Here is a 112,519-nt window from a genome sequence, read left to right as displayed (position 1 = left end):
CGCGGCCGTCGCCGGTCGTCCAGGCCGCGACCGGGTGATAGAACTTGCCGCCTTCGTCGTTCCGTCTGACGTCGTGGCGGACTATCCGGCCCTCCACCGTGACCCCCATCCGACGCAGCATGCCGGCACGGCGCAGTCCGTAGACGCCGAAGCCGAGGAAGACCACTCCGATCGTCAGCGGGATGAGAGAGAAGAGCCATTCGCGTTCCATGTGTTCTGCGACGCGGCCGTGAGGGTGCCGGTTGCACGTGACCTGGCGGTAGCAACCGACCTCACGACGACCTTCACACTCGGCTGCCGCAGGCCGACCGGGGCGGGACCCGTCCCGACGAACGAACTGCGGTCCGGCCGACGGGTGTTCAGGTCGACAGGACCGGACCGATTCCGCCGTCCTGGATGAAACGCGGGGGCCTTTCCGCCGCCCCGTCACCCTTTTCGGCATCTTCAAACCGGGAATCTGACGCGCTGAGATTTTGCCGTGACGGACTCCGTCGAAATCCATGAGATCTACAGGAGTGCAGAGCCTTCCGCAGGGCACACGAGGGCGCGGAGGTTGATGACAATGGTTCCTGTTCTTCTCGTTCTTCTGCTTGCCCTGATCCTTTTCGGTGCCGGTTTCGCGCTCAAGGCCCTGTGGTGGATCGCTGTCGTCGTGCTGGTCGTCTGGCTCCTCGGCTTCGTGGTCCGTCCTGCGGGCAGCGGCGGAAAGCGGGGTCGCTGGTACCGCTGGTAGGCGGGCCGGAGCAGCATTCACCAGGACGGGTGGGCCCCGACGTCTCGACGTCGGGGCCCACCCGTCTTTCGGTCATCCATATTCTTCGCGACGCGACGGTGTGATGCCCGGATCGAGGGGCACTCGCCCGCCTGAGAAAGCGTCACCGAATTTCGATGACGTCCATGACGACTCCGCGGCTCGACTGCGGCGGAGCGAAGAATTTCGATGAGGGAGCCGATTCATGAGTGACAACATCTGGGGCTACCAGCCGACCACCGGCCACGTCCCCGGCACCGACCTGATCGGATACAAGGTCGAGGCCACCGACGGCAGTATCGGCAAGGTCGACAAGCACTCGGACGACGTCAACTCCTCGTACCTCGTCGTCGACACCGGCGTATGGATCTTCGGCAAGCACGTCCTGCTGCCCGCCGGCACCGTGAGGACGGTGGACCAGGCCGAGCGCAGGATCTATGTCGACCTCACGAAGGAGCAGATCAAGGACTCTCCCGAGTTCGACAAGGACAAGCACGTCGGCGACGCCGGCTACCACGAGCAGGTCGGCGGCTACTACCGGAACCACCGCGCCTGACCGCGAAGAACCAACCTGGGTGGGGCCCGCCGGAGACACTCCGACGGGCCTCCCTTCTGGCCGGCCTCGCCGTCACCGGCAACAAGGTCAGGGACCGAGGCGTCAGCCCCGACCGCTCACGAACAGGCTCTGCACACTGCGCCCGATCGCACCGCGGGTGTCGTGGAGCGCGGCCTCGGCCATCCCGATTCCGTCGGCGTCGATGTCGGTACGTGCGTCGAGGCACACCCACTCGCCCAGGGGATACCGGTGCAGGTGCACGGTCAGATCAGGGTTGATGAACACGTGCGTACCGAAGTCCAGGACGTTGCTCAGCCCATTGCCCGAGTCGGCCGCCACGAGCACCCGGTCCGACGGCAGAGTCTTCTCCCCCGCCACCAAGGGCACCCGCATCCGCATCCAGCACGTGGCCGGTCCGTGCTCGAGGAAGGCGCCCGCCGCGAAGCGGCATTCCATTCCCGTGTGGTAGCCGACGTCCCACGGCACGGGGAAGAACGGCTCCGAGCGTGACGCGTCGGGCGACGGTACGGCAGGGACGTCGTCCGTCGCCGGTACGGAACCGGGGTCGGTCCGGATGCGCAGCGCCCTCGCCCGCATCACTTCGTCGCCCGACTCGGCCGTCAGCGTGGCCTCGACGAACTCGACGCTGCGCCCCTCCTTGATCACCCGGGTGGCCACGGACAGCGGACGCAGCGGCACCGGGCGGGGGATCTCGAAGGTGATGCGGGCAAGACGCATGTCCTCGCGGGCGCCGGGGCGCAACTGCACGGCACGGCCCAGGAGAGCTGCCGGCGGTCCGGCGTGCTGGGAGTGCTCGTCCCAGGGTCCCCGGGTGTAGGCGGTGGGGACGAAACGCTCCTCCGCCACCTGCTCGAAGAACGCCTCGGCATCGCTGACCTGGCCGACCACGGTTCCCGCCCTCTCCGGCCGCTGAGGCCTGTCCGATCACCGGTGGATCAGCCACTCGGGGTGCCAGCCAACCAACACCGTGAAGCTTGGTCAACACCGGGCCGCCGGCTGTCCGCACCGCGCGGACCCTGTGTGACGGTGCGACGGAGCAAGGGCGGCCCGCTTTTGGTCCGCCGCACCGGACCGGGACCGTGTCGCAGGTCACACGACCCCTTTCAGTTAACGTTGACTAACCTGGCTTGGCGGCCCGGCTCCGCCGCCCCGCCCGGAGGGCACCGGGCTCGCCGCGGCAGCGACGCGTACCGCACGAAGGGACGAACACGGTGGCCACCGACATGGAAGTGACGTACCAAGGCACGGTGTACCCGTGGCACTGCGACCACATGGGGCACATGAACGTCATGTGGTACGTCGGGAAGTTCGACGAGGCCACCTGGTCCCTCTTCGCCCGCATGGGCATCACGCCCGACTATCTGCGAGAGCAGGAGCGCGGCATGGTCGCGGTGGATCAGCGCATCTCCTACCGGCAGGAGGCACTCGCCGGAGATGTGGTGCTGGTCCGCTCCGCGCTGCTGGAGGCGCGCAGCAAGGTGATCCGCTTCTGTCACCGGATGGAGAACGCGACGACGGGCGACACCCTGGCGATCACCGTGCTGACCGGCGTCCACCTCGACAGGACGACACGACGCTCCTGTCCGCTGCCCGACGAGCAACTCGCCCGCGCCAAGGCCATGGTCACCGAGTTCGATCCCGGCATCTGACCGCGGAGCGCCGTCGTCCGAGGGCCGCCGAGTCGGCCTCCGAGACGGGCCGACTCGGCGCGGCCCGCCGACTGCGCCGGGCAAGCTCAGGACGAGGTCCTGGGGCGAGTTCGGCACAAGTGGCGTCCGCGGAGACGTCCGGAGGAGCCCCGGAGAGCCGTCCCTGTACACACGACTGACAAGAAGCTGTCACACACGGACCGGAATGCCGGTTCGGACGTCGACGGTTTTCATTGGCATGACTGTAGGAGTAGCGCTCAACGCATCCGGCGCGGAGAACCAGGTCGACGCCTCCGTGCGGCTGGCCGAGGAGGCCGCGGCGGCCGGCCTCCGGTCGGCCTGGTTCGGGCAGACCTTCGGCGCGGACTCACCTCAACTAGCCGCCGTCGTCGGGCGCGAGGTCCCCGGACTCCATGTGGGCACCTCCGCGATCCCCGTCTTCGGCCGGCATCCCCTGGTCGTCTCCAGCCAGGCCCAGACCGCCCAGGCGGCCACGCACGGCCGCTACCACCTCGGTCTCGCCCTCGGCACCAAGCTCCTGACCGAGGGCGGTTTCGGGCTTCCCTTCGAACGGCCCGTCGCCCGTCTGCGCGAATTCCTCATCGCCCTGCGCCAGTTGACGCGGACCGGTACCGCCGACTTCCACGGTGAACTGCTCACCGCCTCCACACCGATCTCCGCACGCGTGCCGGGCGCCGAGAGCGGCGTTCCCCTCCTCGTCGCCGCGATGGGGCCGCAAGCACTGCGGGCCAGCGGTGAACTGGCGGACGGGATCCTGCCGTACCTCGCGGGCCCTCGCGCCCTGGAGAACCACATCGTTCCTGCGCTCACCGCCGCGGCGCAGGCCGCCGGCCGCCCGGCGCCCCGGATCGTGGCCCTGATGCACGGCGTGGTCACGGACGATGTCGACTCCGTACGGGAGAAGGCCACCGAACAGCTCGCGTTCTACGAACAGATCCCTTCCTACGCGCGGGTCATCGAACTCTCCGGTGGCCGACGGGCGTCCGACGTGGCCGTGATCGGCGACGAGAAGACCGTCGCGGACGAGGTGCGGCGCTACCGGGACGCCGGGGCCACGGAGGTGGTGTTCTCGGGCTCGGAGATCGCCGGAGAAGCCGACCGGAGGCGCACCTGGGCGCTCCTCGGCGAACTGGCCGGGTGAGCGGACACCGGAACCGGACGCCGCGACGAACTGCCGGACGGCGGAACGACGGCAGAGCACTCCTCGACAGAAGACGCGCACACCGCTGCGGGGCCGGTCCCCGCGAGACGAAGGAGTATTGATGACCACTCAGGTGACCTCGGCAGACCTTCAGGCCTTCACCGAGGACTGGCTGGACTGGTACCGGACGCAGGAAGAACGGCTCGCCGACCCGCACGGGTTCCTCGCGATCACCGGGCTGTACTGGCTCGACGACCGGCCGCAGCGTTTCCCGGACGCCCCGGGCACGTGGAGGACGGGCTCCGACGGCGTCTCCGTGGCCCTCGACGACGGCGAGGAACTGGTCGTGGAGGGAAGCCAGGTGCGCGGGGAGCACCACTTCGGTGTGCTCCCCGAACGCGGTGGCGTCAACGCCGTGTGGGGGAACGCCGTGATCGAAGTGGCCAAGCGCGGCGGGCACGACATCGTGCGTCCGCGGCACCCCGACGCACCGCTGCGGACCGCCTTCGCCGGGACGCCCGCCTACGCACCGGATCCGCGCTGGGCGTTGACGGGCCGCTACGTCGCGTTCGACGAGCCGCGGCCGACCACGGTGGGCGCCGCGGTCGAGGGTCTGGAACACGTGTACGACGCGCCGGGCCGGATCGAGTTCGAACTGGACGGCCGTTCCCTGTCCCTGACCGCCTTCCCGGGCCATGCTCCCGGCAGCCTGTCGGTGCTGTTCACCGACGCGACCTCCGGGGTCACCACGTACGCCGCCAATCGTGTCGTCGGCGTCGAGCCGCCCGGCGCGGACGGGACGGTCGTCCTGGACTTCAACCGCGCGGCGAACCTTCCGTGCGCCTACACGGACCTGGCGACCTGCCCGCTGCCGCCGGCGGAGAACCGGCTGCCGGTGCCGATCGAGGCCGGTCTGAAGATTCCCCGCGAGCGGGGCGGCGCCTGAGCACACGCGATCGGCCGCGGCGGCGGGCCGGGGGACCGCCGCCGCGGCGCGCTTCTCAACAGAGGGGCACTCCGGGGAGCTGGGCCGCCGGGTTGTCGATGTAGATGTTGCTGATGAAGCCGTTCTGGTCGCGCAGCTTGCTCCACCAATTGTTGGTGTAGCCCTCGGCGTTGACCGTGTCGCCCTGCTTCTGGCACAGGACGCGGACGCTGGTGGGTCCGGCGAGGGTGGTGACCACCGGCGAGCTCAGATGGGCGTCGCTGCGCACGCGCACGCCGCTGCCCCAGGTCATGAAGGGCGTGCCGGCGCCGCCGCAGCCGTTGTCGCTGGTGAGGAAGTACTGGTTGTAGCTTCCGGGGTAGGCGAGCGCGGCGCCGTTGATACGGATGTCCTGGCCGACCCCGTTGTAGAGCTGCTCGTAGTGGATGTGCGGGCCGGTGGAGTTGCCGGTGCTCCCGGTCGTGCCGATCTGCTGGCCCTGTTCGACCTGTGCGCCGTCCGCGACGGAGAACGCCGACAGGTGGAAGTAGTAGGTGCGCCAGCCGCCGCCGTGTTCGACGGACAGGTAGTTCCCCGCGCCGTTCGCTTCGTAGTGGCGGTACGCGGTGCCCGTGGCCGAGGCGAGGACGGGTGTTCCGTTCGTGGTGCCGCCGTCGGCGCGGACGAAGTCCAGGGCACGGCGGACCTCACCGGAGTGGTGGCTGTAGGTCCACTTCTGGCCGCAGGGATAGGGGGCCTTGAAGTCGGGCGCCGCCAGGGTCGTTCCACCGGTCGAGGCGCCGGCCGGGTGGACCGGTCCGAGCAGGAGTCCGACCACGGCCAGGAGGGTGGTGACGGCCGCGGTCCATAGGCGTCTGAGGGGCATGCGCGAGTCGCTCCTTCGTGTGGGGGAGAGCGGAGGGGGCTCGATGTCCGGGCGGACGCCGGATCGCGGCACAAGGTAGGAGCGGTCCGGCTCTCAGGACAAGGCACCGGCCAGGTCTTTCGCTCACAATGCAATGTCTTGCACACGACAAGTTCGGCCGTCCATCATGCAGCCGGGACAGGGCCAACACCCGTATGTACAGGGCTGGTTGGTGTTCGGTAGGCGGAGCGGACGAAAGGCGTGGGAGTACCTGCGCGCCGAGGTACGCGATCCGGCCCCCCGGACTCCGGCCTGCCCCACCTCATGGGTCCGGCCCTCGCCCCGCTCCTCCCCCGGCCTGCGACCGTGTGCTCCGGCGCCCGCGCGGCAGCGGCCGAGTCGCCCCCAAGGCACGGCACTTCATCCGACTCGGGCGTCGGAGACAGGGCACCCCACATGTCCTCCCCACCACGTGTCAGACGCACGCGCGCACTGTTCGGCCTGGCTCTGGCCGCCACCCTGGTCATGACAGGGCAGTCGGCCGCCGCCGCTCCCCCGCCCTCGCACGACACCTCCGTGAACGGGGCGTTCGCGCGAGCGGCGACCGCGTACGACGTGCCCCGCGATCTGCTCGTCGCCGTCGGCTACGCGGAGACCCACCTCGACGGCCATCGAGGGCTTCCCAGCCAGGACAACGGCTACGGAGTCATGCACCTGGTCAGCAACCCCGGTCGGCACACGCTGGAGCAGGCCGCCCGACTCACCGGCGCCACGGTCCCCGTCATCGAGCACGACACTCCCGCCAACATCACCGGGGCGGCCGCCGTGCTGCGCGCCATGGCCGACGAGGCCGGCCTCAAGGCGACCGACCGGCGGCGGCTCGGCTCCTGGTACCAGGTGACGGCCCGCTACGGCGCTCCGGACACCGCGCCGGCGGGGCGCCTGTACGCGGACACGGTCTACGGCCTGCTGCGTGACGGAGTCCGCGCGGACGTCGCCGGCGAGCCGGTCAGGACGACGCCTCACCGAGTGCGGCCGCAGCGCGGAAGCCTCGCCGAACCCGACCGCCAGGGGCTGACGGCAGCGCCCGACTATCCGTCGGCGTTGTGGGCTCCGGCCTACTCCGGCAACTACTCCGCCGGCCGCGGCGCGGCGATCACCACCGTGGTCATCCATGTCACGGAGGGCTCGTACGCGGGGGCGATCAGCTGGTTCCAGAACCCGGCCGCGGAGGTGAGCGCGCACTACGTGATCCGCTCCTCCGACGGCCAGGTCACCCAGACCGTCCGCGAGAGCGACACCGCCTGGCACGCCCGTTCGGCCAATCCCTACTCGGTCGGCGTCGAGCACGAAGGGTATGTCAGCGACCCCTCGTGGTTCACCGACACGCTGTACCGTTCCTCGGCCGCGCTCACCCGCTACCTGACCGCCAAATACGCTATTCCGCGGGACCGTTCGCACATCGTCGGCCACAGCGAAGTGCCGGGGAACGACCACACCGATCCCGGTCCGCACTGGGACTGGGCGTACTACATGAGCCTGGTCCGCGGCGACGGCGACAGCGGCACCACACCCTTCCCCACATGGGGCAGCGATGTGAGCGTCCGTCAGCAGCCGACCACCGGCTCGACACGCGTGGCCACACTCCCCGGACCCACGACCGTACGCGTCAAGTGCCAGGTCCACGGCCGGCTCGTCGACCACCAGGGCTACAGCAACGACGCCTGGTCCTACCTGCCCGACTACGGCGGCTACATCTCCAACATCTTCATCGACGTCGACGACGCCTGGCTCCCGGGAGTATCCACATGCTGACCTCTCACCCGCGGTACGAGGACCCCACCGCACGCCGCAGAACGCTTCCCGTCCGCACGCTGAGCGGCGTCGCGTGTCTGCTCGCCCTCGCCGCCGCGCTGGGAACCGCGCCCGCCGCGGAAGCCGCCACCGCACCCGCCGCGCCGTCCGCCGTGTCGTGGCACCCGGACCTGTCGCGGCCCGGCACCGACGACGTCAATGTGCTCCACGACGGCAACGCGTTGCGCGTGGACGACCGTTCCCTCAGCCCGGCGTCACTGGAACGGCACCGCGGCTACGCGTCCGCCGTACTGGACGTGCACCACCTGGACCGGCCGGTGGACCTGATCACCGCGGACGTCGACGCGGCCCTTCCGAGCGGGGCCGGCGTGGTGGTCGACGTGCGGGGCCGCACCCCGGACGGCACCTGGACCGAGTGGCGGGAAGTGACCGCCGACGCGCCGGCCCGGCTGCCGCGGACGGTCGACGACGTACAGGCCCGGCTGACCCTGTGGACCGGAAAGTCCGGCGCCACACCGACCGTACGCGGCCTGACCCTGTCGGCGGACAGCGCCGGCACAACCTCCTCGCAGCTCGCGCAGCCCACAGCCGCGGCCTTCTCGTCCCGCGTGTACGCCACGCGCGAGGGTCTGGTGGGCGGGACCACCGCCAACGGCCATGTCATACGCAGCAACGACCACTTCGTGGCCCTCCCCTCGCGCCGCGCCCTGTCGCCCAACGGCAGCGACCAGTACTCGGTGCAGGTGTGCGGCCCGGTCCGCTGCGAGACCGCGCCGGTGTGGGACGTGGGCCCCTGGAACACGCACGACGACTACTGGAACACGTCCGCGCAGCGCGAGCAGTGGAAGGATCTCGCGCGGGGCCTGCCCGAGGCCCAGGCCGCCTACCAGAACGGCTACAACGGGGGTCGCGACGAGTTCGGCCGGCAGGTCGCCAACCCGGCCGGCATCGATCTGGCCGACGGGACGTTCTACAACATCGGCCTCAACGACAACGGCTGGGTGACCGTCACCTACTTGTGGACCGACGGTGGCGGCGACACCAAGTCCTTCCCGACCTGGGGAACGGACGTCAGCATCCGGCAACAGGCGACCACCGGCTCGACACGCGTGGCCACACTCCCCGGACCCACGACCGTACGCGTCAAGTGCCAGGTCCACGGCCAGCTCGTCGACTACCAGGGCTACAGCAACGACGCCTGGTCCTACCTGCCCGACTACGGCGGCTACATCTCCAACATCTTCATCGACGTCAGCGACGCCTGGCTCCCTGGCGTCCCGAACTGCTGACGACACCTCGCGCAGGACAGCAGGTCAACCGGGGGCGGCCGACGTGTCAGGGGCCGCCCCCTCCAGCAGCGCCCGTCCCAACGGCGTCCGGCGGTGCAGCACCCGATTCCCCTCGCGGCGCGTCGAGACAAGTCCCGCCTCGCGCAGCACCGCCGCGTGCCGGCTCGCCGTCGACGGCGCGAGCCGAAGCGCCCCGGCCACCTCGGTCGTCGTCATCGGCGTCCGGAGCAGATCGAGCAACTGGGCCCGGGAGGCACCGATCAGATGGGCCACCGACGGCGTCGCCGCTCCCGCGCGCAACCGGGGCAGCCAGCCGGGATCCGGATGCAGCGGATGCACCAGCACCGGGGGCAGCGCCTCGTCCACCAGGGCCAGCGGCGTCCGCACGCAGAAGAAGCTCGGGACCAACGTGAGCGTCCGTCCGCCGAGTTGAAGCGACCGGGCCTCCGGGTAGGGGGTGGTGAGCCGTGTTCCGCGCAGATGCCACCCGGGTAACTCGGCGTAGCTCGCCAGCAGTCCCTCGGCGCCACCGCCCAGCGCCGCCTCGGCCCGCCGCGCACGATCGTCGGCGACCCTCGCCCTGATCGCCGCCGCGTACGGGGCCACCGCCACGGCGTGATAGCGACGCAGCGTGGTGCCGAGCCAGTGCAGGGCACCGACATCGCCGGTGGCCACCCAGCGCACACTGCGCGGCAGGGGTCCACGCAGATCCCGGCACAGGCGCGTCAGTTCGGCGGCCAACCTGCGTCTCGGGGTCGACAGCACGCAGTCGACACTCTCCTCCACACCTGTGTCACCGCGGCCCGGAGTGAGGAAGTCGGGGAAGTATCCCGTGGGCGGGCACAACGGCATCAACGCCCGGACGTCGTCGGCGAGTCCCGTGCGGTGCAGGGCTCCCCGCACCTCACGCCGCCATGTGTCGTAGGCCAGCGACTCCTGCCGGTTCTGCAGGAGTTGCAGGCTCAGTGCCGCCTCCCAGAGCGGGTCCGCCCCACGGGCGACCCGCACTCGGCCCAAGGCCCCGCCACCGAAGTCCACTTGAAGCACGGAACTCGCACCCCCTCGGCGGAACCGCGGCGGTCGCGGAACCCGCCGTCACTCTAGTGACCCGCCCTCCGGACCGGCCTGAAACTCGGCACCGACCACGCGCACCGTCGGGACGGTGCTGGTCGAGAGCGCGGAGCCTGGTCAGGAACGGGACGGTGGCGAGGTGCCGGCCGCGACGTGACGCTCGCGGGTTCGCGTCCCGTGGCCGCACCGGAGCGAGTGCTCCCGCGGGTCAGCGCCCGACACGCTGCGTCCTGCTGACCCATTCGGCCAGCGTGAGCTCACCCGCGAGAGCAGCACGCTCCGGGCTGCGCCGACGCGGCGGCACGTGGACGGGCGGGTCGTCCTGACCGCCATGGGCGAGGACGTCGCGGAGCAGGGCCAGGTGGGGCGCTGCCGGTGCGGCGACGACGTGGTCCTGGCGCCGGGCCTCGCAGGACGTGCGCTCGCCCAGTGCGCCCGCTCGCGGAGCGATGCCGCAGACGCGGGCGCCGGTCACGAATCCGGAGGGTCCGGAGGGGGACGCATGCCTGCTGGTGGGCGTGCCGCCGTGGTTCCTGTTCCTGCAGTGGGCCTGGTTCATGGTGAAACCTCCGTTCAGGGTTCCACCTTGACTCATGGACCGTGCGCTCCGCGTCGTCCCCGCGCAGCGACTTCTCCCTACCGCTGCCGTAGTAGGCGTCGGGCCGGACTACCACCGCGGCAGAAGTACGGGCACCTCGGCGGGCCCTCTGCCGCGGTCATGCGTCGACCGGCGTCTGCCCCGAGCCGGGCACCGGACTGACCAGTCCGCACTGATAGGCGATCACCACGAGCTGGGCGCGGTCCCGGGCCGCCAGTTTCGTCATGGCCCGGTTGACATGGGTCTTGGCCGTCAGCGGGCTCACGAACAAGTGCTGGGCGATCTCCTCGTTGGACAGGCCCTGCGCGACGAGTCTCGTGACATCGCTCTCGCGGGGTGTCAGGCATTCCAGCCGTTCGTGCACGGCTGTCGGGCAGGACTGCGGCTGCGCGAGAAAGCGGGTGATCAGCGCTCGCGTCGCCGAGGGAGACAGCAGCGCCTCACCGGCCGCGACCGTGCGGACCGCGTCGAGGAGCTCCTCAGGGCTCGCACCCTTGCCGAGAAAGCCGCTCGCACCCGCGCGCAGCGCCTCCGCGACGTGCTCGTCCTCCTCGAACGTGGTCAGAACGAGTACTTTCACGCTGCCGAGGCCCTCCGACTCGCTGATGAGCCGGGTCGCCTCCAGGCCGTCCATCTCGGGCATGCGGATGTCCATCAGGACGACGTCCGGGCGCTGCGCCACGGCCAGTTCCACCGCTTCGTGCCCGTTGGACGCCTCGCCCACGGTCTCCATGTCCTCCGTGGCGTCGAACAGCATCCTGAACGTGCCCCGCAGCAGGGCTTGGTCATCGGCAAGCAGTACGCGAATCGTCATGGTCCTCTCTCCGGTCCCGTGCCTGGCCGGCCCGCAACGGAAGTTCCGCCGTCACGCTGAACCCGCCCTCGGGGCGCGGACCGGCGTGCAGCCTTCCGCCCACCGTGGCCGCCCGCTCCCGCATGCCGATCAGTCCGTGCCCCGTGCCCGCGTAGACCTGCGTGGGACCGGCGGCCCCGTCGTCCTCGATGGCGATGGTCAGCCGTTCACGGTGGTAGTGCAGGAAGAGCCTCGCACGGCCCGCCCCGGCGTGCTTGTGCACATTGGTCAGGGACTCCTGGACGATGCGGTACGCGACCAGGTCGACAGCCGGCTCGAGCGGCTCGGCCGTCCCGGACAGGACCTGGCTCACCGCGAGCCCCGCGCGTTCGAACGACGCCAGCAGGGCCGGTACCTCTGCCAGCCCCGGCATGGGGCCGCGCGGCGCCACGGGATCGCCGGACTGCCGCAGCAGGCCCACCGTCACCCTCAGCTCGTCGAGCACGGAACGGCTGGTGTCGCGGATGTCCTCCAGGGCCCTCAGGATCTGTTCCGGCCGCTGCTCCACGAGATGGACGGCCACGCCTGCCTGAGCGTTGATCAGGGCGATGTGGTGGGTGACGATGTCGTGCAGCTCGCGGGCGATGCGGACCCGTTCGGCCGCCACCCGCTGCCGGGCCTCCTGTTCACGGGTGCGCTCCGCGTGCTCCGCGCGCTCCTCGACCGCCGCCACGTAGGCGCGGCGGGAGCGCACCCCGTCCCCGATGGCGGCGGGCAGGGCCGTCCAGGCCAGCATGGCCACCTTGTCGGGCTCGAGCCAGGCGCTGGAGGCGAACATCGTGTCGGTCCCCACCAGCACGGCGGCCGCCGCGGCGGCCGACAGCCAGGCACTGCGCCGGTCGGTCCGCACGGCCATGTTGTAGACGGACACCAGCACCGGGCTCACCACCAGGGGGCTGTCCCGGAAACCCAGAATCTGGAAGAGCGCCCCGCAGCACACGGTGACGACCAGTACGCCGACCGGGTGACGTCGCCGCCACAGCAACGCCCCGCAGCCCACGGTCGCCAGGACGACGGCGGACCACCGTAACGAGAACAGGTGCTGGTGCGGTTCGATGGACGCGGCCGCGACGGAGAGCACGAGCAGAACGGCCACGGCCGCGAAGTTCACCGCTCGGCCCCGGGCTCGTCCTCCCCGTCTCCAGCCGTTGATCACCGCCATGTGACAACGGTAGGGGCGACGGACCGATCAGGCATCGGCACGCCCGCCCGCGTCCGGCCCCAGCCCCGCCGTCCGAAGCTGGAGGTAACGGCGCTCGGGCACGCTGAGCGTGGCCGAGGCCGCCGCCTGGTACGCGGCCCGGGCGCCTTCGACGTCCCCGGCCCGTTCCAGGAGGTGTGCCCGGACGGCCTCCATCCGGTGTGTGCCGGACAGGGTGCCCTCCGACTCCAGCTCGGCCAGTCGGTCCAGGCCCGCCCGCGGGCCGTGCACCATGGCCACGGCGACGACGCGGTTGAGCTCGACCACCGGGCCGGGCGCCAGGCGCGCCAGGAGGTCGTACAGGGCCAGGATCTGCGGCCAGTCGGTGTCCTCGGCGGTGGGCGCCTCGTCGTGGACCGCGGCGATGGCGGCCTGCAACTGGTACGGGCCGAGCGCGGTGGTGGTAAGAGCCTGGGACACGAGCGCGACGCCCTCGTCGATGGCCTCGTGGTTCCAGCGGCCGCGGTCCTGCTCCGTCAGCGGGACGAGTTCGCCGCCCGGTCCGGTACGGGCCGCCCGGCGGGCGTCGGTGAGCAGCATGAGCGCGAGCAGGCCGGTCACTTCGCCGTCCTTCGGCAGCAGACGGTGCACGGTGCGCGTCAGCCGGATCGCCTCGGCGGAGAGCTCGGCGCGATGGAGCGACGTGCCGGAGGTGGCGGTATGGCCCTCGTTGTAGATCAGGTAGAGGACCTGGAGCACGGCGCTCATACGGTGCGGCAGATCGGTGGGCTCCGGTGGCCGAAAGCGTCCGCCTGCGTCCTTGACGGTCTTCTTGGCACGGCTGATCCGCTGGCCCATGGTGGTTTCCGGGACCAGGAAGGCACGGGCGATCTCCGCCGTGGTCAGGCCGCCCACGGCGCGCAGCGTCAGAGCGATCTGGGACGGTCTGCTCAGTGCCGGATGACAGCACAGGAAGAGCAGGAGGAGGGTGTCGTCCTCGGACGCGACGCGGGATTCGTCGAGGGCCGGAGCGTGGAAGTCGTCGCACGGTGTGAGCGCCGCCGCGGTCTCCTCCCGGCGCCGCCGCGCCTCCTCGCTGCGCAGCTGGTCGGTCAGCCGGCGCGATGCCACCCGGATCAGCCAGCCGCGCGGATTGCCCGGCACACCTTCCTCGGGCCACTGCTGGGCCGCCGCGAGCAGCGCCTCCTGTACGGCGTCCTCCGCCGCGTCGAAATGGCCGTACCGGCGTACGAGTGCGCCGAGGACCTGCGGCGCGTTGTCGCGCAGCAGGTCCTCCGTCGCGTCGGGCGAACTCACGCTCCAGTGGGCGCTTCCATGATCGGCCGGATCACCACGTCGCTCCGGGGCGCTCCCTCGGGCACAGGACAGGCGTGCACGCGCTTGGCGATCTCGGTGACCCGCTCGGTGTCGGCGCAGTCCAGTACCCAGTAGCCGGCGAGCACCTCCTTGGTCTCGCCGAACGGGCCGTCCGAGACGACCGGCGCCCCGTCGGCACCCGAGGTGATCACGACCGCCTGCCGGGGCTCCGACAGGCCCTGGCCGTCGACCATCTCGCCGGACTCGATGAGCTCCTTGTTGAGGGTCTCCATGTACTGGAACATGGCGCCCAGCTCCGCCTGCGTCCAGGCCGGGTGCCCGGGGCCGGCCTTGCCGTTCATGGACTCGTAGTCGGCCTGATTGCCGTAGATCATCACCAGGTACTTCATCGGACTCTCCTCATGCATCGGCGGGGCATCCCGGTGGGGGCGCCTCTCGCAGGAGACGTCGGAGCCCGTCCGCCGTTCTCGACATGTGTCCGCAGATCTTTTTTCAGCGGCCACGCCCGGGCTCTCTCCTGGCTCCGCGGGCACGCGCGAGGGCGTCGCGGGCCTGCACGGCGCGGTCCTGTGTGAGGCGGTAGAGGTCCAGGCCGGACCGCTGCTCGGCCGGGTCCTCCAGCAGAGCCCGCAGCACCTGTCGGGTCTGAAGGGTCATGCGCGGCATACCCATACGCGTACGCTACAGAGCCCGTACGGAGGCTGCCCAGAGGAAGCAGCGGCGCACAGATGCCTTCGTTGCCGTGGACGTGCCGGGCTTCCTGCGCCCGTGAGCGGGACGTCGACTACGCCTTGAGAGCGACGTCGTCCCGGAGTATGGAGTACATGACCATGTCCCGCCAGGCGCCGCCGCGGAAGCAGGCCCCGCGCAGGACCCCTTCGCGACTGAAGCCGGCCGATTCCAGTGCCCGCTGCTCCGCGACGTTCGCGAGCTCCGTGCTCGCCTCGACCCGGTTGACCTGAGTATGGGCGAACAGGTACTCGGCGAGCTCGCGTTGGGCACGCTTGCCGAACCCCTTGCCCCGCTCGGCGCTCAACAGCGCTATGCCGATGTTCCAGCACGTCGAGGCCGGGCCCTGCAGGACCTGACGCCACTGCACCTCACCGACGAAGCGGTCGTCGCCCGCGACGATGGCGAGCCGCCCGCCGCCCGCGGTGATGAAACCCTGCTCGGCCCACATCCGGCGCAACTGGCCGGTGTTGCGATAGCCGAAGAACCCGAGCTCCCCCGCCTCCGAAGGGTCCTCGTAGAGACGCTCCAGCAGGGCGAGGTCATGTTCGGCAACGGGTCGGAGATACAGGGGTTCGGCCATGGCGCCAGAGTAGCCAGCGGTCTGCGGTGGTCCGCAGGGGGGACCTGGCTGCAACCAGAGGCACCACGACGGCGGGGGCAGGTCGAGCCGCGATCGCACCAGCGTCCATGTTTTCCGGGCCTCACCTACTACGTCACCGGCCGGGCACCCAGGACCGCAATCACCCGGCCATCGGCTCGACCAGGAGGACGACCCGATCGGCCTCGACATCGAAGCCGAGCACCGGATTTCCGTGGCCTCAGGTGAACGACGGTCGGTGGGCCTGCCACCGCGGCGGCCGCCGGCGTGCCCCGCAGGCCGACGGCCCAGCCGCTATCCCCGCTCTCCGGGCACCGCCGTGACGTGTCCGGCCTCCGCCGAGGTCTCCGCAGCGGAGGTGGTGACCACCTTGGAGCGTCGGCCGTCCCGGTCCATGAGGCCTCCGGTGAAGGCGAGACCGAGGCCGGCCACGGCGAGTGCCGCGCCGACCAGGTTGGGCGAGGCCCAGCCCCAACCGGCCGAGATGGCCAGACCGCCGAGCCAGGCGCCGCCCGCGTTGGCCAGGTTGAAGGCGGAGTGGTTGGAGGCCGCCGCCATCGTCGGAGCGTCCTTCGCCTTGGCCATCAGCAGCATCTGGACGGGCGTGGTGATGAGGGCGCCCATCGCGCCGATGAAGGTGATCGTCACCAGAGCCGGCACAGTGCTGTGCACGGTGAAGTAGAAGGCCACCAGCCCCGCGGCGAGCAGCGCCAGCCCCGCGTACAGCGTCGGTCGCAGGGCACGGTCCGTGAGGGGGCCCGCGACCAGCGTGCCGAGCGTCATGCCGACGCCGTAGAGCGCGAGGACCAGGGTGGTCGAGGAGTCGGAGATGCCCGTCAGGTGCGTCAGCATGGGCACCAGGTAGCTGTAGACGGCGAAGAATCCGCCGAAGCCGACGACGGCCGTGCCCAGGCCGATCGCGACCTGCCTGTTGTTCATCGCCCGCAGCTCGTGCTTGATCCCGGACTGCCGGCCGCGAGGCTGGTGCGGAACGAAGACGGCCAGCGCGGCGAGAGCGACGAGGCCGATGACGGCGACCGCGTAGTAGGCGGACCGCCAGCCCAGCTGCTGCCCGAGGGCGGTGCCGGCCGGGACGCCGACGATGTTCGCGATGGTCAGTCCGAGGAACATCTTCGACACGGCCCGCGCGGCCCGTTCGGGGGCGACCAGCCGAGAGGCGACCACGGCGCCCACTCCGAACAGCGCTCCGTGCGGCAGACCTGCCAGGAAACGTGCGGCGAACAGCAGACCGAAGTTGGGTGCGAGCGCGGACGCGGTGTTGCCGATGACGAACAACCCGGACAAAAGGAGCAGAAGTCGCTTGTGGGGTATGCGCGCACCGATGCCCGTCAACACGGGGGCGCCGACGACGACGCCGAGGGCGTAGGCCGAGACGAGATTGCCAGCGTGCGGTACGGACACACCGATCCCGTCGGCGATCTGGGGCAACAGCCCCATCGTGGCGAACTCGGTCGTGCCGATGCCGAACGCGACAACGGCCAGGGCGAGCAGGGCCAGTGGCATGGTGCGGTAGAGCCTTTCGAAGACAGCGGTCCAGGGGTGAGGAAGCCGGGGGACGGCGAGATCGTCTCCGGTCTTCCGCGGCCGGTCGCGCTGAGCTCCATTGCCCGGCGCGCCCTCAGAACAGGGCAAGCCCAGGACAATTACAGCAGCCGAAAGATGCCGCACATTCCAAGATCGAGCCGCACGGTCTCGTGACCTGCGTCATGTTTCATCGGACCGCTCTCCTCGAGCCCGCTCGCACCGCGGCCACCGCGGCCACCGCGGCCGGAGCGGCGGGCCCGGCACCGGTTCACCTACGGCCCCGCGGACCGGACACCGTCCGGGCCTGCCGACCTTCGGCCGGGCCGCGGATCGCCCCGTCCGTGCGGGGGACGCGGGCCCGTTCCCGCAACACGTCGAAGGCGTTTACCCCCGCAGCCCCGTGGAAGAGTCCAGTGCCACGTACGGTCAAGCGATCGGCCGACCCTGCCATGACGAGTGCTGCACCTCACCCGGGTGGAGCCGGCCTCTTCGACGCCCTCGCCGGAACAGGAGCACGCCATGCGCCTCTACGCCCAGACACCAGCGCGTCGAATCCGTCAGGTGCTCGCGGATCTGATCGCCGTGGCGCTCATCGCGCTCGCGGTGAAGTTCGCCCTGGTCGTCCGCGACGCGATCATGCTGCTGGCCGAGCCGGGGCGGAAGGCGGAGAGCGCGGGCGACAGCCTCGCCTCCGGTCTCGGTGACGCGAGCGAAGCGGCCTCGAAGGTGCCACTCGTCGGAGATACCCTGAAGAAACCGCTCGAGTCCGCCGCGGGCGCCGGCACCAATCTCTCCGACGCCGGACAGTCGCTGCAGGACACGGTGGGACACGTGGCCAACCTGACCGCACTCGCCCTGATCGTCCTCCCCGTGGCCTTCGTCCTGGTGCTGTGGCTTCCCCCGCGACTGCTCTGGATCCGGCGGAGCGTCACCACCCGGCGTCTCCTCGACGCCCCCGGAGGCGCCGACCTCCTCGCCCTGCGAGCACTCACCGGACCGCTGCGCAGCCTCAAGGCGGTTCCCTCCCCGCCCGGCGGCCTCGCCGACGCGTGGCGTCGCGGGGACGGGCAGGCGATCGCAGACCTGTCCGAGGTCACCCTCAGGCGGGCGGGTCTGCGTCCCTGACGGGTCCGGAGTGGGCTTGCGCCCCTGTCCGGCCGCCCTTCACCGGCGAGGCCGTCGCCGGCCCTCTCCCCCTGCGCGCCGTCGTCGCCCAGGACGTCGCACCAACACCAGACACCTGGCACCAGACACCAGACGCCTGACACCTGACACCTGGTGGATGCCGAGTGCGCCCGGCCAGTCCCCCCACCCGATCCGAACGGGCAGAGAATGTCGGGTCCGGCAGGACGCACGCTGCCTAGCGTGGTGATTACCGAAGAGGAAGGGGACCGGGCGTGCTGGATCGGCTCAACCAGGCGATGGAGCACATCGAGGACCGTCTCGACCAGTCCATCGACGTGGCCGAGTTGGCGCACATCGCCGTCACCTCGGAGTATCACCTGCGTCGGATGTTCTCCGCGCTCGCGGGCATGCCCCTGTCGGAGTACATCCGACGTCGTCGGCTCACTGTCGCGGGTGCCGAAGTACTCGCCGGGGACCGGACGCTGCTGGAGATCGCGGTGCGGTACGGCTACGGCTCGGGCGAGGCGTTCGCGCGGGCGTTTCGCACCGTGCACGGTGTCGGCCCCGGCGAGGCCCGGCGCACCGGTTGCGCGCTCGTCTCGCAGCCCCGGCTCACCTTCCGCCTCACCGTCGAAGGGAGCAGCAGCATGCGTTATCGCGTCGTGGACAGGCCGGACTTCACCGTCGTCGGCCTGAAGGCCCGGGTGCCACTGGTGCACGTAGGGCCGAACCAGGCCATCATCGACTTCGTCCGCGGGATCGAACCGCAGTCCCGGGAACTCCTGGAGAAGCTGTCGGACCAGGAGCCGCACGGCATTGTCGCGGTCTGCGACGACCTGGACCCGAGTCGCGCCGAGGGCACCGAACTCGACTACTACCAGGGGGTGATCACGTCGTCGGCCGCACCGGACGGCATGAGTGTCCTGCCGGTCGGGGCCGGCACCTGGGCCGTCTTCACCACCTCGGGACCGGCGCCACAGGCCATTCAGGAGCTGTGGCGGGACGTGTTCACGCAGTGGTTCCCGTCCAACCCGTACCGCAGCCGCCCCGGCCCTGAGATCCTCCGCACCCGCCTGTCTCCGGGCGGCACCGAGGCCGACGCCGAACTGTGGCTTCCGGTGGAGCGGGAGCAAGGCTGATCAGAGCGTCGGCCGCGGCGCGTCCGGGCTCGGAGCGCCTCGGCCGACCCGGGTCGACCGGGTCGACCCGGTCGACCGGTCGGTCGGCCGCAGCGCACGACCACGAGGGGGGCACAGCATCGCTCGACGGTCGCGTGGCGCCGCGTGCGTCACTGGGTGGTGAGCATCCCTCGGCGCAGTTTGGTGAGCGTGCGGGACAGCAGTCGGGAGACGTGCATCTGGGAGACGCCGAGGTGTTCGCCGATCTGGGCCTGGGTGAGTTCGTCGACGAACCGCATGTGAATGATGCGGCGTTCCCGCTCGTCCAGCTCGCCGATCAGAGGGGCCAGGGCGTGGAAGTCCTCGACGAGTTCCAGGGCGTTGTCCTCGGCGCCGATGAAGTCGGCCAGTGCGGTCTCGCCGTCCTGACTCGTGCTGATGGCGGCGTCGAGGGAGGAGGAGTTGTAGCCGTTGGAGGCGAGGCGGGCCTCGTTGACCTCTTCCTCGCTCAGGCACATCAGCTGGGACAGTTCCTTGACGGTCGGGGTACGGCCCAGCCGGCTGCGCAGTTCCTCGGTGGCCTTGGCGAGCTGGACCCTGGCCTCCTGCAGACGGCGGGGCACGTGCACGGCCCAGGAGGTGTCGCGGAAGAACCGCTTGATCTCGCCGACGATGTAGGGCACGGCGAAGGAGGTGAACTCGACCTCGCGGGTCAGCTCGAACCGGTCGATGGCCTTGATCAGTCCGATGGTGCCGACCTGGACGATGTCCTCCATCTCCTCGGGGCCGCGGCTGCGGAAACGGGCCGCCGCGTAGCGGACCAGGGAGATGTTCATCTCGATCAGCGTGTTGCGTGCGTACTGGTGCTCCGGCGTGCCCTCTTCGAGCGTGGCGAGCCGGTCGAAGAACTGCCTCGACATGTCCCGGGCGTCGCGGGGGGCGACCTGCGACGGGTCGGCGATCTCCGGCAGCCCGGCCGTCCGTGCGTCCACCGTCTTCGTCACCGTCATCTCAAGCCCTCCCACTGCATCGTGCCCCGCAATGACGGCCTATAGCGGCCGACGAAGGAGCGCGTACCCCCATCGGCGGCCCGCATGCACAGGACCTCCGAGCCGGCCTGTTCGCACCACCCGTGCGGCAACCTGTTCGCACCACCCGTACGGCGGCCCGGTCGCTCCGCCTCCGCGCGACCCACCGGGTGCGCCTGCCCCGCGGTCTGCGGGGCAGGGACTTAAATTCAGGAGCATGACTACTGAGCCGCAGCGCTTCACCGTCCTGCTGGTCCCCGAGTACATCGAGGGCACGGACCGTGTTTCCGCGGAGGAGGCAGCCGTGCGATCGGCCGTCGTCGAAGCGACCGGCGAGACAGGCGCGACCGGCTACCCCCGCTATGCCGGAGAAGGGATCGTCGCCGACATCGATCCCCGTACGCGTACGGTCGAGGCGGTGCTCGTCGACGGTGCGGAGCTCGACTACGGGCTCAACGCCGCGGTCGCTCCGTAGTCGCTCGTGCCCTCCCGAGGCTGCCCCGGCCGGCAGTCCACAGGGCACTGGCGAGCGGCCCGGCCCGCCTTTGGACCGGACCGCCCATCGTGTGCTGTCCCTCGCTAGGCCGACTGACCCGCCGGGTGGAAGTTGATGCGTTCACGGACGACGGGGAATCCGGCCCTGGCGAAGTTCGCGGCCATGGGGAAGTTGCCGTGGTCCGTGGCTCCGCTGACCACCTCCGCGCCCTCCTTCACGAGGAAGTGGGTGCACTCCGCGAGGAGGTCGTACGCGTAGCCATGACCGCGGTGTTCCGGGACGACTCCGATGAAGCCGATGGTCGGTCCGGAGGGGTTGTGGGCCGGGATGTGGATGCCGGCCAGGTCGCCCTCCGGCGTGTGCGCGACCTGCCACCACTCCCGCGGGGAGGGGCACCAGTGGAAGAAGTCGATCTCCTCCTGCGCGGCCTGGTCGAGGCCGCCCTTCTCGATGGCCCTGAGCGCGTGGGTGTCCAGGGTGACGGAGTGGATGCGGCGCAACGCGTCGAAGAACACGCTGTCGTCGGGCTCGGCGCTGAAGCGCAGGCGTCCGGGACGCTCGGGCAGGCCTTGCTCCGGGGTCCACCGGTACAGGAAGCGTTCCACCAGGAGTTCGTACCCGGCGGCTCGTGCGGCGGCGAAGCGTGCCTCGCCGGCGGCCCGCAGGCCGGGCTCGTCACGCCAGTCGCCGGGCAGGTTGATCTCGAGTTCGACCTGCCAGGGAGCGGAGCGCAGGAGTTCGGCCCCCGCCTCCTCCTCGCCCTCTGCCACGTCGAACCAGTTGATGTTGACGGGCTCCGAGTCGTCGGGGCCGCCCCACCACGCAGCGCGCGCGACGACCTCGCCGTCACGCAGCACCACACGCTTCCAGTCGGGGCGGAACCGGGTTCGCCGGTGGCCTTCACGGGCGCCCAGCGGGTCGGGGAGTGCGTCGAAGAGATGGGCGTCGCTCGCGGAGAGCGCGCGGATGACCAGATCGGTCATGGAAATTCCTCCGGGATACAGGCTGCTGGAGCGCTCCCGGTCAGAACTGACGAACCACGCCGGGACAGCGGAAACGGGAGCGCTGGAAAGGTGTGAACTGCACGGCACTCGCCTCCTTCCGTCCGTCTATGGGCGTGAAGCCACACAGTACGTGATCTTCCGCTGCTCCGTCCACGCATTTCCGCGGTCCTGTGATGGGGGGTCGACGGATCGCCGCGAGGACTGCCGGGATCACGAACTACGGCTGGGACAGCGGGCGTTCCTGGAGAGGGAACGAGGCCCGTGGCTGCCACCGCACTCCGTCGTAGACCATGAGATCGACCGCCGACACGGATGCGGTGACCGGCAATCGGCGGCGAAGGCCGGTCTCGACCTGCTCAAGGACAGCGGCGTCCTGCCCTTGGGCGACGGTCAGGTGGGGCACCACGTCGTCGAACTGCCCGCCGAACGGCGGAGTCTCGGGCCAGCGATCCGCGATCGCCTCCGTGAGCCGGCGGAACGGTGCTTCCGGTTCGGGCGTGAGGTACAGGATTCCCGGGAATCCTCCGCACCGCGCGAACCGGGCCTCGAACGGCCGGTGCCGCCCGATCACTTCACCCAGGGCGGTGTGGGTGTCGCTGTCGATGCGCCGCTCGTGGAGAAACGGGAAGAGCACGGTGACATGGGCCGGGACACCCACACGCGCCGAAGGGTCCAGTCGTTCACGCCACGCTCGCACGGCGGGTTCCGCCTCCGTGATCCTCACGATCAATCCCGTCTGCCCCGCCTGCAACGTGCCCGAGTCATCGTCCGCCATCGCACATGTGTATCAAGAGGTCGTGAAGGACGGCGATCGAACAGCGCCAAGAGCGGCAGCACGGGACGCCCGCTGCCTCACCACCCCGTCGGTCCGGACGCAACCTCTCGCATCGCATCGCATCGCCCGTCCGGTCGGGCCGAGTTGCGGGCGACAATCGATCTCCATGGGGACGGTAGCGGCACTGTGGCGGTATCCGGTGAAGTCCATGCTCGGCGAGGCTCTGGCGTCCGTGGCGGTGACGCGTACGGGGCTGACCGGAGACCGGACGCACGCCGTTCTCGACGAGAGGGGTGCCGTCGGGAGCGTCAAGCACCCGCGGAAGTGGGGGCAACTCCTGGGCTGCCGGAGCCGGTCGGCGGGTGACCGCACTGTCGAGGTCGACCTTCCCGACGGGACCTCCCACACGGTCGGGGACCCCGAACTCGATGCCCGGCTGTCCGAGCTGCTGGGCCGTCAGGTCTTCCTCGCGGACAGCGCGCCGGCTCGGAGCACGCTGGAGCGCGCCGTGCCCGAGTACGAAGGCGGTGTCCCTGACGCGGTGCGGGCGACGGCGTCCGTGGACGCGACCGGGGAGACCATCACGGTCGGCACGGTGGCGTCGGGCACGTTCTTCGACTTCGGCAAGGTCCATCTGGTCACGTCGTCCTCCCTCGCAGGACTCCAAAAGGCTTGTCCCGCCGGGGATTTCGACCCGCGACGCTTCCGGCCGAACCTGGTCGCGGACACCGGTGGCGAACCGCCCTTCGTGGAGGACACCTGGCAGGGCCGTCGACTGCGCGTCGGCGAGGCGTTGTTCCGCGTACAGGTGCCGACACCCCGCTGTGTGGTGCCCACGCTCCGCCACGACGAGCTCGACGCCGACCCGGGCGTCATGCGGACGATCGCCCGCGAACACCGCGTACCTGTCTTCGACCTGGGCCGGCTGGCGTGCCTCGGGGTGTATCTGGACGTCCTCGAACCCGGCACGGTCCGCCTGGGCGATGCGATCGTACGAGAGGACGAGGCCTGAGCCGGCCACAGTCCGGCCCCCCTGCGGCACCGGTCGTCGACCCGTCACATCGCCGTCGACCGGCCGGAAGGACCCGGGCGGTCGGCTGTCATGCGACCCGACGGAGCCGTCCACGCCTCGTCGACCAGCCGGACGGCCGCCAGGAGCGCAGAGATCTGAGCTCGGGCGTGCACCGCCGCCGCGTGGTAGGTACCGATCCCGTCCATCGGACCGGCCTCCGCGGGCCTTCCGTCCCCTGCCATGCCGTGCACCGCACCACCATCCCGCGCCACTTCACAGATTGCCCTCAGCATGCCGCTCACCGGGCCGGAGGCGCGGATCTCGGACCCGTGTGTCGGCCTGCTCTTCTCACCCTGCTCCGAGCAGCCGTTCCTGACGGTCGTCGCGACCGCCGGTGGTCGGGGCGGCGAACTGGCCCTGCGCCGGCACGTGGCGGGGCTCTTGCCGCGTCGGACGTGTTGCGGGAGGGGCGGGAAAAGCGTTGGTCGAGCCGACGACCGAGCTGATAGCTTCCGGTCGACCGTGACCCCGCCCGAGGAGGTGAGACCCATGACCGCTGGATCCGCATGGGTGCTCCCCCTCGCCCTCGCCGTCACGGTCGGGCCATCGACATAGGCGTCGCCGGGAGTGCCCCGTCAACGAAGGCACTTCCGAAAGGCAACACCCCATGCATTCTGTGCACTTCACCGCGGAGACGACATCGAACGGTGTCGTCGAACGCGACTTCGCCGTGGACGGTGTCCCCGGCGTGCTCTGGTCGCCTGCGTCCGGCCCCGAGCGTGCGCCCCTGGTACTGATGGGCCACGGCGGCGGCACGCACAAGAGGTGGCCGGCCATGACGGGCCGTGCACGCCTCCTCGTGACCGGTTGCGGCTTCCATGTCGCCTGCATCGACGCGCCCGGTCACGGCGACCGACCTCGCACGGCGTACGACGAGCAGGAGATCGCCGCCCTGTACCGGGCGAGGGAGGCGGGCGAACCGGAAGGCCCGATCGTCGTCCGCTACAACGCCCAACTGGCGGAACGCGCCGTGCCCGAGTGGCAGGCGACCCTCGACGCCCTCCAGGAACTTCCGGAGATCGGCACCGATGGGCCGGTCGGCTACTTCGGGCTGAACATGGGCACCGCGATCGGGGTGCCGCTGACGGCCGTCGAACCGAGGATCACCGCAGCGGTCTTCGGTCTCCACTGGCCCGATGCCCTGGCCGAGCCGGCGAAGCAGATCACTGTCCCGATCGAATTCATGCTCCAGTGGGACGACGAGCACATCCCGCGCGCGTCCGGTCTGGCGCTGTTCGACGCCTTCGCCTCGAAGGAGAAGACGTTGCACGCCAACGCGGGCCGCCACAAGGAGCTCCCGCGGTTCGAGTCCGACAGCGCGGTCCGGTTCTTCGCCCGGCACTTCGGGCGGGCGGGCACCTCACCGGCCTGACCTGAGCTGTATCGGCGTCCGGCCGGCGAGCCGGGCGCCGATGCAGCGTGCCCGGGTCGAAGCCACACATCCGGACGACGCATGGCGGGTGGCCTCACTTCGTCGTCGGAGCCCCGCGAAGATCGGGGCCGCGGCGCCCGGTGTGCCGTGCTCCACCACGAAGGCCGTCACCGACACCTGCATGGCACCGAAGAACACGCCGATCGCGAGATTGAGGCCCATCAGGACGACGACGGCGCCGCGCAGCAACGACCGCTCCTCACGCGCGTGCACCGCGCCACCGCACACCGGCCGGGGCGCGCTGCCGCGCTGCGCCGCGAGCATCAGGCCGCCGGCCACGGACAGGGAGGCGGCCGACACCGTGCCGACCACGGGGTGTCCGGCCGCGGCAAGTGCGCTGACCAGCATCGGGCCCACCAGGTACGCCACCGCGTTGCTGACGGACTCCAGTGCGAACGCGGTGGGCAGTTCGTCCGCTCGGCCGTCGCGCAGCAGGGCCGCCCAGCGAGTCGCGCTGCTCGCTCACGCCCTGGCAGCGGCCGTCCTCGTGTCCCTGGTCACCTCCGATGCCCCCGCCCCCCTGCTGGTCCACTTGGGGCGCCCCGAGCGCCTCGGCCACCGCGAACCCGCCGCCGACCAGGCCGGCTTCGGCGAAGGCGCCGGTATGGCTGTGCACGAGCCAGACGAGGCTGAGGCTGGTCATCGCAACACCGACACGTCCGAGCGATGCGGGAAGGAAGAAGGCTGCGGCGCCCGGGGTGCGCAGCAGGCAACGGTAGTTCGCCGTGGGCACGGCGAGTCCCTTTCGCTGCCCGGCGGGACGGCCCACCGGGGTCGTCGGTGCCCGAATGAACCGACCCGTGGTCGCCGCCTGGAACCGTCCAGTGGTGGCGCGGAGAAGGGGCACGAGCCCCGCACCGACTCCATCACCGAGCAGAAGTCTTGGTGAGTGTGTGGTGGGGCCCAGTCTCGTCGCCGGTGACGGTGGTTGTCCACCACGATGGGCTCGGCACGCTACGGCTCCGCCCCGTCCGCTCCACCGCCGCTACGAGCGCGGGCCGGGACGCCTCGTCCGAGCGCGGGCCGGGGCGCCTCGTCCGAGCGCGGGCCGGGACGCCTCGTCCGCTTGCGCCGCCGTGGCCGCGTCCTCAGCCCGAGCGACAGGACGCCCATGGATTCTGTCCGCCGGAGCGAGCGGGACCAGTGATCAAAGGAGGGGCGTGGTTCTCTCCGGTCGCGGTACGGTCCCGCCATGTCCCGATCAGCCGAGACCGGCCCCTCCCAGTCCCCCGTCACCGCGGACGACCTCGATCTCGCCGTACGGCTCGCCGTGGCGGCCCTGCGCCAGGCACCGGCGACCGCGTGGGAAGGCAAGGCCGGTTCGCTGGAGTGGGACTGCTGGGAAACGGTGGAGCACCTCAGCGACGACCTCTTCGCCTACGCCGCGCAACTGGGGCTCAGGACCCCGCCCTTGGGCCGTGAGGTTCCCTTCGTGTGGGAGAGCCGACGGCCCGGCGGTCCGGCGAACGCCATCCACGCGGACCGGAAGGCCGGGCCCGACGGCCTGTTGCAGGTCCTGGAGGCAAGCGGGGCACTGTTGATCGCCATGGCCCGCACAGCGCCTCCGCAGACCCGCGCCCACCATGTCTTCGGCGTATCGGACCCGGAGGGCTTCGCCGCCATGGGCATCGTGGAGACCCTGGTCCACACGCACGACCTGGCACAGGGGCTCGGGCTCGCATGGAACCCGCCTGCCGAGCTGTGCTCGCGGGTACTGGCCCGGCTGTTCCCCGACGCACCGTCGTCCACGGACCCGTGGCCCACTCTGTTGTGGGCCACCGGACGTGCCGAACTGCCCGGGCGTCCGCGCCTGACCGCTTGGCGGTGGGACGGCACGGTCCGGGCGTAGGGAGCCTCGCCGCGCCCGGCCGCCCAGGGCACGGAGCTGGATGACCGGACCGGCCCGAGCAGGCAGCGGCGAGCCGGGGTCAGCTCAAGGTGCCGGTTCGGGCCTGCTGCCACAGGTCGACGCCGCCCTCGACCGTCGCCTGCTTGTCGATCTCCGCGAGTTCGTCGGCGGTGAAGGACAGGTTGGTGAGGGCCGCGATGTTCTGTTCCAGCTGCTCGGTGCGGGAGGCACCGATGACGAGGGAGGTGACGCGCTCGTCGCGCAGGGCCCACGCGAGTGCCATCTGAGCGAGGGTCTGGCCACGGCGGGCGGCCATGTCGTTCAGCGCGCGCAGTCGCTGGAGGGTGTCGTCGTTGAGCCAGCCGGTGTCGAAGGACTTGTCCTGGGCCGCGCGGGAGTCCTCGGGGATGCCGTCGAGGTAGCGGCCGGTGAGCAGGCCCTGAGCCAGGGCGGTGAAGCCGATGACGCCGAACCCCTCGTCGGCGGCGGCATCGAGGAGCCCGTCGGTCTCGATCCAGCGGTTGAGCATGCTGTACGACGGCTGGTGGATGAGCAGGGGGGTGCCGAGGTCGCGGAGGATGGCCGCGGCCTGCCGGGTGCGCTCGGCGTCGTAGGAGGAGATACCGACGTACAGCGCCTTGCCCTGTCGTACCGCGGTGTCCAGAGCCGTCATGGTCTCCTCCAGCGGGGTGGAGGCGTCCAGGCGGTGGGAGTAGAAGATGTCGACGTAGTCGAGGCCCATCCGCTCGAGGGACTGGTCCAGTGAGGCGAGCACGTACTTGCGCGACCCGCCGCCCTGGCCGTACGGGCCGGGCCACATGTCCCATCCGGCCTTGGTGGAGACGATCAGCTCGTCCCGGTAGGGGGCGAGGTCCTGTCGCATGAGCTTGCCGAAGTTGAGCTCGGCGGCTCCGTAGGGCGGGCCGTAGTTGTTCGCGAGGTCGTGGTGGGTGATGCCGAGGTCGAAGGCGCGCAGGGCGATCTGCCGCTGGGTCTCGAACGGCTTGTCGTCACCGAAGTTGTGCCAGTACCCCAGCGACAGGACGGGAAGGTCCAGTCCGGATCGGCCGGTGCGCCGGTAGAGCATGGTGCCGTCGTAGCGGTCGGGGGCCGCGACGTGGTTCATGAGGTTCTCCGTGATGAGGTCATGGCGGGGACGTGCCCCGGTGGGGATCGCTTCATCAACGGTGCGGGCAGCGGCCCGGGAAGTCCAACAGAGCGTACTTGTGGGATTGAGTGCTCCCGCTTCTCAATGACGACCGCTCGGCGGCGTGACCACTGCATCACGTCACCCCGGGGTCACTCTGCGCTTCGAGCAGCTGGGCGCCCCCGCGACCTCGACCGCATCGGCGGCGGCGAACTCGACGCCGGCCTGCTCGCCAGCCGGTCGTCTCCGGCGGTCGGACCGGTACCGGACCCGGTGCCCGACCGGTCAGGGCTGGAGTCGGACGGACATCTCCACGGTCACGTCGTCCCCTGCCGAGAGGCCACCCGGCTTGCGCACGGCGACCTTGAGCGGCAGCAGGTAGCCGCCGTCCTTCGGGAACAGGGACGTCCGGAAGGCGACCTCGCCGATCCGGGCCTCGACCGGGATCACGCCCCAGCCGTACGTGGCCATCGCGGCCACCTCACGGATGTCGGCGGACTCGTCGTCGGGCACGGGAACGAAATAGTACGGCGACGGCCCACGCCACTCGATCACTCGGCCGGAAAAGGCGAACTCCATGAGGCCAGTCTGCTTCCCCCAGGGCGTTCAGGTCTGGCGATCAGTGCCGAAGGGCTGTGTCGCGGCCGACTTTCCCGCATCTTTGTCCATCCGTCGACTCATCGACTACCGGGTGAGCGGCGCCCCTCAGTGCTTGACCATTGCGCAGGTGAGCTCGGCCTTGCCCTTGCCCGTCTTCACGACGAACTTGCTGCCGCTGAGGCCGTCGACGTCGAACCGCCCCGACTTGTCCGTGGACACGGTGCCCGTGGCGGACCCCGAATTGGTCACCTTCGTGCCGCCGGGGAACCCCACGCCCCACAGGTGGTACTTGCCGTTCGACTCCTTCTCGACATGGCACCGCAGGGCCCTACCGGGCGTCGCCCACGTGATCCTCGGCTGCGGCGGACCCGTTGTCAGTGGCCGGGCGTACGGTCGGCGTATGGCACTTTCACGGGATGAACGGGAAGCCTTTCTGGCCGAGCCCCACGTAGCCGCGTTGGGCGTCGCGTCCGGCGACGACCGCGGACCGCTGGTCGTGCCGATCTGGTACGGCTACGAGCCGGGCGGTCAGCCGTGGATCCTGACCGGTGCGGACTCGCGGAAGATGAGACTGATCAGAGCGGCCGGCCGCTTCAGCCTGCTGGTCCAGCGCACCGAGCCGACACCTCGGTACGTCTCGGTCGAAGGGCCGGTCGTCGAAGTGTCCGAAGGGAGCAGCACCCTCCATCGCGACCTGGCGGCCCGCTATCTCTCGGGGGAGGCACTCGACCGGTACTCGGCATGGGCGGAGACAGAACTCGCCGATCATGTCGTGGTCCGTATGCGGCCGGAGCGCTGGTTCACCGCCGATCTGGGCGCGGTCTGACACGAGGGGACCGCCCGTCGGCCCATTGCGGTGCCTTGCCACCGCTGTCCGCGACCAACCGCACGTCGGCGGCGAGCAGTTCCCGCAGCGCGTCGACGTCCCCCTCGGCGAAGGCGTCGAAGAAGCGTGTCGCGAGTTCCTCACGCTCGCGCCGGTCGACCTCGAAGCGGGGCCGGCCCGCGTCCATGTGCCGGCGTGCCCGGACCACCAGTTGACGGCACGCCGCCTCCGAACGGCCGACCGCCGCCGCGATCTCCGGGAAGCCGAACGCGAACACCTCGCGCAGCACGAACGCCGCGCGTTCGAGCGGGGTGAGCCGTTCGAGCAGGAGCAGTGCCGCCATCGACACCGAGTCGGCCAGTTCGGCCGACCGCTCGGGGTCCTCGTAGGGGTCGGTCAGTACCGCCCGACGGCACGGACGCGGCCGCGGCTACGCCCGCGCCGAGCGCCGCGCCATCAGTCGACCGGGGGGTGGGCCCTACTGGCGCCGCCGGCTGAGGACACAGAACTCGTTGCCTTCGGGGTCCGCCAATACGACCCACGACTGTTCGCCCTGGCCGATGTCGACGCGCTGGGCGCCATGGGCCACCAGGCGAGCCACCTCGGCGTCCTGGTCGTCGGGCCTGAAGTCGAGATGGAGTCGGCTCTTGGCCTTCTTGCTCTCCTCGAGGCGGACGAACTCCAACCCCGGCAGGCGATCCGGCTCCTGCCGGATCTCGAACTCCTCGCCGGAGGAGCGGACCACGACCCAGCCAAGAGCCTCCGCCCACCACTGTCCCAAGGTCACCGGATCTTGCGCGTGCACGATTACCTGTTCCCATTCCAAGGTCATCTTCCGAGCCTAGGCCCGCCGGCGCTTCGAGAACCAGACACCTCTTGAGCGGAGCTAGTTCTGTCCGCCCCATTGCGGGCTCGGTGCCTTCGGGTCGGTGGCGGTGATCGGCTTGCCGTCGGCCCAGCCCCCGTAGGTGAGGGTGAAGGTGTCGACGGGCTTCTCACCGGTGTAGCCGTCGGTGCGCGTGACGGGGATGTCGAGGGTGAGGGACTTCGGCAGATGTCGGGAGTCGGTGGTCAGCACGAAGGTGGCCGTCCGGGTCGGAGAGGTCTTCAGGTACGGCCGGTAGAAGGCTCCTACGCTCGGATCGGCGGCCAGGTCCTTCAGAGCGGTGGTGCCTCGGAGTTCGTGCCCGCCACTCTGCACGCCCTTGTCCTGGAACCCGGCTGCCTTCGTGATGAGCGCCGCCAAGTCCGCCGGCTGGGCGAGCCATTGGGCCTCCAGGGCGTTGCGCACAGAGATGTCGGTGGCGGCCGGGGTGGCGGAGACGATCTTGGTGGTTCCGTAGGCGTCGGCACCCGTGGCACCCGGTGTGTTGTCGGGGGTGACGTAGGCCCGCTCACCGATCAGCACGATGTCCGGAGGATTCCAGGCGTGGCCCTCGCCGTAGTCGTACAGCACGTGCGTCGCGGCCCTGACGGGTTTCCGGCTCATGTCGAGACGGCCCTGCCCGACGAAGAAGTCCGGGTCGCCGGGCGGCCGGGCGTTGACGTCGAAGGCCACCAGCTTCTGGTCGAGCATCGCGGAGACGATCGAGGAGGCGGCCGTGGACCGCTGGTCCGCGCCGGTCTGCGGGTCCGTGCCCGCGGTGACGGACCTGATCGCCAGCACGGCGAGGACGGCGGCCGCGCCGAGGGCCACGCTCGTCCGGACGACCCGTCTCCTGATCGTCCTACCCGTCCCCGGTGGCCGGCCGCCGGGAGGCCCGGGTGGCGACGAGGGCGGCTGGGGTGAGCGGGCGGGTGCGTCGGCGGCGTACGCGACTTCCTGGAGGGCGAGTTCGACGCGCTCGCGGAAGGCGGTGGCGAGGACGACCGGGACGGCGACCGGCGCGGCCTGCCAGATGAGTCGCTGCTGAGTGGTGCGGCAGACGGTGCAGTTGCCGCAGGTCCGGCACGTGCTGTAGTGCTCGACCACGCGCTCGGCGAGGGCCGCGGTGTAGCGGGGGCCGTGCTGCCGCTCGTGGTCCGCCAGCAGTTCACGCAGTGCGGCGCAGCGGGTGCCGCCCTCGCGGACGAGCAGCAGGACGTGGAACCGGGACGCCACCAACTTGTCGAGTTTCGTGCACTGTTTGCTGACGGCGTTGGCGTCCTGGCCCTTGCGTGCGGCGATCTCCCGTCCCGTCAGCCCGCCGAGGTTCCGCAGCCGGTAGAGGTCCCGCTGCTCGTCGTCGAGGCTCTTGAACACCGTCTCCAGCATCCGGTGGACCTGTTCGAGGCGGAGGAGGTCGTGGCCCTCCTCGATGACACGCTCACGCTCCTTCAACTCCTCGACGGTGCCGCCGGACAGGCCGGGGCGCTCCTTGCGGCCCCGCGACCAGAACTTCAGCACACGGCGCCTGGCGACCTCGATCAACCAGGCCTCCAGCCTGTACGGCGGGCCCAGCGACGTGTGCTGGTCGAAGTAGCGGAAGGCGTCGACGAACGTGTCCTGGACGATGTCGAGGGCGTCGTCGGCGTCCACCCGTCCGGCGACGAAGCTCAGTACGGCGGGGCGATGGCGCGCGGCGATCACGGCATAGACATCGACCCGTGCGAACAAGGCGGGGCCCTGCTCCAGAAGCCGGAGGAGTCCCTCGTCCGTCTCGTCGGCAAGTGCGCGGGAGAAGACCGGCTCAGTCATCGCTGCCCCCGTGAGCTGCGGCCATCGGCAGCCGGAGAAGTTCTCGAAGAATCTTGGCGGGGAGCCGGGAAAAATCCGCCGGACCCGGCCTGACCCTCCGTACGGCCCCGAGCCCGAGGAGGCACCCATGATCCGTACAGGAGGGCGTTCCACGCCCCGCCGTTCCGTCGAGGCCCGCGGGTGGTCGCGATGAACGCTTTCTCTCCAGCGCTCGCGGCGGCCAATGGCACGTCCCTGACGGAGCTGAGCGCCTCGTACGGATGGCGCGGTCTCATGCTCGCCGCCTTCGTCATGGCGGTGGTCCGTCTCGGCGGGCACATCGTGGACGCGTTGTCCGCGCGGGCGCTAGCGCCCTCGCAGCGGCAGTTGCGCTGGCTGCTCAAGCACGGCCATGTCACAGGGCAGTTGACGGCCCAGCAGGCGGTCGAGCTGACGCAGGCGACGCACGCGCAGGAGATGCAGGTCCGGCAGGCGGCCCCGCCGGACGTGCAGCCGCCGGCGCCCCTGGATTCCGGCGCGGCGACACCGGACACGGCCGTGCCCGAGGTGACACCCCCGATTTCCGGCGCGGTGACGCCCGGCACTGCCCCGCCCGAGGCGACACCCGATGCCGACGACAGTCCCGCCGTCCCCCGCGCTGAAGCCACGGACCTGTTCTCCCGCAGTAGAGGCACAACAGGTCCCTGACAGCAGTCGTCCCCCGCGCCCATGCCCCTCCTCCGCCGTCACGGTGCGCCCGTCCAGCACTTCATGCTAGGGAGGATCACCTCATACCAGGGCCACTTCGGCGAATCGCCCGCCGTCGTCGGCGGGCGAGGACGGGCGCGGGCGAGGTCCACGACCGCCTCTTCGCCGCGTGTCCGGGAGCCGTCGGACCGGACAGGGCAGGTCAGCCCGCCGGACCGCCGAAGAAGGATCCATCTCCTCCTCCGTTGGCCCCGTTGGCGCCGCCGGCGCCATTGACACCGGTCGGGTCCTCGGAAGGGCTTGCGGTGTCCGATGGGGTCGCCTGCCCCGTGCCTCCGGACAGCAGGCCCCCGATCGAGCCGTTGGAGCCGCCGGACGTCGTGTTCTGCGTCGCCGAGGACCTGCCGGCCGACGGGGTCGGCGACGGCGTGGTCGGGGAGTGTGTGACTTTGTGTGCGAGGACGAAGCTGGTCCGTACTTCGTCGGCGCCGGACAGGGAGGCTTCCGCGAGGTAGGTGGTGTAGGGCGCCGCGGTGCCCGTGTCACAGTCCTCTCCGGTGGCTCGGCGGTTCCAGTGGAAGTCGACCGTGACGGGCCGAATGCGGGAGAGTTGCAGCCAGCGGGGACCCGAGTGACCGTCGGCGCAGGCGGACGACTTCCAGAGCGCGGCGTCCTGATCCGCCGAGGTGAGCGTCAGAAGTGCGCCTGCGCGGCTGGCGTTCACGCGGCAGGGCACCCCCTCCGCGTCTTCGGCGGCCTCCACCGTCAAGGTCAGGTGCGGGTTCCGGCCGGTGTAGGTGTTGTGCTCGGAAGCCAGTCGCAGGGAGTACACAGAACTCGCGCAGGCCGGCAGGTTCATGATCGATCCGGTGTTGACGGGCTGGTCGCCGATGTCGACGACGGTGTCCCTGGCCGGTCGGGGCGGCAGACTCGGGGACGTCTTCGCCCCGGACGAGTCGCCGGCCCTGGGTGATTCACGGCCGGCCACGAGCGGGGTGTCCCGGCCCCAGGACCACCACGCCAGGGCGGGCAGACCCACGAACAGCGCCAGGACTGCGGTCACCAGCAGCGCGACTCTCGCGACGCGGTTCGGGCCCCAGTGCGGATTCGCCGTGAACGGCGAGTGCGCGAGGCGACCGCTCCGGCGCTGCTCGGGGCGGCTTCGTGTGGGGGCTGCCGCCGGTTCCGCTCGGCTTGCGGTCCGAGCGTCATGCGGGGAGCGGGCCGTCGCGTCCTCGGCGGGATCCCTCCCGCCTGCCGAAGCGCTTCCGCCGCCCCGCGGGCCAGGGCCGCCGACCTGTTCGCCTTGGTCGCCGCTCTGTCCACCCGGACCGCCGACCTGTCCACCTCGGCCGCCGTCCTGCGGGCGGGAGTCGCCGGCTCGTCCCCCGTGGCAGCCGCCCTGCGGGCCAGGGCCGCCGACTTGTCCGCGTTGGTCGCCGCCGCCCCGCGCAACCGGGTCGCCGTCCGGTCCGGGTGGGGTGTGCGCCCCTACGCCGACACCCATGGCGGAGGCCGTCGTGCCACCCTGAGCAGGGGGTGCGGCATCTGCCTCGGGGTCCGAGGACGGCGATTCGGGCGCCGCGGCAATCACCGCGAACCCGCCGAGGTCCTGATCGGCCCGCATCGCGGCCAGTGCCTGCGACAGGACGTCCTGGGCATCGGCCTCCACCGCCCGTTCCCTCATCGTCTGCACCAGTTCCGCGTCCGCGCGCACCACGCGCTGCTGGGCCTCGCGCAACTCCGTTCGGGCCTGGCGCAGTTCTCCTTCCAGGTGGGCGATCGCGTCCATGGCCTGCGCGTGGTGGAGTTCCGCGTCGTGCAGGGCGTGCTGCGAGACCGCCGCCTCGGCAAGTCGGCGGGCTTCGCTCGCGGCTGCCTCTTGTCGCGCCTTGGCGGCGTCGGCCCGGCTGAGATCGGCTTGGTCCTGTGCCCGGGATGCGGTTCGGCGGGCGGAACGGCGTTCGTGCTCCAGGTCCTCGCGAGCGTTCTGGGCGTCCTGGACGGCCCGGGCGAGGTCCTCCTCGGCCCGGGACAGACGCTCCAGCAGGAGAGTCTGGCGTTCCTGCCACTCCGCACGGTCCTCTGCGGATTCCTCTTGCGCGGCCACGGCCTGCTCGCTCAGACGCTCATAGGCGTCCTTGAGCCGGTCGAGGCGGTCCACGGCCGCTTCCCAATGGAGCCTGGTCCGCTGTTCCTCCGCTCGGGCACGTTCAGTGGCGCGGGTGCCGGTCTCCAGTTCCTTGTGCGCGGCCGCGAGAGCACGGTGCACGCCGAGGAGTCTCAGACTGGCCCGGGTGAGGCCGAGCAGAGCCCGGCCCTGCTCGGCCTCCAGTACGTTCACCTGCCGGCGCAGTACCGCCGCTTCCGCGCGGGCTGCGTCGCGTTCGTCGATGACGTCGTACGCCTCCGCGACATCGGGACGGCGGCTGCGCAGAGCCGGCCGGTACAGCCGCCACAGGCTCTCGGCCGACTCCCGGCTCGGCTGCGGGCCGCGGTTGCCGAGCAACTGGAGCAGATCGAGCACCACGTCCCGGGTGGGGACCAGCCGTCCCGACACCATTCGCTGCACCGACATCTCGTCACGCCCCGAACGCACACTCCGCAACCGGTCCGCGCCCGCCTTCCCCAACCTCCGTTGCCTCTCCCGCGTTCCGGGGGCGCGTGCCGTCAGCCAGGCGGCGACCTGTGCGAGCGTCAGCGGTTCGTCGCCGCTCAGCAACGGCACCATGACGGTGCTGCGAAAAGCCCTCACCCAGCTGTCGACCGACGGTGCCAGATCGCTGCTGACCGGCTCCAACGGCTCCCCCGGACCTACCACGTTCATTCCCCCTGGACCTTCCACCGGGCCGTCTCACGCACCCGTCCCGCAGTCCGGACGGCTGGTCACCGATCCCCTGATACCGGACGCAGGAGCCCACCATGCCCGTTCCACCCCATACCCCGCAGGCCAATGCCCCAGTCGGACCCTCCGAGGGACGCCGAGGTCCGGCCGGGTTCCGGGACAAGCCGCCTACGGGCCGGGGTATTTGACGGCATCGGCGGCACGCAGGAGATCACTGAACACGGCACGACCAGGACACTCACCGACTAGGCTGGCGACGTCCGTTGGAGCGACAATCGGGGGCTGACGTGGCGCAGGCCGTGGCGTACGAGTTGGACGACTCCACCGTGGTGCGATTCGAGCTGGAGCCGTCGGAGGAGTGGCGCCAGGTCAGTTCGGACGACGTGGTGGCCCGGGTGCGGGAAGCTGTGCGTCCGGCCGTGGAGGCCGCGCGTACGGTGCTGGAGCGGGTGACCGAGCTGAAGCCGGGCGAGGTCGAGGTGAAGTTCGGCGTCAAGGTCTCCGGCACGGCGAACTGGATCGTGGCGAAGGCCGCGACCGACGCCCACTTCGAGATCACCCTCACCTGGACACCCACCCGAGCGACGGGCGAGGACTCGACCACTGCATGACGGAGTCTCCGGCCGGTGATGTGCGTCCGGCCTCCGACGAGTGGATCGTGGCCGTGCACGTGGGCGGCATGGGCCGTGCGCCGTCCGGCACGGGTGTACTCATCGACTCCCGGCGGGTGCTGACATGTGCTCATGTCGTCTGCGCCAAGGGCCGGCCGGTACCGGATGTGTGGGCGGCCTTCCCGATGGCCGACGAACTGGAACGGCGCCAGGTGCGCGTGCAGGACATCAGCGTCCCCGCGCCCGCCGCGCAGGAGGTGCACGACGTGGCCGTCCTCCTTCTGGAGGACGAGGTTCCCGCCGGCATCGCGGCACCGCTGCGCGACCCGCGCGGCAGCGCCCTGCTGACCGAGCCGTGGTGGGCGTTCGGCTTTCCCGACGGCGCCCTGGGCAATTCCGCCGACGGCCGCGTGGGCGAGAAGATCGGCTACGGCTGGGTGCGGCTCGACACCGCCTCCCAGTACCCCGTCCTGCCCGGCTTCAGCGGAGCTCCCGTCTGGTCGCCCGGCTTCCAGGCCGTCGTCGGCATCGTCGGCCAGGCCGAGTCCCGTACGGGCAACGCGCGGGCCCTGACCCTGTGGGAGGCCGGGCGCGCCCTGCCCGGCCAGAAACTGGACGAGCTGACCACGTGGACGACGAAGGCTGCCGGTGAGGCGGCGGCCAACGCGTGGGGCTGGTCGCTGACCGGTGACGTCGAGGCCGGCCGGCACTGGCGGCCACGGGCCCGCGGGGTGAGCACGGACGCCGAACCCGGCTACCGCTTCAGCGGCCGCACCGCCGCCCTGTCCCGCATCGTCGAACGGCTCACCTCATCGGTGGCCGCACGCAAGGCGTTGGTCGTCACGGGCCAGCCCGGCGCCGGCAAGTCGGCCGTCCTGGGCCGCGTCGTCACCACCGCCGACCCGGAGATCGCCGCTCTCCTGCCCAGCCACGACACCGCCGTACGCGCCCCGATCGGCTCCATCGCCTGCGCGGTCCATGTGAAGGGCAAGACCGCCCTGGACGTCGCCCACGAGATCGCCCGGGCCGCTTCGGCCGCGCTGCCCGACACCCCGCACGACCTCGATCGCCACCTGCGCGAGGCGCTGACCGAACACCAGCGACACGACTTCAACGTCGTCATCGACGCCCTCGACGAAGCGATCAGCCCCTCGCACGTCCGGCAGATCGTCCGCGACATCGTCCTGCCCCTGGTGGAGAACTGCGCGGATCTCGGCGTACGTGTCGTCGTGGGCAGCCGCCGCCGCGACGACGAGGGCGACATCCTGCCCGCCTTCTCCCGCGCGGCCGACGTCGTCGACCTGGACACCCCCGCCTTCTTCGACGCGGCCGACCTCGCCGCCTACGCGCTGGTCACGCTTCAGCTGCGCGGGAACGAGCGTCCCGACAACCCGTACAACGACGACGACGTCGCCCTGCCGCTCGCCCGAGCCGTCGCCGAGCGTGCGCGCAGCAACTTCCTCATCGCCGGCCTCACCGCCCGGACCCACGGGATGCACGACCAGTCCCCCGCTCGTCCCGCCGACCTCGCCGCCCGGGCCGTCCCCAGCGTCGAGAGCGCACTCCACGACTATCTGCACCCCCTGCCGCCCGTCGGCGCCATCTCGGCGACCGACCTGCTCACCGCTCTCGCCTATGCCGAAGCCCCCGGCCTGACGCCGCTCCTGTGGCGCACGGCGGTCACCGCCCTGACGGGCTCCTCACCGACCGAACAGGACCTGGTCGGCTTCGCCCGTACCGCCGCCGCGAACTTCCTCATCGAGACCAGCAACTCCGATTCCCACGAAGGCACTTACCGCCTCTTCCATCAAGCGCTCAATGACACCCTGCTCGCGGCGCGCGCCAGACATCGTGACACCACAGCGGACGAGAACGCCCTCACGCAGGCGTTCCTCACCCTCGGTCGTGAGGTCACCTGGGCCAACGCACCCGCGTACCTCTTGCGTGCGCTGCCCGGCCACGCACTGCGCGGTGGCGCCACCGACGTCCTCCTCGCCGAGGACACCTACCCCCTGTACGCCGACCTCCGCCGCCTCATCCCCGCTGCCGCGTACGCCACGACCTCCCAAGGCCGCGGAAGAGCAAGGCTGTTGCGGCTGACGCCCCGCGCCATCGCCGCCGCGCCCGAGGAACGCATCGCTTTCCTCAGTGTCACCGAAGCGCAGGAGGAACTCGGCAGCGCCTACACCTCGATGCCGAAGCCGGCTCCGTATCGGGCTGCCTGGGCGGCGGTGGCTCCGGAGACCGTCGAAGTGGCACTCGCGGGTCACGGCAACGTCATCACGGCGCTGGCCGCACTCGACCTGGGCGGGAAGGTTCATCTCGTCTCCGCCGGGAACGACGCCACGGTCCGTATCTGGGACCCCATCACCGGTGAAGAGATCCGTCAGCTCTCCGGCCACGAAGGGGGCATCGATGCCGCATGCGTCGTCCCGCTCGGCCATCGTGACCTGCTCGCCGTCGCCAGCCGCGACAAGGTCGTCGTCTGGGACCCCACCACCGGCAGGGAGGTGCACCGACTCGCCGACCGCGACAACCTGATCGAGGCGCTGTGCACCATCACCCTGGACGGTCGCCCCCACCTGGCCGCCGGCGGCTATGGAGGGACCGTCCACATCTGGGATCCCACCACCGGCGAAGAGACGCACCGACGCACCGACGACGACATGGTCCAGGCGATGTGCGCCATCACCCTCGCCGACCGGCCCCACCTCGCCACGTGCGGCATCGACGGCGTCGTCCACATCTGGGACCCCGCGACCGGTGAGGAGTCCCACCACCAAGTCACCGGCGACGAGACGATCGAAGCCATGTGCGCCATCACTCTCGACGACCGGCCTCTCCTCGCCGTCGCCGGCGGGGACAGTGTGCGCATCTGGGACCCCGCCACCGGGGAGGAGACCCACCAGCTGACCGGTCACGGTGCCCAGGTCCAGGCCGTGTGCACCATCACACTGAACGACCGCACCTATCTCGCCACCGCCAGTGCGGACACCACCGTCCGTCTCTGGGACCCCGTCAGCGGTGAACAGGCGGGCCATCTGGCCAGCCACGCCTACGGGGTTCGGGCGGCCTGCGTTCTGGTCGTCGACGACCGCACCCTTCTCGCCACCGGCGGCTACGACAACACCGTCCGGATCTGGGACCCCGCGGGGCGGACCACGCAGCGGCCGGTGAACCGGATCGCCGGTGTGCAGGCATTGGACCTCGTCGAAGAGCAGGACCTCCTCGTCTCCGTCGGCGAGGACAACACGGTGCGCATCCTGGACCCCCGCTCCGGGGCGGAGATCCGTCAGCTCGCCCCTCATGGCGGCGAGGTCCGGGCGATGAGCACCTTCGCCCTCGACAGCGCTCCACGCCTCGCCACCGCCGACGCGGGCCGTGTCCGGATCTGGGACCCCACCACCGGGGAAGCGGCCGATGAACTCGTCGGCGACGACACGATCGAAGCCATGTGCACGATCACCCTCGACGACCGGCCTCACCTCGCCGTCGCCGCCGCGGGCAGCATCCGTGTGTGGGAACCCGCCACCGGCGAGGAGATCCACCACGTCTCGGGCAACAGCCACCCGGTCCTGGCGATGTGCGCCCTCGTCCTCGACGGCCGACCTCACCTGGCCACGGCCTGCGCGGACAGCGTCCGCGTCTGGGATCTGGAAACCGGTGAAGAGACCCAGCACCTCACCGGCCACACCGCGCAGATCCAGGCGATGTGCGCCGTCACCCTCGACAACCGTCCCCTGCTCGCCTCCGGCGGCTACGACAACAGCGTGCGCATCTGGGACCCGGCGACCGGCGGCGCGATCCACCGACTCACCGGGCACACCGACTGGATCCGCGCGGTCGGCACGTTCACCCTCGACGGCCGCTTGTTCCTCGCGACGGCAGGTGACGACGCCACGGTCCGCATCTGGGACCCCCGCGCTGGTCTGCAAGCTGCGGTGATCCCGGTCCGGCACCCGGTGACCGCCCTCAGGCAGGCTGGTGAGCTGCTCGTCATCGGCTTCGCCACCCGCGGCATCATGGGTCTGGCCGTCACCCTGTGATGCCGAGACCGACGGGCACGCGGCCTCAGCCCGTCGGCGAAGGCCTGCCGACGCTGCGCGGATGCGCTCGGCCCGTTCCGAGACCGTTCCCTCGCGCCACGGGGTGAGATCTTGGAAACCGGTGGTTCACGATGCGATGAACTCCCGGGAAACACACGGTTCCTAGCGTGTCCGCTCATGGATTCGAAGCTGTATACGCGGCCGGACACGAGGCGGGATCCGGCTGCGGCGTCCGCGTCGTCGCTGCGCGAGACGGTCTACGCGAAGCTGCGCGCGGCCGTGCTCGACGGGGAGTTCGGGCGTCGCGAGCGGCTGGTGGAGATGCGGCTGGCCGAGCGGTACGGAGTGTCGCGGACCCCCGTGCGGGAGGCGCTGGCGCGGTTGCTGTCCGACGGGCTGATCGAGCGCGGCGACGGAGGCTTCTTCGTCACGATCCCCAACCTCACCCAGCTGAAGGACTTCTACGAGCTTCGGATCACACTTGAACTGCGCGGTATCACCCGCGCGTTGGAGGATCCGTCGCTGCGACACGACCCTGCGGTCGTCACGGCCGAGTTGGACCGGTGGTACGCCATGCGCGAGCGGCCGCCGACGCCGGACCCGCGCTTCGTCGTCCAGGACGAGCGCTTCCACGCCGAACTCTCCCGCGCCTCGGGCAACCCGGCCCTCACGGACGCGGTGGTGGCGGTGAGCGAGCGGATCCGTCGCGTGCGGATGTACGACTTCCTCACCCAGGACCGCGTCGGGACGACCATCTCCGAGCACATCGAGATCATGGAGTGCGTCCGCGACGGACGGCTCGACGAGGGCTACCGGGCGCTGCACGCCCACGTCGGCAACTCGATGGCCGTGGTGCTGGAGCGCGCCCGGCGCGCCATGACGCAGATGGCCCTGCACTCCGACCGCCCCTGAGTCCGCGGGTTCACGATCCCCCTCGACTCCCCGGCTGCCGACGACGTCAACCGGGGGTGCCCCACCGCTCATCCCCCACTCAGCACCACCGCACCCCCGAAGGGCTGACCATGAGCACTACCGAGTCACGTGTGCCGGCCACCGAGCCGGGCTCCCCGACGGACCAGGCGACCAAGGAGACGCTGGAGGACTACACCCTCCGCTTCGCGCCCCGCAGTTACCGCCGCTGGACCCCCATGGTCGTGGCGACGACCGCGCTCGGCGGCATCGCCTACATGGCCGACTTCTCCATCGGCGCCGGCGTCGGCCTGGCCCACGGCACCGGCAACGCGCTCGTGGCGATCGCCGTCGCCGCGGCGGTCATCTTCGTCACCGGTTTCCCGCTGGCGTACTACGGCGCCCGCTACAACATCGATCTGGACCTCATCACCCGCGGCTCCGGATTCGGCTACTACGGCTCGGTCCTGACCAGCGTCATCTTCGCCAGCTTCACCTTCATCTTCTTCGCCCTCGAAGGTTCGATCATGGCGCAGGGCCTCAAGCTGGGCCTCGGACTGCCGCTCTGGCTGGGCTACTTGGTCTCCACACTGATGGTGATCCCGCTGGTGATCTACGGCATGAAGGCGCTGAGCAAGCTCCAGGTGTGGACGACGCCGATCTGGCTGCTGCTGATGGTGGGCCCGCTGGTGTACCTCGTCTCCACCGACCCCGGTACGGTCGACCGATTCCTCGCCTACACGGGCACCGACGGCGACGGCGGCGTCAACACCGCCTCCGTACTGCTCGGTGCCGGCGTCTGTCTCTCCCTCATCGCGCAGATCGGCGAGCAGATCGACTACCTGCGCTTCATGCCGCCCAAGACCGAGGCCGACAAGCGCGCCTGGTGGACGGCCGTGGTCATGGCCGGCCCCGGCTGGGTGGTGCTCGGCGCGCTGAAGCAGGCCATCGGCGTCTTCCTCGCCGTCTACATCCTCGCCGAGGTCGGCCCCGCGGCGGCGACCGAACCGATCCAGCAGTTCCGCGGAGCCTTCGACGCGATGATGCCGTCCTGGCTGATCGTGCCGCTGGCGGTGGTCCTCGTCGTGATCAGCCAGATCAAGATCAATGTGACGAACGCGTACTCCGGTTCGCTCGCGTGGACGAACTCCTTCACCCGCGTCACCAGGCGCTACCCCGGCCGCATGGTCTTCGTCCTGGTCAACCTCGGGTTCGCGCTCGCTCTGATGGAAGCCGACATGTTCAGCTTCCTCAACAGCATCCTGGGCTTCTACTCGAACTGCGCGATCGCCTGGGTCGTCACCGTCGCGACCGACATCGGCGTCAACAAGTACCTGCTGGAACTCTCCCCGCGCGCACCCGAGTTCCGCCGCGGGATGCTGTACGCCGTCAACCCGGTGGGGGTCGTCGCCTTCGTCGCCGCCTCCGGCCTTTCCATCGCCATGTATTTCCACGCCCTGGGAGACACGCTCCAGCCCTACTCCCCCGTCGCCGCCGCCGTCATCGCCTTCGTCCTCACTCCATTCATGGCGATCGTCACCAAGGGCAGGTACTACCTCCGCCGCACCGACGACGGCATCTCCGAGCCGCTGCTCGACGCGGAGGGCAACCCCAGCGCGACGACGTACGACTGCCACGTCTGCCACCAGCCCTACGAGCGACCCGATCTGGCCGCCTGTCACACGCACGACGCCATGGTCTGCTCCCTGTGCCTGAGTACCGACAAGGTCGGGGACCACGTGCTGCCGGCGGAGCCGTCGGCCGCCTGAATCCCCTGGCCGGGCGGCGAGCACGCGCGACGCCGCCCGGCCCCTGGGCCGGCGGGGTCGGGCACGGCGCTTGTGCCGTTTCCCCGGCCGACCCTGCCACGGTGAGCGTCGACCGACGACGGGCGGTCCTCGATGATGGACGACAGCAACTCACGGTCCCTTCAGAGGGGCCCCGCCTCCGGCCCCGGGGCCGGTCGCACCCCCGTCCAAGAGGCACCCGCGAGGAGCCGTCGATGTCTCACCCCGTGCCGCATCCGGACCGAGTCCCCGAACGACTCCGCGACCTGCTGTCGGATGCCGACTGGGCTGCCGCCGCACCCCCTCCCGGCGCCTGGCGGCCGCTGCCGGCCGCGGGTGACCGGGTGTTCTGGGAGGCGGCGCCGGCCGCCGCCCGCAAGGCGCTCGCCGTGCCCGTCGACACGGCGCTCGCCCGGCCCTGGACCGTCCTGCCCGCCACCGGCTTCCTCGCCTACCGGCGGACCGGGGACCGGCAGACCTTCGAACAGGTCTACTTCGCCCGCCGCACCCGCCTAGCCGCCGCCGCGGTGGCCGCCGCCCTGCACGGGCCGCGGCCCGACCTGCTCGACGAGGTGGTCGACGGAGTGTGGCTCCTGTGCGACGAGGCGGGCTGGTGCCTGCCCGCGCACGAGCAGAGCGGTGACGAACACGGCCCGCTGCCCGACCCCGGACGACCCACCCTCGACCTCTTCGCGGCAGAGACCGGTGGCCTGCTCGCCTGGCTGGACGTGCTCCTCGGCGACGCGCTCGACACGCACGCCCCGCTGATCGGGGAACGGCTCCGCCGTACCGTACGCGAACGGGTCGTCGCCCCCTTCCTCGACCGGGACGACTGGTGGTGGCTCGGGCTGCACGGCGAGTCCCTCAACAACTGGACCACCTGGATCGTCTCCCACGTCCTGCCCTGCGCCTACGTGTGCGCCACCGACACGGCGACGACGGCGGCGGTCACCGAGCGCGCGGTCGGCGTCCTGGACCGCTATCTGGACTGCTGCCCGCCCGACGGCGCCTGCGACGAGGGCATCGCCTACTGGCGGCGCTCCGCGGCCTCCCTCTTCGAGTCCCTGGAAACCCTCTCCGGCGCCTGCGCGCCCGCCCTCGGCGACACCGCCCGCGACGTGTTCTCCCTGCCGCTCGTCCGCGCCCTGGCCCGCTACCCGCTGGCCACGCACATCGCGGGTGACCGCTACGTCAACTTCGCCGACGGACCGGCCCGGCAGCCCGCCACCGACGCCGCACTCCTGCACCGCTACGGCCGCCGCACCGGCGACGCCGACCTGCAACGGCACGCGGCCGCCATGCGCGAGGGCGGCGACCTGCTCTGCTTCGACAGCAGCCCGGACATGTCGCTGCACCGGGTGCTCGCCGAGCTGGCCGACAGCCACTGGCATACGGCAGCAGCCGACGGTTTCCCGCTGCCCGCGCACACCGTGCTCCCCGGTGTCCAGGTCGTCACCGCCCGTCAGCGCGCCGGCAGCACCGACGGCTTCCACCTCGCCGCCAAGGGCGGCCACAACGGCGAACCGCACAACCACAACGACGTGGGCACCTTCATCGCCGCGCTGGACGGCACTGCGCTGCTGGTCGACGCGGGCGTGGAGACGTACTCCCGCGCCACGTTCGGCCCGGAGCGCTACAGCATCTGGACGATGCGCAGCTCCTGGCACAACGCCCCCGAGATCGACGGCGAGGAACAGCAGCCCGGACGTGAGCACGCCGCCCGTGACGTCGAGGTGTACGCCGACGAGCACACTGCCGGCCTCTCCCTGGACCTCGCCGCCACCTGGCACGAAGCGGTGCCCGTGCGCAGCTGGCGGCGCGCCGTCCGGCTCGACCGGCGTAGCGAGCAGATCACCGTCGACGACGCCTGGGACCTGGAGCGCCCGGCCCGCGAAATGGTCCTCAATCTGATGACCCCGCACACCGTGACCGAGGTGCCCGGCGGCCTCCTGATCGGCGACGGACCGGCCCGCGCACGGCTCGACTTCGGCGGTACGGCGTTCACGGTGGGGCTCGTCGAACGGCTGCTGGAGGACGCGCGCATGACCCTGTCGTGGGGGCCCGTGCTGCGCCGCATCCGCCTCACCCACCCATGTCCCGGCAGCGCCGGCTCCGTCCGGCTGACCCTGAGTCGGCACTCCGGTCGCCCCTTGGCCGACACTCCGGCTGATGGGCTGGGCGAGGTCTCACGCGTTCGAGGACGCTGCGGGCGCATCCAGTGAGGCAGAATTGGGAAAAAGTAGGTGAAAGGGGCCGCCGGCGAGCCCGACCGGCGAGTGACCGCACCGGCCGCCGCGCCGACGTTCGGGGCCCGCGTACCCCTCGACGAAGGGAGCGGACATGACCCACCCACTGACTCCCCCAGGTGAGACACCTCCTGCGGAGGGCTCGATCGCGGAGGCACATCAGGAACGACCGGACGGTGATGTCTGGGACCACCCGTACTTCTGGCTCGGCTTGATCGTCCTCGGATCCGTGATCGTCGCCGGCTATTTCGTGATGCGCATCCTCGATCTGTAGGTCCACATCGCAGGTCCACATCCGCAGATCTTCGGAGGTGGTGCTCACCGGCAGAGCGTCCTCCCGGCGCCGAACCGGTCGCCGCCGGTCGGTTCAGGCCCGTCACGGTCACGGTGACATGTGCCGGGGCGGGGTCGGCGAGGAGGAGCGGCTGGTCCGGCACGAGCCCGTCCGAACCCCGGGGCCGGTCCGGGCCGCCGCGCGCAGCGTCCGCGCGGCGGCCACTTCCGTGATCCACAAATCCTCGGACGCCTCGCACTGCCATCGACATGCTGTCGACGTACCAGGGCATGCGGAATCCGAGAATTCCGGGGAATCGGCGTCACGGACACCCTCCGGCACCGTCCGGCCGGGTCCATCTGAGTGAGAACGGATCACCAGCTTGCGGAGAGGGCCTGGTCATGACGACGCAGACGACACCGGGCGCCGCGCAGGTCGACGTCCCCAGAACGTGCGGCAGACCATCAGGACGCTCACGAGCGGCGTCACGGGCGCCGACCGGCCGACCGCCACACGTGGCGGTGGTTCGATCGCCGACCGGAACCCGGGTACAGGACCGACGGGACACCTACGACCGGAGCCGCCGATGACCACCGTCGCACCACGAGGCACCACCATCGTCTCGAACAGGGCGGGCCGCAGGATCGCCGACCGAGCCGCCACCGGGGCACTGCCCGCCCACCGCCTCCCGGCGGCCCGGGGCTCGGCCACGCTGCGCGGACGCCGGGCGGCGGTGGCGCGCCGCATCACCCTGCCGTACCCGGTCCCCTTCGCCCCCACGGGTCGGACGCCGGAGCGTCCCGGTACGGGCCGGACTCGCGTCCGCTTCAGCCACCGACCGCACCGGGTGCCACATGTCCGCTGAACCGCAGGCCGAGAACGGCGGCAGGACCCGTTCACTGACCCAGTCCCTCGGAAACCTCCGGGTACCCGCCTCGTGGTGGCCCGCCTTGCGGCGCACCCCGGTGTCGATGTGGCGCGACGACATCTCCGACTACGCCGCGGCTCTGACCTACTACGCCATCCTGGCCGTACTGCCCGCCCTGTTGGTCACGGTCATCGCGTTCGGTCTGATCAGTCCGGGCACGGCAGAGGACTTCATCGCCCATGTCACCGCCTACGCTCCGGCCCAGTCGGGAACCGAGCTCCACGACGTGCTGGCCAGGATGCTGCGGAACGACTCGACCACATGGACGCTGCTGTGCACCGGCACGTTGAGCGCCCTGTGGTCCGCCTCCAGTTACCTCGCGGTATGCCGCCGCGCCCTGCACCGCATGCACCGGGTGGCGGACCGGCGCTCGCCCTGGCGCAAGGCTCACCGCATCGTGGTGACCGCGCTCGCCCTGCTCGGCCTGCTCGTCGTCAGCGCCCTCGTCCTGCTGATGACCGGTCCTGTCGCCGAGCAGGCGGGCCGCTACCTTGGATTCGACGCCACGTTCGCCTGGGCGTGGGGCCTGCTGCGCTGGCCACTCCTGCTGTGCCTCGTCGCGCTCCTGGTCGTCGTCGTCTTCCACACCGGGCCGGCGCCTGCCCGCCGCCGGACGCGCAGCCTGCCCGGCGGCATCCTGGCCGCCGCGCTGTGGCTCACCGTGTCCGCCGGCTTCGCCCTGTACGCCTCCGTCCTGAGCGCCTACAGCAGGCTGTACGGCTCGCTCACGGGCGTCGTGGTCTTCCTCATCTGGCTGTGGCTGTCCAACCTCGCCCTGCTGGCCGGCGCCCAGTTCGCGGCCGAACTCGACGAGGCGTCAACCGAGCTCCGCACGTGACGTGATGACGGTGTGTCGTCCACCGCGCACCCATGTGTGTCTGTCCGCGCCCGGCCGGACCGCGGCGTGTGGACACCGCGCCGGTCGTTAGCCCATCCGCTCTCTCGCGGTGATTCCGCCCCCTGCCCGGGTCTCCGCTCCGGCGACCTGCATGAATGCGCGTGCGGGAACTGTCGCTACGCCTGCCCGGGTGACGACTCCACCGCTGCCTCCTGTTGCGGAGCTGACGGAGTGTCGGTTGCCTCGACGGTGGAGTGGAGCAGTACAGGGGCGCCGCGCAGACAGGCCGGCCACTGCTCCGTTGGAGGATTCCCTTGCGCATCAAACACGTTGGCGTCGGCATCGGCGTGGTCGTCGGCATCCTGGCCCTGCAGAGCCCGGCCGCCTTCGCGTCCGGTGACTCGGATCTCGACATCCGCTCGGGTGACGCCTCTCCGGGCTCCACGGTCACGGTCACCACCACGGCCTGCGGCCCGGACGTGGACTACGGCAAGGGCGAGTCGGAGGCAGGCGGGTCGTTCCACATGTTCGAGGGCGACCGCAAGGGCGAACTCAAGGGCGAGTTCCAGATCCCGGAAGGGCAGGACCTCGACACCGACACCGACACCGTCACCGTGAAGTGCCCGCCACGGACCAAGCTCACCGACACGTACGAGATCGCCGGCCGGGCCCCGGACGGCGCCGTCGAGGCCGGCTTCGGAGACGCCCAGGACACCGACACCCAATTCGCCGTGGGTGGCGCACTGCTCGCCGCGGCCGCCGCCGGAGGCCTCATGCGGATGCGTCGCCGCGCACACGGCGACCGATACTGACAGCCACGCCCCGCTCCACCGGCCTGGCACCTTTCGCGCGCCGGAGGCCGGACGACGAACACCACCCGGCCGCAGCCGAGCGGCTCAACCGCGAGGGAAGTCCGGCACATGGCAAGCGCGTCCCCCCGCAGGTTCGTCCCACCGGTCCCCCCTGTCAGGTATCTCGCCGTGGCCGTGGTGACGGGCAGCGCCCTGATGATCGGCGCGATGTTCGACAGCGAGCCACCGCGGCCCTCGGCCGGGCAGGCCTTCTCGACGCCCTCGGCGGGGATGCCCGGCCGTACTGCTCCGGCGACGCTCCTGCCCGTGCAGCCGCTGCCGCCCGCGAAGCCGGTCCGGCTGCGCATCCCCGCCATCGACGTGAACGCCCCCATGACGAAGCTGGGCCTCGACAAGGCGGGGGCACTCAAGCCCCCGCCCGCCGGGAACCCCAACCTGGTCGGCTGGTACGGCAGAGGCACGGCGCCGGGCTCGACAGGCACCGCGGTGACCGCGGGGCATGTCGACCTGCGCAATGGCAGCCCGGGCGTCTTCTACGATCTCGGCGCTCTGTCCAAGGGCGACACGATCGAGATCAGCCGGGCGGACCGGCGCACGGCGGTCTTCACCGTCGACGCCGTGGAGATCTACGAGAAGAAGAAGTTCCCCAGCAAGAAGGTCTACGGCAGATCAGGGGTACCCGAGCTGAGGGTGATCACCTGCGGCGGATACGCCAGGAGGAGCGGCTACCAGAGCAACGTCGTGGTCTACGCGACGCTGACCGCGGTGAAACAGCCGAACGGCCGCTTCATGGCAGGTTAGGCGGCCCGTTTCCCGGCAGGGCGGACGGCCGGGCACCGGGCATTTGGGTTCCTCTCCTCTCTCAGCCGACGAGAGCCGCGGTGATCTGGCGGATGGTCTGCGCGGCGACCCGGGGATCGACGGCGGCGTAGGACGTGTAGGCGTTCAGGCCGGTCGCCAGGGCCCAGCCGCGGCCCCGGGTCCAGGTCGCCTCGTCCACGCCGAGCGCGGTACGGAAGACCGCCCGGCTCGTGGCCGACATCAGAGTGAAGGCGATGGTCAGGTCGCAGGCCGGGTCGCCCCTGCCGAGCCCGCCGAAGTCGATGACCGCGCCGAGGCGGCCGTCGACGGTCAGCAGATTGCCCGTGTGGAAGTCGCCGTGGAACCAGACGGGAGGCCGATCCCACCCTGGGGCGCCGAGCGCCGCGTCCCACAGCGCCGTCATGGCGTCGGTCTCGAAGACACCGCCGACCCGCGCGACGGCGGCCCGCGTCGCGCGGTCCCGGTCGGCCAGGGACCCGCCGGTGAGGTCGTGACCGCCGTGTCCCGCCGGGATGTCCCTGGGCGCGAACCGCTGAAGGGCGGTCAGGAACCCGGCCAGTTCCACGGCGGCCTCGTGCGAATCGGCCAGTGCGTCGACGGTCGCCACTTCGCCGTCGAGCCAGCGGGACACCGCCCACGGCCACGGGTATCCGAAGGCCGGCCGGCCCACGGCCACCGGTTCCGGGACGGCCAGCGGGAGGTGCGGGGCGAGCCGGGGCAGCCACGTCGACTCCTTCAGGGCCTGCCCGATGGCTCCGGCGTGACGCGGCAGCCGGACGGACAGGTCCTCACCCATCCGATAGATCACATGGTCCGAACCGGCCGGGTCCAGCAGTGTCAGAGGCAGTTCGGCCCACTGCGGGAACTGGGCGTCCACCAGGCGTCCGACCAGCGAGGCATCGATCCGGGGACGGAACTCCGCGATTCCGGGACCGGACTCCGCGATTCCGGGACCGGACTCCGCGATTCCGGGACCGGACTCCGCGGTTCTTCCGTCGGTCGCCAAGCGCGGCTCCTGCCGTCGGCCCACCTGGCGCGGCGGGCGGTCGAGCCCATCCCAGCGCGCCGCATCCTCGCCTGTCGACCGAATTCCTCGGCACCCACGGCCACTCGGGCGGCGCGTCGGGGCAGACGCGGGCGCCGGGCACCTCATGACGGCCGGCGCGGTCGCGTCCTTCACCCCGCGGGGTCGGCACGAACTCGTACGAGTCGGTCGGCCTCGCCCCGGCGAAGCCGACCGACCGTATCGCCTCAGCCCCGCCGCGCGGTCAGGCCGCCGCCGTGCCGGGTATGCGCTCGCGCACCATCCCGTACAGGACGACCGACACGGCCATCACGCCCGCCGCCGTGAAGACGCCCGGGGCCCAACTGCCCGTCGCGTCACGCAGGACACCGCTGACGACCGGGCTCGCCACCGCACCGATCTCGGCCACCAGGTTGAACAGGCCGAAGAGCGAACCGCGGTGTTCCTCGGCGGCCAGGTCGCCCAGGATGCTGTGGACGATCGGCTGGAGCGCGTTGAAGAAGAGCCCGGAGCAGAACAGGATCGCGCCGAGCAGCAGCAAGGACGGCTCGCCGTCACCGAGCAGGCTCACCCCGAACGCGACCGCGAGGACGGTGTGCACCGCCGCGCAGATCACGGCGAGCGGCTTGCGGCCCTTGCCCGCACGGACACGCCGGTCGGCGATCCAGCCGCCCACGGGGAATCCGAGGATGCCCGCGCCGGCGTTGAACGCCGCGGTCAGCGCCGCCGCGCCCAGGCTGCTGTGCGCACTCTCCGCGACGATCTGCACCGACCAGAAGGAGAAGAACCACAGGTTCCACATCACCGCGACGAAGGAGAGGCAGATCAGCCACACGTCGCGGCCCAGGAGCTGAGCCGAGCGCCCGGTGCGCACGATGCCCCGGATCACCAGCGTCACCATGGCCAGGAACAGAACCCCTGAACCCACCGCGGTGAGCCAGTCCGGCCAGCCGAACTCGTCCGCGAGCAGGAACAGCGCAACGATCGCCACGGCCGCGGGCACCGAGTAGGCGACCAGGCGCAGTGCGGGCGGGCCCAGGCGGAGCGGTCGGTCGCCGCGCGCCCGGAAGTACGCCCAGGTCGCGGCGGCGACCAGGAGCGAGACGACGCCGAAGACGAACAGCGGCATGCGCCAGGCGCCGCCGCCCATCCCCCAGTCCCCGCCCCAGTCGATGAGGTGCGGGGTGGCGACGATGCCCACGGTCAGACCGATCGACAGGCCCGACAGGACGACGCCGAGACCGATCGTGCGGCGTGCCCGCGGCGTGTGAGCGATGACGAGAACGCGGTCGTTGGAGTAGAAGACGCCCTCGCCGAGACCGGTGAGCACCCGGGCCACGACGAACCCGATCAGTCCGCCGGTGACCCCGGAGACGAGGGTCAGCAGGCCCGCCCAGAGCAGGGAGACGACGAGCATCTCGCGATGGCCGTAGCGGTCGCCGAGGCGGCCTCCCGCGTACTGCGTGAGCATGTATCCGGTGAAGAACATCGAGCCGATGAGACCGCCGAGCGTCGCCGGGTTGGCGGCGTCGCCGATGAAACCGGCCTTGTTCTCGATCATCCACGAGATGACCGGTCCGGTGACCGTGCGGTCCGCGTAGCTGATCAGCCAGCCGGCGAGCAGGAAGCCCCACAGATGGGTGTGGTGACCGGTGAACACCGGACGGTCCCCGCCGCGTGGGGCGGACGCGTCGGTGGAGCGGGTGGGTGCGGCAAACTCCGTCATGCGTCTCCCTTGACGCCGAACCGAACGAGTGGAAAGCGCTTGCTAAGATCGCAGCAGCGCCCTCGGAGGTCAACCGTTGACTTCTTCGCAGATCGGCGCTTTCATGCAGGTCACCTCCGGTCGGCGAGCGTCCGTGGCACCGGCGGGACTCCTTGCCATGGTGTACCGCGCAGGTCCTGGGAGACCGTTCCTCCCAGCTGATAGTCAGCCGGTCGTGGACTCCGCACGGGGCTGGGCGCATGCTGGGCACACCGAAATCCGACGAACAGCGGCCCGGGGCAGGAGACCGCCTGACCCTCGCCTCCAAGGGAAACACCGACCGGCTCCTCAAAGGCCGTTCCGCCCCCGCTCCTGAGGCACGTGACCGCGGCCTGCCGTCGAGCACACTGCCGGCGGCGCCCCGTCGGTCCAGTGTCCCAAGCGCGCACGGCCCGGAGGCATCTGATGAAGCGCAGGAACCCGGGAACGAGTCCGCTCACCGTGACCGTCCTCGCCTTCCCCGGAGTGCGGTTGCTCGATGTGACCGGCCCCATCGAAGTGTTCACGACGGCCAACGAGTTCGGGGCGCGCTATCGGGTGCGGATCGTCTCCGAGGACGGCGCTGAGGTGATCACCTCAGCGGGAACACGCCTCGGCGCCGACCTCTCCGTCACCGAGGTGAGTGAGCCGTCCGATGTCCTGGTGATCCCGGGCGGCGCGAACTGGGAAACGCTGATCAAGGACGACGCCCTCTTGGATGTCATCCGGCGACTGAACGAGAAGAGCCGCTGTACGGCATCGGTGTGCACGGGATCGTTCCTGCTCGCCGCGGCCGGACTTCTGAACGGCCGTCGCGCGGCGACCCATTGGCGCCATTCACAGCAACTGGCTTCTCGATTCCCGTCGGTGCGGGTCCGACCGGACGCCATCTTCGTGCGGGACGGACAGATGTTGACGTCGGCGGGTGTCAGCGCCGGTATCGACCTGTCCTTGTCGCTCGTCGAAGAGCACTACGGTGCGGAGGTCGCCCGTTCGGTCGCCAAGGACATGGTCGTCTTCATGCAACGCCCGGGCGGCCAGTCGCAGTTCAGTGTGCACTCCCAGGTGTCGCACGTGCACCATGAGATGCTCCGCGGACTGCTGGACGCCGTCGCCACGAATCCCGGAGCCAACCACACGGTGGCAGCCATGGCCCGCAGGGCGGGCATCAGCATCCGGCACGTGACGCGGCTCTTCCACGAAGAGGTGGGAACCACTCCGGCCCGGTACGTGGAGCAAGTCCGCCTGGAGGCCGCCCAGATGCTGCTGGAGACGGGCGACGACCCGTTGCCGGTGGTGGCGCGACGCACCGGTTTCGGATCGCCCGAGTCGCTCCGCAGGGCCTTCGTGCGGCATCTGGGTGTGACGCCCGGTGCGTTCCGGGCCACCTTCCGGACGACCGGTGCGGGTGCGAAGGGTCCGGTTGCCACGACGTCGTCGTGAGCGCGGCGCGACCGGGCGGCGCTCACGACGTCGTCGTGAGCGCGGCCCGCCCCCGGGGCAGTCGGCGCGGTCAGCGGAAGGCCGACACCACGAGATCCTTCTGTTCTTCGACGTGCCGCCCCGCGGATCCCACGGCGGGGGCTGCCGCCGGCGGTCGGCTGACGCAGTCGACGGGACGGCCCGTCGACCGCTGCACACGGGGCCACACGAAGGTCCACGCCCCTTGGTTCTCCGGCTCCTCCTGCACCCATCGCACCTCGGCCTGGGCGGGGAAGCGCGCGAGTTCCACGGCGAGTTCCTCCTCCGGGAACGGGTAGAGACGCTCCAGGCGCACGATCGCGGTGTCCCGCCGGCCGGACTCGCGCCGGTGTGCGTCCAGGTCGTGGAAGACCTTGCCCGAGCACACCAGCACCCGCCGGATCCCGGCGGGGTCCGACGTCCGGTCCGGCAGGACGGGGCGGAACGCGCCCCTGGTGAGTTCCGTCAGCCTGGAGGTGGCCGCCTTCGACCGCAGCATCGACTTCGGGGTGAAGACGATCAGTGGCCTTCTGCCCTCGTCGAGAGCCTGTTGCCTGAGCAGGTGGAAGTAGTTGCCGGGCAGGGAGGGCATGGCGACGGTCATGTTGTCCTGCGCGCACAGCTGGAGGAACCGCTCGATCCTGGCGGAGGAGTGGTCGGGTCCTTGCCCTTCCAAGCCGTGCGGGAGCAACAGTGTGACCCCGGAGCGCTGCCCCCACTTCTGTTCGGATGCGGAGATGTACTCGTCGATGACCGCCTGGGCCCCGTTGGCGAAGTCGCCGAACTGGGCCTCCCACAGCACCAGCGCCTCGGGTCTCGCCAGTGCGTACCCGTACTCGAAGGCCAGCGCCGCCAGTTCGGACAGCATCGAGTCGTAGGGCGCGAAGTCGGCGGCCCGCGCGCCGAGTTGGTTCAGGGGGCTGTACTCCGTCCCGGTGCGCCGGTCGGTGAGCACGGCGTGCCGTTGACCGAACGTGCCGCGGCGGGAATCCTGCCCGGCCAGCCGCACCGGAATCCCGTCCAGCAGCAGGGAACCGACCGCCAGCGATTCGGCGGCGGCCCAGTCGATCGCGTCCGCCTCCAGCATCGCGGCGCGCTTGTGGAGCTGTGGAAGGACGCGCGGATGCACGCTGAAGTCTCCCGGCAGAGCTGTCTGGGAGGTGATGACGTGCCGGGCGGTCGCTTCGGTGATCGCGGTCGCCTGGGCAGCCGGGGAGGCGGTCACGCCCCGGGGGTCCGCGGCATCCACAGGCTTCCGTGGGCGCGGCACCAACTGTGCCCGCGCCTCGGCGAAGGCCCGGTCGAGCTGCCCGCGGAAGTCCCGCAACGCGCCTTCCACCTGCCGCTCCCCGATGTCTCCTCGGCGGAGCAACTCCTCGGCGTACAACGCGCGCACCGAAGGCCTGGCGTCGATGCGGTCGTACATCGCGGGTTGCGTGATGGACGGGTCGTCGACCTCGCTGTGGCCATGACGCCGGTAGCACAGCAGGTCGACGACGACGTCCTTGTGGAACGCCTGACGAAAGTCGAAGGCGAGGCGTGCGACCCGGAGCACGGCCTCGGGGTCGTCTCCGTTGACGTGGAAGACCGGGGCCCCGACCGACCGTGCCACGTCGGTGGCATAGGTGCCCGAACGCCCCGCGACGGGCGAGGTCGTGAAGCCGATCTGATTGTTGATGACGATGTGGACCGTTCCGCCGGTGCGGTAGCCGGGGAGCTGTGACATGTTCAGCGTCTCGGACACCACGCCCTGTCCGGCGAACGCGGCGTCGCCGTGGACGACGATCGGCAGTACGGGGAAGGATTCGCGCCCGTCCGCGGCCCGGTCCTGCTTGGCCCGCACCACTCCCTGGGCCACAGGCCCCACGATCTCCAGGTGCGAGGGGTTCGCCAGGAGGGAGACGGCGATCGTGCCGCCGTCCAGGGCACGGTAGGTCCCTTCCGCGCCGAGGTGGTACTTCACATCGCCGGAACCCGCGGCCGAGCGGATGCCCGCGGCATCCTCGAACTCACGGAAGATCTCCGCGTACGGCTTGCCGACGATGTTGGCCAGGACATTGAGCCGGCCCCGGTGGGCCATTCCGATGACCGCCTCCCTCACTCCGTTCCTGATGGAGCGGTGCAGCAGGGCGTCGAGCAGCACGACGGCCGACTCGCCGCCCTCCAGCGAATACCGTTTCTGCCCCACGTACTTGGTCTGCAGGAACGTCTCGAAGGACTCGGCCGCGCCCAGTCGGTAGAGGATGTGCAGTTGTTCGGCGACGTCCGGCCGGGGCTGGGGCGATTCGAGCCGCTGCTGGACCCAGTGGCGCTCCTGGGAGCTCTGGATGTGCATGTACTCGGTGCCGACGGTTCGGCAGTAGGAATCCTGCAGAAGCCTCAGCACCTCGCGAAGAGTCATGGTGTCTTCTCCGGCGAATCCGTCGACCACGAACTCTTCCGGCAGGTCTTCGCCCCGGAGCCCGAAGGCCGCGATGTCGAGCTCCGGATGAGCGACCGCCCGCCCCGCCGTGAGCGGGTTCGTGTCGGCCGCCAGGTGTCCACGGGCCCGATGGGCAGCGATGAGCGCGGCGACGCGGACGGCTTTGGCCGCCGTGCTGCCGGCGCTGTCCTGCGCGTTCGTCGCGCCCTCGCGCGGCTCCCGGCGGGCCGCCGGGAGCGGAGAGGAGAAGAAGTCCCTCCAAGTCCTGTCGACCGATCCGGGATCGCGCAGGTACTGCTCGTACTGTTCGTCCACGATCCATTCGTTGATACCGAATTCCGGTCCGTGCAGCACTGGCTCACCAGCGCATGGTTGCGATGCCACGGTGTGGATCGCCTTCTTTCCTCTTCGAGAACGAGCTGGGGCGTTCACGGCCGGAGTCCCGGTGGTCACTCGGTGTGCACGGGGGCTTCGCTTCCGCCGCTCATCTGCCGCGGACTCGAGCCGTCCGGTTCGTGTCGCGTCTCCGACGCTAAGGCTTCACAGGGGCCGGGAGAGATGCCCGGGAATGCCATGAAAGCTCCACTTCAGGACATGGCGGCCACAGGACGGTTTCCGGGTGGAAGGCTGCTGCCCGGCGCTTTCCCGCACCACCGGTGGATGGACCGCCCACACCTTCGACGTCACCCGCGAACAGACAGGACCAGGCATGACAGCGAACGACCGTCTCGACCTCTTCCGTCCAGAACTGGTCGTCATTCCGTGCGGCAGCCGGAAGCTGGGGCGGCGCGCACGGGCCGCGGACATGTACGTCGGCTCCTACCACCGTGCGTGCCGCAGGACCGCTGACGCCCTGCGGCCCGACCGCCTCCTGATCCTCTCGGCACGCCACGGCCTGCTCGACCTCGACGACGTGATCGAGCCGTACGACACACCCCATGGGTCCGCGGACGCCGTCACCGCCCAGGTCCTCCTGGAGCAGGCGACTCTGCGCGCCGTCGTGCTCGTCGACCCTGTCGTGGCCCTCGGCGGCGCGCGCCATGTCGATCTCGTCCGCACCGTATGGCCACACGCCCGCACCCCGCTGGCCGGCACACGTGGCATGGGTGAGCAGATGGCCCGACTCGCGGCACTTCGCAAGGGGCACGATCACTGTCTGACGTGAGCCCGTCCGCGCACCGCTCGGGGCGATGCCTACGGTGTGCCGGGGAGCCGGGCCGTGACGAGGAGACCGCCGTCGGGGCGGGGTGTGAGGTCGAGGGTCCCGCTGTGGGCGCGGACGACGCTGCGCACGATGGCCAGGCCCAGGCCGACGCCGGCGTGCTCGTCGGTGCGTGCGCGTTCCGTTCCGCGCTGGAAGGGCTCGGTGAGGGTCGGTACGAGTTCCGGTGGGAGCCGCGTGCCCGTGTTCTCGACCCGCAGCACGCTCGTGTCGCCGTCCGCCTCGGTGTGGACCGTCACGGTGCCGCCGGAGGGGAGGTTGTGGACGATGGCGTTCTGGACGAGGTTCGTCACCATCCGCAGCAGGAGTTCCGCGGAGCCGCCGGCCCGGGCCGCCCCGCCGGTGACGTCGAGCGTGATCCGGCGCTGTTCGGCGAGAGGAAGCAGCGTTTCGGCGGCTTCTTCGGCGAGGAGGGAGAGGTCGACGCTCACGCGGGTGAAGTGTCCGCGATCGCCGCGGCTGAGCAGCAGGAGTGCCTCGGTGAGGTCGATCGCCCGGGTATTGACGGCGTGCAGTCGTTCGATGAGTTCGCCCCGGTCCCGCGTGGGGTCCTTGCGGGCGACGTCGAGGAGCGTCCGCGCGATCGCGAGCGGGGTGCGCAGTTCGTGGGAGGCGTTCGCGGCGAACCTCCGCTGCTCGGCCACGTGCGACTCGAGTTGTTCGAGCATCGTGTCGAACGCGTCGGAGAGTTCCCGGAATTCGTCCTGGCGGCCCTTCATGCGGATCCGGTGGGCCAGCGACCCGCCCCCGGCCGTCCGTGCCGCATCCGTGATCTGTGTGAGCGGTTTGAGCATCCGGCCGGCCAGGACCCACCCGCCGACGAGGCCGAACACGAGCAGGAAGGCCATCGCCAGGGCCGCGGCGGGGGCGAAGGTGCGGACAAGGAGGTAGCGGTTGGGCGAGATCCCGAGAAGGCCCTTGGGGTTGTCGGGTACGTAGCGCAGCAGGAACACCCACACCACGGCCAGCAGCAGAGCGCCGGCGACGGCGAGGAACCCGGCGTAGCTGAGGGTGAGTTTCAGTCGGACGCTGAGCCCTGGGCGTCTAGGCATGCGTGCTGCCCGGGCGGGCGCCGTCGGGGCGGGTGTCGATGCGGTAGCCGACACCCGGCACCGTGGCGATGATCCATGGTTCGCCGAGCCGCTTGCGCAGTGCGGAGACGGTGATGCGTACGGCGTTGGTGAGCGGGTCGGCGTTCTCGTCCCAGGCGCGTTCCAGCAGCTCTTCGGCACTGACGACCCCGCCCTCTGCGGCGACGAGGACTTCCAGCACGGCGAACTGTTTGCGGGTGAGCGCGATGTAGCGTCCGTCGCGGAAGACCTCCCGGCGGAAGGGGTCGAGCCGGAGGCCCGCGATCTCGCGGACCGGGGGCCGGGCGTGCGCGCGTCTGCGGTCGAGTGCCCGTAGCCGCATGACGAGCTCTCGGAGGTCGAACGGTTTGGTGAGGTAGTCGTCGGCGCCGAGTTGGAACCCGGAAGCCTTGTCGTCGATCCGGTCGGCGGCGGTGAGCATGAGGATCGGGATGCCGCTGCCGGAGGCGACGATGCGCCGGGCGACCTCGTCGCCGGAGGGGCCGGGGATGTCACGGTCGAGGACCGCGAGGTCGTAGGAGTTGACGCCGAGCAGTTCCAGGGCGGAGTCGCCGTCGCCGGCGATGTCGGCGGCGATCGCCTCCAGCCGCAGACCGTCACGGACGGCTTCGGCCAGGTAGGGCTCGTCCTCCACGATCAGTACGCGCATGTCCGAAGACTAGGCAGCACCGCATATCGCCGACGTATGCGAGGGTCGTGTGCACACCGGACACGCCGCTCAGCGTGCCGGCGCCGGCACGGGACGAGGCCGGTCCGCGGGCGCTTTGGTCGTGGTGCGCCACCAGCGGCGCGAGGCCAGCGCGGCCAGCAGGGCACCGGCGGCGTTGACCAGTACGTCGTCCACGGAGGACACCCGGTCGAGGCGCAGGACGTACTGAGCGGTTTCGACCAGGACCGAGCAGCCCGCCCCGAGCGCCAGGAGCCGCGGCACGGACGCGAGCGCCGCGAACCGCATCGGGGTGAAGAACCCCAACGCAGCGAAGATCAGCAGGTTGCCGGCGATCCCGAGCGGCCCCATCGTGATCAGGTCCCGCAGCGGGACCAGGCTCACCCGGGCGGGGGCGGTGCCGGCCGCGCCGCCCGGCATCATCGTCAGCCATACGAGCGGCACCGTCCCGTGGATCATGCCCACCTCGGCCAAGGACGCGCGCCACGCCCACTCCGATGCGACGCCGCGGGCACGCCGACGACGCGCCAGAGCCCACACCACCAGCGCCGCCGGCGGCAACGCCACCAGCGTCATGAGCACCACACCGTTGAACGTGTCGAAGCAGCCGTGCCACCGCCCGGCCCCGCACATCGGAGCGGACATCATGAGCGGCCGCCGCACGACGAACACGGCGCTCGCCGAGCCCAGGAGCGCCAGACTCAGGAGCACGATCCTGCGCGTGCGGCGGGGCGGTGCCGGTGGGGATGCGTCATTGTTCACGCCCCCATTGGAGACGGAGGGCCGTTGCGGTGGCGTATGAGATTTTCGATACGTCCGCGACATACGCAACCCACGGCATCGACGAACTGGCCCAAGCCGGCGGTGGATCGGTCCCGCGCTAGGCGGGCCGGCGGCCCATGTGCGTGACGGCGTGACGGAGGGAGCGGACCACGACGACTCCCCAGGCGGCGACGAGCAGCGCATAGAGCGCGACGGCCGGCGAGACGAACAGCTGCGAACCCGTGCGCCCCGCGAGGGTACTGGTGGCCGTCACACAGGCGCCGAGCGGAAAGATGAACGACCACCAAGTGGGCGCGAAGGGCAGCCCGCCCCGGATCGTGCGTGCGGTCAGCCCTGTGGCGAGTGCCAGCCACAGCATGGCGAAGCCCCACACGGCCACTCCGCCCAGCAGGGCGAAGACCCCGGCGCCGCGCGCGTAGGGCGCGTGCAGCGCGCTGGGAGCCACCGCGGCCAGCGCGCCGAGCGCCGTCACCGACTGGCCCAGCGCGCCCAGGCCGATCCACACCGTGGGCACCACCGCTCCCGTGGGCACCTCGTGGTGCACCAGGCGGCCGTAGATCATGGCCAGCACCAGCAGCGCCGCGACGAAGCCGAGCCCGAGCATCGCGTAACAGCCCAACAGCAGGGCGAGGCGCGGCTGTCCGGCCGGTGCGTGGGGAACGAGCAGCGCGCCGGTCGCGGCGGAGACCATCGGTGGCACCACCGGCATCAGCCAGCCGCCGAACGCCGCGTCGGGCGCGAAGCGGTGCCGGGTGATCATCAGGTAGGGCACGGTGCAGGCTGTGACAAGACCGAGCACGGTACCGAGCGACCACAACACCCAGTCCACGGCCAGTGCCGCGCCGGCCCCGATCAGCGGAGGGCCCAGCAGCAGCGTCCCTGCACCCACGGTGAGGAGCGCCATCGGCGGTGCACCGAAGAACTGGGCCGTCACGGGATCGGCGGCATGCACCCGCAGCGCCCGCTGACCGAGGTAGCGCAGGGTCAGCAGGATCAGCAGCAGCGCGGCGCCCAGCCAGACCACCGTGGCCGCGGTCCGCAGGCCGTGGAAGCCCCGCGGGAGGGTGACCGCCGCGTTGGCGACGATGCCGGTGCCCATCACCGCCGCGAACCAACTGGGGCCGAATGCCGGACGCGTCGTTCTGTTCACCGTCGGCGGCGAAAGGCGGGCGGACGAGGAGGAATTCATGATCCGGACCCTATGGTCGGGTCGGGGCCGCCCTGTCGATCATGTCCTGATGTGAGGGACCCGGAGCACATATCGAGCGACTGCCGCGGCCACGTCGGGCCTTCGCGCCGCCCGGTCGAGTCGGCGAGCGACATCGCTCGCGTGTCCGGCGGGGTGCGCGCGCACGATGTCGAGCGACCGCGGAAGGGACTCCGGCCGGTCACCACCCGAGCTGCCGGACGACGGCTTCAGCACCCGCCTCGGCGCAGACCGCACCGGACCGGACCGGCCGGGCAGTCGCCGAAGCGGGCACTGCGGACCTCAGGCTCCGGCGCTCCGACCGTCGTGCCTGAAGGAAGCGATCAGGGAGGCGACCAGCGCGGTGACCACGAGGCTCCCCACCATGACCATGCCGACGCCGACCATGAACAGGCCGCTGGAGTCGTCCGACCAGTCGACGTAGGCGGCAACGGTCAGACCGATCGTCGTGCCGAGCACCGCGGCCGCGACATGGCCCCGGGACGCGGCCCAGTAGACCGGTGCCAGCAGGGTCAGCACCAGTCCGATCACCTGCCACGCCTCGTACGGGCCGGTCGTGCTCCCGTCGGGTCCCACGTCCCGGTGCTGGTCCCAGCCCAGCCATGCGGCCCACAGGGCCAGCGTCACCCCGGCCGACACGACGACGGGTATCAGGTGGTTGAGGGGTTTCATCAGTCCTTCGCGCATGACCCCAGCCTTCCGGCCCACCCCTGCACCGACCAGAGCGCTGGTACTCAGCTCCATCCGAGTACGTGCGCCATGGTTCCTCCCTCCGATGGTAGGCACCGCGTCCCTGAAGCCGGGTGGATCCTGCTCTGTCGGACGCCCTTCTGTGGCGCCGTCGACCGGAGTCACGCAGCGTGAGAGGGGGTGGGCCGACGATTCGTGGTGTCAGGGGGACGTGAGAGGTGGAACGCATGAGCGGGGAAGTCTCGGGGCCGCGGATCGTGGTCGGCGTGGACGGATCACCGTCGTCGCACGCGGCGCTGCGCTGGGCGGTGCGCTATGCCGGTCTCGTCGGCGGGGCCGTGGACGCGGTCGCCGCGTGGGAGCTCTCGGGGATGTACAACTGGTCGGCACCGGTCGTCGACACGGACTTCGACGAGGCGGAGGCCCGTGAGCAACTCACCGGGGAGCTGCGGGACGCCCTCGGCGCGGACGCGGCCGCCTCGGTCCGGGCGCTGCTGGTCCGCGGCAACGCGGCCGACGTACTGCTGCGCGCCGCCGAAGGGGCAGAGATGCTGGTGGTCGGCAGCCGGGGCCGGGGCGGGTTCACGCGTGCCCTGCTGGGATCGGTGAGCCAGCACGTCGCGCAGCACGCCACATGCCCGGTCGTCATCGTGCGTCCGGAGAGTTCGTGAGGCAGGGATCGCCCGGTCGTCCTGCACAGGCTGCCGCCCGTCCGGTCACGGAGTGCGTCGCCTGTCCGGTCACGGAGTGCGTCGCCTGCACGGTCACAGGCTGCGTCGACGGGACGAGGCGAACAGCCACGTCGCCGCCAGCAGCAGGGTGACGGCCCACACCGCGGCGAACGCCACGGTGACCAGCGTCTGGGATGTCGCGATGCCCGTGATCATGAGGGACAGCGACAGGAGGCAGAGCAGGCCCAGACTGCGGCCCGAGCCGATCCCCCGCAGCGCGTGCCTCCGGCCGACGGCGAGTCGGCGCATCCCCAGGTCGATCGCCTCGTCCTGCCGCAGCAGCCGTTCCAGCCGTGCGAGTACGCGACGCTCATGTTCCGACAACGATGACTTCTCCATGAACCCCGTGCACCTCTCAGTGGGCCGGCGGTCCGATCGCCGATCCCGCAGGGTCCGAGTCCCCCGTTTCGTCGGCCCCATGCGATGAGCGCGCCCGCGACCGGGCGCCGGCCGGGATCGTGGCCGGCTGGCGGCTGTGAGCGGTGGCCCCGGGACCCCGCGCGCGTGCTTCGGGGCCTGCCGGGTGGAGGACTCGGCGCGCGACGGGTCGTGGGTGAGGGCGAGCGATCCCCTGCCGCTGCTGACGTCGACGACGACCGGGTCCGAGGACCGGCGCAGCAGCGGGAGGAAGGCGGTGGTCGTCCGGGATCACGCCGAAGACGTTGACGTCGAAGACGCCCACGCGTCCGCGCCGGTCGATTCGCCGGGATCGCCGTGCGGACCGTGGACGCCGGCGTTGTTGATCAGGACGTCGACCACGCCTTCGTGCGCGGCGGCGACCGACGCGTCGTCGGTGCCGTGCGGCCGCCGAGCGATCCGGCCGCATGCAAGGTTCAACTCCGGCGCCGGACAAGGCAGTCGGAGGGGCGCCGGGTCACGGCGTCAGCTCGTGTCGGACACGCGGCAGCTCATGTGAGTCAGGCGGCGCGGCGGCGAAATCCCGGACGGACTCCGCCACTTCGACCACCTCGGAGGGGCCGCCGTCAGCGGTCGACGATGTCCTCGCGGCCCTCGGCGAACTCCCACCAGGCCAGCGGAAGCCAGTCGCCGCCGACGAAGGCGTCGACGGACGAGCCGCGGCCGGTGATGGCCACGGGCGTCCCCGGCGGGTATGTGGTGCCCGACAGGCCGGGCACGGTGACGAGCAGGGTCCCGAATCGCTGAGTCACTTCTCTCGTCCTCCCATTCGGCCCGAGGTTCGGCGCGAGGTTGAAATCGGCACTTCCTTCCTCTCGAAGATAGCTGGCTTGTCTCATCCTCCCTATAGGGGGAGCATGAGAGTTGGGTCACGCGAGGCGAACGGCCGCGAGAGTTTCTACGGCCCGTTCGCACAGAGCTACGTTCGGTTGACGGCCGTTTGCCTCCAGCAGCGAGCACGCATCGTTTATTGGAGGTGTCGGCATGAAGGCTGTCGTCTACAAGGGACCGTTCGAAGTAGCGGTGGAAGAGGTCGAGAAGCCTCGGATCCAGCACCCGAACGAGGTCATCGTACGAGTGACATCCACCGCGATATGCGGCTCTGACCTGCACATGTACGAGGGTCGCACCGCCGCCGAACCGGGCATCGTCTTCGGTCACGAGAACATGGGAATCGTCGAGGAGCTCGGCGACGGCGTCACGTCCCTGAAGAAGGGCGACCGTGTGGTCATGCCTTTCAATGTGGCCTGCGGTTTCTGCAAGAACTGTGTGGCCGATTACACCGGATTCTGCCTCACCGTGAATCCGGGCTTCGCCGGTGGCGCGTACGGATATGTGGCCATGGGGCCGTGGCCCGGAGGTCAGGCGGAATACGTGCGCGTACCGTACGCCGACTTCAACTGCCTGAAGCTGCCGGAAGGCACCGAGAATGAAAAAGATTTCATTCTCCTCGCGGACATCTTCCCGACCGGCTACCACGGCAACGAGCTCGCCCAGGTCTCTCCGGGCGAGAGCGTCGTGGTGTACGGCGGCGGGCCCGTCGGTCTCATGGCCGCCTACTCGGCCATGCTGCGGGGCGCGTCGAAGGTGTTCGTCGTCGACCGTGTCCTCGAAAGGCTCCAGAAGGCCGAGGAGATCGGCGCGATCCCGATCAACTTCGCCGAGGGCAACCCGGTGGAGCAGATCAAGGAGCACACCAACGGTGAAGGCACGGACAAGGGCATCGATGCGGTCGGTTATCAGGCCATGGCGAGGCCCGAGGGCGCGGACGAGACCCGCGAGGAGCCCGCGGCCGTCCTGAACTCGATCATCGAGACCGTCCGGCCGACCGGAGCGCTCGGCATACCCGGGCTCTACGTGCCGTCCGACCCGGGCGCGCCGGACGAGCAGTCCAAGCGCGGCCGCCTCATGGTCGCGGTCGGCAAGCTCTTCGAGAAGGGGCTGCGTCTGGGCACCGGGCAGTGCAACGTGAAGCGCTACAACCGGCAGCTGCGCGACCTCATCATCTCGGGGCGCGCGCGGCCGAGCTTCGTCGTCTCGCACGAGATGCCGCTGGACCAGGCACCCACGGCGTACGACAAGTTCGACAAGCGCATAGAGGGCTACACCAAGGTGATTCTGCACCCGGGGCAGTAGCTCTTGGGTGACGGCCGCCCGCCGGCACCGGGTCGGACCCGGTGCCGGCGGGCGTCGGCTGTGCGACGTGCGTCGGTGTGGGGCGCCGACCCGGCCGAGAGCAAGCCGCCCGTCACTTCCGGGGCTCGGGCACCGCCCACTGAACCGGATCGCGGCCCTCGGGGCCGTAGATGATCAGGTCGGGCCGGGTTCCCTTCGCCACGCTGAACGTGATCTTGCCGCGGAGACATGTACCGGGTCTCACGAGGTCGCCGTCGACCGGGTATTCCGGCTCGGGCACTCCCGCTCCGCTGATCAAGGGCGCGGCGACGCGGGTGCCGTCGGGGAAACCGAGCTGCCACGGCTGCTGGGCGACCAGGACGTTCGTGCTGTCCTCGTCGGCGCAGACCTTGACGTCGAGCACGGCCCACACGGGGTGCGGAAAGTGGGAGACCTCGTCGCCGAGGTGAACACCCTCGGCGGGCTGGGTGTAGCCGACGACGGTGGTGGTGCCGCTGATGCGGCTGCCGTCGAGATCGGTGTCGGACCAGTGGTGGCCCGACCCGAGTTTCAGGGCGGAGCCCTTGGCGGTGGCGGACGCCGCGGGCGTGCCACCGGCCCTTGCGGCCGTCGTCGGCTGCTGCTCGTCATCGCTTGCGGTGCCGGTACAGGCGGTGGTCGTCGCTGCGATGAGCAAGGTGGCGCAGGCGGCTCTGCGGATGTTCACGATCCCCCCAGGACATGTGTACTGAGAGGCATCATGCGACGACCGGATCTTGGAGGGGGCCGGTGTGCCCGTTTTGTGATGTGCCAGAGGCGGAGAACTCCGCGCCGGGGTACGCAGTGATCCAGGTGGAGCACCGCGAGCCGGGGCGCCGTGGTCCGCATCCGGTGACGGGACGACGACCCCTCACGGGTCGGGTCGGGCGGCGTCAGACCTCCGTGGCGGTGGCGAGCATCGCGACGGAGATCTGCCACAGCCGGGCCGCGCTCCGGGGATCCAGGGCATGTGCGGCGACTCCGCGGCGCACTCCGGGCCGATGCGGTCCGGCCTCGTTGCAGTCCTCGAAGTAGCGCCCGGTCACCCGCCCGGTCAGCGGTGAGGCGGCGAGCAGTACCGAGGTCGCGGCGCCCTGCTCGATGTTCTTCCAGGAGACGTCGGTGCTGGTGGCCTCGAACGAGCTCGGGCTGTTGGAGATGTCCCCGATGTGGCGGCCGAGCCGGGTGGTGGTGATGCGGCCGGGGTTGAGGGCGTTGACGGTGATCAGGTCGGACGCCCAGCGACGGCTCGCCTCGACGGCGAACAGGACGTTGGCGGTCTTGGACTGGCTGTAGGCCGCCCAAGGGTCGTAGGGGTGCTGCTCGAAGTTGATGTCGTCGAAGAGCACGTCGCCGTTCACGTGGCCGACCGAGCTGACCACGACCACGCGGGCCCCGCGTGCTGCCGCCAGGGCGCCGTGCAGGCCGGTGGCGAGGGCGAAGTGGCCGAGGTGATTGGTGGCGAACTGGAGCTCCCAGCCCTCCTTCGTCCGCTGGAGCGGCGGGGCCATCACTCCGGCGTTGAGGACCAGGATGTGCAGGGGCCCGCGCCAGGCTTCCGCGAAGGCGCGCACCGAGGCCGGGTCGGCGAGGTCGAGCGTCGCGGCGTGTACCGCACCCGAGCCGTCGGCCGGGGCGATCTCCTCCGCCGCCTGTACGCCCGCGACCAGGTCACGGACGCCGATGGTGACCTCGGCGCCGGCGGCGGCCAGGGCGCGCGCGGTCTCGCGTCCGATGCCGGAGGCTCCCCCGGTGACGACGGCACGCAGGCCGGTGAGATCGACGCCGGCGAGCACTTCGGCGGCGGTCGTCTCCGCTCCGAACGGGGTGGTGACGAGCTGGTCGGTCATGACGTTCTCCATGAGGGCGAGGGAAGCGGCCGGCGCGTGCGTGGCCGGTGGCACGGAGGCACGAGGCCGCCGTACGCTGCTATCCGGAACTGGTTCCGGTTCGCTCTCGACACTAAGCGGAACCGGTTCCGCTTGCAAGCGAGGTCGAGAAGGGAGTCGGAATTGACCGGCAACGAGGGGGACGCGGCAAGCCCGGGCAGGGCCCTGCGCGCCGACGCGCGACGCAACGAGGACCGGCTGCTGGAGGCGGCCGCGGCCGCCTTCGCGCGCGAGGGAGCGGGCGCCTCGGTCAAGGACATCGCCCGCCGGGCCGGAGTCGGCGTAGGCACGCTCTACCGCCGCTTCCCCTCCAAGGAACTGCTGATCGAGGCCGTCTACCGGCACGAGGTGCAGCGCCTGTGCGAGGCGGCACCGGAACTGGCGGCCACCCGGCCGCCCTCGGACGCGCTGCGAACCTGGATGGAGCGCTTCATCGACTTCATGTCCGCCAAGCAGGGCATGGCCGACGCACTGCGCGTGGTGCTGACCGACGACAACGAGAAGCTGCAGACCCGCGCCCTTCTCGCCGAGGCCGTCGACCACCTGCTCACCCCGGCCAGGGAACAGTCGGTGGTGCGGCCGGAGGTCGACGCCCGGGACGTCCTCATGGCCCTCGGCGGGATCACACTCATCGCCGCCGGCGAGGAGCAGCGCGACCTGGCGACCCGACTCATCGGGTTGCTCCTGCACGGCGTCGTGACGAGCTGACCCGACGGGGCGGCCACCGGGCCGGCCGCGGGCCCGGGGCCGTCTTCGGCACCGGGGCCTCACATTCCGAGGGGCTGTGTCGTCGGTCTGCTGGAGGTCGCCCTCGGGGCGGACCTCACCCGGGCACCCCCGTGTGGATCCCGCCCGAGGCCGTCGATGGAACCAGCGAAGGAAGTACCCGTCCATGGAACCCGTGAACGTCGCAGTGATCTACTACAGCTCGACCGGCAGCGTGCACGCGCTGGCGCAGGCCGCGGCCGAGGGCGCCGAGAAGGCCGGCGCCCGGGTGCGGCTGCGCAAGGTCGCCGAGACGGCCCCGCCGGAGGCGATCGCCGCCAACCCGGCCTGGGGCCGGCACGCGCAGGACACGGCCGACGTCGCCGAGGCCGGGCACGACGACTTGATCTGGGCCGACGCCGTCCTGTTCGGCACTCCCGCCCGCTTCGGCAACCCCTCGAGTCAGCTCAGGGCGTTCATCGACACCACCGGCCCCTTGTGGTTCGCGGGCAAGCTCACCGACAAGGTGTACTCGGCCTTCACCGCGAGCAACACGGCCCACGGCGGACAGGAGTCGACCCTTCTGGCGCTGGCGAACACCTTCTACCACTGGGGCGGCATCATCGTTCCTCCCGGCTACACCGATCCCATTCAGTTCCAGTCGGGCAACCCGTACGGCACCTCCCACGTGGCGGCCGACGGCCTGCCCGGCGACGTGGCCCTGCAAGCGGCCCGTCACCAGGCCCGGCGCACCGTCGACACGACGGCGCTCCTCAAGGCCGGCCGCGCCGCCTAGGCGGCGCGCTCCCCGGCCGCCCCGGAAGCGGGTGCGCAGGGTCGCCCCTCAGGCCGGGCTGAGCGGATGGGGCGCCGTGGCGGAGCGGGGCGGCCAGGCCTGCGGGGAGAGGATGCCGAGGACATAGGCGCGGGCGACCAGCGCCGGACGGGTCGCGGCGCCCAGCAACTCGCGCAGCCTGCTGAGGTGGTAGTCCACGGTCTGCCGTGACAGGTGGAGCGCCCCCGCGATGTCGGCGTTGCTCCGCCCGGCGGCCAGCAGGGCGAGTATCCGCACCTGGGCGGCCGTGAGCGACGCGTGCTCCTCGTACCGCAGCCCGAGATGCGTGACGACGGCCCACACGCCGGGCGTGCGTTCGGCGGCGTGGCGGACCGTGGTGAGGTGCACGCGGGCTCTGCGCAGGAAGCCGTCTCCGTCGACGAGGACGGCGCAGACGCGTGCGCTGCGCCGCCGGCCGTCGACCAGGTCACTCCAGATGCGGTGCAGTGCGGCCCGCTCCGGGGTGTCCGCCAGTAGACGGTCTGCGGACCGACCGATCAGTTCGGAGAGGCGAACGCCCAGTAACTCGGCCATGGCGGCGCTCGCTTCACCCACCCGCCCGTCGGCGGACATCCGGACGCACGCCAGTCCGCTGTGGTCCCGCAGTGCCCGCAGGTCCTCCTCCGCCCGTCGCCGTTGTTCCAGGGTCTGGGTGTAGTCGGTGATGTCGACGTAGATCCCCGCCACACAGCGGCGTTCGCCCCAGCGGACGGGGAAGCGGTGGCCCGCGGCCTGCCCGGAGGAGCCGTCGGGCCGCCGATAGGTCAGGGTGTGCCGTACGGGCTTGCCGCCGGTCAGGACGTCCTGGTCGAAGCCGAAGAAGCGGGCGGCGTCGTCGGGTTGGTCGACGTCGGCGAGGTGACGGCCGATCATGGCGTCGCGCGTGGTGCCGTACAGGTGGGCGTAGGCGTGATTGACCCACAGGTGACGGCCCGTGGCGTCGCGGACGAACGCCGCGGCGGGCGTGAGGTCGGCGAACGAGGCGTACGGATCCGGCTCGTCGGACCGGCCGCCCACTTCGACGGCCACTCCCCTGCTGACGCGCCGACGCGCGCCGCCCCGGCAGTCGGGCCAGTTCACGTCGAAGGTCCGGCCTTCGAAGCAGGCCTGGTACGGGCCGTCGCCCGATGGTCGGGCCGGGTCGCCGAGTTCCGCCGAGAGGGCCTCCAGGAAACGGTGCGCGGTGCGCTCGTCCTCGAACGCGCCGCCACCGCTGTCGACCACTCTCAGTCCACCGTCGGCCTCCCACCAGGACACTGGCAGGGGCGCGAGAAGCGACTTGAAATCGGCCTCGTCCACGGCCCAACTCCTTCAACGTTCGATCACATTACTTTGAGTGACACCACATGCGTATCCCGTGTGCATGTCAAGCATGCCCGGCGGGCGCGGACGGCTCGGCGGCGCACCCCTCCACCCGGAACGGGCACTAACGCATCACGGAACCTTCACAGGCCGCCAACCGCCGTCACGAGTACGGCATTTGCCTGAGGGGTTCGCGCTCTCCGCGGCCCAGGACGCGCACACGGGCTGCTTCGCTTGAAGGAGCGCACACGGACCGCGGGACAGCGGTCGTCGTAGCGGCGCGGGTGCACCCACGGCCGCCGTGCCGGCGGACGGCGCGCCCCGCGCCGGTTCCCCGGAAGCAGAGGAGTTGGGTATTCGTGAGCAAGGTGCTGTACGTGCACGCCAAGGGCGGCCCTCCGGTGGGCTACGCCCTGACGCGGGTGGCCGCGCGGTCCACGGTGCACCTGCTGGCACTCAGCGAACTGCCCGTCACCGTCGGGGTCGACGCCGGGCAGATGTGCGCCTCGGTCGTCACCCGCGCGGACGCCGACCGGGGCGACCTGGTGGACCTCATCGCGGACCGTGCCCGCGAGGTGGGCGCGGACGCCGTCGTCACCTTCTCCGAGTACGCGGTGGTCGCGGTCGCCGAGGCGGCTCGGCGCCTCGGCCTGAAGGGCGCCGGCGCCGCCGCGGAACTGGCCCGGGACAAGCGCCTGATGCGTGCCGTCTGGGAGCGCCACGGCGTGCCGCAACCCCGGTTCCGCGCCGTGCGCACGGCCGCCGAACTCGACGCGGCCGCCCGCGAGCTGTCGTATCCGCTGCTCCTCAAGGCGGCCTGGAGCGCCGGCTCGACGGCGCACCAGATCATCACGACGCCCGCCGGTGTCCAGGAGGCGTGGCAGCGCTCGCGCGCGGTCATGGCGCAGTCGGCCACGCTCGGGTTCGCGGAGCTTCATGTGGCCGGTGCCGGCGAGGACTTCATCGTCGAGGAGATCGTCACCGGGTGTGCCGAGGAGTGGTTCGACGGCGCCGGATGGGGCGACTACGTCAGCGTCGAGGGTGTCGTCGTCGACGGTGTCTTCCGGCCGGTCTGTCTGAGCGGCCGGATGCCGACGGTCGCGCCGTTCACCGAGCGCGCCGGCATCACGCCTGCCGATCTCGGCGCCGAGGCCCAGGAGCGCGTCGTCGCCCTCGCCCGCGGCGCCGTGGAGGCCCTGGGGCTGGAGAACTGCGGCACCCACACCGAGATCAAGCTGGGGGCGGACGGCCGCATGTGGGTCATCGAGACGGCCGCGCGCTTCGGCGGAGCGATGACCGTGCCGCAGATCGAGGAGGTCTTCGGGCTCGACCTGGTCGGCATGTTCACCGACCAACTGCTCGACAGGGAGCCCGCCTGGCCCGCGCGGGCACTGTCACCCGCCGACGCCGAGGGCGCCGCCGGATCCCTGGTGGTGCTCGCGGTCGACGGCGACGGCGAACCCTGGGGACGCCGGCATGTGTGGGACGCGGCCGCGGTCGTCCGTTCCGCGCCGCTCGGCTCCGGCAGCACGCTGTCCGTCGTCGCCGAGAGCTCCCTGCCGGACGGCACCACCGTGCCGGTCTACGACCCCGCCGCCGGGGCCAACACCATGGCCGGACTCTGCCTGTTGTCGGCCGAGGTCCCGCAGGCCGTCGTCCGGGACTTCACCGCCCTCGTGGACGCGCTGCCGCACATCCTGCCCGCCGACGCCACCGAGGGGGTCACGGCATGACCCTCGCACTGGACGACGCCGAGACGCCCGGGGCTTCAGGGGACCGCACGGTCGTCGGCGCCAACCTGTCGCTGCCGCTGTTCCGGGCCCTGTCCGGGACGCTGGCCGGACACCCGTACCTGAAGGTCGTGGTGGACCGTACCGAGCACACCTGGCATCTGCTCGACACCCGGGTGCACCCCTTCCACGTCAACTACATCGCGACCCGGATCCTCGGCCTGACGCTCGACGAACTCGACGCGGACCTAGACGCGTTCAACACCTCCGTCTACATGGACCCGGAGCGCCGCTTCCTCCTCGGCGTGCTGTCGCTGCACACCGACGAACGGGCCGAAGACCCCGAACGCCCCTTCCTGGTGCTGGAGACGACCGAGGCGGACACCATGCACGGTGCGCTGCTGGAGGAGTTCTACCGCTATGTGCGCGGCCGGGTCGACGGACGGCTTCCCGTGCTGCTGAAGCCCGCCAACCACGGCCAGGAGCACGAACTGGCGTCGGTGAGCGAGGCCGTCGTGCCGCGCATCCTCAGCCACGAACTGTTCGGCCATCGCACGCGCACCTGCCTCAACCCGGGCGAGGCCGAGGGGCGCCTGCGCCACTTCCGCACCACGAAGGAGTACGAGGCCGCCGCCGCGGAGCTCGGCTGGTCCGACATCGTCGCCATGGCGTGCCTGCCCGACGACATACCCCGCGTCGCCGGATTCATCAACACGGCGCCCATCACCCCGCTGTCGCACACCAATGTCCTGGCCTCGGGCTGGCGCATCCCGAACGCCATCGTCCGCGACCTCGACACCCTTGTGGGACAGGACGGCCTGGACGGCGCGTGGGTGCGCTACCGCGTCGCCGAGGACACGATCACCCTGGAGCGGCTGGCCGGCCCACCGGTCCTGCACAAGCCCGCCTGGCACCAGCAGCGCATCCGCGTGGAGACTCCGCTGCTGGCGGAGGCCCCCGTGCTGGCGCTGCACCGGCTGCGCCGGGCCGACCGCGACAGTTACGGCACCAAGGCCGCCAACCTGGGGGAGCTGCACCACGTACTGGACAGCCGCACCGCCGACCTGACCACCTTCTACGCGCGTCCGCGTCCGCCGCGTGCCGACCTGCTGACGCATCTGGCCACCCGTCTCGGGGAGCCGTGGGCGAGTCCGGAACGCCTGCGCGCCGCGGCGGTGGAACGGGTGGCGGACACGGTACGGGCACCGGAGGGCGTCGCTCTGCCGTTCCGCCTGCACCACCTGTTCCTCACCTCGTCGCCCGCCCTTCAACAGGGCATCGGCAAGCTGAAGATGGCCCTGGAGCTCGAGGCGTTCGACGTGCTCGACCCGCTGTGCCTGCACCTCCAGCATCTGGTGCGCGGCACTCCGATGCCCGACGAGGTGGCACGGGCGGTCACCGGCGCCGTGCCGGGCCTGCTGGCCGACGGCCGCCGCCTCGTGGTCCGTTCGTCCTCCAACGCGGAGGACCTGCCAGGATTCTCCGCCGCCGGCATCTACGACTCGGTGACCACCGTGCGCGGCACGGAGCAGCTCATGGACGCGGTCCGCCAGGTGTGGGCCTCCCTGCTGTCGCCCCGCAGTGTGCGCCTGCGTCACCAGGTGGGCATCTCGCTCGACGACACCTACATGGGCGTGATCATCCAGGAGTACCTGCCGGCCGACCTCGGAGGCGTCCTGGTGACCTGCAACCCGACGCGTCGCGAGGACTTCCGCAACGTCTACCTCAACTGCACGCCCGGATCGCCGGAAAGGGTGGTCGACGGCACGGTCCTGCCGCAGCAGTACCTCTACAACACGGTCGAAGGCGGCGGACGCACGGTCGACATCGGTTCCGCGGGCGTGGACCTCCCGCCGACCACCCGGGCAGCACTGGCCGAACTCGCCCTGGCAGGGAGGCTGTTGCAGTCCCATTTCAGCCAGGAGGACCCGGACGACGCGCTGGACGTCGAGTGGCTGATGACCGCCGACGGGACGTTCCGGCTGGTCCAGATCCGCCCCTACTCCCGGTGAGGGGCCGCATGCCGAAGCCGTGGGCACGTCCCCCGGAGGCCGCCCTGCCCGCCGCCGCCCGGCGCATCATCCGCCTGAACAACGGGTTCCAGCTGCTGTTCAACCTGCTGTGGTGGATGCCCGTTTTCTACGCCTACCAGCGGGACGCAGGCCTCTCCGAGGACCAGATCTTCGGCATCCAGAGCATCTACTACGTCGCGTTCTGCCTCTTCGAGATCCCGACCGGGGCCGTGGCCGACCGCATCGGCGCCCGCAACTGTCTGCGTGCGGGCGCGGTGGTGATGACGGCGGCGAACCTGACGCCGGTGCTGGCTCCGTCGTACACGGGGTTCCTCGTGCACTTCCTCGCCATCGCGGCGGGACGTTCACTCACCTCGGGCGCGGCGAGCGCCTACCTGTACGACGGACTGCGCGCCGAGGGGGCGGACGCCCACTACCTCAAGGCGGAGGGCACGGCTCGCGCGCTCGGACTCGCCGCCAAGGTGCTGTGCTGGCCGCTCGTCGGGCCGCTGATGCTGTTGCTTCCGCAGGCGCCGTACGTGCTCAGCGCGGCAAGTGCCGCCGGGTCTCTCGGCTGCGCCCTGGCCCTGCCGCGCCTCGCCCCGCACGGCGAGGACTCCGTACCGGTTCCGCGCGAACGGCGACCCGGGGGCTTCCTGCACGACACGCGTGCCGCGCTGGGCGTGCTGCGGGCCTCGCCCTTGCTGGTCCTGCTGATGGTGCAGGGCGTGGCGGTCTTCACCCTGTCGCGGATCTGCCAGGTCAATCTGTTCCAGCCGGTGCTGCTCGACCACGGCATCGGGGAGAGCACGCACGGCAGTGTGCTCGCGGCGATGACGGTCGCCGAGGCGGTCGCCTCGGCCCGCCCGCAGTGGCTGAGCCGCAGGCTGTCACCGGTGTCGTGGGTGTCACTGCTGAGCGTGGTGCTCGCCGCGGTCCTCGCGGGCCTCGTCATGGGCGGTCCCTGGACCGTGGTCGCCCTGCTGTGCGCGTTCGCCGCCGTCACCGGGTTCGTCTATCCGGTGCAGCGCAAACTCATCAACGACGCCATCCCGGCGGGCGCGCCGCGCGCCACGCTGTTGTCGGTGGAGAGCATCGTGGACCGCGGGGTGTGCGCGCTGGCCGCGGTCGCGGCGGGCGCGTACCTGGCGGCGGGCCGTCTGGACGCACTGTTGTGGCACAGCGCCGTGATCACGTGCGTGCTGATACCGGTGCTCCACCTGTCGTTGAGCCGTCTGCGTCGCAAGTCCCCGCGTGCCGGGGACGGCAGGGGCGACGCGACCCCTCGGCCTCCCGACGAGCCGGTTCCGTTGCCCGTCGACGAGGGCGCGGCGCCCCGCGCGTGAGACGGTGGCCACCGGTGCCCGATCCCGGTGGCCACCCGCGCGCTCCGTGGTGGTGGTCGTCCCGTGCGGAGTGCGTGTCACTCCGGCGTCCGGCGCCGGCCCGTTCCGCCGACTGCCGTCGCGCCGGACAGCGCCCGCACCCCGCGCTCCGCGGCCGGGAGGGCGGCTGCCGCCCGCGCACGGGCCGTCCGGCCTTCCCGCTCGGCCTGTTGGGGGTGCCGGCTCTGCCAGTAGGGGTTGTCGTGCGAAAGCTTGCTGGAGACCCGGCCGTACATGCCGAACGTCGCGATGACCAGGCCCATCACAAAGCTGAAGATCACGTTGGTCATGCCGAAGCCGAGGACGTTGGCGGGCTTGTCCAGCACGAAGACGTGGGCGAAGCCGCTCAGGACGAACAACGCGCCCACCACCATGTTGAGGGTGGAGGCGAAGTTGCCGCCGATCACGGCTCCCGCGAGGAGCGCCACACCCACCACCGTGGAGATGACGCTGAGCGCGACGTTGGTGGTCATGCCCGCGATCGTGTGACCCGCCGTGGCGAAGGGGCTCAGGGCGTCGGCGAAGCCGAGGCCCGCGAAGGTGAGCAGGACCAGTCCGCAGAAGCCGGCGCCGTACCGGTAGACGGTCGCCAGGTGGTGGTCGACGGGGAGCTCATCTTGTAGCTTCATGCCCACGATTCGCCCGGTATCGCATAAATGGATGCGATTTCGCAGCATGTGCGGTTGCCCGGTGCGCGCGGCACGATGGGCTAGCCGGAGCCCTGCCGCAGCAGGACGAGCTCTCGGTTCATCTCGGCGAGGAAGCGGACGACCACCGCCAGCTCCTCGGGGGTGAAGCGGTCGCGCGCCGCTCCCGTGCTGCGGGCCAGGGGCTGGAAATACTCCCTGGCGATCTCCTTGGCCGCCTCCGCGTAGTGCAGGTGGACCACGCGACGGTCGTCGACCGCGCGGACCCGGCGGATGTGGCCCGCCTTCTCCAGCCGGTCGATGCAGGCGGTCACCGCTCCGGAGGTCAGGTTGAGCTGCTCGCGCAGCCTGCCGGGCGTGATGGGCCCCTCGTCGGCGTCGGCGTCCAGGATCGCGATCAGCGCCTGCACGTCGGTGAGGTGCAGCCCCTGCGCCTGAGCGAACTCCTGGGCGATGCGGTTGAACTCGCCGTTCATCCGGCGCAACAGGACGGCGAAGGACTGCAACCCTGCCGGGTCGTCTCCGGGAAGAGAGGGCGATGGCACGCCGGAACCGCTCATGTCCTCAGTATAGGATCACTCAATCATTGAGATACTTGATGAGTGACTTACTTCCCGAAGGCTTGAGATGCTGATGAGAACCGCACCGCGTTCGGCCCGCTGGCTCGTACCCCTCGCTCTGCTGTTCGTCTGGCTGGCCGTGGGCGGCACGCTCGGCCCCTACGCGGGCAAGCTCGGCGAGGTCGCGACCAACGACCAGGCGGCCTTCCTGCCGCAGAGCGCCGAGTCCACCAAGGTCCTCAAGGCCCGTGAGGCCTTCGACCAGTCCGAGACGCTGCCCGCCGTCGTGGTCTGGACGGCCGGCGGGAGCCGCACGACCGAGGCCCAGCAGGCAGCCGCCACCGAGGCCGTCGCCGAGCTCGCCTCGGACACCGGTGTCACCGGCCGGCCGTCGCCCGCCCTGGTCTCCGACGACGGCAAGGCCCTTGAGGCGGTCGTCCAGCTCGCGCCCGACCTGGGCGACAGACTGCCCGCGGTGCTCGACAAGGTGCGGGCCGCGGCCGACAGCGTGCCCGGCACCGAGGCGCAGATCGCCGGCCCCGCGGCGAGCCAGGCCGATCTGTCGGACGCATTCGCCGGCATCGACGGGCTGTTGCTGGGCGTGGCCCTCGGCGCCGTGCTGCTGATCCTGCTGCTCGTCTACCGCAGCGTCCTGCTGCCGTTCGTGATCATCCTCGGGTCCGTGTTCGCCCTGGGGCTCGCGTGCGCGGTCGTCTACGCGCTGGCGGACCGGGACGTGGTCCGGGTGGACGGCCAGGTGCAGGGCATCCTCTCCATCCTGGTCATCGGCGCCGCCACCGACTACGCGCTGCTGCTGGCGGCCCGCTTCCGCGAGGAACTCGCCGTGCGGGGCGACCGGGTCGCGGCCGCGACGGCGGCGGTGCGCCGCTCGTTCGGTGCGATCACCGCAAGTGCCGCCACCGTGGCGCTGGCCCTGCTGGCCCTGCTGGCCAGCGACCTCACGAACAACCGCGCCCTCGGGCCGGTCGGCGCCATCGGCATCGTGTGCGCCGTGCTCTGCACCCTCACCTTCCTGCCCGCCGTACTGGCCCTTCTGGGCCGGACCGCCTACTGGCCCTCCAAGCCCAAGGCGTCGGACGGCTCCGTCGAAGGGCACGGGGTGTGGCGCCGCGTCGCCGCCCGGGTCGACGCAAGGCCGCGTCGGACCTGGGTGGTCACCGCGCTCGTCCTCGCCGTCTTCGCGGCCTTCTCCCCCACGCTGACCGCCAAGGGCGTGCCGCTCGACGAGATCTTCGTGAACGACGCGCCCTCCGTCGCCGCCCAGAGGACGCTCGGCGAGCACTTCCCGGGCGGTTCCGGCAACCCGGCCGTCATCATCGCCGACGCGGGCCGTGCCGCCGAGGTGACGGCCGCCGCGAAGGACACCGAGGGCGTGGCGTCGGCCGGGGCGGTCTCCGCGGCGGGCCGGCCCGGCGCCGGTGACCCGAAGGTCGTCGACGGGCGGGTACGCATCGACGCCACCTTGAAGGCGGCGGCGGACGGCGACGCCGCCAAGCAGACCGTCGAGCGGCTGCGGGCGAAGGTGCACGCGGTGTCCGGGGCCCACGCGCTGGTCGGAGGTTTCACCGCCCAGCAGTTGGACACCCAGCAGACCGCCGCCCGCGACCGTACGGTGATCGTACCCGTCGTCCTCGGCATCATCCTGCTGATCCTCGTCCTGCTCCTGCGCTCACTGCTCGTACCCGTCCTGCTGGTCGCGACCGTCGCGCTCAACTTCCTCGCCACGCTGGGGGTTTCGGCGCTCGTCTTCGAGCATCTCCTCGGGTTCAGCGGCACGGACGCGTCGGTACCGCTGTACGGGTTCGTGTTCCTGGTCGCCCTCGGCGTCGACTACAACATCTTCCTGATGTCGCGGGTACGGGAGGAGGCGCTCGTGCACGGCACCCGGCAGGGCGTGCTGCGTGGGCTGACCACGACCGGAGGTGTGATCACCTCGGCCGGTGTGGTGCTCGCCGCCACGTTCGCGGCGCTGATGGTCATCCCGCTGGCCTTCCTCGTGCAGATCGCGTTCATCGTGGCCTTCGGCGTCCTGCTCGACACGCTCGTGGTGCGCTCGCTCCTGGTCCCCGCGCTGACGATCGACATCGGACCGCGGGCGTGGTGGCCCAGCGGCCTGACCCGCCGCGGCGCCGGACCCGTGACCGGGGCGAAGCAGCCGGAGAAGTCCGCTTCCCCCGCCGGCTGAACGGGCGGATCCGGGCGGGTCGTGCATCCGCCGTCGGTACCGGGTGTGAAGTGGTCCGGCGAGTACGGGTGCCGCCGGTTCGGACAGGTCTGCGGCCGGGACCGACGAAGGGATGCTCATGCACTGGCTTTTCGGCGATCAGCTCGGACCGCACTTCCTGCGCCCGTCCCAGGACAGTGGTCTCACCCGCGACACGCCCCTGCTGATGATCGAGGCCCGGTCGGTGTTCCGGCGCCGCCGCTTCCACCGGGCCAAGGCGCACCTGGTGCTCTCCGCCATGCGCCACCGGGCGGCGGAACTCGGCGACCGGGTCACGTACGTCCGCGCCGACACCTACCGGGAAGGACTGGAGAAGGCGGCGGGCGGCGACCAGGTGACCGTCCATCACCCGACCTCGTACGCCGCCGTACGGCTGGTGCGCTCCCTGCCCCACGTCACCATGGGGCCGCCGCGCGGGTTCCTGGTGCCCTTGGACGAGTTCGCGGCGTGGGCGGACGGGCACGGCGGCCGGCGACTGCGCCAGGAGGACTTCTACCGGTGGGTGCGGCAGGGGCACGAGCTGCTGATGGACGGCGACGCCCCGGCCGGCGGCCGCTGGAACTACGACCACGACAACCGCGAGCCGCCGCCCCGGAAGACGCCCGCCCTGCCCGTGCCCGCCCCCTACCGGCCGCGCGAGGACGAGATCGACGACGAGGTCCGGCACGACCTCGACCACTGGGAGCGCGACGGTGACGTGTCCTTCGTCGGACGGGACGGCCCACGGCTCTTCCCCGCGACCCGTGCCGAGGCCCGGGAGGCGCTGCGGCGCTTCGTGGACCGGCGGCTCGGCACGTTCGGCCCGTACGAGGACGCCATGCTCGCCGCCGACCCCGTCATGAGCCACAGCCTGCTGTCCGCCTCCCTCAATCTCGGTCTGCTCGACCCCGGCGAATGCGTGGACCGCGCCGAAGCGGCGTGGCGGGACGGCCGGGCACCGCTGAACAGCGTCGAGGGCTTCGTCCGGCAGATCGCCGGCTGGCGCGAGTACGTCTGGCAGCTGTACTGGTACTTCGGCGAGGAGTACCGGCACACCAACGAACTGCGGCACACCGAACCGGTGCCCGGCTGGTGGGACGACCTGGACGCGGACGACGTCCACGCGCGCTGTCTGCACACGGTCCTGTCGCAGGTGCGTGACACGGGATGGACCCACCACATCCCGCGGCTGATGATCCTCGGCAGTTACGCGCTCCAGCGCGGTTGGGACCCGGCCGCCGTCACGGACTGGTTCCACCGGAGCTTCGTGGACGGCTACGACTGGGTGATGGTGCCCAACGTCGTCGGCATGTCCCAGTACGCCGACGGCGGCCGCATGACCACCAAGCCGTACACGTCCGGCGGCGCCTACGTGAACCGCATGAGCGACCTGTGCGGACCCTGCGCCTACCGCCCCGGGGACCGCACCGGCGCACACGCCTGCCCCTACACCGCGGGCTACTGGAACTTCCTCGACCGGCACCGCGCCAGACTCGAACACAACCACCGCACCGCCCAGGCGGTCAGAGGCCTCGACCGCCTGCCCGACCTCGACGAGGTCCGCCATCAGGAGCACGCCCGCGGGGACTCACCGCCGTAGGCGGGCCCAGCCGCGGCGTCGTCGGGCTGCGTCATGCTCATTCCTGATCACGGCCCACCAACCGGTGGGCCTCTCCGACTGGATCGGTGTCGACCCCAAGGACGGGTGCGGCCCGTGCGCAGCGGTGCCGGGAAAGCGCCATGGTCCGCCACCCCTGGAGGTCACGTCCTGCTCGCGCGGCGTGGTGCCGACCGGCGCCGTCGGCTCGTCAGCGACTGGCCCGCTGGGCGGTCACGATCGTGTCCATCGTCTGTTCCGCCCCCACGAGCCGCTGCACACGCTCGGAGAAGCCCGGGAACTGTGATGCGATCCTGGTCAGGAACTTCAGCTCGACCGGAGCGACGTTGATCTCGGCGATGTCGCGCTCGATCGCCCGCATCACGCCCTTCACGACCCGCTCCGGGGAGACGGTGCGGGCGCCGCCCGGCGCCGACGCTCCCGTCTTCGCGAACATGCCCAGATCGCGTACGAAGCCCGGCTGGACGATCGAGACACCCACGCCGGTGCCGTGCAGGTCCTGGCGGAAGGAGAGCGAGAAGCCCCGCAGACCGAACTTCGTCGCGGTGTACATCGACGAGGACTTGGTGGCCGCGACCCCCGACAGCGAGCCGACGAAGCAGATGTGGCCGCGGCCGCCGGCGACCATGGCGGGAGCGAGCAACCGCGCGAGCACGGCGGGGGTGCGCAGGTTCACCGCGATCGCCCGGTCGATCTGTGCGGGCGTGTAGTCGAGCACGTCGCCGCTGGAGGGCAGCGCCGCGTTGGCGATGAGGATGTCCGTGCCGGCGGCCTCCTCCGCGAGGCGCTGCACGTCGTCGGCGTCGGCGAGGTCGGCCAGGATCGTTCGGGCACCGTAGCGTTCCGCGAGGGGTTCCAGTGCCTCGCGGCGCCGTCCGGTGAGAATGAGGTCCGCCCCACGACGGGACAGCTCGGCGACGAGCGCCCCGCCGATGCCTCCGGTGCCACCAGTAAGCAGAACAGTTGCCCCAGCAATGCGCACGACTACCCTCCGGTCTTGTTCGTTCGAACGAACAATAGAGATGCCGGGCGAGCGTGTCCACCGTCGTCCCGGGAACGGGCCCGGCCGGTCCGGTCGTTGAGGCCGTCCCGGCCGTCGGCGGCACGGCGTCGTCACCCCGGGAGCACAGCGCGGTGGGCGCCTCCGGCACCGCCCGGCGACCCGCGCCCGGCCCCGCACGGCACACCATGCCGACCGCCGTCGGCACTGGTGGAACAATGAGGGGCATGCCGAACGCCGCCCTCGCCGCCCCGACGCGTCAGCGCATCATCACCGCCGTCCTGAAGATCATCGGCGCGGACGGTCTCTCGGCGCTCACCAACCGGCGCATCGCCAAGGAAGCGGGCGTGTCGCTCGGTTCGGTCACCTACCACTTCGAGACCCAGCACGAACTGCTGAGGGAGAGCCTGCTGCACTTCGTGCGCGAAGAGGCCCGGCACTTCACCGAGCTGGCCGACCAGTGCCAGACCGACGGCATCGACATCGAGGAAGCGGCGCATCTCGCCGGCCAGGTGGCGTGCAGCGCGGCGCTCGACAGCGCCCATCTCGCACCCTTCGAGCTCTACCTGCACGCCGGGCGCGACGAGCGGTTGCGGGAGGCGGCGGCGGAGGCGTTCCGTGCGTACGACCGGCTCGCCACCCGGATCCTGACCGCCCTGGACGTCCCGGACGCCGAACGCCTGGCGTCGACGACGGTCGCGCTCGTGATGGGTCTGCAACTGCGACGCCTTGCGACGGGCAGCCCGGCGGACGACCTGGTCGACGCGCTCCTGCTGCTCGCGCGCGGGGCTGCCGCCCGCCCGCCGGAGCAGGACGGTGGCCGGACCTGAGCGCCGCAGCGCCGGAGTCCGGCGGGTCCTGCGCATGCCACGGACACCGGGCGCCGGAAACCGGCAGGGCTATAGCCTTCCCGGATGAGTGACCAGCTGTTGGCCGAGGCACACCGGTTCCTGGACTGGGCCCGGGAGCAGGGCGCCGATCTGGACGGCACCGACGGGAGCGTCTGGTTCGTCCAAGGCGCCCTCGAATCGATGGCCGAGGAGACGGACGAGGAGCCGTCGCTGCGGGTGGTCAAGTGCCTGGCCTACTCGGTGTACTTGGCGGAACTGCTCGCGGACACGTGTCGCGGTGTGCGCCGTGTCGTCGACGGCGAGGGCATGACCTTGCGCGCGGTGCTCGCCGTCCGGGAGGACGGGGTGGCGCAGTTCCCCCTGTCGTGGGTGCGGAGCTGTATCGACGACCCGCGGGCCGACAACATCGGCTTCAAGTTCGCCGGCGCTCTGAGGGACTTCGGCGAGGAGGAGCGCGCATCGGACATGCACGCGCAGGTGACGGAGTACGCGGAGCTCAAAGGCCTTTGAGGGCGCGGCCCGCCCGACGGCTTCCCGTTCGACCCGCGCTCCGTGGACGGGTATCCGGCGATCGGCCATCTGCCGCCGGCCGACACGAAGCGCGCCGCCGGCGCCTACCGCGCCGTCCTGGTCCGTCTCGACCGGGATTTCCGGTACGACGTCCAAGAGCTCATCGAGAAGCTCGAGTTCGAGCACGAGGGGTGGGAGTACGCCACCAAGAACGTCGACCGGTACACGCAGGACACGCTCTTCCTCAAGCCCACCTGACCGTCCACCGTCGCGAGGGGCCTGCGAGCCGCGGCACTGCCCACCCGACCCTTCTACAGCACTGTAGATTGTGACGTGAGGGCGGCAGACGTACCGGCCCCGTCCGTCACCGGGAGAGAGTAGATCTGATGTTCGGCTTGAGCGAACTGGCCCTGATCCTCATCGTCGTCATCGTGGTCGTCGGCATCAAGAAGCTGCCCGAGCTGACGCGTTCGGCGGGGAAGGCGGCCCGGATCTTCAAGAGCGAGTCCAAGGCGCTGAAGGCGCAGGACTCCCCCGAGGCGTCACCGGGTCCGGGGCGGGTCGTCCCGGGCACGGTCGTCGAGCCCGACGATCCGTCCGCGCGTTCCTGACGAGCCGGCGGTCGGCCGCATCGCCCGATGCGGCCGACCCCGTGTCAGGCCGTCTGCGGCTGAAGGAACCGGGCCAGCAGGTCGTCCAGGCTCACCATCCCGGTGAGCCGGCCGGACTCGTCGCGGACCACGGCCAGTGAGGCCCGGCGCCGGCGCAGCAGCTCGATCGCGTCGCCGACCGTGGTCTCCTCGCCCAGTTCGGGCACCGGGCGGGCCAGGCCACGGGCGCTCGTGGCGCGGCCCCGGGCACGGGCGACCAGGGCGTCGCGGGCGTGGACGGAGCCGAGGACCACGCCGTCCTCGTGGACGAGGAGCCGGGTGCGATCGCTGTCGGCGGCGACCCGCAGGATCTCGGCGATGTCGGCCCCGCCGTCGACCGAGGTGATGTCCGCTGCGGGGATCCGGAGTTCACGGACCGGGGTCTCGGGCTCGGTGAGCGAGCGCGTCAGCAGCTCGGAATCGGTCTCGCTGATCAGGCCCAGCCGCTCGGACTCCTCGACGAGATGGGTGAGCTGTTCCCGGTTGTGGACCGAGACCGCCTCGCCGCGCGGGGTGACCCGGCACAGCCGCACCAGAGCGTCGCTGATCCGGTTGAGCAGGGCGATCAGCGGCCGTACCGCCTTCACCAGCGTCCAAAAGGGCGGGGCGAGGAGCATCGCGGAGCGCTCCGGGTGCGCGATGGCCCAGGACTTGGGGGCCATCTCACCGACCACCATGTGCAGGAACACCACGACGACCATGGCGACGGCGAACGCGACGCCGTAGCCGAGGGCGCTGGGCAGGCCCAGGTCGTGGAGCAGGGGGTCCAGTTCATGGGAGATCGCGGGCTTGGACACCGAGCCCAGCCCCAGGGTGCAGATGGTGATGCCGAGTTGGGCGCCGGCGAGCATCAGCGACAGCTCTCGGATACCGGCCAGGGCCGCCTTGGCGCCGCGCCGCCCGTCGGCCACGGCCTTCTCCACGCGGTGCCGTTTGGCGGCGACGAGCGCGAACTCGGCGGCCACGAAGAAGCCGCTGCCGATCAGCAACAGGACGGTGACGAAGAGCGCCGTCGGGAAGCTCATGCCTGCTCCTCCTCGTGGTCCGCCGCGGGCAGTCGCTCCAGGCGGACCCGCTCGGGCACGTGCCGGTCCAGGGTGCGTACCTCGATGACGGCGCGGCCGCCGTCGGCCAGTTCGACGGTCAGCCGGTCCCCGACGGCCGGGAAGCGGCCGAGCCGGTCCACGACCAGCCCGGCCACCGTGTCGTAGTCGTGTTCCTCGGGCAGTTCGATGCCGGTCGCCTCCGCGACCTCGTCGAGGCGGCGGCCGGCGTCCACCAGCCAGCCGCCGGCGTCGGCGGTGGCGAGCTCCGTGACCGTGTCGGACTCGTCGGCGATGTCACCGATCAGTTCCTCGGCGATGTCCTCGTAGGTGACGACGCCCGCGACTCCGCCGTGCTCGTCGAGGACGACCGCGAACTCGTCGTCGTGCTCCCGCATCCGCTCGACCGCGTCGGGCAGCGGGAGGACGTCGGGCAGCAGCAGCGGCCGCCGGGCGAGGGTGCCGGCGGTGGTGGCGGCGAGGACCCCGGCGGGCAGGCGCATCAGCTCGCGCACGCCCAGAACGCCGGTGACGTCGTCGGGATGGTCGCCGAACACGGGGTAGTTGGAGTGCCCGTGCTCGGCGATGAGGTCGACCGCTTCGGCGGCGGAGGCGTCCTTGCGGACGAAGACGGAGTCCGCCCGCGGGACCATCACCTCGTCGAGCGTGCGCTCGGAGAACTCGAGGGCATGGTCCAGCAGGGCGGCGGTGTCCTTGGGCAGCTCCCCCTGCTCGTGGGACTCACCGATCAGGTGGCCGAGTTCCTCCAGGGTCGCGCCGTGGTGCAGTTCCTCGACCGGTTCGATGCCGACCCTGCGCAGGAGCCTGTTCGCCGCACCGTCGAAGATGCGGACGACCGGGCCGACGACCTTCAGGTACGTCAGAGTGGAGGCGGCCAGCGTTTTGGCCAGCCGCTCGGGGACGGCGATCGCGAGGTTCTTCGGTGCCAGCTCACCCAGCACCATCTGCACCACCGTGGCGCCCACGAAGGCGAGGACGACGGAGATCACGCCGACGGCCGCGCCGGGGACGCCGAGGCCGGACAGCGCGGGTGCGAGCAGGGCGGACACGGACGGCTCGGCGACGAAGCCGACGACCAGGCCCGTGACGGTGATGCCGAGCTGCGCGCCGGACAGCATGAACGACAGCCGCTCCAGCACCTTCAGGGCGCGGGCGGCTCCGCGGTCGCCGGCCTCGGCCTCACGGGCGAGGGCGAGCCGGTCGGCGGAGACGTAGGCGAATTCCTGGGCGACGAAATAGCCGGTGCCGGCGGTCAGGACGAGGACGGCCAGCAGGCCCAGCAGGGCTTGCGCGACACTCATCGAACACCACCCCGCCGTGTGCCGCGATCACGCTCTCCGTGGCGGGATGGTCGGGGACAGTGCCCCGAGGGGTCCGTCGATCTGGCGGACAAGGGGTGGCTCCTCGTACTCGGCGTGTATGCGGAACAACGATCGTGGCCCGATGCACGTTCCCGGTCACTGTCCCCCGCACCACGCACCCCGCGCCCCGCGCCCCGACAAGGAACCCGCCGCCCGCATGCGATTGGGTGACCATGCGGACGGCGGGGGTGCGTGACCGTCGTCGTGCGGGGCGACGGTACGGGGCAGGACCGTCCTCAGACGTTGACGCCGAAGTCGGAGGCGATCCCGGACAGGCCGGAGGCGTAGCCCTGGCCGACGGCGCGGAACTTCCACTCGGCGCCGTGCCGGTAGAGCTCGCCGAAGACCATGGCGGTCTCGGTCGAGGCGTCCTCGGACAGGTCGTAGCGGGCGATCTCCTGACCGCCGGCCTGGTTGACGATCCGTATGAACGCGTTGCGGACCTGGCCGAAGCTCTGGCCGCGGTTCTCGGCGTCGTGGATCGAGACGGGGAAGACGATCTTGTCCACCTCGGCCGGCACGCCGACGAGGTTCACCTTGATCGACTCGTCGTCGCCCTCGCCCTCACCGGTGAGGTTGTCACCGGTGTGCTCCACCGAGCCGTCGGGGCTCTTGAGGTTGTTGTAGAAGACGAAGTGCTGGTCGGAGAGGACCTTGCCGGAGGCGTCCAGCAGCAGGGCCGAGGCGTCGAGGTCGTAGTCGGTGCCCGTGGTCGTACGCACGTCCCAGCCGAGTCCGACGAGGACGGCGCTCAGGCCGGGCGCCTCCTTGCTGAGTGAGACGTTGCCGCCCTTGGACAGGGAAACTCCCATTGCTGCTCTCCTCCGTTGAACCGCCGTCCTCCGCGCGCGGCGGACCCGGCGGGGCTGGTCGTCCGGGGTCCGAATCTACAACAATGTAGAAGTTGCTGGGAGGGTGAACCTCTGTATCTCACTACGATGGAGCGGCTGTTGAGCCGTTCACGCGGAGGAGCGCGGTTCACGGCTGGACAGGGAGGCAGAGTGGGGACGCAGGACATGGGCGGCGATCCGGGGCAGGACGCGCCCGCTCGTCGGCGCGGCCAGGGCGAACTGGAAGCGCAGGTGCTGGCCGCTCTGCGCCGGTCGCCGGAGCCGGTGACGGCCGGCTGGGTGCGGGAGCGCCTCGGCGGTGTCCTCGCCTACACCACCGTCATCACGATCCTGACGCGGCTCCAGGCGAAGGGCTTGGTCACCCGGAAGCGGGCGGGCCGGTCCTTCGCGTGGAGCGCGGCCACGGACGAGGCGGGTCTCGCCGCTCACCGCATGCGCCGCGTCCTGGACCGTGAGACCGACCGCGAGGCGGTCCTGGGGAGCTTCGTCTGCGGCCTGCCCCAGCAGGACGAGGAACTGCTGCGCAGGCTGCTCCAGGAGACCGCCGGCCACGACCCCGAGCGCGCCGAGGGACGGGAGAGCTGACCCGTGGGCGTGTTCGTCTTCCTCCCCCTCGTGCTGCCCCTGACCGCGTGGCCCATCGCGCGCCTGGCCGAACACCGCCTGCACCCGCGCCTGGCCACCTGCCTGCTGTCCGCCGTCGCCGCCGTCCTGAGCCTGTGCAGCAGCCTGTGCCTCGGCCTGCTGGCGATCGTCGGAACCGCACAACTGCCGGGCAACCCGCTGCCGGACGCCTGGGCCGATCCGGAAGTGCGGGCGGCCGTGCCGCACGACGAGGTGATCGGCAAGGGAGCGGTGCTCGCCCTCGCCGTCGCCACCGCGGCGTGCACGGCGCTGCTCCGGCGCCATCGCCTGGTACGCCGCCGCGGCCTGCGCGCGCTGCGCGGACTGCGCGCGACCCAAGTCGCCGTCCTCCGCGACGAGATGCCGTACGCCCACGCCCTCCCCGGACGTGCCGGTACCGCCCGGATCCTGGTCTCCACCGGCATGCTGGCCGGTCTCGACTCCCGTGAGCGGCGGGTCCTGTTCGCCCACGAGCGGGCCCACCTCGCCGGCCGGCACCACCGCTACCTGCTCCTCGCCGGACTCGCGGCCCGCGCCAACCCCTTCCTGCGGCCCCTGCGGACGGCCGTGGCCTACACCGTGGAGCGCTGGGCCGACGAGGAGGCGGCCGCTGCGGTCGGCGACCGGCGGACCGCCGCCCGCGCGATCGCCAGGGCCGCCCTCATCTCCCGTCCCGCGCCCGCCTCCACGCTCGCCGCCGTCGCGGCCACGCCGGGGCCCGTGCCGCGCCGGGTCGCCGCGCTGCTCGGCCCGGCCCCGGCCGCCCGCGCCTGGCCGCCGATGTTCACGACCGTGGGCATGGCGGCCTGGACCGCGGCGGCCGGCGCCGCTCTGTCCGCCATGTCCTCGGCGAACTCCGCGGTGACCATGTTCCTGATCCTCAAGGCGGCGACCCCGCTCTAGGGCCGCGCGAGATCGGGGTCCGGCCGGTCAGGGGAGGCCACCGGATCGCCGCGTCGGGCCCGGTCCGAGTCGCACGAGTGACCACCCCAGAGGGCGCCGGCCATTCCTCCTACGCTCGGCGCCCTCCTCCGCGGTGCTTCTCAGCCCTCGTCCTCGTCGCCCTCGAAGAAGTCACCGATCTCGTCGACCACCTCGGCCGCGACCATGCCGCCGACGACACCGACGGCGAGGCCGGCCGCACCGGCCGCGGCCGCTGTGCCGATGCCGGGGCCGGAGCGGTGGCCTTCGTCGTGGTGGTCGCCATGGCCGTGGTGCCCGCCGTGACCGTACCCATCCGCGTGCCCGTACGGGTCGCCGTGTCCGTAGGCCGCGTGGGAACCGTACGCCGCCCGGTGCTCGACCAACTGCCGGATCCAGCTTTCGACCTCGGCGTTCCAGTCCCGGCCGTGCACGTCCTGGTGGCCGACGGTGAAGCGGGTCAGGGCATCGTCGCCGCCGGAGAAGACGCCTGCCCGCTTGTCGGCCTCCAGCACGACCTCCAGGCCGCCCGGATCGGCGAGGAAGGTCACCTCGATCTCGCTGACGGCATGCGCGTACTGCGGAGCGGGCGAGAGTTCGATCTCCTGGTAGAAGGGCAACTGCTGCCCCGTACCGCCGATGCGGCCGTGTTCGAGGTCGGCGGACGTGAAGCCGAAGCCGAGCTGCCCGAGGGCCTCCAGGATCGCTTCCTGGACCGGCAACGGCCGGACAGCGAGCGGATCGAGGTCGCCCTTGTCCCTGGCACCGGCCACCGCCAGCTCGGTGCGCACACCGAGCACGATGCCCAGGGACTGCCCGTACAGCTCGCTGACCGGTGTCTCCCACGGCAGCGTCACACTGAAGGGAACGCTTCGGTGCTCCTCCTCACCGAGCCGGAAGCCACCGCCGACCGTGAACCGCTCGAAGGCGACGAAGCCCTCGCTCTCACCCTCCTCGTGCTCGGTTTCGACCCGGGCGACGAGTTCCAGGGCGATGTGCTCGATGTCCACGGCCGTGCTGCCGCCCCGCAGATGCACCCGCCCGGACAGCGTCCCGCCCGGCGGCACGGCGCCGCCGTCCAGAACCGTGTCCACCGAGGGACCGCCCACACCGAGGGCCCCGAGCAGCTGTTTGAACACCATGTCGGTGTCGCTCCTTCACTGGTCGCACTGGTTGATCGACGGCCTGGCACTCCTGTGCCGGCCGACGTCGGCAGAACTACCCCACTCGGTAAAGAAGTTCCCAAACCGCGCCGTACGGGTGACACCGTGCGGCGTCGGGGTCGTCCACGCGGGCTGCCGGGCCCCGGATACGGGCTCCCGGATCGGCCTGGGAGCAACTCCCCTTGAGGAAAAGCCGGTTGCCAAGCCGTGGTCGGTCGTGGACGATCTCGGACCGTGACGATCGACAACGCCCAGGACGACAACGAACGCGATCGGGCCCGCCCCTCCACCCGCCCGCTCGCCCTGGTCACCGGGGTGGGGCGGACGGTCGGCATCGGCGCGGGCGTCGCACACCGGCTGGCGGCGTCCGGCTGGGACGTGGCCTTCACCTACTGGGCCCCGTACGACGAGCGCATGACGTGGGGCAGCGAGCCCGGAGCGGCCGAGGCGATCATCGACACGCTCACCGAACACGGCGCGGCCACCACGGCGGTCGAGGCGGACCTCGCCGACCCGGACACTCCGGCCCGTGTCTTCGACGAGGTCGAACGCGCTCTGGGCGGCGTCACCGCCCTGGTGATGTGTCACTGCGAATCGGTCGACTCCGGTCTGCTGGACACGACCGTCGAGAGCTTCGACCGGCACTTCGCGGTCAATGCCCGCGCCGCCTGGCTGCTGATCCGCGAGTACGGCCGACGGTTCGCCGCGGCCCCGGGCAGCGGACGGATCATCAGCCTCACCAGCGACCACACCGCGGGCAACCTCCCCTACGGTGCGAGCAAGGGAGCCCTGGACCGCATCACGCTCGCCGCCGCGCGCGAGTTCGCCCACCTCGGCGTCACCGCCAATGTCATCAACCCCGGTCCGGTGGACACCGGTTGGATGGGCGACGACATCCGCAAGGACGTACTCGACCACACACCGCTCAACCGCCTCGGCACACCGCGGGACACCGCGCACCTCGTGGACTTCCTCTGCTCGCCGCAGGGCCAGTGGATCAACGGCCAGCTGCTGATGAGCAACGGCGGACTCGCCCCCTAGATCCGCCTCGCGCGGGTCACCTCGTCACAGTCCCACCGCCGTCATCACCACCAGGACGACGACGAGGAGGACCACATAGGCGGCGGAGTGGACGCGGTCCGGAACACGGCCGGCGACCCGCCTCGCCAGGGCGATGGCGGGCAGCGAGCCGAGGAGCAGGGCGGCGCCCGCGGTGAGGTCGACGTAGCCGATCCTGCCGGTACCGGCCGGCCCGGTGGGAGCGAGGGCATAGACGACCGCCCCGGCCAGCGCGACGGGCACGCTGAGGGGGTTGGCCATGGCGGTCGCCTCGGCCATCGGAAGGCCCTTGCGGCGCAGCAGGGGGACGGTCATGACGCTGCCGCCCACACCCAGGCTCCTGGCATGCGCAATGTTCCGGTCGCGGAGGTGGACGGCCTCGATCGTGCCGTACTGGCCATCGGCACCGACTATCCCCATGACCACCTGCTCCCCCGGCACCAGCACCGCCGCGCCCAGGTGCTGTACGCGGCCACCGGCGTCATGCGGGTCGAGACGGCGGACGGCAGCTGGACGATTCCCACCGCCCGCGCGGTACTCATCCCGCCCATGACCGGGCATCAGGTCACGATGACGGGGGTCAGCACCCGCAGCCTCTACATCGAGCCGGCCGCGGTGCCGTGGTTCCCCGCCCGCTGCCAGGCCGTCGACGTCTCCGCCCTGCTGCGGGAACTGCTCCTCGCGGCGGTCGAGATGGAGCCGCGCCATGCCGAGCACAGCCGCGACGCGGCAGTCGCCGCACTCGTCCTCCACGAACTCAAGAACCTCACCCCGCTCCCCCTCGACGTGCCGATGCCGTCCGATCCGCGACTGCGTGCCTTGTGCGAGGCGTTCCTGCGGAAGCCGGACATCCACGACCCTCCCGCACGCTGGTGCGCGGCCCTCGACGTGAGCGAGCGGACCCTGGCCCGCCTGTTCCGGCGGGGCACCGGCCTCAACTTCTCCCAGTGGCGGCAACGCGCCTGCGTCCTGCACTCGCTGCACCACCTGACCGCGGGCCTGCCCGTCACCCGCATCGCCGCCCTGCTCGGCTACGACAACCCCGCGGCCTACACGGCCGCGTTCGGGAAGCTTCTCGGCCGGCCGCCCTCGGCGTACCGGAGTCCCGGCACGGGATCCGGCATCGCCCGGTCCCTGTCGGCGCAGGGTGCCGTCGCCGAAGTGGATCCGGAGCCCGCCGCGTGCCGTGTCACCCTTCGAAGCGATAGCCCATCCCGGGCTCGGTGATCAGGTAGCGGGGGTGCGAGGGGTCCGTCTCCAGCTTGCGGCGGAGCTGGGCCATGTAGACCCGCAGGTAGTTGGTCTTGTTGCTCCGGGAGACACCCCAGACCTCCTTCAGGAGATGCTTCTGCGTCACGAGCCGGCCGGGGCTGGTCACCAGGATCTCCAGCAGATGCCACTCGGTCGGGGTCAGCCGCACGTCCCGGCCGTCCCGGACGGCCTTCTTGGCGAGCAGGTCGAGTGTGAAGTCGGGTGTCTCGACGAGGGTCGTCCCGGGAACGGGCGGTGCGTCCTCGGTACGGCGGACGGCGGCCCGCAGCCGCGCCAGCAACTCGTCCATGCTGAACGGCTTGGTGACGTAGTCGTCCGCCCCGGCGTCGAGCGCGGCGACCTTCTCGTCGGACCCCTGGCGGGCGGACAGCACGAGGACGGGTACGCGGGTCCAGCCGCGCAGCGCCTTGATGACGGTGACGCCGTCCATGTCGGGCAGGCCGAGGTCGAGCAGCACGACGTCGGGCAGGCGGGCCGCCGCGAGCCTCAGGGCGGTGACCCCGTCCGGGGCGGCGTCGACGCCGTACTTGCGTGCCTGAAGATTGATCACGAGGGCCCGTACGAGCTGCGGGTCGTCCTCCACCACGAGCACCCGGGTCATGGGTGTGCGCCTTTCCGGTCGTACGTCGGGCCGAGGGCGCCGGCCGCGGGGCGACCGGCGCCGTGGCCGGGGTGGGGAATGGGCGTCCCGGCCCGGAGAGCCGGCGTCACGGCTGCGGGAGCCGACGGATCCAGGAGGTCTCCCGGCCGCCGGCTCCCACGCCTGTCGCTCCCTCCCGTCAGTGCTGGGCCACGAGGTCCTTGAGCGCGATGTTGAGCTCGAGGACGTTCACGCGGGGCTCACCGATGAAGCCGAGGGAACGGCCGTCGGTGTGGTCCGCGACGAGCTTCTCCACCTGGTTGACGGGCAGTCCGTTCCTGGCGGCGATCCGGTGGACCTGGAGCTCCGCGTACTTCGGGGAGATGTTGGGGTCGAGGCCGGAGCCGGAGGAGGTGACCGCGTCGGCGGGGACCTGGGACGGGGTGACGGTGTAGCCGGGCACCGAGTTGTCCTTGACGACCGCGGCACGGGCGGCCAGCACCTGGGCGCAGAGCGAGCCCTCCTCGGACTTCGCGGTGCACCTGCCGTCCACGGCCCCGCTGTCGGCGGCCAGGTTGGTGGCTCCGGACAGGATCAGTTTGTACTGGGTGTTGATGCTGTTGGAGCCGAGGCCGTTGGCCGGGCGGCCCTGGAACCACTTCAGGTCGGCCTCGGGGGTGTCCTGGCCCTTCTTCAGCGGCAGGTTGTACGACTGCCCGATCAGGGACGAGCCGACGACCCTGCCGTCCGCCTTGATCTCCGAGCCGTTCGCCTTGTTGCTGAACAGGCCCTGGGCGATGCCGGTGACGACCAGCGGGTAGATCACGCCCGTCACCAGGGTCAGTACGAGGAGGGCACGCAGGCCCGCCCCGAACAGCCGGACCGTGTTGGATACCGAGTTGTTCATGGCGATCAGCCGATTCCGGGGATGAGGGAGATGAGCAGGTCGATGATCTTGATGCCGATGAAGGGTGCGATCAGACCGCCGATGCCGTAGATCGCGAGGTTCCTGCGGAGCATGCGGTCGGCGCTGACCGGCTTGTACTGCACGCCCTTCAGGGAGAGCGGTACCAGCGCGATGATGACGAGCGCGTTGAAGACGACCGCCGACAGGATCGCGGAGTCCGGTGAGGACAGCGCCATGATGTTCAGCTTGTCCAGGCCCGGGTAGACCGCCGCGAACAGCGCCGGGATGATCGCGAAGTACTTCGCGACGTCGTTGGCGATGGAGAACGTCGTCAACGCGCCCCGGGTGATCAGCAGTTGCTTGCCGATCTCGACGATCTCGATGAGTTTCGTCGGGTTCGAGTCGAGGTCGACCATGTTGCCGGCCTCCTTGGCGGCCGACGTACCCGTGTTCATGGCCACGCCCACGTCCGCCTGTGCGAGGGCCGGGGCGTCGTTGGTGCCGTCACCGGTCATCGCGACGAGCTTGCCGCCCGCCTGCTCCCGCTTGATGAGGGCCATCTTGTCCTCGGGAGTGGCCTCCGCGAGGAAGTCGTCGACGCCCGCCTCCTCGGCGATCGCCTTCGCGGTCAGCGGGTTGTCGCCCGTGATCATGACCGTCTTGATGCCCATGCGGCGCAGTTCCTCGAACCTCTCCCGCATGCCGTCCTTGACGACGTCCTTGAGGTGGATGACGCCCAGGATCCGGGCTCCGTCGGCATCCTCGACCGCGACCAGCAGCGGAGTGCCGCCCGCCTCGGAGATACGGTCGGCGACCTGCTCCGCGTCCCGGGCGACCGTGCCGCCCTGTTCCTCGACCCAGGCGATGACCGAACCGGCCGCGCCCTTGCGGATCTTCTTGCCGTCCACGTCCACACCCGACATCCGGGTCTGGGCGGTGAACGCGATCCACTCGGCGTGCGCCAGCTCGCCCTGGTGCCGCTCGCGCAGCCCGTACTTCTCCTTCGCCAGGACCACGACGGAACGGCCCTCGGGGGTCTCGTCGGCGAGGGAGGACAGCTGGGCTGCGTCCGCGACCTCGGCCTGGGTGGCGCCGGCGACCGCCACGAACTCGGAGGCCTGGCGGTTGCCGAGGGTGATGGTGCCGGTCTTGTCGAGCAGCAACGTGGAGACGTCACCGGCGGCCTCGACGGCACGGCCCGACATGGCCAGCACGTTGCGCTGCACCAGGCGGTCCATGCCCGCGATGCCGATCGCGGACAGCAGGGCCCCGATGGTGGTCGGGATGAGGCAGACCAGCAGGGCGACCAGCACGACCATCGTGAGGTGCGTGCCCGCGTAGTCCGCGAACGGCGGCAGCGTGGCACAGGCCAGCAGGAAGACGATCGTCAGCGAGGCGAGCAGGATGTTCAGCGCGATCTCGTTGGGCGTCTTCTGCCGGGCGGCACCCTCGACCAGGCTGATCATGCGGTCGATGAAGGTCTCGCCGGGCTTCGTCGTGATCTTGACGACGATCCGGTCGGACAACACCTTCGTCCCGCCCGTGACCGCGCTGCGGTCACCGCCGGACTCACGGATCACCGGAGCCGACTCGCCGGTGATCGCCGACTCGTCGACCGACGCGACGCCCTCGACGACGTCACCGTCACCCGGGATGATGTCGCCGGCCTCGCAGACGACCAGGTCACCGATCTTCAGCTCGGTGCCGGGCACCCGCTCCTCGGTGTTCCCCACGAGCCGCCGGGCCACCGTGTCCGTCTTGGCCTTGCGCAGGGTGTCGGCCTGCGCCTTGCCGCGGCCCTCGGCGACGGCCTCGGCCAGGTTGGCGAAGACGACGGTCAGCCACAGCCAGGCGCTGATGGTCCAGCCGAACCAGTCGCCCGGGTTCTTGAAGGAGAAGGCCGTCGTGAGCACGGATCCGATCCACACCACGAACATCACGGGCGACTTGACCATCACCCGCGGGTCGAGCTTGCGGAACGCGTCCGGCAGCGACGTGATCAGCTGCTTGGCATCGAACAGGCCCGCGCCGACACGGCCTTCGGCCGGCTTGTGCCCGGTGGGGACGTCGCTGTGCGGCGCCCGGGTCGGAGTGACTGTGGACATCGAGTCCTCTTGGTTCTCTGTGCGGGTGGTCATCACGCCAGCCCCTCGGCGAGCGGACCCAGCGCCAGCGCCGGGAAGTAGGTCAGACCGGTGATGATCAGGATCGCGCCGACCAGCAGGCCGGTGAACAGCGGCTTCTCGGTGCGCAGGGTGCCCGCGGTCACCGGTACCGGCTTCTGCCCGGCGAGCGAGCCGGCCAGCGCCAGGACGAACACCATCGGCAGGAAGCGGCCGAGGAGCATCGCGAGTCCGGTCATGGTGTTGAACCAGTCGGTGTTCGCGTTCAGGCCCGCGAAGGCCGAGCCGTTGTTGTTCGCCGCGGAGGTGAAGGCGTACAGCACTTCGGAGAATCCGTGCGCGCCCGAGTTGAGCATCGAGTGCGGCGGGGTGGGCAGCGCCATGGAGGCCGCGGAGAACACCAGCACCAGCGCCGGGGTGATCAGGATGTAGACGGCAGCCAGCTTGATCTCACGCGAGCCGATCTTCTTGCCCAGGTACTCCGGGGTGCGGCCGACCATCAGACCGGCGATGAACACCGCGATGATCGCCATGATCAGCATTCCGTAGAGGCCGGAGCCTGTACCACCGGGCGCGATCTCGCCGAGCATCATGCTCAGCATCGTGATCCCGCCGCCGAGACCGGTGAAGGAGGAGTGGAAGGAGTCCACCGCACCCGTCGAGGTGAGCGTGGTCGCCACCGCGAAGATCGACGAACCGCCCACACCGAAGCGGACCTCCTTGCCCTCCATCGCCGCGCCCGCCGCCTGGAGCGCCGGGCCGTGGTGGGCGAACTCGGTCCACATCATCAGCGCGGTGAAGCCGAGCCAGATGGTGCCCATCGTGGCGAGGATGGCGTAGCCCTGCTTGACCGAACCGACCATCACGCCGAAGGTGCGCGTGAGCGCGAACGGGATGACCAGGATCAGGAAGATCTCGAAGAGGTTCGTGAACGCGGTGGGGTTCTCGAAGGGGTGGGCGCTGTTGGCGTTGAAGTAGCCGCCTCCGTTGGTGCCCAGCTCCTTGATGGCTTCCTGGGAGGCGACGGCGCCGCCGTTCCACTGCTGGGAGCCGCCCATGAACTGGCCGACCTCGTGGATGCCGGAGAAGTTCTGGATCGCGCCGCAGGCGACCAGCACGATCGCGGCGATCGCCGCGATCGGCACCAGGATCCGCACGGTGCCGCGCACCAGGTCGGACCAGAAGTTGCCGATCTCGCCGGTGCGGGACCGGGCGAAGCCGCGCACGAGGGCGACCGCGATGGCGATGCCGACGGCGGCGGAGACGAAGTTCTGCACGGCCAGACCGGCGGTCTGCACAACGTGACCCATGGTCTGTTCGCCGTAGTACGACTGCCAGTTGGTGTTCGTCACGAAGGAGACGGCGGTGTTGAACGACTGCGCCGGGTCGACCGCCTCGAAGCCGAGCGAGCCGGGCAGGACGCCCTGGAGCCGCTGGAGCAGGTAGAGGAAGAGGACACCGGCCGCGGAGAAGGCCAGGACGCCTCGCAGGTAGGCGGGCCAGCGCATCTCGGTGTCGGGGTCGGCACCGATGCCCTTGTAGATCCACTTCTCGACACGCAGGTGCTTGTCGGAGGAGTAGACCCGGGCCATGTAGGTGCCGAGGGGGACGTAGACCAGTGCGAGCGCGCCTATGAGCGCGAGCAGCTGGAGAACGGCGGCGAGCAGGGGACCCATGGCGTGTCTCAGAACCTCTCCGGGAAGATCAGGGCGAGGACGAGATAGCCCAGCAGGGCGACGGCCACGATCAGGCCGACGATGTTCTCGGCGGTCACAGCTTCGTCACCCCCTTGGCGACGAGAGCCACCAGCGCGAAGACCGCGATCGTGGTGACGACGAAGGCCAGATCGGCCATCGTGAGCTCCTGGAGTGAGGTTCGGTTGGAACGGACGCTTTCGAGGAAAGCGCCTCTGTGGCCGGATTCGGCCGCCGTTGACGGCTCCCTTACGGCGGGGCCCACGCCTTTGACGGGACCCTTACGGCCCTTGATCCGGACAGGTGAGCAGGCGGCCCTGAGGGTCGGTGGCCTGGTCACAGCCGGAAGCGCAGCCGGCAGATCACGGCGTCCGTCTCCCGCCGCACGGCGTGCGCGACGAGGGCGCCCCGCTGGTTCTGCAGCAGCCGCTGCCACAGCCGCTCCGGCTCGGCTTCCGGGATGAGCACGGTGACGCGGGTGCCCGGCTCACCGGCGGCCGTCTCACGCACGTACGCGGCGATGGGCCGGCCCAGTGTGCGGCGCTCGCTGGGCAGCCGGACCAGGGGTACGCCGGGGTCCCACCGGTCCCAGGCCCGTTCCAGGGCGTGCAGCTCGGCGCGGTCCTCCTGGTCCGGATGGCACACGGTCACCGCGCGGACCTCGTCGCCGAGGGAGGCGGCCGCGGTCAGGGCCTCCGAGGTCAGCCGGGAGAGGGACGACACGGGGACGATCACCAGCGAGCGCTCGCGGTGCGGCACCTCGGGGACCCGGCCCAGGCCGAGCCGCTCGCCGATCCGGCCGTAGGCGCGGTGCACGGTCTCGAAGGCGGCCACGAGCAGCGGCAGGGCGACCACGATCAGCCAGGCGCCCTCGGTGAACTTGCTCGCGGTGACGACGACCGCCGCGACACCGGTCAGGACCGCGCCGCAGCCGTTGAGCAGCGTCTTGCCCCGCCAGCCCCGGCCGCGCTCGAGCCGCCAGTGCCTCACCATGCCCACCTGGGCGATCGTGAAGCCGACGAACACCCCGATCGCGAACAACGGCACGAGGGTGTTGGTGTCGCCGCCGGAGAAGACCAGCAGCGCGGCCGAGACCAGGGCCAGGGCGAGCACGCCGTGCCGGTGCACCTGGCGGTCGGCCTTCAGGGCGAAGACGTGCGGCAGGTAGTTGTCACGGGCGAGCAGCTTCAGCAGTACCGGCAGCCCGCCGAACGAGGTGTTGGCGGACAGCGCCAGCAGGATCATCGTCGCGAACTGGATGACGTAGAAGGCCCAGTTGTGGCCGAGCGAGGCGTCCGCGAGCTGGGCGAGGACGGTGACGCCCTCGACGGGCTGGAGGTGGAAGCGGCCGATCAGCACCGACAGGCCGATGAGCATCGCACCGAGTACGGCGCCGAGGGCGACCTCCGCACGCTGGGCGCGCTTCACGCGCGGAACGCGGAAGGAGGGCACGGCGTTGGCGATGGCCTCCACGCCCGTCAGCGCGGCGCACCCGGAGGCGAAGGCCTTCAGCAGGAGCAGGGCTCCCACGGTCGTGGCGTTGTCCGCGAGGACCGAGGCATGCCCGGCGGCGGTCGCCGTGCTCGCGGGGTGGGAGCGGAAGAGGCCCACGACGATCAGCGCGAAGACGGAGCCGACGAAGACGACGGTCGGGACGATGAAGGCCTTCGCGGACTCGACGATCCCCCGCAGGTTGACGCCCGTGACCAGCGCGAGAACCGCGAGGCACAGCCACAGCCGGTCGTCGTACAGGGCGGGGAACGCCGAGGTCAGGGCGGCCACGCCCGCGGTGACGGCGACGGCGACGTTGAGCACGTAGTCCAGTACCAGGGACGCGGCGGCCACCAGGCTCGTCCGGACACCCAGGTGCGTCCTGGCCACCGCGTAGGAGCCGCCGCCGTCCGGGAAGGCCGCGATGACCTGCCGGTACGACGCCACGAGCACCGCCAGCAACCCGGCGATGGCCAGGGTGACGGGCATCGTGAAGCCCAGTCCGTGGGCGCCCGCCGCGGCCAGGACGAGGACGATCGCCTCGGGCCCGTACGCCACGGACGCCATCGCGTCCAGGGACAGTGCGGCCAGGCCGGTCACGGCGGTCAGCCGATGGCGCTCACCTCTGTCCGGTGGCTCCTCGCCGACGGGGACGGCATCCTGCTCGGTGGTCACGACGGACATGGGCGCGTGCTCCTTCTTCCTCGGCCGCGCACGAGGACTGAGGCGTGCGCGGGTGCACCCAGGTTCTGTCCGTCTCCCGCCGTCCCCGGCGGATCCTTGCGCCTTCTTCGCGCCGGACCGGCCGTCCTTGACGGGACCCTGACGGGCGTCGGCGCCCCGGGTCCGGCGGCGTCACCGGTGCACGGGACCCGAGGTGTCCAGCGCGGCTCCCGTCTGGTCGGCCAGGGTCACCGCCACCAACCGGGCCTGGAGCGAGGGCACTTCCCCCGGTCCCGGGGTGAGCATGAAGCGGCCCAGGTAGTGGCCGTTGCCATAGGCACGGAGTTCGATCTCGCCCTCGGGCCAGCCTGCGGCGTCCACGTCCCAGGTGCGCCTGCCCACCGTGACGCTGCCGTCGCCGTGCAGGCGCGGCGGCTGTCCCATCAGGGTGCCGTACTCGAAGCGGCAGGCGCGCAGCCCGAGCAGGCCGGTGATCTCCCGGCGTACGTGATCGACCACGGTGTCCGGGGAGTTGGCCGACTGCGCGAGATCCGCGGTCCGGTGGATACGGGACAGGTGATCCGCGTCCGTGACGGTGATGACCTCCAATCGGCGCGTGTGCGCGGCAAGTTGGGACACGAGCGCGCCCACGGCCAGCAGCAGGACCGCCGTCCCGACGTCCGCCGAGGCGCTGATGTCGAACGTCTCGTACGGCCGGGTGAGGAAGAAGTCGAACCAGGCCGCCGCGGACAGCGCGGCCAGCACGCCCGCCGTACGACTGCCCAGCGCGGCCACCGCGACGACCACGACCACGAGGACGAGTGCGGCGTCCGTGTGCGACAGGGTCGTCCGCAGCGGGACGAGCGCGAGGGCCACCACGAAGGGGACGGCTACGGCCGCCGTCAGGGCGAGCCGGTCCCGCAGCGCCCAGGTCGGGGACGCGGTCCGGGTCGCTTCCGCGCGGTGCGGGGCACAAGTCGCGCCCGTCCCGTGCGGGGCACGGGTCACTCCCGCGCCATGCAGGGCGCGGGCCACTCCCGCGCGATGCGGCTTCGATGTGCCGGTCAGAGTGCTCATCACGCACCTCCTGCGATCTGTTCGGCCGGTTGTGCACCCGAAGTCCCGGCGGCGAGCGGCAGCGACACGACCATGGTCAGACCGCCGCCGGGGGTGTCCTCCGGGGTGAGGGTTCCGTTCATCGCCTCGGTCAGACCCCGCGCGAGCGCGAGGCCGAGGCCGAGACCTGTGGTGTTGTCGGTGTCGCCGAGCCGCTGGAAGGGCTCGAAGAGCCGGTCCCGGCCGTCGGCGGGCAGCCCGGGGCCCCGGTCCACGACCCTCAGTTCCACCCGTCCCGCCAGGGCACTGGCGGTGACCAGCACCCGCTTCCCCGGCGGGGTGTGGCGTACGGCGTTGCCGGCCAGGTTGGCGATCACCCTTTCCAGCAGCGGCGGATCGGCCAGCAGCGCCGGGATCTCCTCCACCTTCGCCACCTGGACCCCGGGGACGTCCGCGAGCGCCATGGGCAGCACCTCCTCCAGGGTCGTGGCCCGCAGATTCAGCGTCAGGGCGCCCGCCTCCAGACGGCTGAGGTCGAGGAGGTTGTCCACCAGACGGCTGAGCCTGGCCATGGACTCGTCGGCGGTCGCGAGGAGTTCGTCGCGGTCCTCCGGGGAGAAGGCGATGTCCCGGCTGCGGAGCGAGGTGACCGCGGCCCACCCGGCGGCCAGCGGGGTCCGCAGGTCGTGGCCGACAGCCCGCAGCAGGGCCGTGCGCAGCCGGTCGGCAGCCCGTACCGGTTCGACCTCGGCGGCCGCCTCCGCGAGCCGGGCGCGTTCGACCGCGGAGCCGACGTGGGCGGCGAAGGCGGCCAGCACCCGCCGCTCGGACGACGACAAGGTGCGTCCGGACAGCGCCAAGTGGGCGCCGGGGCCCGCGGGGACGACCGTCAGTCCGGTCGCGTCGGGGGGTTCGTCCATCAGCTCGGCGGAGTCCATGCCGAAGGTCTCGCGGGTCCGCTCCAGCAGGGCCGGGATGGTCGCCTCGCCGCGCACGATGCTGCCGGCCAGGGAGGACATGGTCTCCGCCTCGGCCGTCGCGCGGGCGGAACGGCGGGACAGCCGCAGCGACCGGTCCACTACAGCAGCCACGACGGCCGCCACGACCACGAACACCGCCAGGGCCAGCAGGGCGTTCGGGTTGTTCAGGGTGAAGGCGCCGACGGGCGGGATGAACCAGTAGTTCAGCAGCAGGGACGCCGTCACCGACGCGATCACCGCCGAGACGACTCCGCCTATGCACGCCACGCCCACCACGGCGAGCAGGAACAGCAGGGCCTCGCTGGTCAGGTTCAGTGTCCCCCGCAGCTGGGCGAGGGCGAGTGTGAGGAGCAGGGGCAGGACCAACCCGGCGACCGGGCCGGCGATCATCCGGGCCGTAGACAACGTACGGCGCCTGGACGGGAGGAGCGTGCCGCGCCCGGCCCGCTCGTGGGAGACCCGGTGCACGTCGATGTCACCGGACAGCTCGGTCACCGTCTCCCCCGTGCCCGGTCCGGTCAGGAGTCGTGCCGGCCGGCCGCGGCGGCTGGTGCCGAGGACGAGCTGGGTGGCGTTCTCGGCACGGGCGAAGTCCACGAGGGCGGTGGCCACGTCGTCGCCGACGACCGAGTGATAGCTGCCGCCGAGGTCCTCCACGAGTCTGCGCTGGCGGGCCAGCGAGGCGTGCGAGACCCCGGCGGCGAGGCCGTCGCTGCGGGCCACATGCACGGCGAGCAGGTCGCCGCCCGCCGAACGGTCCGCGATGCGGGCGGCCCGACGTACGAGGGTGTCGCCCTCCGGTCCGCCGGTCAGCGCCACGACGACCCGCTCCCGCGTCTCCCACACGCGGCCTATGCCGTGCTGCAAGCGGTACTCCTGGAGGGCCTCGTCCACCCGGTCGGCCACCCACAGCAACGCGAGCTCCCGCAGCGCGGTCAGGTTGCCGGGGCGGAAGTAGTTCGCGAGGGCCGCGTCGATCTTCTCGGGCGCGTAGATGTTGCCGTGCGCCATGCGGCGGCGCAGCCCCTCCGGGGGCATGTCCACCAGTTCGATCTGCCAGGCACGGCGCACCACTTCGTCCGGCACGGTCTCGTGCTGCGGCACACCGGTGATCTTCTCGACCACGTCGTTCAGGGACTCCAGGTGCTGGATGTTCAGCGCGGTGATCACGTCGATGCCGGAGTCGAGCAGGATCTCGATGTCCTGCCAGCGCTTGGGGTTGCGACCGCCGCCGGGCACGTTGCTGTGGGCGAACTCGTCGACGATCGCCACCTGGGGCCGGCGTTCGAGCACCGCCGCCAGGTCCATCTCCTCGAACCGTCCGCCGCGGTGGGCGCACGACGTCCGGGGAAGGATGTCCAGGCCGTCGAGCATCGCCTGAGTGCGCAGGCGTCCGTGGCACTCGGCGAACCCCACCACGACATCGGCTCCGCGCGCGGCACGGCGCCGCCCCTCGTCGAGCATCCGGTAGGTCTTGCCGACCCCCGGGGCCGCCCCGAGGTAGACCTTCAGTCGTCCGGGCCGTACGTCATTCATCGCCGCCGACGCGCTCTCTTTCGCGGGTCCGACACCCCTGTGCCGGAGGTTCCTCTTCTCAAGGAACGCGCTTCGCGGGGCGGTCGGGGCCGCTGTTAGCGCTTCCTTGGCGGCTGCCCGGGCGACCTTGACACCGTCTTGACGTCCTGGAGCACGGCACGGGGTGCCCTCGGGGCGAGCGCCGCCCTAGCGCACCGCCTGCTGCACGAGCGCGCCGATCCTCGCCTCGTCGGCGGCGGTGACCTCCCTCAGGGCGTAGGAGGTCGGCCACATGGCGCCTTCGTCGAGGTTCGCCTTGTCGCTGAAGCCCAGCGTCGCGTACCGGGCCTTGAACTTCTCCGCGCTCTGGAAGAAGCAGACGACCTTGCCGTCGACGGCGTACGCGGGCATTCCGTACCACAGCTTCGGCGCGAGGTCCGGTGCGCTCGCCTTGACGACGGCGTGGATCCGTTCGGCCATGACCCGGTCCGACTCCTGCATCTCGGCGATCTTCGCCAGCACCGCGGCCTCGTCCTCCGCCGCCTTCCCGGCACGCGATCCACGGCGCGCGGACGTCCTCACCTCACGGGCGCGCTCCTTCATCGCGGCCCGCTCCTCGTCCGTGAAACGCTCGGACGTCGTGTCGGTCGCGGTGGTGCTCCTGGCAGGCTTCTGCACGGCCTTCATGACGGATTCTCCTGTGGGTCTGCGGGGCTGCGGGGCTGCGGGGCTGCGGGGCTGCGGGGCTGCGGGGCTGCGGGTCAGCAGGTGCTTCTGCTCGCGCGACGGCTCATGTGCCGGTGGCGGAGCGGTGCTTGCACCCTGCGGGGCGCCCCGGGCGGTGGATGTGTGTCCGCCGCCCGGGACCGGGCCCGTTCATCCCCAGGCGCCGGCGATCTGGCGGGTGGTGGCGTTGAGCCGGTTGAACAGGTTGGTGACGCCGATCATCAGGATGATCGAGGCGAGTTGCTTCTCGTCGAAGTAGCTCGCCGCCGCGTCCCAGATCTCGTCGCCGACCGCGTCGGGACGGTCCGCCAGCCGCGTCGCGGCCTCCGCCAAAGCGAGCGCCGCCCGCTCCTCCTCGCTGAAGTACGGGGTCTCGCGCCAGGCCACGACCGTGGCCAGCCGCTCGTCGCCGACCCCCGCCTTGCGGGCCGTCTTCGTACCGCCGTCCACGCAGGCACTGCACCCGTTGATCTGGCTGACCCGCAGATGCACCAGCTCCAGCGTCTGCGCGTCCACCCCGCCCCCGTGCGCGGCCTTCAGCAGCGCCTGGATCGGCTGCATCGCGTCGGACAGGACGACGGCCGGGTTCTGCATACGAGACTGCATCTCGACTCTCCCCTTATCGGTGGTGCCCCGTTCCCTCGGGGCGTGACTCCATCACAGCCCGAGCGGCACGCCATGACGACGCCGGTGGGACACCGTGGGACAGCCGAAACACCCCTCACCTGGGGAGACTTGGCTCGGGGGACTTCTGCGGGAGTGGGACGGGCACGCTCGATCGGGGCGGCGAGCAGCGACGCGGCTGCCGCCCGAGCCGTCAGCGATCGCCCTCGTCGGCGTCCCGCTGCCACGGACCGGACGGGCGGAAGCACGCGGTCACGGTCTTGCCGCGTCGTTGGCAGGTCGTACCCAGGTCGTCGGCCAGAGCGCGCACGATGCCCACGCCGCGTCCCGACGTCTCACCCGGCTCCGGTTCACGCTGTCGGGGCAGGGTGGGGTCCTCGTCGTGGACGCTGACATGGAGGCACTCGCCGTCCCAGGTCAGGACGAGACTCGCGTCGCTGTGGGCATGGATGTGGGCGTTGGTGAGCAGCTCGGAGACGGCCAGGACGATCGCGTCCGCCGTGTCCGGTTCGTCCGCCGCCCAGGGCAGCGACGCGAGATGGTCGCGTGTCCACTGCCGTCCGGCCCGCACTCCCTGCGCCATGGGGAACGAGTGTGCCCAGCCCATCGCCTTGACTGCCACGTCACTCCCCTTGTCGTCCTCGTGCCACCGCCGGCACGGATCCATCTCCGCACAGAGCACGTGTACCCGGTGCCCGCGGAGGCAGACGTCCTCGATGCGACGCGGCCTCGCCCCTCGCCGCAGCCGCGGGACCCGCGCCGTACCCGCGGGTTCCATGGTGGCCCGGGGGGCGGGGGACACCCTGTCGGGCAGCGGCCTGCAACGGGTGCCGCGGAAGGTGGTCATATCCTCGCCCGGGGCACGACGAGTGAAGGACGGTTGCAGGTGACGGGCAGTGACGCGGCAAAAGGACAGGGGCGTGCCTCGCTGAGCGCGCAGGCGCGCGAGGCGGTGCGCCTGCGCATCGTCGACCGCCGTTACCCGATGGGCGCCCGCCTCGTGGAGCGCGAGGTGGCCGAGGAGCTGCGCATGTCCCGCGTGCCGGTGCGCGAGGCGCTGCGCGCGCTGGTCGCCGAGGGCCTGCTCGAACTGATGCCGCACAGCGGCGTGCGGGTGCGCAGTCTGGAGCGGGCCGACGTGCGCTGTCTGTACGAGGTGTGGGAGCCGCTCGCCGTGCAGGCGTCGCGGCTCGCCGCCCGTGCCGTCGCCGGGTGCGGGGACGGCACGGAGCCGCCCGGTCTTTCCGCGCTGCGGGAGTCCCTCGAACGGGCCGAGCAGGCGGCCGCGGTGGACGAGGGGACCCGGGAGGTCGCCGAGCACACGGCCTTCCACGACGGGATCGTGGCGCTGAGCGGCAATCCGCTGCTGGGCCGCACGATGGAACAGCTCAGCTGGCAGTTGCAGCTGCTGTTCGGACTGCGTGAGGAGCCGGCGCACATGCGCGCCCAGCATGCGGAGATCTTCCGGCACATCGCGGCGGGCGACGAGGAGGCGGCCGCCGCCAGCACGCTCCTGCACGTGCGGGACAGTCGCGTGGTGGCGCTGAAATCTCTCTTCGGCGACACCGCTTTGTATACCAGAAGCCAGTAGGCGCGCCGAGATCAGCTTCGCAATTACCACATAACCTTTCATTCCCGCTGCCCATAATGCATGCGATCTTGTGGAGCACTTCGTCTTGGTATACAAACGGTCGGACCCGTAGCCCTCCTCGCCCCAAGGAGTCCCATGTGCGTCGAGCCCGCTCCGCCACCGCCCGGCCGACTGACCCGCCGCGGTGTGCTCGCCGCCTCCGCCGCCCTCGCGGGCACGGCGACCGCGCTGGCATCCGGCACGGCGACCGCCGCCGGCCCGGCCCGCCGCCCGGCCCGCACCGGTGACCTGGTCGTCGAGGGCGGCACGCTGCTCGACCCTGCGACCGGCGACGTCACCGAGGACGCGATCGTCGTGATCCGGGACGGCGTGGTGCGTGCCGCAGGTCCCCGCGACCGGGTCGACATACCGGCCGACGCCCACCGTCTGGACGCGCACGGCCGGTGGGTGCTGCCCGGTCTGATCGACGCCCACATCCACCTCAACACCGCCGCCGAGGCCCGCGACGCGGTACGCCAGGGCGCCACCAGTGCGCGCAGCGGTTCCACGAACTTCTACCAGGACATCGCCGTAAGGGAGTTGGCCCGCCAGGCGCCGCGGCACGCGCCCCGTCTGAAGGCCGCCGGCGTCTTCGTGACGCCCGACCTCGGCGACACCGTCCTCGCCGATCCGGACCTCACTCCGCTGGTCCGCCTCAAGGACGGTGTGCGGTCCGCGGAGGCACTGCGCCGTGTCGTCTCGGTGAACCTGGCGCGCGGCGTCGACGTCGTCAAGACACGAGTCAACGAGCGTGCGGGACTGGCCGATCAGGACCCGCTCACCCAGGTCTACTCGCACGCGCAGCTGTCCGAGGTGGTGGCCGCGGCCCGCCGTGGCGGCAAGGGCGTGCTGTGCCACAGCTACAGCGAGAAGGGCTGCCACGACGCGGTCACGGCGGGTATCCGTTCGCTGGAGCACGGCGTGTTCGTCGGCGAACGCACACTGCACGAAATGCGGCGCAGGGGAACGTACTTCACCCCCACTCTCACCGCCATCGCCGGCCTCGCCGAGACGTCGGACCCCGTGCTCGCCGAGCGCGGCCGGACCTTCCTGCCGGTCCTCGAGCGGGCCGTCCTCGCGGCGCACGAGCTCGGTGTTCCGCTCGCCGCCGGCACCGACTCCTCCGGCGGCAGCATCGATCCCATCGGCCGGGAGGTCGAGTTGATGCGCGCGGCCGGCCTGCCGGCGCTCGACGCGATCCGTACCGCGACGACCGGTGCCGCCCGTCTGCTGGGCCTGGACGGCACGGCGGGCCGCCTCGCACGCGGCCACGCGGGCGACGTCCTGCTGTTGTCCGGGGACCCGCTCGCCGACGTCTCCGTCCTCAAGTCACCACTGCGCGTGGTGCGTTCGGGTGTCGCCCTGTGACTTCCCCCTCCTCCCCCTCCCCCGGCACGTCCCCAGCTCAAGGAGAACTCGGCATGACTCCTCCTCCCCTTTCCCGGCGCGGCGTCCTCGCGGGTGCCGCCTCGCTCGGCGGCACCGCGCTCACCGTGACGGCCGCGCAGGCAGAATCCCGGGAGGCCCAGCACCCCAAGAAGGCCGTGGTCTTCCGCAATGTACGTCCCCTCGGCGCGAAGCAACCCGTGGACCTGACCGTCGTCGACGGACGGATATCGGACGCCCCCGCGCCGAAGGGCGCCAAGGTGGTGGACGGCGGCGGCCGCATCGCGCTGCCCTCGCTCGTGGACGCGCACATCCACCCCGACAAGACGAGCTGGGGCGGGAGTTGGGTCTCCCGCAGGCCGGCCGGGAGCATCGCCGAGTACTGCGAGCAGGACGTCGAGCTGTACCACGCACAGCGTCGGCCGGTGGGCGAGCGCGCCTACGGTCTCATGGCCCACGCGGTGACACGCGGCACCCGGGCGATGCGGGCGCACGCCGACGTGGCACCCGCGTACGGCCTGGCCGGCGTCGAAGGAGTGGCCGAGGCACGGGACCGCCTCGCCGACGCGCTCGACGTGCAGATCGTGGCCTTCCCCCAGCACGGGGTGATCCGTACCCCCGGCACGGCGAAGCTGCTGGAGGAGGCGGCGCGCAGCGGCGCCGTCGACATGATCGGGGGCATCGATCCGATCAGCTTCGACCACGCGCTCGACGAGCAGCTCGACCTGGTCTTCCGCCTCGCGGACCGCTATGGCGTCGGCATCGACATCCACCTCCACGACCGCGACGAGAAGGGCACGCGGGTCCTGCGCGGGATCATCGACCGGACCCGGGCCCTGTCCCTGCGCGGGAAGGTGACGGTCAGTCACGTCTTCTGCCTGCCGTTCCTCGGTGCGTCCGAACTCGACGCGACGGCAGCGGATCTGGCCGACCTGGACATCGCCCTGACGACGGTCGCCCCGAACGAGTCCCTGGTCCTGCCCATCACCCGGCTCAAGGAACACGGTGTGCGGGTCGGTCTGGGCTCGGACGGCGTCCGTGACTCCTGGAGCCCGTTCGGCGACGCCGACATGCTGCACCGGGCGCACATCCTCGGCTGGGTCACCGACGTCCGCCTCGACGACGAACTGACCTCCTGCTACACGGTGGGCGCCCATGGCGGCGCCGATGTGATGGGCCTGCCGCACGCCGACTTCGAGCCGGGCGCCCCCGCGGACTTCGTCCTGGTGCGCGGTGAGTGCGTCCCTCAGGTCGTGGTGGACATGCCGCAGCGCGACATGGTGGTCCACGGCGGTCAAGTGGTCGCCAGAAAGGGTGAGTTGGTGTAGACGCCACACCGTCGGCATGACTTGGGCGCCCGGCCGACGTCATGACTGTGGCGTCCTGTTGACCGCCCTGTGTGTCTTCGGCACGGGCCGGGGTGCGCGCCGGACACTCGGGGCGGGACCGCTCGACGCGGCCCCGCCCCTTGCCGGTCAGGGACTCCCGACCGGGGTGGCCATCACTTCAGGCCGAAGGCCCGGGTGATCCGCTGCTTGACGGTGTTGCCCTGGGTGTCGCTCGCGCTGGTGCGCAGCGTCACGAACCGCGCCTTGGCGGGTGCGTTCAGCTCGGTGCACCAGCCCCGCTCGGTGTGACGCAGCGTCGCGTGCCGCCAGCTGGAGCCGTCGTCGTAGGAGATGTCCACGCTCACGGTCTTGATGGTGTCGGAGCCGGGGGCTCCGGCGAGGTGTGTGGGCGTGACGGTGATGTCGCTGCGACGGCCGCTCCTGCCGGAGGCGTCCATGCCGGTGACCGCGTAGTCGAGCTGGATCAGCGGCAGGACTTCGACGGTGTCGGCAGCGGTCTCCTGGGAGGTGAAGCCCCACTCGGTGCTGGTGGTGGTGGAGTAGTCGTTCGTCCAGTTGCCTCGCGCGTTGTCGGACACCAGGCGGTACCGCAGCTTCTCGGGAGCCAGGACGAGGGGGAACCGCGGGCTGCCGATGGTGTTGGTGTCCGAGGCCCTGATCAGGGTGTCGCCCTGGTAGATCTTGACCCGGTCCTGGACCTCCGCGTTGCCGAAGGTGGTGCCGGCGTGTCCGGGCTCCGAGTCACTCCAGCCCGGGATCGTCGCCCCCACCGTGTTGCCCGAGCGCAGCGGCATGTAGTGGCTGTTCATCCGCGGCCGCTGGATCGGCCCGAAGTACTCCAGGTGGGAGGTCGTTCCGCGCGGGTAGCGCTTGAAGGTGTCGTTGGAGATCTGGAGCTCCCGGTTGACGAAGGCCTCCTCGTGCCAGACCGTGCCGGCGGACACCCAGTCGGTGCGCTTCCCCTGGGCCGGAGTGGGCAGCGGGACGGTCATGTAGTCGTCGTGCCAGACGGCGACACGGATCTCCATGGCCCGGGCCTGGTGGTTGTTGCGGAAGGAGACCTCGACCCGGTTCAGGTCGGCGCGCCGCGGGCGGTACGAGGGGTCCGCGGGGACGCCGCTCTGGTGGTGTGCGATGTCGTAGACGTACTCGGTGGTCGGGTTCGATGTGACCCGCAGTGTCGTCCTGCCCCGCTTGATGCGGGCGATCAGGTCGTCGCCCTCGTCCGCGGTGAGAGTGGCCACCGTCAGGGGAGCGGGAATCTCCGTGACCAAGTAGGCGTCGTCCCTCCACGGAGCCAGCCGTCCGTCACCGTCGTTGACCACCAGCAGTACGGTCGCGCCGGCCTTGGCCGCGTTGTCGGCCTGCTCCTCGAGTGCCACGGAGTCGTTGCGCCGGACCACGACGGTCCTGCCCTTGGCGTCGAGACCGCGGTAGGCGTCGGTGCCGCCCTCCCCGGCGAAGACGGCGCCGTAGGTGTGCCCGCCCTTCTTGAGGGGGACGTGTGCGCGGCGGACGCGCAGGTCGTCGTAGGTGTGCTTCCCGGCGGCGATCGTCAGTGCGGGCTGTTCCAGACGTGCGGCGACGCCGAACTCGTAGGTGCCCTTGGTGACTTCCTTGCCGGGCAGGACCCAGGAACTGTCGTAGGACTGGTCCGGCACGTACTCGCTGCGGTAGGCGTGCTCCTCGTCGAAGTACCGGTAGAAGTCGAGTCGGGTCAAAGCCGGGGTGGCCGCCTGAGGAGTCCGGACAGTCACCTGTCTGGCCTTGGAGGCGTCCAGGTCCACCGTGACGTTCTTGTCGAGGACGACCTCGGGACGCGTCAGGACAGCCAGACCCTTGGAGTGCGATCCATGGACGCCCTCGACGTCGGCCACCAGCTCGACGGCGTACGTGCCTCCGGGCAGGGTCACGGTGCCCGTACCGGAGTCGTCCAGCACCAGAGGCAGCGCGAAGCGTTCGCCCGTCAGCCACACGGCGCCGCCCATGGGGCGACCGCTGCGGTCCTTGCCGTTGACCGTGATCGTGTAGCGCGCCCCCATCTTGTAGGCGCCGGTGATGGTGTGGGCGACGAGCGCACCGGACCCGTCGGTGGCGAGGATCTGCCCCGAGGTGACCGTGTCGGCCTTCACCAGGTCGAAGTCGGTGATCAGGTCGACCGTGCCGGTGCCGTTGGGCGGAAGGGTGATCTGCCGGGCGGACAGTGTGAACGCGCCGGTGGCCGCACCGGGAGCCCGGACATCCAGGTCGAGGGTGACGGGACGGTCGCCGGTGTTGGTGTACGTCACCTTCTTCTCGGTCTTCCCGCTCGTGCCGCCGGCCGGTGTCGACGCGTCGCGGTAGCCGCCGAAGACGCTGCCGGAGGCGAACACGGTGCCCTTCACGGCGGCGGCAGCGTCCAGGCGACCGCTGCCGGCCTCGTACGGGGTGTACTCGGGTGTCGTCTTGGTGGTGCTGACCAACCCGTCCTTCAGCTGCTTCCCGCTCCAGTCCGGGTGTGCCCGGGCCAGCAGCGCGGCGGCACCCGCGACGTGCGGGGTGGCCATGGAGGTCCCGCTCATCGTCTGGTAGGAGCCGGTGCCCTCCGAGGTGTACTGGGAGCGGGCCGCGAGGACGTCGACACCCGGCGCGGTCAGTTCGGGCTTCAGACCGGCATCGCCCTGGCGCGGTCCGGTGCCGGAGAAGTCGGCGAGCCGGTCGGAACCGTCCACCGCGCCGACCGAGAGCGCTGCGTCGGCGACGCTCGGCGTCGAGACGGTGTACTTGCCGCTGTTGCCGGCCGCGATCGTGAACAGCGCACCCGTCTCGGCGCTGAGCTCGTCGACCGCCTGGCTCAGCGGGTCGTGTCCGTCCGTCGGACCGGCCCCGAGGCTCATGCTGATGACCTTGGCGTGCTGCTCGCGGGCGGCCCATTCCATGCCGGCGAGCACCCAGGACTCCTGGCCGTTGCCGTTGTCGTCGAGGACCTTGCCGATGTGCAGGCGCGCGCCGGGAGCGACGCCCCGCTCCTTGCCGTCGGAGGCCGCGCCGGTGCCGGCGATGGTCGAGGCCACGTGGGTGCCGTGACCATTGCGGTCCTCGACGTCCTGGTCCGGCACGAAGCTCGTGCTCTCGCTCACCTGTCCCACCAGGTCCGGATGGCGGGTGTCGACACCCGTGTCCAGCACCGCCACGTCCACGCCCTGGCCGGTGTTGCCGCCGGCCCACGCCTCGGGCGCCCCGATCTGCGCCGTCGTGTCGGACAGGTCTGCCTTGACCTTCCCGTCCAGCCACACCTTCGCGATACCGCTGCTCAGTCGTGGTTCGGTCGCGGTCCCTCGGCCGGTGGCCGACGCGTTCCCGCCGGTGAGGGCGGACCAGAAGGCGCCCGCCTTGGCCCGCTGCTGCGACAGTGCCGCGCCCCGGATGCTGTTCAGTGCGCGGGTCCTGGTGGCGCCGGTGGGCACAGCCGCCGCACGCGCACGGACGGCCGCGTCGGTGTACGTCACGATCAGAGGCAGAGTGCTGCGCTGCGCGTCCCCGTACCCGTCCGCCAGCAGTCCGGTGACGTTGAAGAGCTCCTTGTCCAGCTGCCCGGCGGCAAGGTACGGCACCGCCGCGTTGGGATACACATAGGTGTCCTTGCCGACCTCGTGGACGGCGAATCCGGTGCGCCGGCCGTCCGGACCCTGCACGGACCGGGTGACCTTGCCGTCGGCTGCGGTGTTCACGGTCACCTTGTCACCGGTCACCAGGGTGACGGTACGTGAGGTGGGCTGACGTGTTGCCGCGTCGCCGGCCGGGGTTCGTTCGGTCGGACCGGTCCGCGGGGTGCCCGAGGCGGACACGAGAGGCGGCGCGGTCAGCATGGCCAACGCGAGGGCGGCAGCTGCGAGCCCCCGTCTGCGGGTGAGTATGGATGGCATGCAGTTCCTTGAGTCGACGGGACTGGAACGCTCTCTGCGTGACATGACGTCACAACTGCGACGGAACCGAGCACATGGCCGACGACCGGCGACGACCGATCGCCACCGACCCATGGCCGGCGATCGACCACCGGCGGTCGTCGGCCACGGCCCGCGAGGCGTGCCTGCTCCCCGCGGATGCGTCACGACGCACCGCGCGCTGCCGCCCGCCGCGGAGTCCCACCTTGAACTCCCCCGGCGCGGACGTCGGCACTTTCGCCTGTCCAACCTGCGACAAGTCACCTCTGCGTCAGACCTGTTGGACAGGGAACAGGGCCACGCGACAGCTCGGCCACAAGGAGCCGGGTCGGCGTCGCCCAGCTGCCGTCGTCGGGGCCGGCGCGGTCGTACCCCGGTGGTCCGCGCCGTCCGCGCGCTCTCGGCGACGGCTTCCCCGGGATCCTCGCAGCGCCGGGGTCCGCACGGTCCGTCCGCCTTGCGGGGCGGACACCCGGCAGCGGGCGAGTCGCCGGCCCGCGTTCCGACGCACACCCGGACCAGGGCGCGGCGAGGAGCCCCGCCCAAGATCCCGACGGGCCACGGACCGGTCGGCCCCGGCGGTCCGGCCCGTCCCCGCCGGCTCATCGATCACCGACCGGACGGGCCCCTCCCGGCATGATCGACCCGTCGAAGCCACGGGATCCGCCCCCGGTCCGGCCACTTACACTGAGCTCATGGCAAAGGCGACGACGATCGAGCCCCTCAACCCCGACGAGGAGGCATTCCTCCGGGCTCTGGGGAGGGTCATGGCGCTCCTGCCCCGCATCGTCGACGCCGACATGCTCGCCGAGCAGGACATCTCCGGCACGGAGTACATGGTGCTGGTCCATCTCTCCGAGGCCCCGGACAACCAGATGCGCATGAGCGAGCTGGCCACCGCCTGCGGGCTCTCGCTCAGCGGCATGACCAGGGTGGTGAACCGACTGGAGAGCCAGTCGCTGGTCATGCGGGTGAAGTCGCCGGAGGACGGACGGGCACTGCTCGCCGTGCTGACGAGCCCCGGATGGACACGGCTGAAGCAGGCGTGGCCCACCAACCTCGCCAGCGTGCGGCGACATGTCTTCTCCCACCTGGAGGGGTGCGACGTGGCCGCGGCCGCGAAGGTCCTGAGGCGCATCGCGCCCGATCACTGACGTATCCGC

At 71.0% G+C, this 112,519-nt stretch carries 103 protein-coding genes and 3 pseudogenes (1 of these 106 cut by a window edge); 48 read left to right on the top strand and 58 right to left on the bottom strand.

From position 1 onward, the window contains the following. On the bottom strand, nt 1-211 hold the 5' portion of the coding sequence (locus ABEB03_RS25235) for a DUF3592 domain-containing protein (protein ID WP_345653750.1). 215 nt of this gene lie to the left of the window's left edge; 211 of the gene's 426 nt are visible here — the first part of the coding sequence; it begins with the start codon at nt 209-211; the stop codon falls past the left edge of the window. Nucleotides 212-562: 351 nt separating this feature from the next. Here ABEB03_RS25235 and ABEB03_RS25230 point away from each other — a divergent pair, with 351 nt between their 5' ends. Next, entirely contained in the window at nt 563-733 is a 171-nt protein-coding gene (locus tag ABEB03_RS25230; RefSeq protein WP_028799949.1) for a hypothetical protein, read from the top strand. Between the two features lie 223 nt (nt 734-956). Then, nucleotides 957-1,307 carry a PRC-barrel domain-containing protein gene (locus tag ABEB03_RS25225; RefSeq protein WP_345653745.1) on the top strand — a complete coding sequence of 117 codons (351 nt, stop codon included), beginning with the start codon at nt 957-959 and terminating at the stop codon, nt 1,305-1,307. A 102-nt stretch (nt 1,308-1,409) separates the two neighbouring features. Here ABEB03_RS25225 and ABEB03_RS25220 read toward each other — a convergent pair whose 3' ends face one another. Beyond that, nucleotides 1,410-2,216, bottom strand: a complete 807-nt coding sequence (locus tag ABEB03_RS25220; protein ID WP_345653742.1) for a thioesterase family protein — start codon at nt 2,214-2,216, stop codon at nt 1,410-1,412. Between the two features lie 323 nt (nt 2,217-2,539). Here ABEB03_RS25220 and ABEB03_RS25215 point away from each other — a divergent pair, with 323 nt between their 5' ends. The 3 genes from ABEB03_RS25215 to ABEB03_RS25205 all read left to right on the top strand — a co-directional run bounded on the left by ABEB03_RS25215 (nt 2,540) and on the right by ABEB03_RS25205 (nt 5,085). Beyond that, the gene (locus ABEB03_RS25215; RefSeq protein WP_345653739.1) at nt 2,540-2,977 is read left to right on the top strand and encodes an acyl-CoA thioesterase; all 438 of its coding nucleotides are present in this window, start codon (nt 2,540-2,542) and stop codon (nt 2,975-2,977) included. Nucleotides 2,978-3,215: 238 nt separating this feature from the next. Further along, on the top strand, nt 3,216-4,139 hold the full coding sequence (locus ABEB03_RS25210; RefSeq protein WP_345653736.1) for an LLM class F420-dependent oxidoreductase: 924 nt from the start codon (nt 3,216-3,218) through the stop codon (nt 4,137-4,139). 121 nt (nt 4,140-4,260) lie between these two features. After that, nucleotides 4,261-5,085, top strand: coding sequence for a DUF1684 domain-containing protein (locus ABEB03_RS25205; protein WP_345653733.1), 825 nt, complete (start codon nt 4,261-4,263; stop codon nt 5,083-5,085). Nucleotides 5,086-5,140: 55 nt separating this feature from the next. On the opposite strand, the gene ABEB03_RS25200 is transcribed toward ABEB03_RS25205, so the two are convergent. After that, on the bottom strand, nt 5,141-5,950 hold the full coding sequence (locus ABEB03_RS25200; protein WP_345653730.1) for a M23 family metallopeptidase: 810 nt from the start codon (nt 5,948-5,950) through the stop codon (nt 5,141-5,143). A 435-nt stretch (nt 5,951-6,385) separates the two neighbouring features. Here ABEB03_RS25200 and ABEB03_RS25195 point away from each other — a divergent pair, with 435 nt between their 5' ends. Then, the gene (locus ABEB03_RS25195) at nt 6,386-7,744 is read left to right on the top strand and encodes an N-acetylmuramoyl-L-alanine amidase (RefSeq protein WP_345653727.1); all 1,359 of its coding nucleotides are present in this window, start codon (nt 6,386-6,388) and stop codon (nt 7,742-7,744) included. Beyond that, nucleotides 7,738-9,033 carry a hypothetical protein gene (locus tag ABEB03_RS25190; RefSeq protein ID WP_345653724.1) on the top strand — a complete coding sequence of 432 codons (1,296 nt, stop codon included), beginning with the start codon at nt 7,738-7,740 and terminating at the stop codon, nt 9,031-9,033. The genes ABEB03_RS25195 and ABEB03_RS25190 overlap by 7 nt, the downstream gene beginning before the upstream one ends. A gap of 24 nt (nt 9,034-9,057) precedes the next feature. Here ABEB03_RS25190 and ABEB03_RS25185 read toward each other — a convergent pair whose 3' ends face one another. The 9 genes from ABEB03_RS25185 to ABEB03_RS25145 form a co-directional block, all read right to left on the bottom strand. Then, nucleotides 9,058-10,080, bottom strand: coding sequence for an ArsR/SmtB family transcription factor (locus tag ABEB03_RS25185; protein WP_345653721.1), 1,023 nt, complete (start codon nt 10,078-10,080; stop codon nt 9,058-9,060). Between the two features lie 232 nt (nt 10,081-10,312). Continuing rightward, a complete protein-coding gene (locus ABEB03_RS25180) occupies nt 10,313-10,663 on the bottom strand; it encodes a hypothetical protein (RefSeq protein ID WP_345653718.1) in 351 nt (116 codons plus the stop codon). 157 nt (nt 10,664-10,820) lie between these two features. Then, nucleotides 10,821-11,516: a response regulator transcription factor gene (locus tag ABEB03_RS25175; RefSeq protein WP_345653714.1), complete on the bottom strand. Its 696-nt coding sequence runs from the start codon at nt 11,514-11,516 to the stop codon at nt 10,821-10,823. Beyond that, entirely contained in the window at nt 11,488-12,717 is a 1,230-nt protein-coding gene (locus tag ABEB03_RS25170; protein WP_345653710.1) for a sensor histidine kinase, read from the bottom strand. The genes ABEB03_RS25175 and ABEB03_RS25170 overlap by 29 nt, the downstream gene beginning before the upstream one ends. 27 nt (nt 12,718-12,744) lie before the next feature. Further along, complete coding sequence (locus ABEB03_RS25165) at nt 12,745-14,013, bottom strand: RNA polymerase sigma factor (RefSeq protein ID WP_345653707.1); 1,269 nt, start codon at nt 14,011-14,013, stop codon at nt 12,745-12,747. After that, the gene (locus ABEB03_RS25160; protein ID WP_345653704.1) at nt 14,010-14,423 is read right to left on the bottom strand and encodes a YciI family protein; all 414 of its coding nucleotides are present in this window, start codon (nt 14,421-14,423) and stop codon (nt 14,010-14,012) included. The genes ABEB03_RS25165 and ABEB03_RS25160 overlap by 4 nt, the downstream gene beginning before the upstream one ends. Nucleotides 14,424-14,526: 103 nt before the next feature. Next, complete coding sequence (locus ABEB03_RS25155) at nt 14,527-14,706, bottom strand: hypothetical protein (protein WP_345653701.1); 180 nt, start codon at nt 14,704-14,706, stop codon at nt 14,527-14,529. A gap of 112 nt (nt 14,707-14,818) precedes the next feature. Then, nucleotides 14,819-15,346 (bottom strand): GNAT family N-acetyltransferase, encoded by a 528-nt coding sequence (locus tag ABEB03_RS25150; protein ID WP_345653698.1) that lies wholly within the window; start codon nt 15,344-15,346, stop codon nt 14,819-14,821. A 312-nt stretch (nt 15,347-15,658) separates the two neighbouring features. Further along, nucleotides 15,659-16,888 (bottom strand): MFS transporter, encoded by a 1,230-nt coding sequence (locus tag ABEB03_RS25145; protein ID WP_345653695.1) that lies wholly within the window; start codon nt 16,886-16,888, stop codon nt 15,659-15,661. Nucleotides 16,889-17,428: 540 nt separating this feature from the next. On the opposite strand from ABEB03_RS25145, the gene ABEB03_RS25140 reads away from it, so the two are divergent. Both ABEB03_RS25140 and ABEB03_RS25135 read left to right on the top strand, forming a co-directional pair. Beyond that, nucleotides 17,429-18,034, top strand: a complete 606-nt coding sequence (locus tag ABEB03_RS25140; RefSeq protein WP_345653692.1) for a hypothetical protein — start codon at nt 17,429-17,431, stop codon at nt 18,032-18,034. A 272-nt stretch (nt 18,035-18,306) separates the two neighbouring features. After that, nucleotides 18,307-19,173 carry an AraC family transcriptional regulator gene (locus ABEB03_RS25135; protein WP_345653689.1) on the top strand — a complete coding sequence of 289 codons (867 nt, stop codon included), beginning with the start codon at nt 18,307-18,309 and terminating at the stop codon, nt 19,171-19,173. Between the two features lie 149 nt (nt 19,174-19,322). On the opposite strand, the gene ABEB03_RS25130 is transcribed toward ABEB03_RS25135, so the two are convergent. Beyond that, nucleotides 19,323-20,162: an RNA polymerase sigma factor SigF gene (locus tag ABEB03_RS25130; protein WP_345653686.1), complete on the bottom strand. Its 840-nt coding sequence runs from the start codon at nt 20,160-20,162 to the stop codon at nt 19,323-19,325. Between the two features lie 235 nt (nt 20,163-20,397). On the opposite strand from ABEB03_RS25130, the gene ABEB03_RS25125 reads away from it, so the two are divergent. Next, nucleotides 20,398-20,655, top strand: coding sequence for a hypothetical protein (locus ABEB03_RS25125; RefSeq protein ID WP_345653683.1), 258 nt, complete (start codon nt 20,398-20,400; stop codon nt 20,653-20,655). Between the two features lie 104 nt (nt 20,656-20,759). On the opposite strand, the gene ABEB03_RS25120 is transcribed toward ABEB03_RS25125, so the two are convergent. Together ABEB03_RS25120 and ABEB03_RS25115 are read right to left on the bottom strand one after the other, a co-directional pair. Continuing rightward, the gene (locus tag ABEB03_RS25120) at nt 20,760-21,659 is read right to left on the bottom strand and encodes a GNAT family N-acetyltransferase (protein WP_345653680.1); all 900 of its coding nucleotides are present in this window, start codon (nt 21,657-21,659) and stop codon (nt 20,760-20,762) included. A 238-nt stretch (nt 21,660-21,897) separates the two neighbouring features. Next, complete coding sequence (locus ABEB03_RS25115; RefSeq protein ID WP_345653677.1) at nt 21,898-22,455, bottom strand: 2'-5' RNA ligase family protein; 558 nt, start codon at nt 22,453-22,455, stop codon at nt 21,898-21,900. A 166-nt stretch (nt 22,456-22,621) separates the two neighbouring features. On the opposite strand from ABEB03_RS25115, the gene ABEB03_RS25110 reads away from it, so the two are divergent. Together ABEB03_RS25110 and ABEB03_RS25105 are read left to right on the top strand one after the other, a co-directional pair. Then, a complete protein-coding gene (locus tag ABEB03_RS25110) occupies nt 22,622-23,467 on the top strand; it encodes an MOSC domain-containing protein (RefSeq protein ID WP_345653674.1) in 846 nt (281 codons plus the stop codon). Between the two features lie 667 nt (nt 23,468-24,134). Then, nucleotides 24,135-24,899 carry an alpha/beta fold hydrolase gene (locus tag ABEB03_RS25105; RefSeq protein ID WP_345653671.1) on the top strand — a complete coding sequence of 255 codons (765 nt, stop codon included), beginning with the start codon at nt 24,135-24,137 and terminating at the stop codon, nt 24,897-24,899. Here the strand turns inward: ABEB03_RS25105 and ABEB03_RS25100 are convergent. Continuing rightward, a complete protein-coding gene (locus tag ABEB03_RS25100; protein WP_345653668.1) occupies nt 24,888-25,307 on the bottom strand; it encodes a hypothetical protein in 420 nt (139 codons plus the stop codon). The genes ABEB03_RS25105 and ABEB03_RS25100 overlap by 12 nt on opposite strands. Nucleotides 25,308-26,151: 844 nt before the next feature. Between ABEB03_RS25100 and ABEB03_RS25095 the strand changes: the two genes are divergently transcribed. Further along, nucleotides 26,152-26,808, top strand: coding sequence for a DinB family protein (locus tag ABEB03_RS25095; RefSeq protein ID WP_345653665.1), 657 nt, complete (start codon nt 26,152-26,154; stop codon nt 26,806-26,808). 79 nt (nt 26,809-26,887) lie between these two features. On the opposite strand, the gene mgrA is transcribed toward ABEB03_RS25095, so the two are convergent. The 3 genes from mgrA to ABEB03_RS25080 all read right to left on the bottom strand — a co-directional run bounded on the left by mgrA (nt 26,888) and on the right by ABEB03_RS25080 (nt 28,828). Next, nucleotides 26,888-27,934, bottom strand: a complete 1,047-nt coding sequence (gene mgrA / locus ABEB03_RS25090; RefSeq protein ID WP_345653662.1) for an L-glyceraldehyde 3-phosphate reductase — start codon at nt 27,932-27,934, stop codon at nt 26,888-26,890. Nucleotides 27,935-28,240: 306 nt separating this feature from the next. Next, complete coding sequence (locus ABEB03_RS25085) at nt 28,241-28,534, bottom strand: DUF1905 domain-containing protein (protein ID WP_345653659.1); 294 nt, start codon at nt 28,532-28,534, stop codon at nt 28,241-28,243. A gap of 126 nt (nt 28,535-28,660) precedes the next feature. Continuing rightward, nucleotides 28,661-28,828: a hypothetical protein gene (locus ABEB03_RS25080; RefSeq protein WP_345653656.1), complete on the bottom strand. Its 168-nt coding sequence runs from the start codon at nt 28,826-28,828 to the stop codon at nt 28,661-28,663. A 127-nt stretch (nt 28,829-28,955) separates the two neighbouring features. Here ABEB03_RS25080 and ABEB03_RS25075 point away from each other — a divergent pair, with 127 nt between their 5' ends. After that, a complete protein-coding gene (locus ABEB03_RS25075; protein WP_345653653.1) occupies nt 28,956-29,381 on the top strand; it encodes a pyridoxamine 5'-phosphate oxidase family protein in 426 nt (141 codons plus the stop codon). Between the two features lie 19 nt (nt 29,382-29,400). Here the strand turns inward: ABEB03_RS25075 and ABEB03_RS25070 are convergent. From ABEB03_RS25070 to ABEB03_RS25060, 3 genes and pseudogenes are all read right to left on the bottom strand, one after another. Continuing rightward, a pseudogene (locus tag ABEB03_RS25070) lies at nt 29,401-29,784 on the bottom strand (sigma factor-like helix-turn-helix DNA-binding protein); the annotation flags it as partial. 75 nt (nt 29,785-29,859) lie between these two features. Then, entirely contained in the window at nt 29,860-30,213 is a 354-nt protein-coding gene (locus tag ABEB03_RS25065) for a VOC family protein (RefSeq protein WP_345653650.1), read from the bottom strand. Between the two features lie 54 nt (nt 30,214-30,267). Then, nucleotides 30,268-32,058: an RNA polymerase sigma factor gene (locus ABEB03_RS25060; protein WP_345653647.1), complete on the bottom strand. Its 1,791-nt coding sequence runs from the start codon at nt 32,056-32,058 to the stop codon at nt 30,268-30,270. A gap of 189 nt (nt 32,059-32,247) precedes the next feature. On the opposite strand from ABEB03_RS25060, the gene ABEB03_RS25055 reads away from it, so the two are divergent. Then, a complete protein-coding gene (locus ABEB03_RS25055) occupies nt 32,248-32,745 on the top strand; it encodes a hypothetical protein (protein WP_345653644.1) in 498 nt (165 codons plus the stop codon). A gap of 202 nt (nt 32,746-32,947) precedes the next feature. On the opposite strand, the gene ABEB03_RS25050 is transcribed toward ABEB03_RS25055, so the two are convergent. Then, complete coding sequence (locus ABEB03_RS25050) at nt 32,948-35,572, bottom strand: hypothetical protein (RefSeq protein ID WP_345653641.1); 2,625 nt, start codon at nt 35,570-35,572, stop codon at nt 32,948-32,950. A gap of 305 nt (nt 35,573-35,877) precedes the next feature. Here ABEB03_RS25050 and ABEB03_RS25045 point away from each other — a divergent pair, with 305 nt between their 5' ends. From ABEB03_RS25045 to ABEB03_RS25000, 10 genes are all read left to right on the top strand, one after another. Beyond that, nucleotides 35,878-36,201 carry a CU044_2847 family protein gene (locus ABEB03_RS25045; RefSeq protein ID WP_345653638.1) on the top strand — a complete coding sequence of 108 codons (324 nt, stop codon included), beginning with the start codon at nt 35,878-35,880 and terminating at the stop codon, nt 36,199-36,201. Further along, nucleotides 36,198-40,247, top strand: coding sequence for a trypsin-like peptidase domain-containing protein (locus ABEB03_RS25040; RefSeq protein ID WP_345653635.1), 4,050 nt, complete (start codon nt 36,198-36,200; stop codon nt 40,245-40,247). Before ABEB03_RS25045 ends, ABEB03_RS25040 begins: the two co-directional genes overlap by 4 nt. Nucleotides 40,248-40,424: 177 nt before the next feature. After that, nucleotides 40,425-41,159: a GntR family transcriptional regulator gene (locus ABEB03_RS25035; RefSeq protein ID WP_345653632.1), complete on the top strand. Its 735-nt coding sequence runs from the start codon at nt 40,425-40,427 to the stop codon at nt 41,157-41,159. Between the two features lie 110 nt (nt 41,160-41,269). Next, nucleotides 41,270-42,925 carry an allantoin permease gene (locus ABEB03_RS25030; protein WP_345653629.1) on the top strand — a complete coding sequence of 552 codons (1,656 nt, stop codon included), beginning with the start codon at nt 41,270-41,272 and terminating at the stop codon, nt 42,923-42,925. A gap of 233 nt (nt 42,926-43,158) precedes the next feature. Further along, nucleotides 43,159-45,165, top strand: a complete 2,007-nt coding sequence (locus tag ABEB03_RS25025; protein WP_345653626.1) for a heparinase II/III domain-containing protein — start codon at nt 43,159-43,161, stop codon at nt 45,163-45,165. Nucleotides 45,166-45,283: 118 nt separating this feature from the next. After that, nucleotides 45,284-45,463, top strand: a complete 180-nt coding sequence (locus ABEB03_RS25020; protein ID WP_345653623.1) for a DUF6480 family protein — start codon at nt 45,284-45,286, stop codon at nt 45,461-45,463. Nucleotides 45,464-46,049: 586 nt separating this feature from the next. Further along, entirely contained in the window at nt 46,050-46,328 is a 279-nt protein-coding gene (locus ABEB03_RS25015; RefSeq protein WP_345653620.1) for a hypothetical protein, read from the top strand. Continuing rightward, nucleotides 46,318-47,229 (top strand): YihY/virulence factor BrkB family protein, encoded by a 912-nt coding sequence (locus ABEB03_RS25010; RefSeq protein WP_345653617.1) that lies wholly within the window; start codon nt 46,318-46,320, stop codon nt 47,227-47,229. Before ABEB03_RS25015 ends, ABEB03_RS25010 begins: the two co-directional genes overlap by 11 nt. Nucleotides 47,230-47,543: 314 nt before the next feature. Then, nucleotides 47,544-48,041, top strand: a complete 498-nt coding sequence (locus ABEB03_RS25005) for a sortase (RefSeq protein WP_345653614.1) — start codon at nt 47,544-47,546, stop codon at nt 48,039-48,041. A gap of 195 nt (nt 48,042-48,236) precedes the next feature. Continuing rightward, nucleotides 48,237-48,842, top strand: a complete 606-nt coding sequence (locus ABEB03_RS25000; RefSeq protein ID WP_425589301.1) for a class F sortase — start codon at nt 48,237-48,239, stop codon at nt 48,840-48,842. Between the two features lie 61 nt (nt 48,843-48,903). Here ABEB03_RS25000 and ABEB03_RS24995 read toward each other — a convergent pair whose 3' ends face one another. After that, on the bottom strand, nt 48,904-49,788 hold the full coding sequence (locus tag ABEB03_RS24995) for an aminoglycoside phosphotransferase family protein (RefSeq protein ID WP_345654748.1): 885 nt from the start codon (nt 49,786-49,788) through the stop codon (nt 48,904-48,906). A gap of 343 nt (nt 49,789-50,131) precedes the next feature. After that, the gene (locus ABEB03_RS24990; RefSeq protein WP_345653609.1) at nt 50,132-51,613 is read right to left on the bottom strand and encodes an MFS transporter; all 1,482 of its coding nucleotides are present in this window, start codon (nt 51,611-51,613) and stop codon (nt 50,132-50,134) included. Nucleotides 51,614-52,057: 444 nt separating this feature from the next. Between ABEB03_RS24990 and ABEB03_RS24985 the strand changes: the two genes are divergently transcribed. Next, nucleotides 52,058-53,074 carry a GlxA family transcriptional regulator gene (locus ABEB03_RS24985; protein WP_345653606.1) on the top strand — a complete coding sequence of 339 codons (1,017 nt, stop codon included), beginning with the start codon at nt 52,058-52,060 and terminating at the stop codon, nt 53,072-53,074. Nucleotides 53,075-53,144: 70 nt separating this feature from the next. Here ABEB03_RS24985 and ABEB03_RS24980 read toward each other — a convergent pair whose 3' ends face one another. Beyond that, a complete protein-coding gene (locus ABEB03_RS24980) occupies nt 53,145-55,868 on the bottom strand; it encodes a multifunctional oxoglutarate decarboxylase/oxoglutarate dehydrogenase thiamine pyrophosphate-binding subunit/dihydrolipoyllysine-residue succinyltransferase subunit (protein ID WP_345653603.1) in 2,724 nt (907 codons plus the stop codon). A gap of 355 nt (nt 55,869-56,223) precedes the next feature. On the opposite strand from ABEB03_RS24980, the gene ABEB03_RS24975 reads away from it, so the two are divergent. Continuing rightward, entirely contained in the window at nt 56,224-56,679 is a 456-nt protein-coding gene (locus ABEB03_RS24975; protein WP_345653600.1) for a DUF6884 domain-containing protein, read from the top strand. A 29-nt stretch (nt 56,680-56,708) separates the two neighbouring features. Here the strand turns inward: ABEB03_RS24975 and ABEB03_RS24970 are convergent, their stop codons facing one another. From ABEB03_RS24970 to ABEB03_RS24950, 5 genes are all read right to left on the bottom strand, one after another. Next, nucleotides 56,709-57,788, bottom strand: a complete 1,080-nt coding sequence (locus ABEB03_RS24970; protein WP_345653597.1) for a sensor histidine kinase — start codon at nt 57,786-57,788, stop codon at nt 56,709-56,711. Then, entirely contained in the window at nt 57,781-58,476 is a 696-nt protein-coding gene (locus ABEB03_RS24965; protein WP_345653594.1) for a response regulator transcription factor, read from the bottom strand. The genes ABEB03_RS24970 and ABEB03_RS24965 overlap by 8 nt, the downstream gene beginning before the upstream one ends. 69 nt (nt 58,477-58,545) lie before the next feature. Further along, nucleotides 58,546-59,256 (bottom strand): VanZ family protein, encoded by a 711-nt coding sequence (locus ABEB03_RS24960; protein WP_345653592.1) that lies wholly within the window; start codon nt 59,254-59,256, stop codon nt 58,546-58,548. Nucleotides 59,257-59,374: 118 nt separating this feature from the next. Next, nucleotides 59,375-60,466, bottom strand: coding sequence for a TDT family transporter (locus ABEB03_RS24955; RefSeq protein WP_345653589.1), 1,092 nt, complete (start codon nt 60,464-60,466; stop codon nt 59,375-59,377). A 300-nt stretch (nt 60,467-60,766) separates the two neighbouring features. Further along, nucleotides 60,767-61,171: a hypothetical protein gene (locus ABEB03_RS24950; protein WP_345653586.1), complete on the bottom strand. Its 405-nt coding sequence runs from the start codon at nt 61,169-61,171 to the stop codon at nt 60,767-60,769. Between the two features lie 230 nt (nt 61,172-61,401). On the opposite strand from ABEB03_RS24950, the gene ABEB03_RS24945 reads away from it, so the two are divergent. After that, the gene (locus ABEB03_RS24945) at nt 61,402-61,845 is read left to right on the top strand and encodes a universal stress protein (protein ID WP_345653583.1); all 444 of its coding nucleotides are present in this window, start codon (nt 61,402-61,404) and stop codon (nt 61,843-61,845) included. Between the two features lie 93 nt (nt 61,846-61,938). On the opposite strand, the gene ABEB03_RS24940 is transcribed toward ABEB03_RS24945, so the two are convergent. From ABEB03_RS24940 to ABEB03_RS24935, 3 genes and pseudogenes are all read right to left on the bottom strand, one after another. Further along, on the bottom strand, nt 61,939-62,229 hold the full coding sequence (locus ABEB03_RS24940) for a DUF3040 domain-containing protein (RefSeq protein WP_345653580.1): 291 nt from the start codon (nt 62,227-62,229) through the stop codon (nt 61,939-61,941). 204 nt (nt 62,230-62,433) lie between these two features. Then, a pseudogene (locus ABEB03_RS45385) lies at nt 62,434-62,700 on the bottom strand (SDR family NAD(P)-dependent oxidoreductase); the annotation flags it as partial. 188 nt (nt 62,701-62,888) lie between these two features. Beyond that, nucleotides 62,889-63,074 (bottom strand): hypothetical protein, encoded by a 186-nt coding sequence (locus tag ABEB03_RS24935; protein ID WP_028799905.1) that lies wholly within the window; start codon nt 63,072-63,074, stop codon nt 62,889-62,891. 232 nt (nt 63,075-63,306) lie between these two features. Here ABEB03_RS24935 and ABEB03_RS24930 point away from each other — a divergent pair, with 232 nt between their 5' ends. Continuing rightward, nucleotides 63,307-64,458: a glutathione-independent formaldehyde dehydrogenase gene (locus tag ABEB03_RS24930; RefSeq protein WP_345653576.1), complete on the top strand. Its 1,152-nt coding sequence runs from the start codon at nt 63,307-63,309 to the stop codon at nt 64,456-64,458. Between the two features lie 112 nt (nt 64,459-64,570). Here ABEB03_RS24930 and ABEB03_RS24925 read toward each other — a convergent pair whose 3' ends face one another. Next, nucleotides 64,571-65,164, bottom strand: a complete 594-nt coding sequence (locus tag ABEB03_RS24925) for a hypothetical protein (protein WP_345653574.1) — start codon at nt 65,162-65,164, stop codon at nt 64,571-64,573. Nucleotides 65,165-65,369: 205 nt separating this feature from the next. Continuing rightward, nucleotides 65,370-66,326: an SDR family NAD(P)-dependent oxidoreductase gene (locus tag ABEB03_RS24920; protein ID WP_345653571.1), complete on the bottom strand. Its 957-nt coding sequence runs from the start codon at nt 66,324-66,326 to the stop codon at nt 65,370-65,372. A gap of 162 nt (nt 66,327-66,488) precedes the next feature. Here ABEB03_RS24920 and ABEB03_RS24915 point away from each other — a divergent pair, with 162 nt between their 5' ends. Both ABEB03_RS24915 and wrbA read left to right on the top strand, forming a co-directional pair. Continuing rightward, nucleotides 66,489-67,073, top strand: a complete 585-nt coding sequence (locus ABEB03_RS24915) for a TetR/AcrR family transcriptional regulator (protein ID WP_345653568.1) — start codon at nt 66,489-66,491, stop codon at nt 67,071-67,073. Between the two features lie 184 nt (nt 67,074-67,257). After that, nucleotides 67,258-67,866: an NAD(P)H:quinone oxidoreductase gene (gene wrbA / locus ABEB03_RS24910; protein ID WP_345653566.1), complete on the top strand. Its 609-nt coding sequence runs from the start codon at nt 67,258-67,260 to the stop codon at nt 67,864-67,866. Nucleotides 67,867-67,914: 48 nt separating this feature from the next. On the opposite strand, the gene ABEB03_RS24905 is transcribed toward wrbA, so the two are convergent. Continuing rightward, complete coding sequence (locus tag ABEB03_RS24905) at nt 67,915-69,204, bottom strand: PAS domain S-box protein (RefSeq protein ID WP_345653563.1); 1,290 nt, start codon at nt 69,202-69,204, stop codon at nt 67,915-67,917. A 362-nt stretch (nt 69,205-69,566) separates the two neighbouring features. Between ABEB03_RS24905 and ABEB03_RS24900 the strand changes: the two genes are divergently transcribed. The 3 genes from ABEB03_RS24900 to ABEB03_RS24890 are packed head-to-tail and all read left to right on the top strand — an operon-like array spanning nt 69,567 to nt 74,295. Continuing rightward, a complete protein-coding gene (locus ABEB03_RS24900) occupies nt 69,567-70,940 on the top strand; it encodes an ATP-grasp domain-containing protein (RefSeq protein WP_345653560.1) in 1,374 nt (457 codons plus the stop codon). Further along, nucleotides 70,937-72,949, top strand: coding sequence for a PEP/pyruvate-binding domain-containing protein (locus ABEB03_RS24895; protein WP_345653558.1), 2,013 nt, complete (start codon nt 70,937-70,939; stop codon nt 72,947-72,949). The genes ABEB03_RS24900 and ABEB03_RS24895 overlap by 4 nt, the downstream gene beginning before the upstream one ends. Nucleotides 72,950-72,957: 8 nt before the next feature. Further along, on the top strand, nt 72,958-74,295 hold the full coding sequence (locus ABEB03_RS24890) for an MFS transporter (protein ID WP_345653555.1): 1,338 nt from the start codon (nt 72,958-72,960) through the stop codon (nt 74,293-74,295). Between the two features lie 77 nt (nt 74,296-74,372). On the opposite strand, the gene ABEB03_RS24885 is transcribed toward ABEB03_RS24890, so the two are convergent. Together ABEB03_RS24885 and ABEB03_RS24880 are read right to left on the bottom strand one after the other, a co-directional pair. Then, nucleotides 74,373-74,963, bottom strand: a complete 591-nt coding sequence (locus ABEB03_RS24885) for a DUF4383 domain-containing protein (RefSeq protein ID WP_345653552.1) — start codon at nt 74,961-74,963, stop codon at nt 74,373-74,375. A gap of 80 nt (nt 74,964-75,043) precedes the next feature. Then, nucleotides 75,044-75,541 carry a MarR family winged helix-turn-helix transcriptional regulator gene (locus tag ABEB03_RS24880; RefSeq protein ID WP_345653549.1) on the bottom strand — a complete coding sequence of 166 codons (498 nt, stop codon included), beginning with the start codon at nt 75,539-75,541 and terminating at the stop codon, nt 75,044-75,046. A 73-nt stretch (nt 75,542-75,614) separates the two neighbouring features. On the opposite strand from ABEB03_RS24880, the gene ABEB03_RS24875 reads away from it, so the two are divergent. After that, nucleotides 75,615-77,747, top strand: a complete 2,133-nt coding sequence (locus tag ABEB03_RS24875; RefSeq protein ID WP_345653546.1) for an MMPL family transporter — start codon at nt 75,615-75,617, stop codon at nt 77,745-77,747. 118 nt (nt 77,748-77,865) lie between these two features. Beyond that, on the top strand, nt 77,866-79,365 hold the full coding sequence (locus tag ABEB03_RS24870; RefSeq protein ID WP_345653543.1) for a cryptochrome/photolyase family protein: 1,500 nt from the start codon (nt 77,866-77,868) through the stop codon (nt 79,363-79,365). 208 nt (nt 79,366-79,573) lie between these two features. Here the strand turns inward: ABEB03_RS24870 and ABEB03_RS24865 are convergent, their stop codons facing one another. Next, entirely contained in the window at nt 79,574-80,365 is a 792-nt protein-coding gene (locus tag ABEB03_RS24865; RefSeq protein ID WP_345653540.1) for an SDR family NAD(P)-dependent oxidoreductase, read from the bottom strand. A gap of 245 nt (nt 80,366-80,610) precedes the next feature. On the opposite strand from ABEB03_RS24865, the gene ABEB03_RS24860 reads away from it, so the two are divergent. From ABEB03_RS24860 to ABEB03_RS24845, 4 genes and pseudogenes are all read left to right on the top strand, one after another. Beyond that, complete coding sequence (locus ABEB03_RS24860) at nt 80,611-81,213, top strand: TetR/AcrR family transcriptional regulator (protein WP_345653537.1); 603 nt, start codon at nt 80,611-80,613, stop codon at nt 81,211-81,213. Between the two features lie 84 nt (nt 81,214-81,297). Next, complete coding sequence (locus ABEB03_RS24855; RefSeq protein ID WP_345653534.1) at nt 81,298-81,744, top strand: hypothetical protein; 447 nt, start codon at nt 81,298-81,300, stop codon at nt 81,742-81,744. A gap of 30 nt (nt 81,745-81,774) precedes the next feature. After that, nucleotides 81,775-82,002 (top strand): annotated as a pseudogene (locus ABEB03_RS24850) (DUF7691 family protein); the annotation flags it as partial. A gap of 128 nt (nt 82,003-82,130) precedes the next feature. Next, nucleotides 82,131-82,355 (top strand): twin-arginine translocase TatA/TatE family subunit, encoded by a 225-nt coding sequence (locus ABEB03_RS24845; protein WP_345653528.1) that lies wholly within the window; start codon nt 82,131-82,133, stop codon nt 82,353-82,355. 44 nt (nt 82,356-82,399) lie between these two features. Here ABEB03_RS24845 and ABEB03_RS24840 read toward each other — a convergent pair whose 3' ends face one another. The 3 genes from ABEB03_RS24840 to ABEB03_RS24830 form a co-directional block, all read right to left on the bottom strand. Next, nucleotides 82,400-83,419: a hemolysin family protein gene (locus ABEB03_RS24840; protein WP_345653526.1), complete on the bottom strand. Its 1,020-nt coding sequence runs from the start codon at nt 83,417-83,419 to the stop codon at nt 82,400-82,402. Next, nucleotides 83,416-84,759: a hemolysin family protein gene (locus tag ABEB03_RS24835; RefSeq protein WP_345653523.1), complete on the bottom strand. Its 1,344-nt coding sequence runs from the start codon at nt 84,757-84,759 to the stop codon at nt 83,416-83,418. Before ABEB03_RS24835 ends, ABEB03_RS24840 begins: the two co-directional genes overlap by 4 nt. Before the next feature lie 296 nt (nt 84,760-85,055). Continuing rightward, nucleotides 85,056-85,631, bottom strand: a complete 576-nt coding sequence (locus ABEB03_RS24830; RefSeq protein ID WP_028799890.1) for a TerD family protein — start codon at nt 85,629-85,631, stop codon at nt 85,056-85,058. Between the two features lie 204 nt (nt 85,632-85,835). Between ABEB03_RS24830 and ABEB03_RS24825 the strand changes: the two genes are divergently transcribed. Further along, nucleotides 85,836-86,255, top strand: a complete 420-nt coding sequence (locus ABEB03_RS24825; protein ID WP_345654745.1) for a BlaI/MecI/CopY family transcriptional regulator — start codon at nt 85,836-85,838, stop codon at nt 86,253-86,255. Nucleotides 86,256-86,258: 3 nt separating this feature from the next. Continuing rightward, nucleotides 86,259-87,197 (top strand): M48 family metalloprotease, encoded by a 939-nt coding sequence (locus ABEB03_RS24820; protein ID WP_345653517.1) that lies wholly within the window; start codon nt 86,259-86,261, stop codon nt 87,195-87,197. Nucleotides 87,198-87,337: 140 nt separating this feature from the next. Here ABEB03_RS24820 and ABEB03_RS24815 read toward each other — a convergent pair whose 3' ends face one another. Then, complete coding sequence (locus ABEB03_RS24815) at nt 87,338-88,357, bottom strand: sporulation protein (RefSeq protein WP_345653514.1); 1,020 nt, start codon at nt 88,355-88,357, stop codon at nt 87,338-87,340. A 255-nt stretch (nt 88,358-88,612) separates the two neighbouring features. On the opposite strand from ABEB03_RS24815, the gene ABEB03_RS24810 reads away from it, so the two are divergent. Then, nucleotides 88,613-89,419, top strand: a complete 807-nt coding sequence (locus ABEB03_RS24810; RefSeq protein ID WP_345653511.1) for an SDR family oxidoreductase — start codon at nt 88,613-88,615, stop codon at nt 89,417-89,419. A gap of 24 nt (nt 89,420-89,443) precedes the next feature. Here the strand turns inward: ABEB03_RS24810 and ABEB03_RS24805 are convergent, their stop codons facing one another. Further along, nucleotides 89,444-89,767 (bottom strand): TSUP family transporter, encoded by a 324-nt coding sequence (locus tag ABEB03_RS24805; RefSeq protein WP_345653508.1) that lies wholly within the window; start codon nt 89,765-89,767, stop codon nt 89,444-89,446. A 15-nt stretch (nt 89,768-89,782) separates the two neighbouring features. Between ABEB03_RS24805 and ABEB03_RS24800 the strand changes: the two genes are divergently transcribed. After that, a complete protein-coding gene (locus ABEB03_RS24800; RefSeq protein WP_345653505.1) occupies nt 89,783-90,664 on the top strand; it encodes an AraC family transcriptional regulator in 882 nt (293 codons plus the stop codon). On the opposite strand, the gene ABEB03_RS24795 is transcribed toward ABEB03_RS24800, so the two are convergent. The 12 genes from ABEB03_RS24795 to ABEB03_RS24740 all read right to left on the bottom strand — a co-directional run bounded on the left by ABEB03_RS24795 (nt 90,627) and on the right by ABEB03_RS24740 (nt 103,690). After that, nucleotides 90,627-91,310, bottom strand: a complete 684-nt coding sequence (locus ABEB03_RS24795; protein WP_345653502.1) for a response regulator transcription factor — start codon at nt 91,308-91,310, stop codon at nt 90,627-90,629. The two genes, ABEB03_RS24800 and ABEB03_RS24795, sit on opposite strands and share 38 nt — an antisense overlap. Nucleotides 91,311-91,488: 178 nt before the next feature. After that, nucleotides 91,489-92,196, bottom strand: a complete 708-nt coding sequence (locus ABEB03_RS24790; RefSeq protein WP_345653499.1) for a potassium-transporting ATPase subunit C — start codon at nt 92,194-92,196, stop codon at nt 91,489-91,491. Between the two features lie 5 nt (nt 92,197-92,201). Next, nucleotides 92,202-94,334: a potassium-transporting ATPase subunit KdpB gene (gene kdpB, locus ABEB03_RS24785; RefSeq protein ID WP_345653496.1), complete on the bottom strand. Its 2,133-nt coding sequence runs from the start codon at nt 94,332-94,334 to the stop codon at nt 92,202-92,204. Further along, nucleotides 94,334-95,995: a potassium-transporting ATPase subunit KdpA gene (kdpA, locus tag ABEB03_RS24780; protein WP_345653494.1), complete on the bottom strand. Its 1,662-nt coding sequence runs from the start codon at nt 95,993-95,995 to the stop codon at nt 94,334-94,336. The genes kdpB and kdpA overlap by 1 nt, the downstream gene beginning before the upstream one ends. An 8-nt stretch (nt 95,996-96,003) precedes the next feature. Further along, nucleotides 96,004-96,093, bottom strand: coding sequence for a K(+)-transporting ATPase subunit F (gene kdpF / locus ABEB03_RS24775; protein WP_037659531.1), 90 nt, complete (start codon nt 96,091-96,093; stop codon nt 96,004-96,006). Continuing rightward, the gene (locus tag ABEB03_RS24770; protein WP_345653491.1) at nt 96,090-96,353 is read right to left on the bottom strand and encodes a hypothetical protein; all 264 of its coding nucleotides are present in this window, start codon (nt 96,351-96,353) and stop codon (nt 96,090-96,092) included. The genes kdpF and ABEB03_RS24770 overlap by 4 nt, the downstream gene beginning before the upstream one ends. Then, on the bottom strand, nt 96,350-98,188 hold the full coding sequence (locus ABEB03_RS24765) for an APC family permease (protein ID WP_345653488.1): 1,839 nt from the start codon (nt 98,186-98,188) through the stop codon (nt 96,350-96,352). The genes ABEB03_RS24770 and ABEB03_RS24765 overlap by 4 nt, the downstream gene beginning before the upstream one ends. 171 nt (nt 98,189-98,359) lie before the next feature. Continuing rightward, nucleotides 98,360-99,244 carry a DUF4118 domain-containing protein gene (locus tag ABEB03_RS24760; RefSeq protein WP_345653485.1) on the bottom strand — a complete coding sequence of 295 codons (885 nt, stop codon included), beginning with the start codon at nt 99,242-99,244 and terminating at the stop codon, nt 98,360-98,362. Beyond that, complete coding sequence (locus ABEB03_RS24755) at nt 99,244-101,739, bottom strand: sensor histidine kinase (RefSeq protein ID WP_345653482.1); 2,496 nt, start codon at nt 101,737-101,739, stop codon at nt 99,244-99,246. Before ABEB03_RS24755 ends, ABEB03_RS24760 begins: the two co-directional genes overlap by 1 nt. 186 nt (nt 101,740-101,925) lie before the next feature. Then, a complete protein-coding gene (locus ABEB03_RS24750; RefSeq protein WP_345653480.1) occupies nt 101,926-102,405 on the bottom strand; it encodes an iron chaperone in 480 nt (159 codons plus the stop codon). 189 nt (nt 102,406-102,594) lie between these two features. Beyond that, nucleotides 102,595-103,050 carry a carboxymuconolactone decarboxylase family protein gene (locus ABEB03_RS24745; protein WP_345653477.1) on the bottom strand — a complete coding sequence of 152 codons (456 nt, stop codon included), beginning with the start codon at nt 103,048-103,050 and terminating at the stop codon, nt 102,595-102,597. A gap of 211 nt (nt 103,051-103,261) precedes the next feature. Beyond that, complete coding sequence (locus ABEB03_RS24740) at nt 103,262-103,690, bottom strand: ATP-binding protein (RefSeq protein WP_345653474.1); 429 nt, start codon at nt 103,688-103,690, stop codon at nt 103,262-103,264. 264 nt (nt 103,691-103,954) lie between these two features. Here ABEB03_RS24740 and ABEB03_RS24735 point away from each other — a divergent pair, with 264 nt between their 5' ends. The 3 genes from ABEB03_RS24735 to ABEB03_RS24725 all read left to right on the top strand — a co-directional run bounded on the left by ABEB03_RS24735 (nt 103,955) and on the right by ABEB03_RS24725 (nt 107,412). Next, entirely contained in the window at nt 103,955-104,659 is a 705-nt protein-coding gene (locus ABEB03_RS24735) for a GntR family transcriptional regulator (protein ID WP_345653471.1), read from the top strand. 135 nt (nt 104,660-104,794) lie between these two features. Continuing rightward, nucleotides 104,795-106,066 (top strand): amidohydrolase family protein, encoded by a 1,272-nt coding sequence (locus tag ABEB03_RS24730; RefSeq protein WP_345653469.1) that lies wholly within the window; start codon nt 104,795-104,797, stop codon nt 106,064-106,066. Nucleotides 106,067-106,119: 53 nt separating this feature from the next. Continuing rightward, the gene (locus tag ABEB03_RS24725) at nt 106,120-107,412 is read left to right on the top strand and encodes an amidohydrolase family protein (RefSeq protein ID WP_345653467.1); all 1,293 of its coding nucleotides are present in this window, start codon (nt 106,120-106,122) and stop codon (nt 107,410-107,412) included. Between the two features lie 173 nt (nt 107,413-107,585). On the opposite strand, the gene ABEB03_RS24720 is transcribed toward ABEB03_RS24725, so the two are convergent. Beyond that, nucleotides 107,586-111,338: a S8 family serine peptidase gene (locus ABEB03_RS24720; protein ID WP_345653464.1), complete on the bottom strand. Its 3,753-nt coding sequence runs from the start codon at nt 111,336-111,338 to the stop codon at nt 107,586-107,588. Nucleotides 111,339-112,051: 713 nt separating this feature from the next. Between ABEB03_RS24720 and ABEB03_RS24715 the strand changes: the two genes are divergently transcribed. Then, on the top strand, nt 112,052-112,510 hold the full coding sequence (locus ABEB03_RS24715) for a MarR family winged helix-turn-helix transcriptional regulator (RefSeq protein ID WP_345653461.1): 459 nt from the start codon (nt 112,052-112,054) through the stop codon (nt 112,508-112,510). The last annotated feature ends 9 nt before the right edge of the window (nt 112,511-112,519 follow it).

The sequence above is a fragment of the Streptomyces siamensis genome (genome assembly GCF_039543605.1).
Taxonomy (GTDB): domain Bacteria; phylum Actinomycetota; class Actinomycetes; order Streptomycetales; family Streptomycetaceae; genus Streptomyces; species Streptomyces siamensis.
The sequence above is the reverse complement of the archived record's forward strand: the minus strand, read 5'-3'. Positions and strand labels throughout refer to the sequence as shown.

Excerpts from the sequence above, each read along its gene's own strand:
- ABEB03_RS25205 (WP_345653733.1), top strand. The coding sequence starts at position 4,261 with ATGACCACTCAGGTGACCTCGGCAGACCTTCAGGCCTTCACCGAGGAC.
- ABEB03_RS24985 (WP_345653606.1), top strand. The coding sequence starts at position 52,058 with ATGAAGCGCAGGAACCCGGGAACGAGTCCGCTCACCGTGACCGTCCTC.
- ABEB03_RS24745 (WP_345653477.1), bottom strand. The coding sequence starts at position 103,050 with ATGCAGTCTCGTATGCAGAACCCGGCCGTCGTCCTGTCCGACGCGATG.
- ABEB03_RS24965 (WP_345653594.1), bottom strand. The coding sequence starts at position 58,476 with ATGCGCGTACTGATCGTGGAGGACGAGCCCTACCTGGCCGAAGCCGTC.
- ABEB03_RS25020 (WP_345653623.1), top strand. The coding sequence starts at position 45,284 with ATGACCCACCCACTGACTCCCCCAGGTGAGACACCTCCTGCGGAGGGC.
- ABEB03_RS24990 (WP_345653609.1), bottom strand. The coding sequence starts at position 51,613 with ATGACGGAGTTTGCCGCACCCACCCGCTCCACCGACGCGTCCGCCCCA.
- ABEB03_RS25085 (WP_345653659.1), bottom strand. The coding sequence starts at position 28,534 with ATGGAGTTCGCCTTTTCCGGCCGAGTGATCGAGTGGCGTGGGCCGTCG.
- ABEB03_RS24890 (WP_345653555.1), top strand. The coding sequence starts at position 72,958 with ATGCCGAAGCCGTGGGCACGTCCCCCGGAGGCCGCCCTGCCCGCCGCC.
- ABEB03_RS24815 (WP_345653514.1), bottom strand. The coding sequence starts at position 88,357 with ATGGTGTTCAAACAGCTGCTCGGGGCCCTCGGTGTGGGCGGTCCCTCG.
- ABEB03_RS24855 (WP_345653534.1), top strand. The coding sequence starts at position 81,298 with ATGAGTGACCAGCTGTTGGCCGAGGCACACCGGTTCCTGGACTGGGCC.
- ABEB03_RS24725 (WP_345653467.1), top strand. The coding sequence starts at position 106,120 with ATGACTCCTCCTCCCCTTTCCCGGCGCGGCGTCCTCGCGGGTGCCGCC.
- ABEB03_RS24715 (WP_345653461.1), top strand. The coding sequence starts at position 112,052 with ATGGCAAAGGCGACGACGATCGAGCCCCTCAACCCCGACGAGGAGGCA.
- ABEB03_RS25140 (WP_345653692.1), top strand. The coding sequence starts at position 17,429 with ATGCGCCTCTACGCCCAGACACCAGCGCGTCGAATCCGTCAGGTGCTC.
- ABEB03_RS24765 (WP_345653488.1), bottom strand. The coding sequence starts at position 98,188 with ATGTCCGTCGTGACCACCGAGCAGGATGCCGTCCCCGTCGGCGAGGAG.
- ABEB03_RS25145 (WP_345653695.1), bottom strand. The coding sequence starts at position 16,888 with ATGCCACTGGCCCTGCTCGCCCTGGCCGTTGTCGCGTTCGGCATCGGC.
- ABEB03_RS24755 (WP_345653482.1), bottom strand. The coding sequence starts at position 101,739 with ATGAATGACGTACGGCCCGGACGACTGAAGGTCTACCTCGGGGCGGCC.
- ABEB03_RS25040 (WP_345653635.1), top strand. The coding sequence starts at position 36,198 with ATGACGGAGTCTCCGGCCGGTGATGTGCGTCCGGCCTCCGACGAGTGG.
- ABEB03_RS24920 (WP_345653571.1), bottom strand. The coding sequence starts at position 66,326 with ATGACCGACCAGCTCGTCACCACCCCGTTCGGAGCGGAGACGACCGCC.
- ABEB03_RS25010 (WP_345653617.1), top strand. The coding sequence starts at position 46,318 with ATGTCCGCTGAACCGCAGGCCGAGAACGGCGGCAGGACCCGTTCACTG.
- ABEB03_RS24975 (WP_345653600.1), top strand. The coding sequence starts at position 56,224 with ATGACAGCGAACGACCGTCTCGACCTCTTCCGTCCAGAACTGGTCGTC.
- kdpB (WP_345653496.1), bottom strand. The coding sequence starts at position 94,334 with ATGACCACCCGCACAGAGAACCAAGAGGACTCGATGTCCACAGTCACT.
- ABEB03_RS24750 (WP_345653480.1), bottom strand. The coding sequence starts at position 102,405 with ATGAAGGCCGTGCAGAAGCCTGCCAGGAGCACCACCGCGACCGACACG.
- ABEB03_RS25130 (WP_345653686.1), bottom strand. The coding sequence starts at position 20,162 with ATGACGGTGACGAAGACGGTGGACGCACGGACGGCCGGGCTGCCGGAG.
- ABEB03_RS25225 (WP_345653745.1), top strand. The coding sequence starts at position 957 with ATGAGTGACAACATCTGGGGCTACCAGCCGACCACCGGCCACGTCCCC.
- ABEB03_RS25230 (WP_028799949.1), top strand. The coding sequence starts at position 563 with ATGGTTCCTGTTCTTCTCGTTCTTCTGCTTGCCCTGATCCTTTTCGGT.
- ABEB03_RS25030 (WP_345653629.1), top strand. The coding sequence starts at position 41,270 with ATGAGCACTACCGAGTCACGTGTGCCGGCCACCGAGCCGGGCTCCCCG.
- ABEB03_RS25110 (WP_345653674.1), top strand. The coding sequence starts at position 22,622 with ATGGGGACGGTAGCGGCACTGTGGCGGTATCCGGTGAAGTCCATGCTC.
- ABEB03_RS25160 (WP_345653704.1), bottom strand. The coding sequence starts at position 14,423 with ATGAAGTACCTGGTGATGATCTACGGCAATCAGGCCGACTACGAGTCC.
- ABEB03_RS24835 (WP_345653523.1), bottom strand. The coding sequence starts at position 84,759 with ATGAGTGTCGCGCAAGCCCTGCTGGGCCTGCTGGCCGTCCTCGTCCTG.
- ABEB03_RS24875 (WP_345653546.1), top strand. The coding sequence starts at position 75,615 with ATGAGAACCGCACCGCGTTCGGCCCGCTGGCTCGTACCCCTCGCTCTG.
- ABEB03_RS25210 (WP_345653736.1), top strand. The coding sequence starts at position 3,216 with ATGACTGTAGGAGTAGCGCTCAACGCATCCGGCGCGGAGAACCAGGTC.
- ABEB03_RS24930 (WP_345653576.1), top strand. The coding sequence starts at position 63,307 with ATGAAGGCTGTCGTCTACAAGGGACCGTTCGAAGTAGCGGTGGAAGAG.
- ABEB03_RS24800 (WP_345653505.1), top strand. The coding sequence starts at position 89,783 with ATGCGCAATGTTCCGGTCGCGGAGGTGGACGGCCTCGATCGTGCCGTA.
- ABEB03_RS25075 (WP_345653653.1), top strand. The coding sequence starts at position 28,956 with ATGGCACTTTCACGGGATGAACGGGAAGCCTTTCTGGCCGAGCCCCAC.
- ABEB03_RS25035 (WP_345653632.1), top strand. The coding sequence starts at position 40,425 with ATGGATTCGAAGCTGTATACGCGGCCGGACACGAGGCGGGATCCGGCT.
- ABEB03_RS24895 (WP_345653558.1), top strand. The coding sequence starts at position 70,937 with ATGACCCTCGCACTGGACGACGCCGAGACGCCCGGGGCTTCAGGGGAC.
- ABEB03_RS24760 (WP_345653485.1), bottom strand. The coding sequence starts at position 99,244 with ATGAGCACTCTGACCGGCACATCGAAGCCGCATCGCGCGGGAGTGGCC.
- ABEB03_RS24840 (WP_345653526.1), bottom strand. The coding sequence starts at position 83,419 with ATGAGCTTCCCGACGGCGCTCTTCGTCACCGTCCTGTTGCTGATCGGC.
- ABEB03_RS25015 (WP_345653620.1), top strand. The coding sequence starts at position 46,050 with ATGACCACCGTCGCACCACGAGGCACCACCATCGTCTCGAACAGGGCG.
- ABEB03_RS25095 (WP_345653665.1), top strand. The coding sequence starts at position 26,152 with ATGTCCCGATCAGCCGAGACCGGCCCCTCCCAGTCCCCCGTCACCGCG.
- ABEB03_RS25060 (WP_345653647.1), bottom strand. The coding sequence starts at position 32,058 with ATGACTGAGCCGGTCTTCTCCCGCGCACTTGCCGACGAGACGGACGAG.
- ABEB03_RS25190 (WP_345653724.1), top strand. The coding sequence starts at position 7,738 with ATGCTGACCTCTCACCCGCGGTACGAGGACCCCACCGCACGCCGCAGA.
- ABEB03_RS25065 (WP_345653650.1), bottom strand. The coding sequence starts at position 30,213 with ATGACCTTGGAATGGGAACAGGTAATCGTGCACGCGCAAGATCCGGTG.
- ABEB03_RS24845 (WP_345653528.1), top strand. The coding sequence starts at position 82,131 with ATGTTCGGCTTGAGCGAACTGGCCCTGATCCTCATCGTCGTCATCGTG.
- ABEB03_RS25050 (WP_345653641.1), bottom strand. The coding sequence starts at position 35,572 with ATGAACGTGGTAGGTCCGGGGGAGCCGTTGGAGCCGGTCAGCAGCGAT.
- ABEB03_RS24730 (WP_345653469.1), top strand. The coding sequence starts at position 104,795 with ATGTGCGTCGAGCCCGCTCCGCCACCGCCCGGCCGACTGACCCGCCGC.
- ABEB03_RS25100 (WP_345653668.1), bottom strand. The coding sequence starts at position 25,307 with ATGCTGGTCAGCGCACTTGCCGCGGCCGGACACCCCGTGGTCGGCACG.
- ABEB03_RS25025 (WP_345653626.1), top strand. The coding sequence starts at position 43,159 with ATGTCTCACCCCGTGCCGCATCCGGACCGAGTCCCCGAACGACTCCGC.
- ABEB03_RS25000 (WP_425589301.1), top strand. The coding sequence starts at position 48,237 with ATGATCGGCGCGATGTTCGACAGCGAGCCACCGCGGCCCTCGGCCGGG.
- ABEB03_RS24955 (WP_345653589.1), bottom strand. The coding sequence starts at position 60,466 with ATGAATTCCTCCTCGTCCGCCCGCCTTTCGCCGCCGACGGTGAACAGA.
- ABEB03_RS25055 (WP_345653644.1), top strand. The coding sequence starts at position 32,248 with ATGAACGCTTTCTCTCCAGCGCTCGCGGCGGCCAATGGCACGTCCCTG.
- ABEB03_RS24950 (WP_345653586.1), bottom strand. The coding sequence starts at position 61,171 with ATGCGCGAAGGACTGATGAAACCCCTCAACCACCTGATACCCGTCGTC.
- ABEB03_RS24870 (WP_345653543.1), top strand. The coding sequence starts at position 77,866 with ATGCACTGGCTTTTCGGCGATCAGCTCGGACCGCACTTCCTGCGCCCG.
- ABEB03_RS25105 (WP_345653671.1), top strand. The coding sequence starts at position 24,135 with ATGCATTCTGTGCACTTCACCGCGGAGACGACATCGAACGGTGTCGTC.
- ABEB03_RS24795 (WP_345653502.1), bottom strand. The coding sequence starts at position 91,310 with ATGACCCGGGTGCTCGTGGTGGAGGACGACCCGCAGCTCGTACGGGCC.
- kdpA (WP_345653494.1), bottom strand. The coding sequence starts at position 95,995 with ATGGGTCCCCTGCTCGCCGCCGTTCTCCAGCTGCTCGCGCTCATAGGC.
- ABEB03_RS25170 (WP_345653710.1), bottom strand. The coding sequence starts at position 12,717 with ATGGCGGTGATCAACGGCTGGAGACGGGGAGGACGAGCCCGGGGCCGA.
- ABEB03_RS24880 (WP_345653549.1), bottom strand. The coding sequence starts at position 75,541 with ATGAGCGGTTCCGGCGTGCCATCGCCCTCTCTTCCCGGAGACGACCCG.
- mgrA (WP_345653662.1), bottom strand. The coding sequence starts at position 27,934 with ATGAACCACGTCGCGGCCCCCGACCGCTACGACGGCACCATGCTCTAC.
- ABEB03_RS25120 (WP_345653680.1), bottom strand. The coding sequence starts at position 21,659 with ATGACCGATCTGGTCATCCGCGCGCTCTCCGCGAGCGACGCCCATCTC.
- ABEB03_RS24790 (WP_345653499.1), bottom strand. The coding sequence starts at position 92,196 with ATGAACAACTCGGTATCCAACACGGTCCGGCTGTTCGGGGCGGGCCTG.
- ABEB03_RS25175 (WP_345653714.1), bottom strand. The coding sequence starts at position 11,516 with ATGACGATTCGCGTACTGCTTGCCGATGACCAAGCCCTGCTGCGGGGC.
- ABEB03_RS24825 (WP_345654745.1), top strand. The coding sequence starts at position 85,836 with ATGGGCGGCGATCCGGGGCAGGACGCGCCCGCTCGTCGGCGCGGCCAG.
- ABEB03_RS25200 (WP_345653730.1), bottom strand. The coding sequence starts at position 5,950 with ATGCCCCTCAGACGCCTATGGACCGCGGCCGTCACCACCCTCCTGGCC.
- ABEB03_RS24830 (WP_028799890.1), bottom strand. The coding sequence starts at position 85,631 with ATGGGAGTTTCCCTGTCCAAGGGCGGCAACGTCTCACTCAGCAAGGAG.
- ABEB03_RS25180 (WP_345653718.1), bottom strand. The coding sequence starts at position 10,663 with ATGAACCAGGCCCACTGCAGGAACAGGAACCACGGCGGCACGCCCACC.
- ABEB03_RS25195 (WP_345653727.1), top strand. The coding sequence starts at position 6,386 with ATGTCCTCCCCACCACGTGTCAGACGCACGCGCGCACTGTTCGGCCTG.
- ABEB03_RS25115 (WP_345653677.1), bottom strand. The coding sequence starts at position 22,455 with ATGGCGGACGATGACTCGGGCACGTTGCAGGCGGGGCAGACGGGATTG.
- ABEB03_RS24720 (WP_345653464.1), bottom strand. The coding sequence starts at position 111,338 with ATGCCATCCATACTCACCCGCAGACGGGGGCTCGCAGCTGCCGCCCTC.
- ABEB03_RS24945 (WP_345653583.1), top strand. The coding sequence starts at position 61,402 with ATGAGCGGGGAAGTCTCGGGGCCGCGGATCGTGGTCGGCGTGGACGGA.
- ABEB03_RS25150 (WP_345653698.1), bottom strand. The coding sequence starts at position 15,346 with ATGGCCGAACCCCTGTATCTCCGACCCGTTGCCGAACATGACCTCGCC.
- ABEB03_RS24860 (WP_345653537.1), top strand. The coding sequence starts at position 80,611 with ATGCCGAACGCCGCCCTCGCCGCCCCGACGCGTCAGCGCATCATCACC.
- wrbA (WP_345653566.1), top strand. The coding sequence starts at position 67,258 with ATGGAACCCGTGAACGTCGCAGTGATCTACTACAGCTCGACCGGCAGC.
- ABEB03_RS24885 (WP_345653552.1), bottom strand. The coding sequence starts at position 74,963 with ATGAAGCTACAAGATGAGCTCCCCGTCGACCACCACCTGGCGACCGTC.
- ABEB03_RS25125 (WP_345653683.1), top strand. The coding sequence starts at position 20,398 with ATGACTACTGAGCCGCAGCGCTTCACCGTCCTGCTGGTCCCCGAGTAC.
- ABEB03_RS24970 (WP_345653597.1), bottom strand. The coding sequence starts at position 57,788 with ATGCCTAGACGCCCAGGGCTCAGCGTCCGACTGAAACTCACCCTCAGC.
- ABEB03_RS25155 (WP_345653701.1), bottom strand. The coding sequence starts at position 14,706 with ATGGGTATGCCGCGCATGACCCTTCAGACCCGACAGGTGCTGCGGGCT.